Below are 111,119 nucleotides of genomic sequence, written 5' to 3'. Positions count from 1 at the left end.
TGTGTCCGCGAGGCACGCCCGGCACCGGCACCCGCACTGGCGCCGCCGTCGGGTGTGACGGGACGGCCGGTCGCGACGTCGGCGACTCCCGAAGCGCCGCGCCATGTCCGGCCGGCGTCGCGGACTTCGGCGAACACCCCCGGTGTCCCCGCGCGGTGGACCCCGTCCATGGCGAACTTCAGTTCCCGGGGACGCAAGGGGGCCGACGGACTCGTGCTGCCGGCCGGGACGGTGCCGGCCTCGCTTGCCCCGTCCGGTGCGGGTGCCACCGCCACCGTGCCCGCGCACACGGTGAGCGCGGCCACGCTTCCACAGATCGCGAGTCGAATCCTCAAGACGGCTGTCCCTGCACGATCGGTGGGCGCGCCCCGCTCCCGATCCCCGCGGCTCACCGGAGCACGACGGTGACTCCCCGTCGTTCGAGGAGCCGCACCGTCTCCTCGAAGAAGGGGATCCGACCCTCCAGGTCCTCCACGACGTCCGCGAGTGCGCGGCGCGCGATCTCGGAGTCGTGCCAGATCAAGGTGAAGGGCGGGACCACTCCGAATCCGCCGCCCAGGCAGTCCTTGAAGGCGTTCCACTCCCTGCCGAAATAGCGCCCGGGCCCGAGCAGCGCCTCGGCGATCGCGCAGTGCACGCCGGGCACGTCCGTGACGAACCGGCCGTCGAGGTGGTGCTCACCGCCGGACCGGTCCGGCCGGGGCACGGGCACCCGCCAGGCACGGGTGCTGAGTTCCAACCACGCTTCCCTGCCCTGTGAGTCGTACGGAGCCCACCCGTTGGGCTCGGCCGGCGGGCCCTGGTACCACTGCTCCCAGACCGGGCGGACCGCCGGCGACGGCCGGTCCTCCCCGCCGTCGGCGAGGGTGATGTCCTCGAGACCGCCGCCGAGCACGGACGGGCGCGCTCCGTCGACGTCCAGACCCACCGCGCAGGAGGCCATCACCGCACCGTGGCGGTCCAGCACCAGGAGGTCGGCCCCGTTCCCCGTCCAGCGGCGCGGTTGCTGAGTCCCCGTCAGCAGCGGCTCCACGGCCTCGCATCCGATCAGCTCCAGGGGGACGGGAGCCGGCTCCGCCCGCGGCCCGAACAGTCCCCCGACATCGGTGCACCGACCCATGCTCCCGGTCGGCCTTCCCCCGAAGATTTCGAAGCGCGGTTCCGCCGACCGTACCGGCGCCCCCACGTCGGCCATGACTCCGGCGCCGACCACGATGTCGTACCGCGCCGGGTCCGCCGGGTGCGGTTGATGGGCCACCACCACCGCGTCGACGAGGGTCCACCACTGCACGGGCCGCTCTTCGTCCCAGACCTCGACGCACACCTCACCGAGCCCCCGGAACGAGGCATCGGGCTCGGCGAGAACGTCCTTCAGCGCGCCGTCGGGGCTGCATCCGCGAAGGGTGACGACCTCCCGCGGCAGCGGGACCGGTTCGACGAACAGCCCTTCGACGCCCGCGCACCTCCCCCAGAGCTGCTCCACGCCGTTCTCGTCCTCTTGGACCAGGAGGTACTTCACCGGGAAACCCCGGCCCCACCTGGTGTGATCCCCGACCTGCACCCTGCCCCCGACTCTGAATCACCGGCCTTCGCGCCTACGATACGGACCCTTCCGGCCCGTCCCGGTCGTTGCCGTGACGTCGACGTCGACGTCGACGTCACGGCAACGAGCGTGTGAGCCATACGTGCTCACCGCGGTCGTCCGTGGCAACGCGGTCCCGATCGAAGCCGAGCTTCTCCAGGACGCGGAGCGACGGTGTGTTCCACGTGCCGACGGTCGACCAGAGACGTTTCCGCCCGGTCGCGCCAGCGGCATCGACCACCGCCCCGGCCGCTTCGGTGGCGTAGCCGCGCCCGTGCGCGTGCCGGAACAGCTCGTACGCGATTTCCGGCTCCTCCAGGGTGGAGCGGCCGATGATCAGCCCGCAGTAGCCGATGAAGTCCCCTTCGTCACGGCGCTGGATGGGCAACAGGGCGATCCCCGTCTCCGCCGTCGCGGTGAGCAGCTCCGCGATGGACGTCCGGATGTGCTCGACCGTGGGGGTCCCCTTGCCGCGTTCGGAGAGGAGGGCACAGAACTCGGCGGCATCCGACTCCGCCCACGGCCGCAGTATCAGCCGCTCGGTCTCAAGGTGGAACGCCATCGTCTCGTACGTCGTCATGCTCCCCACTCTGCCCCACGCTCATCGCGGACCACCGCTGGAGCACGAGCCTCTTCACTGCCGCCACCGCCATCCAGGCAGACGGCCTCGACCTCGTCGACTCCCTCACCACCCTGACCGGTTTCGCGCTGCGAGGGGTCCACCTGGCCACGCTCGTGGTCTTCCTCATGTGGTTCCACCGGGTCCGCTGCAACGGCCAGGTGTTCCGCCCCGACGGCTTCAGCCAGTCCGCGGGCTGGGCCATCGGCGGCTGGTTCGTCCCGCTCGCGAACTTCTTCCTGCCGTACCGCACGGCGCGGGAGACCTGGGACGCCAGCACCCAGTACGCGAGCGACGGCTCCTACCGGGAGACCTCGGGCACCGCGGTGGTCGCCTGGTGGCTGACCTTCGTCGCCAGCGTCATCCTCGGCTGGAACTTCGCGCGGCGGTACGCGGCGGCCGGGACGCCCGAGGAGTTCCGCGACGTCTTCTCCTTCGGCACGGTGGCGGACCTGACCACCGTCGTGGCCGCGGGGCTGGCCGTGCTCTTCGTGCGCAAGCTGACCGCGATGCAGCACGTCAAGGCCACTCAGGGCCCGAACGCCGCCGCCTGACTCGGCGACACTGGGCCGATGAACTCCCGAGCCTTGCCCGCGCCTCACGAACAGGCCCTGCGCCACGTGGCGGAGCGGTCGTCCGGCGGCCCCTTGGATCCGAGGCTGCGGGTGACCCTCAACTTCCACCCGGACCGTTTGGCGGGCGGCAGGCCGATCCTCGAGGCCTTGGCCGAAGACGGCACGTACCACTCGCAGTTCGTCACGGGCACGAGCAACGGGGGCTTGACCGCCCACCCCGGCGGGGACCGCTGGCGCTGGGAGAGCCGGATCTTCGGCGCGGCGTACGACGGGGAGCCCGCGGCTGCCCGGCCGGTCTACGGAGCGCTGAACTTCCGCCGCAAGGTGGTCGGCGGGGCACCGCGGTTCGGGTCCGCCCACTTCCGGCTGGCCGCCGAGACGCTGGAGCGGACCACGTTCTGCTATCCGGACAGCTTCCTGGAGCCGTCCGCCTTCGGTGTCGCGGCCCGCATGGCGTTGATCGGACTCGCCGAGTCCGACGGTCAGGACGCGCTCGACGACTACGTCGAGGCTCACGTGCACGGGCCGGTCCGGCTCGACCGCGATGTGGAGGCCCTGGTCCTCGACCCCTGCTACCGCGGTACGGCCGTGGAAGCCTCGGCGCGGCGCCTTCGCTGCCCGGTCGAATGGCATCCGGGGTTCAGCCTCGCCGTCGCCGAGCTCCGGCGCCATCCCGGCTACCGCGGGCAGGAGTACGTCGACCTCGGCGTGGCGATCGCCCGGGACGGGCGGCTCGATCCGCGCGTCGTCGGGGACGCGGTCCGCTCCGGGCGCCACGACGAGCAGGCGCTCAAGCGGGTGTGGCACTGCGTGGGCCGCTTCGGGGCGCCCCCGGGGCCCGGCTGCGGCTCGTCGGGATCTGTCGCTATCGTGCGCTCATGACCGGCTCCGCGCGGCTTCCGCTGCTGTTCCTCGATGTCGATGGCCCGCTGATCCCGTTCGGAGGGCCGCCGAAGCGGTATCCGACGTACGCGGTGGACGGCGAACCGCTCGGCGCCGGCGTGAATCCGCTGCTGACCCGGATGGACCCCGGGCACGGGCCCCGGCTGGCGGCGCTCCCGTGCGAGGTCGTCTGGGCGACGACGTGGATGGACGACGCGAACGAGCGCGTGGCCCCTCGCCTGGGTCTGCCGCAACTGCCGGTGATGGTCTGGCCGGAGCCGTCCGCCCTCGATGACCAGGACGAGGCAAGCGGCCTGCACTGGAAGACCCGCGCACTCGTCGATCGGGCGGCCGGGCGCGCGTTCGCGTGGGTCGACGACGAGATCACCGACACCGATCGGACCTGGGTCGCCGCCCTGCTCCATCGCGTCGATCCCCGCCGCGGTCTGACCGAGGGCGACTTCGCGGCTCTCGACTCGTGGCTGCGGCGGCAGGTCTGACGCTCCACCCGGTGCCGCGCCTGATCGCCCGGGCTTGTCAGTGGCCACTGTTGGCTTGGGTCGCAGGGGCAGAACCGGGTACGGGGGGGGCGGTTGTCGTGGGTGCCGCACAATGTCGACTCCCCGGCTACGACGGCGCCAACACCCGCACCCGGCGCTGCTCCTTCGGGCGGCGCACTGCCCGACCCCTATTACCTGAGGACACCACAACGTGAAAGCAGAATTCTGGGTCGCCTTCGGCACCGGAGTCGTCGGCCTCAGCGCACTGATCACCGGCTCAATCGGCGCCGCCAAAGCCCGCGTCAAAACCATCGAAGACGCCTACATCGCACGCTACTGGCAAGTCCTCGACCGCTTCCCCGTATCGGCTCTCGTCGCCGAGGAGGACGGCACGGAATGCGTCGGCGAGGAACTCAGAGCCGTACGACTGTACTTGCGGCTTTGTGAGGACGAGCTGGAACTGCGCCAGCTGGGCTGGGTCAGTGCCAAGACCTGGGAGCAATGGCACCCCGGTATCCAAACCCAGCTGAATCAGTGGCCCGTCGCCGACGAATGGGCCCCCATCCGCGACCTCCAGCGCGCACCCCACCAGTTCCACCTGCTGCGCCGGCTGGACGCCACACCCGACTTCGACCCCTATCAGCCCCGCCCCTACATCGGCCGCCTCACGCGCCTGTGGCGGGGACTATGACGACGTGGGGAAGGCTTCGCGCCTGCCGATGAACCGCTGTGACCTTGCGGGCCGGCGCGCGGATCTGGTCGGGAACTCGCCGGCCCGCAGCCTGCGGAGCCCCAGCCCCAGCCTCAGCCGCAGCACGACCAGGGTGACCTGTGCGCCCTGTCCGGCCCTTGCCGCGTTGCGTCAGAGTCCGCTTCACCGTGCCCGCCAGGAGCCCCATGAGTGAACCGAGCAGCATCCGTGCGACCCTGCTGGTCCTGTACTCGCCCCAGCTTGAAGCATGCCGAGACTTCTACAGCGACCTCGGCCTGCGCTTCGCAACCGAGCAGCACGGCCAGGGCCCCCGCCACTACGCGGCCGTCTTCGCGGACGGCACGGTCTTCGAGATCTACCCGGCACGCCCCGGCCGCGAGACCAGCGTCCTTCGCCTGGGCCTCACCATTCCCGGTACCTCCGCGAAACCCCCGCTGGCACCCGGCCACCACCTACTCACGGACCCAGATGGCCGGACCATCGCCATCCAATCGACCTGAGCAAGGCTCTCGACTCGTGGCTGCGGCGGCAGGTCTGACGCTCCACCCGGTGCCGCGCCTGATCGCCCGGGCTTGTCAGTGGCCGCTGTTAGCTTCGGTCAGAGGCTTGGAACCGGATACGGGGGCGGTTGTCGTGGGTGCGTCGGGGTGGGAGTACTACGTTCCTTACCAGGAGGATCTCGGGGCGGCGTTGGACGCGCTGCGGCGGAGGGTCTTCGAGACGGGTGACTACTACTGGGATCCCGACGCCGAAGACGACGGCGGCAAGCCCAGGGGGCGGCCGTCGACGCTCGCCGAGTTGTGGGAGGACGAGCGGGTCCAGGAGGAAGGGACGCACTCGATCCTGGACATGCACAGGATGCTGCGGCCGGGTGAGGAACCCGACTACTGCACCGTGCAGCCCGTCCAGCCCCTCGAGGCTCGCCGGCTGGCCAGGACCGACCGCCCCACCCGGGCACACATAAACGCGCTGGAACCGCTTGCCGCTCGAAGCTGGTTCGGCAGGTGCGCGGTCCTGCACGATGCCGGTGGCCGGCCCGAGGAGATCTACTTCTGGGGGTTCTCCGGCGACTGAAGGGCCTCTGCCGGCCGGCTCCGAAGGGAGTGGGGCCGCGGCTGGGGCAGTGTCGGCAGAGCGGGGGGTACGGGCCCGCCGCGCCGGATCCACAGGAGGGCTCCGGCCAGCAGCACGGCGCCTCCCAGCAGCCAGGGCAGCGGCCCTGCCGGAAGGGAGCCGATGACCAGGCCGGTGAGGGCCGCCGTCAGTTGCAGGGTGAGCGACTGGACGGACAGCGCGGTGGCCCGGCCCGCGCTGGGGACGCGGCGGTGCAGGATGTCGTTCTCGCTCGGTCCCGCCGAGCCGAGGCCGAGGTAGACCATGCCGTAGCCGGTGACGGCGAGGACCATGGAGGCCGCTCCGGAGGCCGCCGCGGTGGCGCCGAGCAGGAGCAGCCCCGTCGCGCTGGTGCCGAGGCTCACCAGGACGGCGCGCTCGCCGCTTCCCGCGAGCCGGGCGGTCAGCGGCGCGAGGTGGCTGCCCACGGCGGAGCAGACGAATCCGGCGCACGCGAGCGCGGCGAAGAGCACCGCGCCCGATCCCGATCCGCCGGTGAGGGCCGCGGCCCGGCCCGGCGTCAGCAGTTCGATCGCGGCGAGGGCGCTGCCGGCGGCCCCCGCGCTGAGGAGGATCCGGCGGACCAGCGCGTCGCGGCCGCCGAGGCGCAGCCCCTCCAGGACGGTTGTCGGGATGCCGCGGAGCACCCCGCGCAGGGTGGCCGCCGGTCGGGGCGGCTCCCGCAGCGCGGTCAGGACGTACAGGACGAAGGCGATCTCGACGGCCGCGCCCAGGAGCGGCGGGGTGGAGAGGGGCAGGACCAGTCCCGAGCTCGCTTCGCTCAGTCGATCGCCGAGCTCGGGGCCGAGTCCGAGCAGCCAGGGAAGGACGCCACCGAGTAGCGTGCCCGCTGCGAGGGCGGCGGACGTCGCGGAGGAGCCGCGGGCGAGTCCGGTGCGCAGTTCGGTGTCGGGGCCCGAGTGCGCGTGGACGGTGTCGACGTACCAGGCTTCGGCCGGTCCGCTGGACAGGGCGCGGCCCGCTCCCATGAGGGCCATGCCGGCTCCGAGCGTCCAGGCGGTGGTGCCCAGGCCCACGAGGGTGAGGGCGGTCAGGTTCAGGACGCCGGCGGCGGCCAGGACGGAGCGGCGGCCCAGGACGTCGGACAGCCCTCCGGTGGGGAGTTCGAGCGCGGCGGCGGTGAGGGAGTGCGCGGCGAAGAAGCCCGCGATGGCGGTCATGGCCATGCCGCGCTCGGTGAACAGCAGGATCAGGGGGGCGATGGTCAGTCCCAGCGGCAGCCAGAACAGGACGCAGACGGTGACGTAGCGGCGGCGTGCGGAGGATATGTCCAGCAGCGGCCCGGTCACGACGCGTCCTCGGCTTCCGTGCCCGTGAGGTCCGTGCCTGCGAGGTCCGTGCCCGTGAGGTCCGTGCCCGCAGGGCCTGTCGCGGGGCCCGCCGCCGGGCCCGACCCCGCTGCGGCGGCGGGTTGCGGCTCCGCGCCGGGGTCGTGCGGGGCCAGGGGCAGCCCGGCGGTGAGGAGCATGACCTGCGTGGCGCGCGGATCCGCAGCATCGCGGGCGGTCAGCTCCGCCAGCTTCCGGTCGAGCGCTTCCCACAGTTCGGTGAGGGACTCCGGGGTCAGACGGGGCATCAGGTCGCTCATTCCGGACGGCTCGACCCATTCCCGGGCGAGCCGGCCGTCGGCGATGTCGGCCTCGTGCCGGGCGAGGGAGCGCTCCAGGTGCTCGACCTGGGCCCTGCGCGACAGGCTGACCCAGGCCAGGCTGTCCGGCGAGCCCTCCATGGCCTTGTTGCTCCAGGAGGTCAGGGAGTGCACCGCCTGCCAGCGGCGCTCCCTGCCGTCGCGGTTCCCGGCCTCCGCGACGAACGCGTACTTCGCCAGAACCCGCAGGTGATAGCTGGTGGAGGCGGACGACTCCGCGGTCCTGACCGCGAGTTCACTGGCTGTGGCCGGGCCGTCCTGGCGCAGCATCCCGAGCAGCCGGATGCGCAGCGGGTGGGTGAGTGCCTTCAGGGCTGCCGCGTCCTGTTCGGGATCGAGTACGCGCTTGCGCTCTTCGCTGACCATGACGGGATCGTAGAACTGCCCGAGGCTTTTCCAAAAGTATTTTTGCAGAGTTTCTTTGGGGGATTCGCGAGCGGTCCGGGGCCAGGCAACCCTCGCACGGCGCGTATGTCCAGAGAAGGTCAGCGCGCGCATGATCGCCTCGTGACGGCGCGGCCGCCCCGGCAGCGATCCCGGCAATCGTCCCCGACCGGAAAACCGCTCGACAGGCGGGCGCGCGGCGCACTGTGATGGCTCCGGCCGCCCGCCGCCACGGAGCGGGCCGACGGCAGGAGTTGTCCTTGGAGACCGAGACGGCCTCGCACACCCGCCCGGTGATCGACGCCGCACTGGTCCGACGCCTGGTCGACGCGCAGTTCCCGCAGTGGGCCGGGCTGCCCCTCAGACTCCTCGACCCGGCCGGCGCGGACCATGTGATCCATCGGCTGGGCGAGGAGCTGTCGGTCCGGCTGCCCCGCGGCTCCGGGGTCATCGGGCACGCCGAGAAGGAGTCCGAGTGGCTGCCCCGGCTCGCCCCGCACCTGCCGCTGGCCATCCCGGTACCGGTGGCGGTGGGCCGGCCCGGCCTCGGCTATCCGTGGCCCTGGTCGGTCTCCCGCTGGCTGGACGGGGAGGTCGCGACCGTCGAGGCACTGGCCGACTCGTCGGAGGCCGCCGTCGAGCTGGCGAGGTTCCTGACCGCCCTTCAGCGGTTCACACCCGTGGCCGTCCCGGCCGGGGGCGTCCGCGACGACCTCACCGCCGAGCCGCTCGCCGACCGGGACCGTGCGACGCGCGCCGCCATCGCGCGGGTCGGCGACGCGTTCGACGCCGCGGCCATGACCGGGCTGTGGGACGCGGCGCTGGGAGCCCCCGGCTGGGACCGGGCTCCGGTCTGGTTCCACGGCGACCTCCACACCGGCAACCTGCTGACCGTCGACGGCCGCCTCAGCGCGGTCATCGACTTCGGCGGCCTCGGCATCGGCAACCCGGCCCGCGACCTGACCATCGCCTTCACCCTGATGTCCGCCCGGAGCCGGGCCGCCTTCCGTACCGCGCTCGGCGTGGACGGCGCCACCTGGACCCGGGGCCGCGGCTGGGCCCTGGCCACCGGACTGAACGCGTACGTCCACGCCGCGGCCACCGACCCGCGCGTCGCCGCGCAGACCACGCGGCAGATCACCGAGGCGCTCATCGGCTGAGGAGCACCGATCCGCCGTGGCCTGTCGGCACGCCGTGGGCCTGTCGATCCGCCGTGGGCCGGCTGCCCCACGGCGGGCCGAAATGCCCCGCGGCGGGGGCTCCACTAGGGGCGGGTGTGGCCACTCTGTCGGGCCAGGCTCGCGAAAACGCGGCCCCCTTGTCAACCCTCACGGTTAGGAAACTTTCCGATTGGGGTAACCAACTTCCAGTTGGTCCAGACCTGTTGACGGCGGCCCTTCCGGAGGATTAGGTTCCCGGCCACGAAGCCGTCACGCAGTCGCCACGAAGCCAACTCCCCTGCCCCACCCGGCGTACGACCCTTCGGCGGGCTCCCTCCCGCCGCCGACTCCCCCACGTCCAGCGGCCGTACGCCCCGCGCTTCGCGCTTCGCGCCGTCCCCCCATTCCCACTGGAGGCACTTCCTTGCGTACCAGCACCAGCACCAGAATCCGAACCCGTCTGGCCTGCGGCCTCGGCGCCACCCTGCTCGGCGCGGCCGCGGTGTTGACCTCTCCCGGTGCGGCGTTCGGCGCCAACCTGCTCGGCAACGGCGACTTCGAGACCGGCAGCACGGCCGGCTGGTCCTGTTCCGGAGGCCTGGGCTCCGTGGTCGGATCCCCCGTGCACGGCGGGAGCAAGGCGCTCGCCGGAGCGGCGAGCGCCTCCGACAACGCCAAGTGCACGCAGACGGTCGCCGTGCAGCCCAACACCACCTACACCCTCTCCGCCTGGGTCCGCGGCAGCTACGTCTACCTCGGGGTCACCGGCGGGGCCTCCACCTGGACCCCCTCGGCCGCCGCCTACACCAAGCTGACCGTCAGCTTCACCACCGGCGCCTCCCAGACCAGCGCCGAGGTCTACCTCAACGGCTGGTACGGGCAGGGCACTTACCACGCCGACGACATCACCCTGGACGGACCCGGCGGCACCGTCGACACGCAGGCGCCCACCACGCCCGGAAGCCTCGCCTCCACCGGCAAGACCTCCACCACCGCGTCCCTGGCCTGGACGGCGTCCACGGACAACGTCGGCGTCACCGGCTACGACGTCTTCCAGGGCGGCAACAAGGTCGCCACCTCGACCACCACCAGCGTCACCGTGAGCGGCCTGACCCCCAACACGGCCTACGGGTTCACGGTCCGCGCCCGCGACCTCGCCGGGAACAGCTCGCCCGCCTCCAACCCGGTCAACGTCACCACCGACAACGGGACCACACCGCCGACCGGCTTCAAGCAGGCCGCACCGTACCTCTACCTGGGCTGGGGCAACCCACCGAGCGCGACGAGCGTGATGAACGCGACCGGCGCCAAGTGGTTCACCATGGCCTTCATCCTCTCCTCCGGCGGGTGCAACCCGTCCTGGGACGGCCAGCGCCCGCTGACCGGCGGTGTGGACCAGAGCACCATCGCCTCGATCCGCGCGGCGGGCGGTGACATCGTGCCCTCCATCGGCGGCTGGCAGGGCAACAAGCTCGGCCCCAACTGCTCCAGCGCCGAGGCCCTGGCCGGCGCCTACCAGCAGGTCATCAGCGCCTACGGCCTCAAGGCCATCGACGTGGACATCGAGAACACGGACGAGTTCGAGAACGCCGTGGTCCAGGACCGCATCCTGGGGGCACTCAAGATCGTCAAGCAGAACAACCCCGGCCTGAAGACCATCCTGACCTTCGGCACCAGCACCACCGGCCCGACCAGCTGGGGCAACCGACTGATAGAGCAGTCGAAGGCGCTCAACACCGGCATCGACGTCTTCACCATCATGCCGTTCGACTTCGGCAACGCCTCGACCGACATGTACGCCAGCACCGTCAGCGCGACCGAGGGCCTGAAGGCCAAGCTCAAGTCCACCTACGGATGGGACGACGCGACCGCCTACGCCCACATCGGCATCTCGGGCATGAACGGCATCAGCGACACCCAGGAGACCACGACCGTCCAGAACTGGACCGACATCCGCAACTGGGCCAACTCCCACCACATCGCGCGCCTCGCCTTCTGGTCGGTGAACCGCGACCGCGGCTGCCCCGGCGGCGGCCTGCAGGAGACCTGCTCCGGCATCGCCCAGAGCGACTGGCAGTTCACCTCCATCACGACCGGCTTCACCGGCTGATCCACCCTTCGCACCCCACCGGGGGCCGCCGCCGCACACCGGCGACGGCCCCCGGCCCGTGGCCGGTGGCCGGTGGCCGTTGAGCCGGGTGTGACCCCCGTCTCGGTCGGCGTCCCGCCCCGTCGGCGCAGCGCCCGGAAGAAGCGGTGCCCGGCACGCTCCCGCGGTCGGCAGAACGCACCCACCCACATCCCCAATGATGACAAATGGGATGTATCCGATGAATGGGAGTGATCGGATTGTATGCCTTCATATGCCTCTTGAGGGTGTGTCAGCCGCAAGCACCCGAGGCATAATCGGGCCCGGTCGCCTCCGGAAGCGGTGGGGCCATCGGGGCACCGACCCACCCCCCTCGGCGGAATTCCGCACCGGACCGATCCTCAAGGCGTTCTCGATGTCCCTGGCCAGCCGCACCCGCCTCGCGGCCCTGCTCACCACGCTCGCCGTCGCCGGCGCCGGGGTGACCACCTGGGCCTACGGACACGGGAGCGCGCAGGAGCCGGCGGCCCCCGAGGCGGCGCTCCCGTCGAGTGTGACCGAGGGCACGGTCCTCCAAGTCGTCGCGCACCCCGACGACGACCTCTTCTTCATGAACCCGGACCTGAGCCGCTCCATATCGACGGGCGTCGAGGTCTCCACCGTCTACCTCACCTCCGGCGAGGCCGACGGCCGCAACGAGGCCCACAGCCCGCACCTGCAGGATCCCGCCGGGCCCGCCGACCACGCCGCCTACGCCGAAGCCCGGCAGAACGGCATCCGCGCCGCCTATGCCCAGATGGCCACCGGGAACCGGACCAGCGCCTGGCAGCGCAAGTCCATACCCACCGCCGGCGGGGGCCGGGCCGAGGTGGACGTCCTCGTCGCCAGGCCCGAGGTCAACCTGGTCTGGATGCAGCTGCGCGAGGCCCGCAGCATCTCCGGCGACAATCCGGACAGCCTGCGCGGACTGTGGGACGGCAGGGTCCCCGCCCTGGGCGCCCAGCTCGCCTCCGGGACTCCGGTCAAGCCCTCGTTCTCGTACACCAGGGATCAGGTCGTGGAGGCCATAGCGGGCGTCTTCGCGACGTACCGGCCGACCACGATACGCACGCAGGACCCGACTCCCGGCCGGGCCCACGGCGGCGGGGCCTTCCTCGACCACCAGGACCACATGTACGGCGCCCGGTTCGTGCAGGCCGCGACCGAGCGCTACGCGAAGTCCGCGGACCGGCCGCACTTCTCGGTCCAGAACTACGTGAGCTACCCCAACAGCTCCCTGCCCCCGACGCTCGACCCGCAGGCGGCCGAGGAGAAGCTCGGCTACCTCAAGACCTACGCCTGGATGGACCACCAGGACTGGTGCGGCAGCCCCGCCGGCTGCGGCGACCGCAAGACCGCGACGCGGCCGGCCGGCGCCGGATGGAGCCAGACCCTGCGCTACGGCCGGGGCGACACCACCTCCTGGATGACCGAGGGCGTTCCCGGCCGGCTGTGGGCCTTCGCCGTCCTGGACGGCCGGATGGCGTACTGGTCGCGCACCGGCCCCAAGGCCGCCTGGCAGGGCCCCGAGTTCCTCCCGGGCGACGGGATCGACGCGGGCGCCACGGCGGTCCGGCTCCCCGACGGCAGGGTCGCGGTCTTCGGCACCCGCACCACCCTGGGCCCGGGACCTCAGGACTACGGGCGCGGCCTCGTGTACGCCGTCCAGGCCGCGCCGGACGGCGCGTTCGGCCCGTGGCAGTCGCTGGGCACCCCGGACACGGACGACATATCCGGCACTTCGGCGATCAGTGCGCCGGCCGTCGCCGTGGACCCCGCGGGCCGCATGACCGTGTACGTACGCGATTCCCGGCGCACCCTGCGCGCCCTCGCGCAGACGGCCCCGGGCGGTGACTTCGGCACGTGGCAGGCCCTGGGCGGCGCCGCCCTGCAGGGCGACCCCGTCACGGCGGCCGACGGCGCGGGCCGGCGCCACGTCTACGCGGCCACCGCCCAGAGCGTGCTGGCCTGGATCCAGCCGGCCCCGGGCGGCCCGTCCGGCGGCCCCTTCCCCACCGGGCTGCCGGCGACCACCGGTCCCCTCTCGGCGAGCGCGCAGGGCGAGGGCGTACGCCTGCACTTCCGCCGGCCGGGCACGGGCACCGTGGCCACGGCCCTGGCCACCGCGGGCGGGCCCGCGGGATCCGCGCCGAAGTTCTCGCCGGTCACCGAGGCGGGCGGCGAGGGCGGCTACGGCGCCGTCGGCGTCGCGGGCGGCGTGCTCGCCGGCCGCGCGGGCACGGGCACGGTCGCCGTGTCGGGCCCGGACGGCGCCCGGTCCTGGTACGAGTCCCAGATGCTCTACACGGGCGCACCGGCCGGCCTGGCCGAGCCCGACGGCACGGCCGTCGCCGTGGCCCTCGGCCTGGACGCCGGGCTGCACGTCACGACCGCTCCCCCGGCCGGATCCGAGCCGCTCGGCAGCCGTCCGCCGTCCTTGCCGTGGCACCGGGCCGTCCTGCCGCCGACGGTCGCGCCGAGCGGTCGCGCGGATTCCGGGTGGCAGCGCTGACGGGTGCGGGCGAGGATGGCGGCGACCACCCCGGAGCCCGGCCCGGGCCGTCTCCTGCCCCTGACTGATCCTTGCTGACCCCACCCGCTCCACCCGCTCCCACCTTACGTGCCCCCGTGTTCCTTTGCGACGCGGTGGACGGGATCCGCACGGAACGTACACGGCCCGCGATCGGGCCGGCCGCGCGGTCGCTGCGGCCGCGGCGGCCCCGGTGGTTGTGCAGGTCGCACGTGAGGCTTTCGAGGGGGCCCGGGTGCTCGCCTGGACGCGGAGGATTTTTTTTCCGCCGTCCGGCTCCGGCGGGGCGGGCCGTGCTGCGGAACGTCGCCGGGGGCGCGGTGGCGATGGCCGTGACGTACGCGGTGGGCACGTGGCTGGGCGCGGCCGGCTGACGGGGAAGCCGGGCCGGTCGCGCAAGACCCTGCGGACGGGGCGGGGGCATGGCGCAAGATGAGGGCATGCGTATCGCGGTCACCGGTGCCACCGGGCTCATCGGCAGCGCCCTCGGGCGGTCCCTGAAGGCGGACGGACACGAGGTCGTGCGCTTCGTGCGGCGGGAGCCTGCCGCCGCCGACGAGGCGCGGTGGGATCCCGCGCGGGGGTACGTCGATCCGGCCGGGCTGGCCGGCTGCGACGCCGTCGTGCACCTCGCCGGGGCGGGGGTCGGGGACCACCGGTGGACGGACGCCTACAAGCGGGAGATCCGCGACAGCCGGGTCAAGGGCACGGCCGCCATGGCCTCGGCCGTCGCCGTCATGGCCGAGCCGCCCTTTGTGTTCGTCTGCGGAACCGCCATCGGGTACTACGGCGACACGGGTGACACCCCGGTCGACGAGAGCGCCCCGGCGGGCGAGGGGTTCCTGCCCGAGGTGTGCGTCGCGTGGGAGGCCGCCGCCGCGCCCGCCCGGGAGGCCGGGATCCGGACCGTGTTCGCCCGTACCGGGCTGGTCGTCGCGGCCGAGGGCGGGGCCTGGGGGAAGCTGTTCCCGATCTTCAAGGCCGGCATCGGCGGCCGGCTCGGCAGCGGGCGCCAGTACTGGTCGCACATCTCGATGCACGACGAGATCGCCGCCCTGCGCCACCTCCTCGACACGCCCTCGCTGGCCGGGCCGGTGAACCTGACCGCCCCCGAGCCGCTGACCAACCGCGAGGTCACGGCCGCGATGGGCCGGGTCCTGCACCGCCCGGCGGTGTTCGCCGTGCCGGCTCCGGTCATGCGGGTGGTGCTCGGGGAGTTCTCCCAGGACGTGCTGGGAAGTCAGCGGGTGCGTCCCGCCCGGCTGCTGGAGTCCGGCTTCGTCTTCCGCCACCCCGGCATCGAGGAGTCCATCCGGGCGGCGCTCGAAGCGTAGGCCTTTGCCTGGGTTGTGCCCGGGTCGTGCCGGGGGAGCGCACTGGCCTTTCGCGTGCGACCGTACGTGACCCGAATGCGACCGGCGTGCGACCGGAGTTGACCGAGCCGTCCGCAATAGCCCACCCGACTCGGGTTCCGCCGGAGCGGGTTGGGGGAAGGAGGTCCCCACACAGCCGGGCCGACCTCGGGGAGGGGCACGTGCTCAACAGCGCACACGCACATCACGCGGACGTGATCATCGTAGGAGCCGGAGTCTCGGGACTCACCGCCGCGCACCACCTGATCGCCGCGGGAGTCACCGTCATCGTTCTGGAGGGTGCCGACGATCCCGGCGGCCGGATGGCCACCGAGACCGTCGACGGCTTCCGGCTCGACCGGATCGGCCAGCTCCTCAACACCGCCTACACCGAGCCCGCCCGGACCCCCGGGCTGGCGGACCTGGTCCTGCGGCCCTTCGCGCCCGGTGCCCTCGTCCACACCGACGGAAGGACGCTGCGCGTCGGCGCACTCACCCCCGCACGCGCCCTGACCAGCGGCTCCCTCGACCAGGCCCGGATCGCCGCGGCCCTCAAACGCCTCGCCGCACTGCCCGAGGAGCGCCTCCTCGCCCGTCCCGAGCGCACCGCCCACGCCGCCCTGCGCTCCCGCGGGCTCGGTACGACGCTGCGCCCGCTGCTCTCGGCGCTCCTGCGCGATCCCGCGCTCACCACCTCCAGCCGCGTCGCCGACCTGGCCCTGCGGACCTTCGCGCGCGGCCGGCTCGCCGTACCCGAGGGCGGCGCCGCGACCCTGCCCGGCCTGCTCGCGGCCGCGCTGCCGCCCGGCACCGTACGGACCGGGGTCCGGGTCCGGTCCGTGGCCACCAACCTCGTCACCACCGAGGAGCACGGCGACTTCAGCTGTCGCTCCGCCGTCCTCGCGACCGGCGCACGAGCCGCCGCCGAACTGCTCCCCGGCCTGCGGGTGCCGGCGTTCCACCAGGTCACCGTCATCCACCACGCCACCGCCGCCCCGCTGCCCTGGGACGGCTCGCTGCTCCTGGACGGCGACCCCAAGTGGCCCGTCGCCCACACCGCCGTGATGAGCGCCGTCGACCCGACGCGCGCCCCCGCCGGCCGCAGCCTGGTCACCACCACGGTGCTCGGCCCGCCGCCGCCCGCTCGTACGGTCGCCGCGCGCCTCGCCCGGCTCTACGAGACCTCGCCCCGCGAGTGGGAGCTCCTCGCCGTCCACCACACCCCCGAAGCCGTCCCCGCCATGCCCCCGCCGCTGGACACCCGGCGCACGGTCAGGGTCCTGGCCGGGCTGTACGTGTGCGGGGACCACCGCGACATCAACACCGTCGAGGGCGCGCTGCGCTCGGCCCGCCGCGCCGCCGGGGCCGTCCTGCGCGACTTCGGCATCCCGCTCCCGGCCGCCCCGGAGGCCGCGCTTCCGGTGGCGGCCTGAGCCAACCACCCGCCCGGGCCGGCGGGGCGGCCGGCCCGGGCCGCCACCCCGCCGGCCCGCAGGGTCAGGACAGGGCCGCCACCCGGTCCCGGTACGTCCGCACGGCCGAGGCGTCCCGGTAGGGCTCCAGCCGGCGCTCGAAGTCCCGTACGTACTCCACCGCGCGCACCGACCGCATCTCCATCGCCTGCTGCGCCGCCTCCGCGCCCAGCGCGCACGCCTGGTCCAGCTCGCCCAGCCCCAGCCGGGCCGTGGCCAGCACCACCCGGCAGAACAGCCGCGAGCGCGCGTACCCGGGCGCCCGCAGCTGGAGCGAGCGCTCCGCGTGCTGCGCCGAGGCCCGGTACTGCTGCAGGTCCCGGTGGCAGTGCCCGAACTCGTCGGCCAGCTGCGCCTCGTCGTAGCACCGCGCCCAGTGCGGTACGTCGTCACCGGGCCGGGCCGCGCCCAGCGACCGCTCCGCCCGCACCAGCGAGGCCGTGGCCGCCCGGACCTCGCCCAGCACCGCGTGCCCTCGCGCCTCCGCCGAGTGCAGCAGCGCCTGGACCACCGGCGGCGGGCCCGAGCCGACGCCCTGCTGGGCGACGCGGGCCAGCTGCACCGCCTCCCGGCCGTGGCCGAGGTAGACCGCCTGCCGGCTCATGGTGACCAGCACGTACGCCCCGTACGGCCGGTCCGCGGCTGCCTGGGCGAGGCGCAGCGCCTGCACGAAGTACCGCTGGGCGAGCCCGTGCGCGGCGATGTCGTACGAGGTCCAGCCCGCGAGCCGGGTCAGATCGGCGGCGGCGGAGAACAGCCGGCGCCCGGTGGTCTCCCCGTAGGTGCCGCGCAGCATCGGCTCCGCCTCGTGCTCCAGGTAGCGCACCAGGGCCTGGCGGGCATGGCCGCCGCCGTAGGCGTGGTCCAGGGTGCGGAACAGCTCGCTCACTGATCTGAGCGCCGCGATGTCGCCGCCCGTCACCCGCTGCCCGGGCCCGCGGTCGATCTGGCGCTGGCGGGGCACCGAGGCCCGGCCCTGCACGGGCCGGCCCTGTTCGGGGACGCGGGAGGCGGCCTGTTCCGCCCCGCGGCCGACCCGCTCGTCGGCCCGCCCGATGAGCCAGTCCCGGCTGGGCACCACCAGCCCGGCCGGGGTGAAGGCGATCTTGCGCAGCTCGGCGTGCGAGCCCGAGTCCTTGCGCCACAGTCCGCTCGCGATGTCGACGGCCTCCTCCGGGGTGGCCGCGAACTCCAGCCCGGCGTACACGGGGGCGCACGCGTCCAGGCCCAGGTCCTGGGCCGAGAGGCGCCGCCCGAGGCGCCGGGTGAACACCTCGGCGATCAGCGCCGGGGTGGTCCCGCGCGGCTGCTGCCCGCGCAGCCAGCGGGTCACGGAGGTTTTGTCGTACCGCAGGTCGAGACCGTGCTCGAGACCGAGCTGGTCGACGCGGCGGGCGAGCCCGGCGTTGGAGAACCCGGCCTCGGCGATCAGTGCCGCGAGCTGCCGGTTGGGGACACGCTGGGCAGGTCGTTCCGTCATCGGCTCCACGGTTTCCTGACGTGACGGACCGGAGTCCCGGCCCTGTGAACGGCGTGAATGTAGCGGCGAACTTCGCCTACACCGCCCCCTCTGTCCCACATTCATCCGATCGTGTGGAGAACCGGTAGGGGTCTTTACGGACCGACCCCCTCCACCCGCGTACGCTGCGGGCCATGACCCGCCGGACCACCGGGGAGCAGCCCCCGGAGCGCTGCGAGGACCATGCGGATTCCGCCACGGCCCCGCTTCCCGCGCCAGAGCTGACCGAGGCGGAGTGCCGGCGCTGCGGGACGTACATCGCCGGGCTCGACGGGCGGTACGCGTGCGGGGTCTGCGGCTGGGTGAACGACCACTCCGAGGGGCACCGCAGGCTGCCCCGGGCGGACGAGGACCCGGACCGGCCGGCGAAGGGGCGCAGACGCCCGCCACAGCTCCCGGGACCGCCCGCGGAGCCCGCGCCCGGGCCCGTGGATCCGGGGCCGCGCGGGCCTTTCGCGCAGGCCGCGGCGGGTGGCTGACGGGCCGCTGACGGGCCGCGAGGGGGTCGCCGTACCCTTGGCTGGTGCGATACGTGCACACAGCAAGTTCGACGGCAGGTTCGATGAGGAGGCGCCGCGGTGGCTGATCTTGGGTTTGTCCATCTGGGCTTCGGACCGGACGCCGTGGAGTACACGGTGGCCTGGGAAGAGCAGCGCCGGGTGCACGCGGCCCGCTTCGCGGACGAGATCGGGGACACCTGCCTGCTGCTGGAGCACCAGCCGGTCTACACCGCCGGCCGGCGCACCGCCGACAGCGAGCGCCCGCTCGACGGCACGCCCGTCGTGGACGTGGACCGGGGCGGCAAGATCACCTGGCACGGCCCGGGCCAGCTGGTCGGCTACCCGATCATGAAGCTGCCCCGCCCGGTGGACGTGGTCGCCCACGTGCGCCGCCTGGAGGACGCGCTGATCCGCACGGCCGCCGAGTTCGGCCTGGAGACCACCCGCGTCGAGGGGCGTAGCGGCGTCTGGGTGCTCGGCGACCCGGTGGAGGAGCGTCCGCGGATCGGCGGGCTGTCCCTCGACTTCGACCCGCGGCTGGCGGACGAGGAGTTCGACCCGCGGCTGAACGGCCCCGAGTACGCGCCGTCCAACGCCGGCCAGCGCCGCGAGGACCGCAAGCTCGCCGCCATCGGCATCCGGGTCGCCAAGGGCGTCACGATGCACGGGTTCGCGATCAACGTGAACCCGGACAACACCTGGTTCGACCGGATCGTCCCCTGCGGGATCCGGGACGCCGGTGTGACCTCGCTCTCCTACGAGCTCGGCCGTGAGCTCACCATCGCCGAGGTGCTGCCGGTCATCGAGCGGCACCTGAAGGACGTCCTGGAGCAGGCGGAGCTGCTGCCCCGCGAAACGGCGCCCGCACCGGTCTCCTAGCGGCCCTGGCCGCCGCCGGGGAATGGGCCCGGCGGCCCGCAGGTTGGCCGACGTAAGAGCGTATGAAATTACGGGCGTACCCTGGTGGGCGCCGAAGAATCGAAGTCACAGGGAGCCGGTCGTGTCCGCAGTCGCACCCGACGGACGCAAGATGCTGCGCCTCGAGGTCCGTAACGCCCAGACCCCCATCGAGCGCAAGCCCGAGTGGATCAAGACCCGGGCGAAGATGGGTCCCGAGTACACCAAGATGCAGGCCCTGGTGAAGGGCGAAGGACTGCACACGGTGTGCCAGGAGGCCGGTTGTCCGAACATCTACGAATGCTGGGAGGACCGCGAGGCCACCTTCCTCATCGGTGGCGACCAGTGCACCCGGCGCTGCGACTTCTGCCAGATCGACACGGGCAAGCCCGAGGCGCTGGACCGGGACGAGCCCCGCCGCGTCGGCGAGTCCGTCGTCACGATGGACCTGAACTACGCCACCATCACGGGCGTCGCGCGCGACGACCTGGCGGACGGCGGCGCCTGGCTGTACGCGGAGACCGTGCGCCAGATCCACCAGCAGACGGCGGGCCGCGCGAGCGGCCACACCAAGGTCGAGCTGCTGGCCCCCGACTTCAACGCGGTCCCGGAGCTGCTGGAGGAGGTCTTCGCCTCCCGCCCCGAGGTCTTCGCGCACAACGTCGAGACGGTGCCGCGCATCTTCAAGCGGATCCGTCCGGGCTTCCGCTACGAGCGCTCGCTCGAGGTGATCACCAAGGCGCGCGCCTACGGCCTGATCACCAAGTCCAACCTGATCCTGGGCATGGGCGAGGAGCGCGAGGAGGTCAGCCAGGCGCTGAAGGACCTCCACGAGGCGGGCTGCGAGCTCATCACCATCACCCAGTACCTGCGGCCCTCGCCGCGCCACCACCCCGTCGAGCGCTGGGTGAAGCCGGCCGAGTTCGTCGAGCTGGCGAAGGAGGCCGAGGACATCGGCTTCTCCGGCGTCATGTCCGGCCCGCTGGTCCGGTCCTCGTACCGGGCGGGTCGCCTGTACCAGCAGGCGATGGAGAAGCGCGCGACCGTCTGAACGGACTGTGTGAATTCGCGCACAAAGTCTTACCGATAGGTAACACCGCATCGACGCGGCCCCTAGGCTCTTCCTCGGAAGTGCCCGGCGGGTCGCGTCGGCGTTTGCAACGTGTCCATCACATTTGACCGAGTGGTCACGCCCTGGTAACACCATTCAGTGACGATTGCTTGACGCACAGCACACACCCCTGGTCACCCCCCGACGTGAGCTCCGTGAAAGGGATCGACATCATGCAGGCCGCGCCCGTACGCGCCATCGCCATCCCGTCCTTCACCGACGCCTTCCGGGGCATTGAGTCGCTGCTCATGAGCGGCGCCCGCCGCAACGCCTGGACGGCCGTCCTCGAAGACCGCCGCAGGGCCCAGGACCGGGTCGAAACCGAGCACGTACTCGAGGCCGCGGCGACCCGGACCGAGAAGGCCACGTAAACTTCGCTGCATGGCGAGGAAGTCAAACGCAGAGACTGCTGCGAACCCCGGGCGACTGAAGCAGATCGCCCTGACGTACAAGATGACGCGCAAGGCCGACCCGAAGGTCGGTCTGATCGTCGCGGGCGTGGGAATCGTCACCTTCGGTGTCTTTCTCGCGATCGGCTTCCTGATCGGCCACCCGGTCTACCTGGGCATCCTGGGCTTCCTGGTGGCGTTCCTTGCGATGGCCGTCATCTTCGGACGACGGGCCGAGCAGGCTGCCTTCGGGCAGATGGAGGGCCAGCCGGGCGCGGCCGCGGCCGTACTGGACAACGTGGGACGGGGCTGGACCACCACCCCCGCCGTCGCGATGAGCAAGCAGCAGGACATCGTTCACCGGGCCGTCGGCAAGGCCGGTGTGGTCCTGATCGCCGAGGGCAACCCGAACCGGGTGAAGCCGATGCTCGCGAACGAGAAGAAGAAGCTGGCCCGGATCATGCCCGAGATCCCGGTCCACGACTTCATCGTGGGCAAGGGCGAGGGCGAGGTGCCGCTCAAGAAGGTCCGTACGACCCTGATGAAGCTGCCCCGCGTGCTCTCCGGTCCCCAGATCACCCAGGTCAACGACAAGCTCCGGGCCATGGGCGACTTGCTGAGCAACATGCCGATCCCGAAGGGCCCGATGCCCAAGGGGATGCGCATGCCGCGCGGCGGAAAGATGCGCTGACCAGATTTTCGTATACAACGCACGGGCGCCCCGAGCCGGATGGCTCGGGGCGCCCGTGCGTTGTCGCGTGTGCCGCGTACCGCGTGTGCTGCGTGTTCTCAGATCCGGACCTGGACGGCGTGGCTGACGCGGTCGTGCAGTCCGCGGCCGTCGCGGTCCCAGACCAGGGCCGGGATGACCAGGGCGAGCAGCACGGTGCGCAGGATCACGCGCCCGATGCCGAGCCGGCTGCCGTCCTGCCGGATGACCCGGATGCCCAGGATCCGCTTCCCGGGGGTAAAGCCCACGGTGCCGACGGTCAGGATGCTCAGGAGTACGAAGAGCCCCAGCGTCCAGTTGCCCGCACCGGTCCAGTCGCGGCCTGTGATCAGCCCGTATGCGATCAGCTGGCAGGCCAGCCAGTCGATGAGCACGGCCCCGAAGCGGCGGCCGAACCGTGCGACGGAGCCGGGCCCCTGCTGCGGCAGGCCGAGCTGCTTGCCCGGGTACCCGAAGTCGACGCCCATCTGCTCGGCGGTCTCGCGGGGGCCCGAGAGCCAGGATCCGATTGCTTGCCTCTTGTCCACCCGAACACGGTACCTGTGCTGCCTCCCGCCGTTCCGGCGGGACCCTGGTTAACTTGTGCGAAACAAATGGGTCATGCTTGAGAAACCCCGTCTGCTTATGGTCGGGTCAGCGTGCGGCACCGCACTGACGCACCACTAGCTATAAAGCCCGCCCCTGCCCCGGGGTCGGGAGTAGGAGGAGTTGGATGTTCAAGAACGCCGACGAAGTGACGCAGTACATCAAGGAGAACGACGTCAAGTTCGTTGACGTCCGCTTCTGTGACCTGCCTGGTGTGATGCAGCACTTCACCATCCCGGGGCGCGCGTTCGACCCGAACGAGGAGCTCGCCTTCGACGGCTCCTCGATCCGCGGCTTCCAGGCGATCCACGAGTCCGACATGGCGCTGCGCGCCGACATCACCACCGCGCGCCTGGACCCGTTCCGCAAGGACAAGACGCTCAACATCAACTTCTTCATCCACGACCCGATCACGGGCGAGGCCTACAGCCGCGACCCGCGCAACGTCGCGAAGAAGGCCGAGGCGTACCTCGCCTCCACCGGCATCGCCGACACGGCGTACTTCGGCCCCGAGGCCGAGTTCTACGTGTTCGACAGCGTGCGCTTCGCGACCACCGCGAACGAGAGCTTCTACCACATCGACTCCGAGGCCGGCGCCTGGAACACCGGTTCCGAGGAGAACAACCGCGGCTACAAGGTCCGCTACAAGGGCGGCTACTTCCCCGTCGCCCCGGTCGACCACTTCGCGGACCTGCGCGCCGAGATCTCCCTCGAGCTGGACGCCCAGGGGCTCCAGGTCGAGCGCCAGCACCACGAGGTCGGCACCGGCGGCCAGGCCGAGATCAACTACAAGTTCAACACGCTGCTCGCCGCGGCCGACGACCTGATGCTCTTCAAGTACATCGTGAAGAACGTCGCCTGGCGCAACGGCAAGACCGCGACCTTCATGCCGAAGCCGATCTTCGGCGACAACGGCTCGGGCATGCACGTGCACCAGTCGCTGTGGGAGAACGGCGTCCCGCTGTTCTACGACGAGGCCGGCTACGCGGGCCTGTCGGACACCGCGCGCTACTACATCGGCGGCATCCTCAAGCACGCCCCGTCGCTGCTGGCGTTCACCAACCCGACGGTGAACTCCTACCACCGCCTGGTTCCGGGCTTCGAGGCGCCGGTCAACATGGTGTACTCGCAGCGCAACCGCTCCGCCGCGATGCGCATCCCGATCACGGGCTCGAACCCGAAGGCCAAGCGCGTCGAGTTCCGCGCCCCGGACCCGTCCTCGAACCCGTACCTCGCCTTCGCGGCGCTGCTGCTCGCGGGCCTCGACGGCGTCAAGAACAAGATCGAGCCGATGGAGCCGATCGACAAGGACCTCTACGAGCTCTCCCCGGACGAGCACGCGAGCGTCCCGCAGGTCCCGACCAGCCTGGACGCGGTCCTCAAGGCCCTGGAGGAGGACCACGAGTACCTCCTGGCCGGCGGTGTCTTCACCCCCGACCTCATCGAGACCTGGATCGACTACAAGCGCACCCACGAGATCGCGCCGATCGCGCTGCGCCCGCACCCGCACGAGTTCGAGCTCTACTTCGACCTCTAAGCCGTGCCGTGCTGACGTGCTGATCCCGACGCACTGATCGCGAGAAGCCCCGCCCCTTCCTTCCGGAAGGGGCGGGGCTTCCGCGTTCCCGCGGTCCGAGGTCGGCTTCGCGGCTAGTTTCGGGGCATGGACGACGTGTGGAAGACCATCGGGGCGCTCGTGGCGCGGTTCGACGAGCACGACCGGGAGCGCGGGGTGGCGCGGGAGGAGAGCGTGACCCTGCAGATCCTGAAGATCGGCGAGGAGTTCGGCGAAGCCGCGCAGGCCGTCATCGGGGCCAAGGGCACCAATCCCCGCAAGGGCAACTCGCACACGTGGGGCGACGTGGAGGCGGAGGTCGCCGACGTCATCGTCACGGCGATGGTCGCCCTCGCCCGGATGCGGCCCGACGCCCCCGCCTTCCTCGCGGAGCACCTGCGGGAGAAGTCGCGGCGGTTCCTCTGAGGCGGCGCGCGGGCGGGGACCGGCGGGGCGCGGCGGTCAGCGCATCAGGGGCATCGCGCCCGTGAGGTCGCGCAGGCAGCGGATCGCCAGTTCGGAGGGGGAGCCGGGGCCCGAGGGCGGGGTGTCCGTGGTGGACCAGAGTTCCAGGGCGATGCGGATCGCGTCCGTGGCCGCCGCCGCGAGGAGGCGGACGCCGAGGGCCTCGGCCTCCGGGCCGGCGAGTCGGGCGACGACCGGGACCAGGCGCTCCTCGGAGTCCTGGTTCACCCGGTACCAGACCCCCCGCAGCGCCTCGTCGGTCGCGGCGGCGCGCAGCAGGCCGCGGGTGACCTCCAGGCCCTCCTCGAGCGCCTGGGGGTCGGTGAGCGAGCGGGTGACGGCGCGCTCCAGGGCCTCGACGAGCGGGGTGCCCGGATCCTCCTCGGCGAGCAGTGCGCGCCAGGCGTCGCCGCCGCCCGCGAGCAGCGGGGCGACCGCCTCCTGCTTGTTGCGGAAGTAGCGGTAGAACGTGCGCAGTGCCACCCCCGCGCGGTGGGCGATGTCCTCGGCGGTGGTGCCGTCGGGGCCGTTCTCGGCGAAGAGTTCGCAGGCCGCGCGGGCGATGTCGAGCTGGGTGGCGGCCTTGCGGCGCTCGTTCAGCGACTGGGCTCCGGGGCCGGCCTGGGGAGAGTACGGACGAGGGGATCTCACGGGGGGAAGGATACCCCGCGCCCCCTCGTGTGAATGCATGGTTTGACAGTCTGGCAAAACGTGTCATCGCCGGAGTACGCTCCTCCCCATGAACCGTTACGAAGGACGTCGCGTCCTCATCACCGGCGGCGGCTCCGGCATCGGCCAGGCCACCGTCCACCGCATCCTCGCCGAGGGCGGCCGCGTCCACACCGTGGACGTGAACGAAGCCGGCCTGAAGGCCACGGCGGAGCGGGCCGCCGCCGACGGGCACGCCGACCGCCTGACCACCGCGGTCCTCGACATATCCGACGAGGCGGCCGTCCGGTCCGGCGTCGCCGCCGCCGTCGACGCCCTCGGCGGCAGCGGCCTCGACGTACTGGTCAACGCGGCGGGCATCCTGCGCTCATCGCACACCCACCAGACCACGCTCGAGTTCTGGAACAAGATCATCTCGGTCAACCTGACCGGAACGTTCCTGGTCATCCGGGAGTCGCTCCCGGCGCTGCTGGCGGGCGACCAGCCGGTCGTCGTCAACTTCAGCTCGACCTCGGCGAGCTTCGCGCACCCCTACATGTCCGCCTACGCGGCCAGCAAGGGCGGCATCCAGTCCATGACCCACGCCCTGGCCGCCGAGTACAGCAAGCAGGGCCTGCGCTTCGTCTCCGTGGCGCCCGGCTCCATCGAGTCCGGCATGACCACCGGCAACGGCCCGGGCCTGCCCGAGGACACCGACTGGAGCCTGTTCGCCAAGCTCGCCCCGGCCCTCGGCCAGGGCTTCGCCGGCCCGCAGACGGTCGCCGGCGTCGTCGCCATGCTGGGCTCCGAGGACGGTGCCTTCATCACCGGCACGGAGATCCGCATCGACGGCGGCACGCACTACTAGGCCCCGGGCAAGCGCAGGCGCCCAACGGGTGCCCGCACGCCCTGGCAGGCGTCTACGGATGCCCGCACGCCCTGGCAGGCGCCTGCGGGCACCCGTGGGCGCGGACAGGCACCGACCGGCACCACGGGGCGGTCAGCCCCTGAAGCGGTCCCACAGCCGGGGGAAGCGCTCCGCGAGCACGGCTTCGTTCTCGAAGTCCAGCGGGGCGCCCTCCGGCTCGGCCGCCTGGAGCGGGATGCCCAGCTCCGGCGCCACCGCCCCGGTCAGCTGCTCGTACGCCTCGTCGGCCGCGTACCCCAGCTCCTCGCCGTCCCCGTCGATCTCCTCGTCGAACTCGCCGAGCAGCTCCGCCAGGTGGTCGGGGTCGTGCACCCCGCCCTCGAAGACCTCCCGCCCCTGGCCGATCAGCCAGCACCGGAAGTAGTCGAACGCGTCGTCGCTCGCCCCGTCGAGCAGCACCCAGGCCGCGCCCCACAGGTCCCAGGTGTAGGCCCGGTTGTACCGCGACTCGAAGTGCCGGGCGAAGTCCAGGACGGAATCCGGATCGAGCTGGGCCAGCCGCTCGACGAGCAGCTCGGCGTGTTCCTCGGGGTCGCCATCGGCGGCCTCGCGGGTACGGTCGACCATCTCCCAGAACTCCGTCTCGTCCATCACGGCTCCAGCATCACGGGTCCGCCCCCGCGCCGCCACCGCGCACACGGCGAAAGGCCGGTGTCCGACCCCCTTGGCGGGGGTGGACACCGGCCTTTCGGCGTGCCGGGTGCGGTTGCTCAGACGTCTGAGGGCTCAGGAGCCCGCGCGTCCTCAGAGGCCGTAGCGCTCGCGGGCTTCCTTGATGGAGGACGCCGGTACCTCGCCGCGGCGGGCGAGCTGGGCCAGCGCGGCCACCACGATCGACTGGGCGTCGACACCGAAGTGACGGCGGGCGCCCTCGCGGGTGTCGGACAGGCCGAAGCCGTCCGTGCCCAGCGAGGTGTAGTCCTGCTCGACCCACTGGCTGATCTGGTCCGGGACCTGGCGCATCCAGTCGGAGACGGCGAGCACCGGGCTGGTGACGCCCTCCAGCGCGCGGCTGACGAACGGGGTGCGCATCTCGCCGCGCAGCAGCGCCTCGTCGCACTCCAGCGCGTCGCGGCGCAGCTCGCCCCAGGAGGTGGCGGACCAGACGTCGGCGGCCACGTTCCACTCGGCGGCGAGCAGCTTCTGCGCGTCGAGCACCCAGTGGATCGCCGTACCGGAGGCCATCAGCTGGATCTTCGGGGCGTCGGCGGCCGGGGCCGCCTCCGCCAGGTCCGCCGCCGTGTTGAAGCGGTACAGACCCTTGAGGATGCCTTCCTCTACGCCCTCGGGCATCGCGGGCTGCGGCTTCGGCTCGTTGTAGACCGTCAGGTAGTAGAAGACGTCTTCCGGCTTCTCGCCGTACATCCGGCGCAGACCGTCCTTGACGATCACCGCGATCTCGTACGCGAAGGCCGGGTCGTAGTTGAGCGACGCCGGGTTCGTGGACGCGATCAGGTGCGAGTGGCCGTCCGCGTGCTGCAGGCCCTCACCGGTCAGGGTGGTGCGGCCGGCGGTGGCGCCGACGATGAAGCCCTTGCCGAGCTGGTCGGCGAGCTGCCACATCTGGTCGGCGGTGCGCTGCCAGCCGAACATCGAGTAGAAGATGTAGAACGGGATCATCGGCTCGCCGTGCGTCGCGTACGACGTGCAGGCGGCGATGAAGTCGGCCATGGCGCCGGCCTCGGTGATCCCCTCGTTGAGGATCTGGCCGTCCTTGGCTTCTTTGTAGTACATGAGCTGGTCGCGGTCGACCGGCTCGTACGTCTGGCCCAGCGGCGAGTAGATGCCGGCCGACGGGAAGAGGGACTCCATGCCGAAGGTGCGGGCCTCGTCGGGGACGATCGGCACCCAGCGCTTGCCGGTCTCCTTGTCCCGCATCAGGTCCTTGACGAGCCGGACGAAGGCCATGGTGGTGGCCATCTCCTGCTTGCCGGAGCCCTTGAGCAGCGGGGCGAAGGAGCGGTCCGCCGGGGCCGGCAGGGCCACGTGCTTGACCTTGCGGGCCGGGGCGGGCCCGCCGAGCGCCGCGCGGCGCTCGTTCAGGTACTGCACCTCGGGGCTGTTCGCGCCCGGGTGGCCGTACGGGACCTGGCCGTCGGCGAAGGCGCTGTCCGGGATCGGGAGGCCAAGGAGGTCGCGCATGTCCTTGAACTCGTCGATCGTCAGCTTCTTCATCTGGTGGTTCGCGTTCTTCGACTCGAACCCGGCACCCAGCGTGTAGCCCTTGACGGTCTGCGCGAGGATGACCGTCGGCGCGCCCTTGTGCTCCAGGGCGGCCTTGTACGCGGCGTAGACCTTGCGGGGCTCGTGGCCGCCGCGGGAGGTGTGGAAGCACTCCGCGATCTTCGCGTCGGACAGTACGCCGGCCAGCTGGACGAGCTCGGCGTTGGCGCCGAAGAAGTGCTGGCGGATGTAGGCCACGTCGCGGGTCGCGTACGTCTGGAACTGCGCGTCGGGTACCTCGCGCAGGCGGCGTACCAGGGCGCCCGTGGTGTCGAGCTGGAACAGCTCGTCCCAGGCGGAGCCCCACAGCGACTTGATGACGTTCCAGCCGGCGCCGCGGAACTGGGCTTCCAGCTCCTGGACCACGCGGAAGTTGGCGCGGACCGGACCGTCGAGGCGCTGCAGGTTGCAGTTGATGACGAAGGTCAGGTTGTCGAGCTGCTCGCGGGAGGCGAGGGCCAGGGCGGCGGTCGACTCGGGCTCGTCCATCTCGCCGTCGCCCAGGAAGGCCCAGACGTGCGAGTTGGCGGTGTCCTTGATGCTCCGGTTCTGCAGGTAGCGGTTGAAGCGCGCCTGGTAGATCGCGGAGAGCGGGCCGAGGCCCATGGACACCGTCGGGAACTCCCACAGCCACGGCAGGCGCCGCGGGTGCGGGTAGGACGGCAGGCCGTTGCCGCCGGCTTCCTGGCGGAACTTGTCGAGCTGCTGCTCGGAGATCCGGCCGTCGAGGAAGGCGCGGGCGTAGATGCCGGGGGAGGCGTGGCCCTGGATGTAGAGCTGGTCGCCCGATCCGTCGGCCTCCTTCCCGCGGAAGAAGTGCTGGAAGCCCGTCTCGTAGAGCCAGGCCGCCGAAGCGAAGGTGGCGATGTGGCCGCCGACGCCGTACTTGGAGCCGCGGGTCACCATGGCGGCCGCGTTCCAGCGGTTCCACGCGGTGATCCTGGCTTCCATCGCCTCGTCGCCGGGGAACTCCGGCTCCGCGGCGGTGGGGATGGTGTTGACGTAGTCCGTCTCAAGAAGCTTCGGCAGCGCGAGGCCGGCGGCCTCGGCGTGCTGGAGCGTGCGGCGGATCAGGTATTCGGCGCGGCGCGTACCGGCGGCCTTGGCGACTGCGTCGAGGGAGGCCGCCCATTCGGCGGTCTCCTCGGTGTCGCGGTCCGGGAGCTGGTCGAGCTCGCTCGGAAGCTTTCCTACGGGGTCGGACATCGGTGTGCGCCGCCTTCCGGACAAAGGAGAGGTGGTGAAGAAATCCCTGACGGGCAGGACAGGGTCGTTGGACCCGGGTGGGGTCCGCGGATGACTGTAAGTCGCTGATCGATGATCGATCAAATGAAAGTGAAAAAGAAACGTCCATATGACAAAAGTCGGCACCGGGTGCCAGGAAATTAGGCACCCAGTGCCGGGCAAATCAGAGGAAAAGGGGCAGTCGGCACGGGGTGAAGCGGGCAAGCGGGGGCAAGATCAAGCCCGCGGCGCGCACCCCAGCACGTGCCGCTTCACGAGCAGCCCGATCTCCGGATCCTGGTTCCGGAAGGCGTCCACGAGGGCTTCGTGCTCCTCGGCGTAGGACTTCTGGACGGTTCCCAGCCACCGGATGGACAGGGCCGTGAAGACCTCGATGCCCAGGGACTCCCAGGTGTGCAGCAGCACGCTGTTCCCGGCCGCCCGCACCATCTCCCGGTGGAAGCCCACGGTGTGCCGCACCTGCGCCGTGCCGTCCGCGCTGCGGTCGGCGTCCCACAGGGCCGCCACGTGCGGTTCCAGGGCCGTGCAGTCCAGGGCGAGACGGGGCGCGGCCAGCTCGGCCGCGATCTGCTCCAGGCCCGCCCGGACCGGATAGATCTCCTCCAGGTCCGCCGCCGACAGGTTCCGTACGCGCACGCCCTTGTTCGGCGCCGACTCGATCAGCCGCAGCGTCTCCAGCTCGCGCAGGGCCTCGCGCACGGGCGTCTGGCTGACCTCCAGCTCGACGGCGATCCGGCGCTCCACGATCCGCTCACCGGGCTTCCAGCGCCCGCTGACGATCCCCTCCACGATGTGCTCGCGGATCTGCTCGCGCAGCGAGTGCACGACGGGTGGGGTGATCATCGGGTCTTCATCTCCTGGTGGGTGTGCAGGGTCACGCGGGGCCTGATGCGTAGACAATACGGCGGCTCCGGTCGTCGCGATGCGTTCCCGGTCAGGGACCCGGGGTGAGGCTGCTTACAAACAAGACGGCGCCCCCGTCCGGGAGATCCCGGACGGGGGCGCCGTGACGCGGCAGACGGTGCTGCGCGCGGGGTCCTTACAGGCCGAGCTCGACCTCGAACTCGCCGGCCTCGAGGATCGACTTGACGGCCGAGAGGTACCGGGCCGCGTCCGCGCCGTCCACCAGGCGGTGGTCGTAGGACAGGGTCAGGTACGTCATGTCGCGGATGCCGATGTTCGTGCCCTCGGGGGTCTCGATGACCACCGGGCGCTTGACCGTCGCGCCGATGCCCAGGATGGCGACCTGGTTCGGGGGCACGATGACCGTGTCGAACAGCGCACCGCGCGAGCCGGTGTTGCTGATGGTGAAGGTCGCGCCCGACAGCTCGTCCGGCGTGATCTTGTTGCCGCGGACCTTGGAGGCCAGCTCGGCGGTGGCCTTGGAGATGCCCGCCAGGTTGAGGCCGCCGGCACCCTTGATGACCGGGGTCATCAGGCCCTTCTCGGAGTCCACGGCGATGCCGATGTTCTCCGAGTCGAAGTAGGTGATGGTGCCCTCGTCCTCGTTGATCCGGGCGTTGACGACCGCGTGGGCCTTCAGCGCCTGGGCCGCGGCCTTGACGAAGAACGGCATCGGGGACAGCTTGACGCCCTCGCGGGCGAGGAAGCCGGCCTTGGCCTTCTCGCGCAGCTTCATGATCTTGGTGATGTCCACCTCGACCACGGAGCTGAGCTGCGCCTGCGAGTGCAGGGCCTTCATCATGTTGTCGCCGATGACCTTGCGCATGCGGGTCATCTTGACCGTCTGGCCGCGCAGCTCGGAGACCGCGGCGGCCGGAGCCTTGGCGGCCGGAGCGGCGGTCGCCGCCGGGGCGGCAGCGGCGGCCTTGGCGGCCTCGGCGGCGGCCAGGACGTCCTGCTTGCGGATGCGTCCACCGACACCGGTGCCCGCGACCGAGGACAGGTCGACGCCGGACTCCGAGGCGAGCTTGCGCACCAGCGGAGTGACGTACGCGCCCTCGTCACCGGCGGAAACCGGAGCGGCGGGGGCGGCCGGGGCCACGGGGGCGACCGGAGCCGGAGCGGCCACGGGAGCCGGAGCGGCGACCGGAGCCGCGACCGCGGGAGCGGCCACGACCGGAGCCGGGGCGGCGACCGGGGCGGCGACCGGGGCGGCGGCCGGAGCCGGAGCGGCGGCCGGAGCCGGCGCAGCGGCGGCCGGGGCGGCCGCGGGGGCGGCACCGGCCACGCCGATGACGGCCAGACGGGCGCCGACCTCGGCGTTCTCGTCCTCGGCGACCAGGATCTCCAGCAGGACGCCGGCGACCGGGGCGGGGATCTCGGTGTCGACCTTGTCGGTCGAGACCTCGAGCAGCGGCTCGTCGGCCTCGACGGACTCGCCGACCTGCTTCAGCCAGCGGGTGACGGTGCCCTCGGTGACGGACTCGCCCAGGGCGGGGAGCACGACATCGGTGCCGGCGGCCGGAGCGGCGGCGGCGGCCGGGGCCGCGGGGGCCTCGGCGACCGGAGCCGGCGCGGCCGGAGCCTCGGCGACCGGGGCAGCGGCGGCCGGAGCCGCAGCAGCCGGAGCCTCGGCGGCCGGAGCGGCGGCCGCGGCCGGCGCGCCCGAGCCGTCGTCGATGATGGCCAGCTCGGCGCCGACCTCGACGGTCTCGTCCTCGGCGACCTTGATGGAGGCCAGGATGCCCGACACGGGGGACGGGATCTCGGTGTCGACCTTGTCGGTCGAGACCTCGAGCAGCGGCTCGTCGGCCTCGACGCGCTCGCCCTCGGCCTTCAGCCAGCGGGTGACAGTGCCCTCAGTAACGCTCTCACCGAGCGCCGGAAGGGTTACGGAAACCGACATGGTTTCAGTTGCTCCTAACGAATGTGCGGAAGTGGTCGTCGCGCCCGGTGACGATTAGTCGTGTGCGTGCAGGGGCTTGCCGGCGAGCGCCAGGTGCGCCTCGCCCATCGCCTCGTTCTGCGTCGGGTGCGCGTGGATGAGCTGCGCGACCTCGGCCGGCAGGGCTTCCCAGTTGTAGATCAGCTGGGCCTCGCCGACCTGCTCGCCCATCCGGTCACCGACCATGTGGACGCCGACCACGGCACCGTCCTTGACCTGGACGAGCTTGATCTCGCCCGCGGTCTTCAGGATCTTGCTCTTGCCGTTGCCCGCCAGGTTGTACTTGAGGGCCACGACCTTGTCCGCGCCGTAGATCTCCTTGGCCTTGGCCTCGGTGATGCCGACGGACGCGACCTCGGGGTGGCAGTACGTGACGCGCGGCACGCCGTCGTAGTCGATCGGGACGGTCTTGAGACCGGCCAGACGCTCCGCCACCAGGATGCCCTCGGCGAAGCCGACGTGCGCGAGCTGGAGGGTCGGGGCCAGGTCGCCGACGGCCGAGATGGTGGGCACGTTGGTCTGCATGTACTCGTCGACCACGACGTAGCCGCGGTCCATCGCGACGCCCTGCTCCTCGTAGCCCAGGCCCTGCGAGACCGGGCCGCGGCCGATGGCGACCAGCAGCACCTCGGCCTCGAAGGTCTTGCCGTCGGCGAGGGTGACCCGTACACCGTTCTCGGTGTACTCGGCCTTGTCGAAGAAGGTGCCGAGGTTGAACTTGATGCCGCGCTTGCGGAACGCGCGCTCCAGCAGCTTCGAGCTGTTCTCGTCCTCGACCGGCACGAGGTGCTTGAGGCCCTCGACGATGGTGACCTCGGTGCCGAAGGACTTCCACGCCGAGGCGAACTCGACGCCGATGACGCCGCCGCCCAGGACGATGGCGGACTCGGGCACGCGGTCCAGGACCAGCGCGTGGTCCGAGGAGATGATGCGGTTGCCGTCGATGTTCAGGCCCGGCAGCGAGCGCGGCACGGAGCCGGTCGCCAGCAGGACGTGGCGGCCCTGGATGCGCTGGCCGTTCACGTCGACGGACGTCGGCGAGGAGAGGCGGCCCTCACCCTCGATGTAGGTCAGCTTGCGGGAGGCGACAAGGCCCTGCAGACCCTTGTACAGGCCCGCGATGATGTCGTCCTTGTACTTGTGCACACCCGCGATGTCGATGCCCTCGAAGGTGGCCTTCACACCGAACTGGGCGGCCTCGCGGGCCTGGTCCGCGATCTCGCCCGCGTGCAGCAGAGCCTTCGTGGGGATGCAGCCGTTGTGCAGGCAGGTGCCGCCGAGCTTGTTCTTCTCGATCAGGGCAACGTCCAGACCCAGCTGGGATGCGCGCAGCGCCGCGGCGTAACCGCCACTGCCGCCGCCGAGGATCACTAGGTCGAAAACGGTGCTGGCGTCGTTCGCCACGTCACGTCCTCCATGCATGTGCGCCGAGCACCGGTCCTCTGTGACCGGGCGGCGGCTGGTATACGGCCGCTTGTTTCTTCGGCCCTGTGGTGGGGGCCCTGTCCTGCCGAGAACCCATCTTCGCATTTGTCGGGGGAACGCGGGACGGCGGCCCTGCCCTGGGACAGGTCGATCTGCCCGAACCGGGGGTTACCACAGCGTAGAAACGTACGGATTTCGTTGAAAGTGAACAGGCCCCGGCCCCGATCAGAAAATCTGATCAAGGACGGGGCCTGTCAGCCGCTGTGGTGCGGCGGTCCTACGCCCGACGCGTCAGCCCAGGTCGCCCGTGGCCGTGCGCTCGGCGAGGCGCACCAGGGTGCGCACGGCGGAGCCGGTGCCGCCCTTGGGGGTGTAGCCGTACGGGGCGCCCTCGTGGAAGGCGGGACCCGCGATGTCGAGGTGGGCCCAGGTGATGCCCTCGCCGACGAACTCCTGCAGGAAGAGGCCGGCCACCAGGCCGCCGCCCATCCGGACGCCCATGTTCGCGATGTCGGCGGTGGGGGAGTCCATGGACTTGCGCAGGTCCGCGGGGAGCGGCATCGGCCAGGAGGCCTCGCCGACCTCCTCGGCGATCTCGTGGACCGAGGTGCGGAAGGCGTCGTCGTTGGCCATGATGCCGAAGGTGCGGTCGCCCAGGGCCATCATCATGGCGCCGGTCAGGGTCGCGACGTCGACGATCGCGTCCGGGTTCTCCTCGGAGGCCTTGGTCAGCGCGTCACCCAGGACCAGGCGGCCCTCGGCGTCCGTGTTGAGGACCTCGACGGTCTTGCCGCTGTACATGCGCAGCACGTCGCCGGGCTTGGTGGCGGAGCCGGACGGCATGTTCTCGGCGAGCGCGAGCCAGCCGGTGACGTTGACCTGGAGGCCGAGCTTGGAGGCCGCGACGACGGAGGCGAAGACGGCGGCGGCGCCGGCCATGTCGCACTTCATCGTCTCGTTGTGGCCGGCCGGCTTGAGGGAGATGCCGCCGGAGTCGTAGGTGATGCCCTTGCCGACGAAGGCGAGGGTCTTCTCCGCCTTGGGGTGGGTGTAGGTGAGCTTCACCAGGCGCGGCGGGTTCTCGGAGCCCTTGCCGACGCCCATGATGCCGCCGTAGCCGCCCTTGAGCAGGGCCTTCTCGTCCAGGACCTGGACCTTGATGCCGTTCTCCTTCGCGGTCGCGGAGGCGACGGCGGCGAAGGCCTCGGGGGTGAGGTCGTTCGGCGGGGTGTTGACCAGGTCGCGGGCGATGTTGACCTCGGTCGCGACGACCGTGGCGCGCTCGGCGGCGGCCTTGTGCTCCTTGTCGCGCGGCTTGGCGCCGAGCAGGGCCACCTCGGCGAGCGGCAGCTTGGGGCCGCCGTTCTTGGCCGGGTTCTTGGCGGTCTTCGTCTCGCCGCCCTGGTAGGCGGTGAAGGCGTACGCGCCCAGCAGCGCGCCCTCGGCGACGGCCGTGACGGCGGAGGCGTCGTCGAGGGGGAGCGCGAAGGCGGCCTTCTTGCTGCCGTGCAGTGCGCGGGCGGCGGCACCGGCGGCGCGGCGCAGCGCCTCCTCGTCGTACGACTCGTCCGTCTCGGGGACGGGACCCAGCCCGACCGCCAGCACGACCGGGACCTTGAGGCCGTCCGGGGCCGGAAGCTTGGTGATCTCGCCTTCGGCGCCCGAGGCACCGAGTGCTTCGAGGAGGGCGGCGAGCTTTCCGTCGTACGCCTTGTCCACGGCCTCGGCGCCCGCGGCCACGACGGGGCCCTTGGGGCCCTTCGCCACGCCGACGACGAGGGCGTCGGCGCGCAGCGTCGCCGGTCCGGCAGTGCTGAGAGTCAGAGCAGTCACGGTGGTGAAGTCTCGCTTCCGTTTTGGTGGTGTGGGCCGAGTGGGTGGCCGGCCGTCCGTAGCGATCGTATTCGGGCCCGATGGCCGCCGGAAATGAGCCTACGCGTACGCAGTCGTCCGCACGCCACTCGAAGGTTTGGCAAGTTGTTCGATCAAGAGACTGCCAGGTTCACCCATCTGTGGCCTCTGTTCCAGGTTTGCCCCTTAGACCTGACGAGGTCCGAGAGACTCGGGCCACTCTCGCAAGGGGACGCGGGGTTCCTTTGCATCATTTCCACAGAGCTTCCCCGGCCTGGCCCAACGGCACCGGCCGAAGTCGAGGACGCCTGCGGGGGGAAAGGCCGAAATGGTCCAGAAGAAGAACCGGATGAACAGGCTCGCCGCCGTGTGCCTCGCGGCTGCCATAGCGTCCGTTGCAGTACCCGGAGCGACCGCCTCGGCGGCCGTCACTCCGCGCATCGACCTGAGGGTGCTCGTCGTTGACGACGGCGGCAGCTCGGTCGAGGCGATCACGGCGGAACTGCGCGACACCGGAGTTCCGTACACCCGCGTCGACCTGGGCAGCGGCAGCCGCCCCGTGGTCAACGCGGCGTTCCTCGCCGACACGGTCGACGGGCGGCCGCGCGCCAAGTTCCAGGGCGTGGTGCTGCCGAACGAGAACCCGTTCGGCGCGGGCTCGGCCGAGATGGCCGCGCTCACCGCGTACGAGACGACGTACGGGATCCGCCAGGTGGACGCGTACACCTGGGCGCACCCGGGGGTCGGCCTGGAGTACACCGACAACGGCGGCTACAGCGGGACGCTCGACGGCACGCAGGCCGCCGTCACCGCGGCCGGCAAGACGGGCCCCTTCGGCTACCTCGGCGGCCAGGTCGCCTTCGAGGACAACTCGGCGCTGATCCCGGAGAGCTACGGGTTCATGGCCAAGCCGCGGACCGGCTACACCAGCTACCTCGACGCCCCGGTCGGCTCCGGACGGGCCTCGCTCGTCGGCGAGTACACCCACGACGGGCGCAGCGAGCTGGTCGTCACCTTCGGGTACAACCAGTACCAGCAGCAGTTCCGGCTGCTGGCCCGCGGCATCGTCGAGTGGGTCACCCAGGGCGTCCACCTCGGCCAGGAGCGCAACTACTTCGCGGTCCACGTCGACGACGTCTTCGCCCCGGACGCCCGCTGGAGCAAGGAGCTCAACTGCACCCCCGGCGACTACGCCTGTGCGGGCGGCGAGGGCCAGGAGTCCACGATCCGGATGACGGCCGCCGACGCCCAGTACCTGGCGCAGTGGCAGACGTCGAAGAACTTCAAGCTCGACCTGCTCTTCAACGCGGGCGCGGGCGAAGAGTGGAAGGCTTCGAGCGGCAACACCGACGCGCTGACCGCCCAGCTCATCGCCGACCGGGCGAAGTACCGGTGGATGAACCACACCTACACCCACCCGTTCCTCGGCTGTGTCCAGGACACCACCACGACCCCGTGGACCTGCACGAAGAACGCCCAGGGCGCCGTCAACTGGATGAGCCGCGCCGAGATCTCGGCGCAGATCCGGGACAACAACAACTGGGCCGCCTCCAAGGGCATCACCACCGACAGGACCGAGCTGGTCACCGGTGAGCACTCCGGCCTCAAGACCCTTCCGCAGCAGGGCCAGGACAACCCCAATCTGGCCGGCGCGCTCGCCGACAACGGTGTGAGGTGGGCGGGCAGCGACAACTCCCGCGAGCCCGTGCAGCGGCCGGTGGGCGCCGCGCTGACCGTCCCCCGGTACCCGATGAACGTGTACTACAACACGGGCACGAACTCCGAGATGGCCGACGAGTACAACTGGATCTACACCAGCCGGGCCCACGGCGGCAGCGGGATCTGCGAGGACAACCCCGGCACCTCCACCTGCCTGCCGGCCCCGCTCGACGCCGACACCGGCTACCTGGGCTACATCGTCCCGGCCGAGGCCAGGACCGCCATGCGGCACGTCCTGAACAACGACCCGCGCCCGCACTACGTCCACCAGAGCAACCTGGCCGAGGACCGCACCCTCTACCCGGTGCTCAACTCGGTCCTCGACTCCTACCGCACGCTCTACGCGCCCAGCGCGCCGATCGTGAACCAGAGCATGAAGGACACCGGCGTCGAGCTCCAGCGCCGCGCCGCCTGGAACGCCGCGATCGCCGCCAACCAGGTCACCGCCTACCGCATCGGCAAGGACGTCACCGTCAAGGCGCCCTCCGGAGTCGTCGCCCCGCTCACCGCGCCCACCGGCACCAAGAAGCAGCTGCTGCTCGGCACCGCCGACTTCGGCACCGCCTACGCCGGCTCCCGCTCCACCTGGACGGCCCCCGAGCTGCTCCAGAGCGCGGTCACGCTGCGCATGCCCTGACCGCCCGGGCCCTGACGAGTCGACCACACGTACGACCTAGCGCCGGCGCTCCGCGAACCACGGGCGCCGGCCCCTTTTCCGTCCTGGGGGGACACACCGCATGAGCCATGGGCGTCATGTCACCATGCTCACCGAAGGCACGTACCCGCACGTCCACGGGGGCGTCAGCACCTGGTGCGACCAACTGGTGCGCGGCATGCCGGAGGTCGACTTCAACGTCATAGCCCTGACCGGCTCCGGACGTGAGCCGGTCACCTGGGAACTGCCGCGCAACGTCTACCGCCACACCGCCGTTCCGCTCTGGGGGCCCGCGCCGGCCAGGAAGCTGCGCTCCGGCCTGCGGGGCAAGGCCCGGCGCCGCTTCACCGAGACCTACGAGACCTTCCTGCTCTCCCTGCTGGACCCGCAGCGCGGGGGATTCTCCGAATCGCTGCGCGAACTGGCCCTGCTGGCCCGCGCCGGCCGGCTCGCCCCGGCCCTGCGCTCCGAATCGGTCCTGCGCCTGCTGATGACCGTCTGGACCCGCGCCGGCCTCGCGACCGCGGACGCCGAGCCCACCATCCACGACGCGCTCACCGCCACCGACCTGCTGGAACACGCGCTGCGCCCGCTGTCCGTGCGGATCCCGCCCGACAGCGTCGCGCACGCCGTCAGCAGCGGGCTGGCCACCCTCCCCGCGCTCGCCGCCAAGTACCTCGACCAGGTGCCGTTCCTCCTCACCGAGCACGGGATCTACCTGCGCGAGCGCTACCTCGGCTACCGCACCGCCGAACAGCGCTGGCCCGTCAAGGCGCTGATGCTCGGCTTCTACCGCGAGCTCAACACCGAGGGCTACCGGCAGGCCGACCTGATCACCCCGTGCAACCAGTACAACCGCCGCTGGGAGGAGCGCGGGGGCGCCGCGTCCGAGCGGATCCGCACCGTCTACAACGGGGTCGACCCGCACGCCTTCCCCGAGGCGGGTCCCGAACCGGAGGTCCCCACCCTCAGCTGGTGCGGCCGCATCGACCCGATCAAGGACCTCGAAACCCTGATCCGGGCCTACGCGTTCATGCGCGAGGAGCTGCCCGCCCTGCGGCTGCGCCTCTTCGGCCCGGTCCCGGCCGGGTGCGAGGAGTACAAGCTCACGCTGGAGAAGCTCGCCGCCGAGCTGGGGGTGAGCGACGGGATCTCCTACGAGGGCCGCATCAGCGACGTCGCCCGGGCCTACGCGGCCGGCTCCGTCGTGATGCTCTCCTCCATCAGCGAGGGCTTCCCCTTCTCGATCATCGAGGCCATGTCCTGCGGCCGCACCACCGTCTCCACCGATGTGGGCGGGGTCCGCGAGGCCGTCGCCGACACCGGCCTCGTCGTCCCGCCGCGCGAGCCCGAGACCATGGCCCGCGCCACCCTCGCCCTGCTCCGCGACGACGAACGCCGCGCCGAGCTGGGCCGGATGTCCCGCAAGCGGGTGGTCGAGAAGTTCACGCTCCACCAGTCCGTGGACGGCTTCCGGCACATCTACCGCGAACTTGCCCATGAAAAGCATGCGGGCCAGCCCGTGCTGCCCGTGCACGCGGGCGACGCGTGGACCCAGCGGCTCGCCGACCCCTGGTACAAGGAACTGGCCGCCGACGGGAGCCTGTGGTGAGCGGATCGCTTTGGCTGAAAGTGCCCGGCGGCGACACCCTGCCCGCCGTGCCCCGGCCCCGCAAGAGCGCCGAGCCCGCCGAGGACCCGATGGACGAGCTCGCGGGGCGCCTCGACCTCCTCATCGCGGCCGCCGTACACCCGGACGAGATCGCGGCCGTCCTCGAATCCGACGGGATGACCGACGAGCACATCCGGCTCACCTACGGGCGCGAGGACTCCTTCGGCCTCGCCGAGGAGCTCTACGCCCGCGTGCCGCGCTCCTACCCGGAGCCCGACCGGGTGCCCGACCCCTGGAAGGTCCCCCTCACCGCCTGCCTCCTGCGCGGGGTGATCTTCGCTCTGCCCGGCCTCGCCTACCTGCTGGGCGCACCCCTCCTGGAGGGGCCCAAGGACCGGCTGGGGCTGCCCGCCGGGACGCTGACCCTGCTCGCCGGGGCCCTCATCGGCTGGGTCTGGGACCAGACCCTGTCCCACCGGGCCTACTCCTGGCTCGGCCTCGGCGACCGCCACGCCGCCGGGCGGACCCTGCTGCTCGGCGCCCCCGCCGGGGCCCTGCTCGGCACCGCCGCCGCGCTGGCGGTGCCCGGCGGGCCCCCGTTCTCCTACGCCTTCGCCGCCGGCCAGGCCCTGTACGTCGGGGCCGCCACCGTGCTGCTCGTGCTGGGGCGGGAGCGGGTGCTGCTCGCCGCGCTGGCCCCGATGGCCTGCGGGGCGGTGCTCGCGCTGCTGGTGGAACTGCCCGTTCCGGTGCGGGTCTGCCTGCTGGCGCTCTCCCTGCTGGCCGCCTGCGCGCTGGCCCTGCGGGAGCTCCCCCTGGCCGACGGGGTACGGGCCCTCGTGCGCCGGGTCCGCACCTGGAGCGAACGCCGCCCGGGCGAACGGGGCCCGGTCCGCTGGCAGATGCTGCGCGGCGCCGAGGAGGAGTACGCGCCGCGCGGCCCCCGGATCGGCGACTCCGTCCCGTACGGGGTCTTCGGCCTGGGCACCGGCCTGCTCGTGCTGTACGCCGCCCTCGGCGAGGTGCTCGCGGGCGGCCCGGTCGAGGCGGTCGCGGCCCCCTCGGCGGTGGCCCTCACCCTCAGCATGGGCCCCGCCGAATGGCTGCTCCACCGGTTCCGCAGCGGCAGCCTGGCCGGGCTGCGGGCGGCCCGCTCGCCCCGGCAGTTCCGGCTGCGGATGCTCGCGACCCTGACCCAGTGCCTCGCCGCCTACCTCGCGGTGCTGCTCGCCCTCGGCGTCACCGGAACCCTGCTCTGGCCCGGCGCGCCCACCCTGACCGGGGTGCGCACCGCCACCCTGCTGCTGCTCGGCGCCGTGATGTGGACCGGGCTGCTCCTGCAGTCCTTCGGGGCGGTGCGGCCCGCCGCGGTCGTCGTCGCCTCGGCCGCCGTGGCGCAGAGCCTGGCCCTGCTCCTCGGAGCGGGCCAGCCGCGTGCCGTGCAGGTGGCCGTCGCCGGGGCCGCGGCCCTCGCGCTGGGCACGCTCGTCTGCCTGCTGCTCGGCCGCGCGACGGCCCACCGCTGAGGGGGCCGGACCCGGATGCACGTGATCCCGTACGAGAAGAAGGACCCCATGCTGCTGGTGCCCCTTTACGAGCATCCCGCCGACCGGCCCGAGGAATGGGAGCTGCTCATCCGCTCCGCGCCCCGGCTGCACTCGGTGGTGCTCAACCCCGACAGCGGGCCGGGCGACGCCCCCGACGAGCGGTTCGCCGCCGTCGCCGAGCGGCTGCGCGGAGCCGGGGTGCCCGTCCTGGGGTACGCCGACACCGACTACGGGCGCCGCCCGCACGCCGCCGTCGTCCAGGACCTGCTGCGCCACCGGGACTGGTACGGCACCGACGGGGCCTTCCTCGACCAGGCCGCCGCCGGCCCGGAGTTCCTCGCGCACTACGGACGGCTCGGCGTCGCCGCACGGGCCGCCGGGGCGCGGACCCTGGTCCTCAACCACGGAGTGCACCCGCACCCCGGCTACGCCGAACTCGCCGACCTGCTCGTCACCTTCGAGGGCCCCTGGGACGCCTACCGGGACGCGGCCGCCGTACCGCCGTGGACGGCAGACCACCCCGCCCAGCGGTTCTGCCACCTCGTGTACGCCGTCCCGCCGGGCGCCCCCGCCGAACTCGCCGGGCAGCTCGCGGTCCAGCGGGGCGCGGCCGTGCACTGCGCGGTCCCCGGGACGGGCGCGCACCCGTGGGGGACCCTTCCGTACGCACTGGAGGCCGCCGGATGAGACGGACCCTCGCGGGCCGCGGCACGCTGCTCCTCGCGGCGCTGCTGCTCCTCGCGTCCTGCACGTCCGCCCCGGAGGACGAGGACCTGCCGGACGACCTCTCGCCCGCCCCGGCGCCGGGGGAGCGCTGGCAGCCCGCGCCCGGCGTCGGCTGGCAGTGGCAGCTCACCGGGAAGCTCGACACCTCGGTGAAGGCGGCCGTCTACGACGTCGACGGGTTCACCACCACCAAGGAGCAGGTCGCCGAGCTGAAGGCGGCCGGCCGGCGGACCGTCTGCTACCTCTCCACCGGAGCCTGGGAGGACTTCCGGCCGGACGCCGGGGCCTTCCCGCCGGCGCTGCGCGGGGAGGGCAACGGCTGGGAGGGCGAGCGCTGGCTCGACATCCGGCGGCTCGCGGAGCTGGAGCCGCTGATCGCCGCCCGGTTCGACATGTGCCGGGACAAGGGCTTCGACGCCGTGGAGCCGGACAACATGGACGCCTACCGCAACAAGTCAGGGTTCCCGCTCACCGCCGCCGACCAGTTGGCGTACAACCGGCTGATCGCGAAGCTCGCGCACGACCGGGGCCTCGCGGTGGGGCTGAAGAACGACCTGGACCAGATCCCGCAGCTGGTGGGGGAGTTCGATTTCGCGGTCAACGAGCAGTGCATGCAGTACGACGAGTGCGACAAGCTCGCCCCGTTCGTGGAGGCGGGCAAGGCGGTCTTTCACGTCGAGTACGAGAAGCCGCTCGCGCAGTGGTGCCCGCGGGCCCGGGAGGCGAAGCTCAGCTCGCTGCAGAAGAAGTACGAACTGGGCGTCTGGCGCCAGGTCTGCCGGTAGCCCGGGGCTCCGGGCCGCCGGCCACCGGGGCCGGGGGCCCGGGGGCTCCGGGTCAGCCCGCCGGGATGATCGCGTGCACCCGGTAGCCGCCCCCGAACCGGGGGCCGGCGAAGCAGGAGCCGCCCAGGGCGACGGCCCGCTCGCGCATCCCGAGCAGGCCGTGCCCGCCGCCCTCGTCCACCGGCCGGGGCTCGGGACCGTCCGGGGTGCCGCCGTCGTCCAGCACGGTCACCTCCACGGAGCCGCCCACCCGGACCACGCTCACCTCGGCGTCCGCCCCCGGCCCGGCGTGCTTGCGCACGTTGGTCAGGGCCTCCTGGATCACCCGGTACGCCGCCAGGTCCACGGCGGCCGGCAGCGGGTCGCGGTCGCGTCCCAGCTGCACGATCACCTTCACCGGGAGCCCGGCGTGCCGGAAGGTGTCCACGAGGTCGTCCAGCACGGCCAGGCCCGGAGCGGGCTCGGTCGGCGCCTCCGGATCCCCGGACTGGCGCAGCAGCCCGACGGTGGCCCGCAGCTCGTTCAGCGCGGAGCGGCTGGCGTCGCGGACGTGGGCGAGCGCCTCCTTCGCCTGGTCGGGGCGCTTGTCCATGACGTGCGCGGCCACCCCGGCCTGCACGTTGACCAGGGCGATGTGGTGGGCCACCACGTCGTGGAGGTCCCGGGCGATGCGCAGCCGCTCCTCGGCGACCCGCCGCCGGGCCTCCTCCTCCCGGGTCCGCTCGGCGCGCTCGGCCCGCTCCTGGATGGCGTCGACGAAGGCCCGGCGGCTGCGCACCGCGTCCCCGGCGGCCGCGGCCATGCCGGTCCAGGCGAAGATGCCGATGTTCTCCTGCGCGTACCAGGGCAGCGGGCCGGCCAGCATGGCCACGCCCGTCAGCCCGGCCATGGTGAGCAGGCCGATCCGCCAGGTGGTGGGCCGGTCGCTGCGGGAGGCCAGCGTGTACAGGGCGATCACCGTGCACATGGCGACGGGCGCCCGCGGCTCCCCGGTGGTCAGCTCCAGCAGCGAGAGCCCGATCGTCGCGGCCAGTACGGTGCGGGGCCGCCTGCGCCGCAGCACGAGGACGGCCGCGCCGATGACCATCAGCACGAGCGAGAACGCCTCGGGGGTGCGGGTCCCGAAGGTCGGCCCGTGGGTCCCGTGCGGGTTGGCGAAGGAGCCGACGACCATGGCGACGAGCGCTCCGAGCGCGAGCACGGCGTCGCTGGCCAGCGGATGGTCCCGCGTCCACTGCCGGGCGGAGCCGAAGCGTCCGGGGTTAGTCGTCACCCCGATACGGTACGGCCTGCCCGTGCCCCACCCCTATGCCCTGTGCGAGGTCCTCGGCGGCGGAGGGGCCGGCGGGCGCACGCCGAGGGGGGTGCGCGAGCGCTCCGGGCCCCACTTGGCGCGCGCGAAGCAGAGCAGCATCACCGAGGCGATCGCCGCCAGGTGCTCCTTGCCCGCCAGGTTGTCCTTGAACAGCAGCTCGCCGATCATCACCACGATGACGACGGTGCCCGTCAGGTACGCCCGGTAGCGCCAGCAGACGTAGACGGCGAGGCCGACCACGGCGGCCGAGGGCCCGGTGTCGTTGACGATCCGGTCCGACACCGGCAGGCCGAAGGGGTGGTCCGCGCCGAGCGAGAGCCCGATCCGCGCGTACGTGGTCCCGGCCAGGGTGGCGATGTAGCCGATGACCAGCGTGCGCCACCAGCCGATGCAGATCTCCGAGATCCCGAAGACCAGCAGGATCTGGGCGAGCGCGCCCCACACCGGCAGGTCGAGCGCGGGCACGAACAGCGACAGGGGGGTCCGCAGCAGGGCCAGCCAGAGCGGGTCGGCGGCTTTGACCGACCCGAGGTTCTGGACCGGCTGGAAGCCCCATGACGTGTTCTGCACGATCTGGAAGACCGAAGTCAGCAGGACCGCGCCGATCGTCATCGGGATCGCCCGCCACTTGTCGTGGACGAGCGCGTCCCGGACCGTCCGGTACAGGGGCCCCCACTCGCGGCGGGCGAACCGCCGTAGTGAGGCAGTGGTCAACGCTTGCTCTCCAGATGTCTGCGGTGCATCCACTTCGGCAGGCCGGGGGCTTCCAGGAACCCCTCGGCCCGGCCCGCCGCGATACCGATCCGCAGCAGGTCCGAACTCTTCTCGAAGAGCATGAACCGCGGTTCCCAGATCGGCCGGTATTTGGCGTTGGCCCGGTAGAGGGACTCGATCTGCCACCAGCGCGAGAAGAAGCTCAGCAGCGAGCGCCACATGCGCAGCACCGGACCGGCGCCGAGCTTCGACCCACGCTCGAAGACGGAGCGGAACATCGCGAAGTTGAGCGAGACCTGTGTGACCCCGATCTCCTTTGAGCGCTCCAGGAGTTCGATGACCATGAACTCCATCAGGCCGTTCTCGGAATCCCGGTCACGGCGCATCAGGTCGAGGGACAGGCCCTTGGGTCCCCACGGCACGAAGGACAGCACGGCCCGCAGTGTGCCGTCGCCGTCGAAGCACTCCAGCATCACGCACTGGCCGTCGCCGGGATCGCCCAGTCGGCCCAGTGCCATGGAGAACCCGCGCTCGGTCGCGCCGTCGCGCCAGTCGTCGGCGCGCAGCAGGAGCACGTCCATCTCTTCGGACGGGATGTCGGCGTGGCGGCGGATGCGGACCGTGTACCCGGCCCGCTTGACACGGTTGTACGCCTGCCGGACGGTCCGCATGGCGCGGCCCTCCAGGGTGAACTCGGCGGTCTCGACGATCGCCTCGTCGCCCAGTTCCAGCGCGTCCAGCCCGTGCCGGGCGTAGATCTGCCCGGCCTCCTCGCTCGCCCCCATCACGGCGGGGACCCAGCCGTGCTCGCGGGCTTCGGCCAGCCAGGGGTCGATGGCGCCGGGCCAGGCCTCGGGGTCGCCGATCGGGTCGCCGGAGGCCAGCGAGACCCCGCCGACGACGCGGTAGGTGACGGCGGCCTTGCCGGTGGGGGACCAGATGACGGACTTCTCGCGGCGCAGCGAGAAGTAGCCCAGGGAGTCGCGGTCCCCGTGCCGGGCGAGCAGGGCGCGCAGCTTCTCCTCGTCGTCCTCGCCGATCGGGTCCACGGCGCGGCGCGAGCGGAAGGCCGCGAACAGCACGGCGAGCAGCAGCAGCGTCGACATGACGTTGATGGCGACGTCCACCCAGCCGGGGGTGGTGATCGCGTTGTACGCCTTGTCGTCCGGGGCCAGGGTGACCAGCCGCATCACCCCGTACCGCCAGCGGGCCAGGAACGTGGCGTCGGCGGCGTCCGGGTCGGTGTTGGTCGCACCGACGAGCAGGGCGGCGACCAGCGAGGTCAGCAGCAGGCCGACGGAGGCGACGAGGCTGGCGAGCAGCGGATTGGAGCGGTCGCCCTTGGCGTAGAACTCCCGGCGGCCCAGCAGCAGGGCGGCGACGAACAGCGAGGTCAGCGCGAAGGCCACCCAGTTCTGGGCGTGGTCGCGGAACTCCGGGTAGCAGAACTCGGAGGTGCCGCCCGAGCAGGGGGTGAAGGAGGCGACGGCCGCCACGGCGAACGCCAGCAGCAGCAGCCCGGCCAGGACGAGGTTGAGGATCCAGGCGGCCCGCTTGCGCCGGCCCATGGTGACGGTGAGCAGCAGCGAGAAGGCCGCGGAGGCGAAGCCCGCCGTGAGCAGGTACGGGGTGTAGAAATCGGCGGTGCTGTGCCGGCGCAGGTCCTGGCCGAGCGAGACCCACACCGCGCTGAGGAAGTTGATGAAGGTGACGGCGCGCAGGTACCACACCACGAACGCGGCGCTGCGCCGCGACCGGGTGCTGCCCCGGCCCCCTTCCCGGTTGGTGCCGGGGCCGTTCCCCTGGCCGTTCCCCTGGCCCTTCCCCTGGCCGGTCTCCCGGCTTCCCCCCGGTTTGCCGTTGCCGTTCGGGTCCCCACCGGTTCCCCGGTCGGTCTTCCGGTCGGTCTCTGCGCTGGTCAAACGGACCTCTCCCATAAAAAGCGATGATATGGGGCGTCGCAGTCCGTGCTCGGCAGTCCGGAGGACCGCGGCCTGGTCAGGACCGCGGGCCCCGGTGACTCATTCCGTCGGCTCGGCCGCCCTCCCCCAGACTTCGTCCGGGGGGACCCCCGGAGGGAGTTCCGCCGCGAGTGCGGCGGCCGCCTGGACGAGGGGAAGAGCCAGCAATGCCCCGGTTCCTTCTCCCACAGTGACGCCGTGGTCGAGCACAGGGTTGAGCGCCATCCGGTCCAGGGCCTTGGCCTGGCCGGGCTCCCCGCTGGCCTGTCCGGCCAGCCACCAGTCCGGCGCCCGGAACGCGGCGCGCTGGGCCACCAGCCCGCAGGCGGCCGAGACGACCCCGTCGAGGATGACGGGGGTCCGGCGCACCGCGCACTGGAGCAGGAAGCCGGTGATCGCGGCGACGTCCGCCCCGCCGACGGCCGCGAGCAGCGCGACCTGATCCCCGAGGACGGGCCGGGCGCGTCGCAGCGCGTCGCGGATCGCCGCGCACTTGCGCATCCAGGTCAGGTCGTCGATGGGCACGCCGCCGCGGCCGGTGACGACGGAGGCGTCGGTGCCGCACAGGGCGGCGACGAGCGTCGCGGCGACGGTGGTCCCGCCGACGCTCAGGTCCCCGAGCACGATCAGGTCGGTCCCGGAGTCGGCTTCCTCGTCCGCGATCCGCATCCCGAGCCGCAGCGCCTGCGAGGCCTCCTCGGCCGTCAGCGCGTCCTCCACGTCGATCCGCCCGCTGCCGCGCCGGACGCGGTGCTTGGTGATCTCCTCCGGCAGCAGGTCGAGATGGCAGTCCAGGCCCGCGTCGACGATCCGCACGGTGGCGCCGAGCCGCTCGGCCAGGATGGCCACGGGGCTCTTCCCGTCGAGGACGGCCCGCACCAGCTCGTGGGCGCTGCCGGCGGGCCGTACGGACACCCCCTCGGCGGCGATCCCGTGGTCGGCGGCGAACAGGACGACGCGCGGCCGCTCGATCGGCGCGACCGGCACCCGCCCCTGCGCGGCCGCGAGCCACTCGGCGAGCTCGTCGAGCCGCCCCAGCGCACCGACCGGCACGGCCAGCCGCTCACGGCGTTCCTCGGCATCACGCCGCACGCCCCCGTCGGGGCGCTCGATCAGATCAGAGAAGTCGTCGAGATTCAGCGTGGTCATTTGCCAGAGGGTACAGCCGACCCCCACGGGGCCCGAACGGTCCCGGCGGTCCGGATCGCGGTGCGGTACGGGGCTATTCCTTCAGGGTCGCCACCTGGCCGGCCACCACCAGCAGCACGTGCTCGCACTCGCCGGCGACCTCCGCGTTCAGCCGCCCCAGCTCGTCGCGGAAGCGCCTCCCCGACGCGGTCGCGGGGACCACGCCGGAGCCCACCTCGTTGCTGACCAGCACCACCGGGCGGCGGGTCGCGCGGACGGCCGCCACGAGCGCCGCGGTCCGCTCCCGCAGCTCCTTGGCGCCTCCGTTCGCCCAGACCGCGTCGTCCCAGGCCCCCGCCCGGTCCATGGCGTCCGTCAGCCACAGCGACAGGCAGTCGATCAGCAGCGCGGGCCCTTCCCGCGCCAGCAGCTCCGCCAGCTCGCAGGTCTCCACCGTCCGCCAGGACGACGGCCGCCGCTCCCGGTGGAGCCCGACCCGGGCGGCCCACTCCGCGTCGCCGTCCCTCGTACCGCCCGTGGCGACGTAGACGACTTCCGGGAAGCCGGCCAGCCGGCGCTCCGCCTCGTACGACTTGCCCGAGCGGGCCCCGCCCAGGACCAGCGTCCGGCGCGGCACGGCCGGCGCCTGCCGGTACTCCCCGGTCGTCACCGTCGTGCCGTCCGGCACCGCCCGCGCGCCCTCGGCCGCGCAGCGGCGGTCCAGCTCCCGGCCCGGCGGGGTGCCGTGGTCGACGTGGACGGCGATCACGTCCGTCGACGGGCCCACCGCCCCGCCGGCCCGCAGCCGTGCGAGCGCCTCGGGCCGGCCGAGGACGTCGGCGAGGACCACGTCGTAGGGGCGCGGCGCGGTGGTGCCTGCCCCGGACTTCGTCCGGGGGGAGCCCCCTGCGCCCGCGGGTGCGCCGCCGGGCGGCAGGTACAGCATCCGGGCGCCGTCCGGCCCGGTCACCTCGTACCCGGTGCCCGGCGCGTCCATGGGCACCGCCCGCACCCGGTGCCCGGAGATCACGGCGAGCTCCCGCCCGTCCGGCACCCGCCCGGCCGCCGGCAGCCCCGGCGGCAGCTCGACGGCCGGGCCGTCGTGCGGGTGGGTCAGCAGGACCTGCCGTACGGCGGCCAGGGAGTGCCCGGCGCGGGCGCCCGCGAGCACGGCTCCGGGGGTCAGGTCGAGCAGCAGCGCCCCGTCCACGAGCACGGCCGTGGCGGCGCGCGCCAAGGGGCCGATGCTGACCGCGCAGGCGGCGCAGGGACAGCCGGGGCGGGGCAGTCCTTCGGGTGTGCCGGTGCCGAGCAGAGTGAGTTCCACAGGATGATCCTCCCGCGTCGTCGAGACTGCTGCGCGCCCGGTTAGTCTGCGGGCACACTCAAGGTGAGAAGCGTGCGAGTGGCGGACGACCAACGGAGGCGGACATGGCGTGGACGTGGCGGTTCGAGACGGCGGACGGCAGTGAGACCGGTCCGTCGGTGGTGCCGGAGGAGTTCACCACGCAGGGCGACGCCGAGTCGTGGATCGGCGAGTACTGGAAGGACCTGCTGGAGGGCGGCACCGAGAAGGTGAAGCTGTCCGACGACAACGGCACCGAGCTCTACACGATGAGCCTGCGCGAGGCGCTCGACGCCTGATCCGGAGGGCCGGACATGCCGGAGCCCGGACCCGATGGACGGGTCCGGGCTCCGGCGCGTGTCGGGGGCGGGTCTCAGCCCCGTACGCCGCACAGGTGCAGCAGCGCGGCGATCCCGCGGTACGGGTCGGTCCGCCCGGCGCGGTCCTCGGCGGCCAGGAGCCGTTCCAGCTCGGCGTCGGCGGGGAGCTCCGCCCCGGCCTCCGTGCCGTCGGTGAAGACGCGTACGCCGTACCAGGTCTGCAGCGGGGCGCCGATGCCGGACAGGGTGGCGGTCAGCGCGGGCAGCCGGTCGGCGCGCACGTCCAGGCCGAGCCGGTTGGTGTAGCCGACGGTGTCGAAGGCGGCCAGCGCGGCCGGCCAGTCGCCGTCCAGGCCGGGCCGCATGGCGAGGGCGTCGCCGTTGCGCACCAGCAGGGACAGCAGCCCGCCGGGGGCCAGCATCCGGGCGAGCCCGGCGAGCATGGCGTCCGGTTCGGGCACGTACATGAGGACGCCGTGGCAGAGCACGACGTCGAAACTGCCCGGCAGGAAGTGCGCGCCGGTCTCCCGGCCGTCGCCCTCCATGAGGCGGACGCGGTCCTGGATCCCGGCGGGCTCCGCGGCCAGCGCCTCACGGGCGACGGCCAGCATGTCGGGGTCCTGCTCCAGACCGGTCACCTTGTGCCCGGCGCGGGCCAGGCGCAGCGCCTGGGTGCCCTGGCCCATGCCGACGTCGAGGACGCGCAGCCGCTGCCCGACGGGGAAGCGGTGCGCGATCTGCTCGTCGACCTGGCGGCCGACGAGCTCTTGGCGGACCGCGTTGCGCAGCCCCCCGAGCCCCTCGAGCCACAAGCGGGCACCGTCCGCGAAACCGCCCCCGCCGAACGCTCCGGGCGTTCCTCGGCTCAGGGCCGTTCCCCGCGCTTGACCTGCGGCTTCGGCAGACGGAGCCGGCGCATCTGGAGGGTGCGCATCAGGCCGTACGCGACGGCGCCGCGCTTGGGTTCGTCCGGGAAGCGCTGGTTCAGGGCCTTGCGCAGGCGGATGAACATGCCGACGGAGTCGACGATGATCAGCGCGATCACGCCGAGCCACAGCAGCAGCGCGATGTTCTGGATGGAGGGCACGCGGACCATGCTCAGCACCAGGATGACCACTGCCAGGGGCAGGAACATCTCGGCGACCGAGAAGCGGGAGTCCACGAAGTCGCGCACGTAGCGGCGGACGGGGCCCTTGTCGCGGTTGGGCAGGTAACGCTCGTCGCCACTGGCGAGAGCCTCGCGCTGCTTGGCCATCTCGACACGACGGCGCTCACGGGCTCGCTTGGCATCCTCCTTGCGATTGCCGGTCGAGGCCACCACGGCCTTGCGCTGCGACTGGGCCACAGCACGCTTCGGCGTAGGGCGGCCCTTCGGGGCCTGCGGGTCACGGGACTGCGAGAGGTCGGCGCTCACCTTGTCGGTGGCGGCGTCCTTCTCTTCCTTGGAGGATCGGCTACCAAACACAAAACCCAAGGGTACGTGGTTGTGGGCACGGCCCCCATCCCGGCGGGGAACGATCCGGCAACGGCGGGCGTCCTTCTTGTTGCGGACCTGCGAGCGGGCTGTGGGGGGAGCACCTACTCCTTACGCCTGACAAGGCGGCGTGGCAGTCGTCCTGGAGGAGGAGCGCATCCGTACTCGAACAGTGCGGTAATGGATGCAGGGCCCGTACTGTGGGTCCTGTGGCGATCATCTCGGGAGACCGGGGGTCGCGACTGTCGGTGACCTGAGCGAAGTCCGTCTAGAAGGGGGCGCGCGAAGCCCATGAGCGGTGTCATGAAGCGTATGGGGATGATCTTCCGCGCGAAGGCGAACAAGGCCCTTGACCGGGCCGAGGACCCGCGCGAGACCCTCGACTACTCGTACCAGAAGCAGCTCGAACTGCTGCAGAAGGTGCGCCGGGGCGTCGCCGATGTGGCGACCTCCCGCAAGCGCCTGGAGCTGCAGCTCAACCAGCTCCAGGGCCAGTCCAGCAAGCTGGAGGACCAGGGCCGCAAGGCGCTGGCCCTGGGTCGTGAGGACCTGGCCCGCGAGGCCCTGTCCCGCCGGGCCTCGCTGCAGCAGCAGGTCAGCGACCTGGAGGTGCAGCACCAGACCCTGCAGGGCGAGGAGGAGAAGCTGACGCTGGCCGCCCAGCGGCTGCAGGCCAAGGTGGACGCCTTCCGCACCAAGAAGGAGACCATCAAGGCCACCTACACGGCGGCCCAGGCGCAGACCCGGATCGCCGAGTCCTTCTCCGGCATCTCCGAGGAGATGAGTGATGTCGGCCTCGCCATCCAGCGGGCCGAGGACAAGACCGCCCAGCTGCAGGCGCGTGCGGGCGCGATCGACGAGCTGCTCGCCTCCGGCGCGCTCAGCGACGCGAGCGGGCTCGCCAAGGACGACCTCCAGGCCGAGCTGGACCGCATCTCGGGCGGTTCGGACGTGGAGCTGGAGCTCCAGCGGATGAAGGCCGAGCTGGCGGGCGGCCCGTCCGCCCAGCAGCAGGCCATCGAGGGCGGCGCCCCGGGCGCCGGCCAGCCGTCGCAGACCCAGAACCGGTTCGACAAGCAGTAGGACAGGGGCCCGTCATGATTGTCCGCATCATGGGGGAGGGGCAGGTGGAGCTGGCCGACAGCCACTTCACCGAGCTCAACAAGCTGGACGACGACCTGCTCGCGGAGATGGAAGCGGGCGACGAGGAGGGCTTCCGGCGCACGCTGGGCGAGTTGCTCGACGCCGTGCGCCGCCTCGGCGAGCCGCTACCGGACGAGGCGCTGGAGCCGTCCGAGCTGATCCTGCCCGCACCCGGCGCCTCGTTGGACGAGGTCAGGGAGATGCTCAGCGACGACGGCCTGATCCCGGGCTGAGACGCGCGCACGACGGCTGAGCCGCGCGCACGACGTACGGGCAAGGGCCCGGCCCCGGGGTGGTTTCCAGGGGCCGGGCCCTTCCTCATGCTCCGTGCGTCAGTGCTTCTCTTTGCCGGGGCCCCGCTCCGGGTCCGGGGTCCCGCCGATGAAGTTCTCGAGCTTGCGGCGCGGCGCCGCCCACCGGCGGTCGTGGTGGAAGGCGCGCAGCCCCGACTTGGCGCGGGCCTTCGGGCGGTTCGCGTAGAACTTCTTCGCGTACGGGGAACCGGGCCGGGCCAGCCGGATCGCGCCGATCATCGCGACGAAGGGGATGACCGTGCCGAAGAACGCGGTGCGCGGTTTGCCCTTCCACAGGGCGATCAGGGCCAGGAAGAAGTTGGTCGCCGTGTTTATGGCGACGAGCCCGCGGTTGTGCCGCTCGTCGGAGGTGAGGTCGTTGACCCCGAACGGCAGGAACCCGCCCAGGACCAGCGCCACGATCGCCGCCGTGAGGACCACGATCTCCACGCTCTTGCGGCCCTGCTCGCTCCAGTAGACGTCGTCCAGGTGCAGGATCAGCGCGAACTCGTCCAGCACCAGACCCGCGCCCAGCCCGAAGATCACGGCTGACAGCCCGGCCCCGAAACTGTGCCGGCTGCTGCCGATGGCGCCGAAGCCGCCGATGATCACGAGGATCACGCCCGGCACGACGTGGTGGATATGGAGCCCGCCCGGGGTGACGTTCTTGAACGGTCCGCGTCCCGCCCGGATCATCCGGGTGATCATCCGGGTCACGAGGAAGGACGTGACGAAGGAGAGCAGGGCGAGGAGCAGGGGGAGCTTCCCCGGCTCGACGATGTTTCGATACCACCAGTGACCCATACCGCAGACTCTCTGTTCGGCAGCTCCCGATTTTGACCGTAATGGGTAACTTACCGCCCGCGGTGAGCGGGTAGCGTTCGCGTCGATGACAGATTCGTACGACGGCCCGTCCCCCACGTCCCCTCCCACGCCCGCCGGGCCCTCTCCGCCCTGCGGGCCCGCGTCCGCAGCCTCGGCCCTTCGATGACCCGCTCCATGCAGGCCGTCGCCGAGGCCGTCGCCGCCGACCCCGCCGGGTGCGCCGCGCTCACCGTCAGCGACCTCGCCGCCCGCACCGGCACCAGCGAGGCCACCGTCGTCCGCACCGCCCGCCTCCTCGGCTACCCCGGCTACCGCGACCTGCGCCTCGCGCTCGCCGCGCTCGCCGCGCAGCAGGAGTCCGGCGCGGCCCCCGCCGTCACCGTGGACATAGCCGTCGACGACTCCCTCGCGAACGTGGTCGCCAAGCTCGCCCACGAGGAGGCCCAGACCCTCGCCGACACCGCCGCCGGCCTCGACGTCGCCGCCCTCGGCGCGGCCGTGACCGCCCTCGCGGGCGCCCGCCGCATCGAGATCTACGGCGTCGGAGCCTCCGGCCTCGTCGCCCAGGACCTCGCGCAGAAGCTGTCGCGCATCGGCCTCATCGCCCACGCGCACAACGACCCGCACCTGGCCGTCACCCACTCCGTCCTGCTCCGCCCCGGCGACGTGGCCGTCGCCATCACCCACTCCGGCGGCACCGGCGACGTCATCGACCCCCTGCGGATCGCCTTCGAGCACGGCGCCACCACCCTGGCGCTCACGGCCCGCGCGAACTCCCCCGTCGTCCACTACGCCGACCTCGTCCTGGCCACCTCCGCGGCCCGCGAGACCCAGCTGCGCCCGGCCGCCATGTCCAGCCGCACCAGCCAGCTCCTCGTCGTCGACTGCCTCTTCGTCGGCGTCGCCCAGCAGACCTACGCGACCGCCGCGCCCGCGCTGGCGGCCTCGTACGAGGCGCTCGCACCCCGCCACCACACCCCCGTCCCCACCGCCAAGCGCAACAGCACCACCCGCTAGCAGCCAGCAGCAGCCGTAGTAGTTCAGGAGCCCCCTCATGACCGCGTACAGCGAACTCCGTGCCCAGCTCGCCACCTTGACCACCGAGGCCTTCCGCCCCGAGCTGGCCGAGATCGACCGGCTGTCCACCCTCGAGATCGCCCGTCTCATGAACGCCGAGGACGCCACCGTCCCGGCCGCCGTCGCCGGCGAGCTGGAGACGATCGCGTCCGCCGTCGACGGGATCTCCGAGCGGATGGCCCGCGGCGGGCGCCTGATCTACGCGGGAGCCGGCACCGCCGGCCGGATGGGCGTACTGGACGCCAGCGAGTGCCCGCCCACCTTCAACACCGACCCCTCCGAGGTCGTCGGCCTGATCGCGGGCGGCCCCTCCGCCATGGTCAAGGCCGTCGAGGGCGCCGAGGACTCCAAGGAACTGGCCGCCGAGGACCTGGCCGCGCTGGCCCTGACCGCCGACGACACCGTCATCGGGATCTCCGCCTCCGGCCGCACCCCGTACGCGATCGGCGCCGTCGAGTTCGGCCGCGGCCGCGGCGCGCTCACCGTCGGCCTGTCCTGCAACGCGGGCTCCGCGCTCGCCGCGGCCGCCGACCTCGGCATCGAGGTCGTCGTCGGACCCGAACTCCTCACCGGGTCCACCCGCCTGAAGGCGGGCACCGCGCAGAAGCTCGTCCTCAACCTCATCTCGACCGTCACGATGATCCGGCTCGGCAAGACCTACGGGAACCTGATGGTCGACATGCGCTCCTCCAACGAGAAGCTGCGCGCCCGCGCCCGCCGCATCGTCTCGCTCGCGACCGGAGCCCCCGACGAGGAGATCGAGGCCGCGCTCGCCGCCTGCGACGGCGAGGTCAAGCAGGCCATCCTCGTCGTCCTCGGCGGAGTCGACGGCCCCACGGCCGCCGAACTGCTCACCGCCTCCAAGGGCCACCTCCGGGCCGCCCTCGCCCGCACCCAGACCCTCCGCTGACCCCCAGCTGACCCCCAGCAGCAAGGCGAACACCAAGATGTCCACTGACAAGAACCGCGCCACAGCCGCCGCGATCCTTCCTCTGGTCGGCGGCCCGGACAACATCGTCTCCATCGCGCACTGCATGACCCGTCTGCGCATCACCCTGCGCGACCGCTCCCTGGTCCAGGACGAGGCCCTCAAGGCCCTCCCCGCCGTGATGGGCGTCGTCGAGGACGACACCTACCAGATCGTGCTGGGACCGGGCACCGTCGCCCGCGTCACCCCCGAGTTCGAGGCCCTCGTCGCGGAAGGCCGCTCGGCGGCCCCGACCGCGGCCCCGACCGCCGCCCCGGCCCCCTCGGGCTCCGCCGGCCACGGCGCCGACGAGCTCGCCGCCCAGGGCGCGGCCATCAAGAACGCGCAGAAGGCGAAGAACTCCACCCCGTTCAAGCTGTTCCTGCGCCGCATCGCGAACATCTTCGTCCCGCTGATCCCGGCCCTCATCGGCTGCGGCATCATCGCCGGCCTCAACGGCTTCATCACGAACATGGGCTGGCTGCCCGCGGTCGTCCCGGCGCTCGCCGCGATGGCCACCGGATTCATGTCCCTGATCGCCGTCTTCGTCGGCTACAACACGGCCAAGGAGTTCGGCGGCACCGCGATCCTCGGCGGCGCCGTCGCCGCGATCATCGTCTTCCCGGGCGTCGCGAAGATCGACGCGTTCGGCCAGCAGCTCTCCCCCGGCCAGGGCGGCGTCCTCGGCGCCCTGGCGGCCGCGCTCCTCGCCGTCCAGGTGGAGAAGTGGTGCCGCAAGTGGGTCCCCGAGGCGCTGGACGTCCTCGTCACCCCCACCCTCACCGTCCTGATCTCCGGCCTGGTCACCATCTTCGGCCTGATGTTCGTCGCCGGCGAGGTCTCCTCCGCCATCGGTACGTTCGCCACCTGGCTGCTCGCCACCGGCGGCGCCTTCGCGGGCCTGGTCCTCGGCGGCCTCTTCCTCCCGCTGGTCATGCTGGGCCTGCACCAGGCCCTGATCCCCATCCACACCACCCTGATCGAGCAGACCGGCTACACCGTCCTGCTCCCCATCCTCGCCATGGCAGGCGCGGGCCAGGTCGGCGCCGCCATCGCCGTCTACTACAAGCTCCCGCGCAACCGCTCGCTCCGCGCCACCATCAAGTCCGCCCTCCCGGCCGGCTTCCTGGGCGTCGGCGAACCGCTGATCTACGGCGTCTCCCTCCCCCTGGGCCGCCCCTTCATCACCGCCTGCATCGGCGGCGCGGCGGGCGGGGCCTTCGTCGGCCTCTTCAACCAGCTGGGCACCGCCTTCGGCTCCACCGCCATCGGCCCCTCCGGCTGGGCGCTGTTCCCGCTGCTGGACGGCAGGTCGGGCATGGGGATGACCATCGCGATCTACGCGGGCGGCCTGGCCGTCGGCTACCTCGTCGGCTTCGCCGCCACGTTCTTCTTCGGCTTCACCCGACAGATGCTCGCCGAGTTCAACACCGACCCGGACGGCGGCGCACAAGCCGCCGCCGAGCCCGCCTCCCCGGCGCCGGTGAGCGAGCCCGCGGGCTCGGCGCCGGTCCCCGTGGGCAGCTGACCCCTGACATGCGAGAAGGCTCCCGGCCGGTGTGGTCCACCGGCCGGGAGCCTTTCCTGTCCACGTCACTTCGCGTCCACGTCACTTCGCGTCTACGTCACTTGGTGCGTACGCCGCCTCGTGCGTACGCCGCCTCGTGTCAGGCGCAGTTGGACGGAGCGGGACGGCCCGCGAAGCGGTCCGCGATCCAGCTCAGGTACTGCGGCTCGGCCACGTTGGGGATCGTCTGGTGCGTCGCCCCCTGGTACTTCGTGTACTGCACCGGCTTGTTGAAGCGGCAGGCCCGCTTCACGTACTCGTCGGTGGAGTTCGGGTTGATGACCGTGTCCGCCGTGCCCTGCATCACCAGGATCGGCGCCACCGAGGTGACCAGGCCCGCGGTGTTCTCGCGGAAGCGCTGGTGCCAGACCTCCGGCACCACCGACAGCGGCTGGAACAGCGTGTCGAGCTGCCCGACGTTGCCCACGTTGTTCTGGATCACGTCGGCGAGGTGCTCGATGCACATCACCCCGTCACCGCGCAGCGCCTCCAGGCCGGCCGGCTTCAGCACGTCCTCGGCCCTCAGCCCGGGGTAGGCCGCGAGGAAGCCCCGGTAGACGTTGACGCGCAGCGCCGCGTTGTGGGAGGGCGAGGTGGGGGACGTCGGTCCGGGCAGCACCAGGCCGCGGAAGTCCGGCCCCAGGTTGGCGGCGGGCGCGAGCGCCGCGATGCCGACCAGGTTGGTCTCCGGGGTGTACGCCTTGTAGTTCTGGGCGATGAAGGCGGCCGCGCCGCCGCCCTGCGACCAGCCGAGCACGGCCGCCTTGCGGTTCGCGTGGGTGTCGGTGATCTGGCGGGCCGCACGCACCGAGTCCAGGACGTTGTTCGTCTCCGTGACGGCGACCGTGTACTGGTGCACGCCCGGGGTCCCCAGACCCTGGTAGTCCGTGCCGACCACCACGTCACCGGAGTCGAGGAACTGCGTCAGCGCCGGCACGCCGACATCGATGCCCCACGGGCTGTCGTAGGTGTAATAGCCCACCAGGTCGGTGGCCGGGTTCGGCACGGCGGAGGGCGCGCACTGGCGCGGCCCGCCCACGGTCCCGTGGGCCCAGGCCACGACGTTGCGGCCGTGGCGCGGCGCGGGGGCGTCGGGCCAGGCCACGATGCCCGAGACGGCGACGGGGGTACCGCTCTGCAGCGTCGAGAGGTAGAGGATCCGGCAGGCGCGGGCACCGTTCGGGGCGTCGACGCGGCGGGCCCAGATCAGGTCACCGTGCTCACCCTCGGGCAGCGGCGACGGCGGGTCGTAGAACTTCTCGCCCTCCGGGCCGATCGGTACGCCCGGGGCGCACAGGCCCTTGCCACCCTTGCCGCCGTCCGGGTTCGTCGTCGCAGTGGCGGTCGTGCCGCAGCCCAGCGCGAGGATCGCGGCCAGACCGGCCGCGGCGATCGCCGAAAGCCGTCGTCTCATCATTTCGTCCATTCACTCGGTGCCGGACGAGAGAGTAGGGAGAAAGATGCGGTTTGTCGCTGACTGTAACGATTTGCGTCCTCTGTGTCGCAGGGAATCCGGGGAACCGTCAGGCCGACCAAACGGCATCATGGGCCGATGACCGACTCGATACCGGCCGTCGTCCCGTCAGGCCGGATGGCCGCACTCCCGCAGCCGTCGTACGCCCTGCCCTGCGGGATGCGGCTGCGCCCCTGGGAGGCGTACGACGCCCCCGCGCTCGTGGCCGCGTACGCCGATCCGGACATCCGCCACTGGAACCGCCCCGACCCCCTCACCGAGGACCGGGCCGTCACCCGCATCGCCCGCTGGCGCGAGCGCTGGCGGACCGAACGGGCGGCGGTCTGGGCCGTGGCCCCCGCCGGAGGGGGCGTGGCCGTCGGCGTGATCGGCATCGCCGACATCGACCTGCGCGGCGGCAGCGGCGAGATCATGTACTGGCTCCTGCCCGCGGGACGCGGCGCCGGAGCCACCGCCGAGGGCGTGTTGGCCGTGACCCGCTGGGCCTTCGAGGACCTCGGCCTGCACCGCCTGCGCATCACCCACTCGGTGGCCAACCCGGCGTCCTGCCGCGTCGCGACGAAGGCCGGCTACCCCCTGGAAGGCACCCTGCGCGGCGCGGTCCTCCACGCGGACGGCTGGCACGACGAACACCTCCACGCGCGACTGCGCACGGACTGAGACCCAGGGCAGCCCGCGAGCGCACACGATCGGGCGAATCGGCACACAAAGCCGGTCATCACGCCTCGCATATGCCATAGACCTATGCGCATGTACCTCTACGCCCCACACGCCGAACACGGCGGTGGCATCGGAAGTAGCATGGGTGGCATGAGCGATGCCACCCAGAAGTACTCCATCTCGATGCCCCGCGACATCGCCGAGGCCGCTCGCGCCCTCGGCGGCCCTTCCGGCCTCTCCGCCTACGTCACCGCCGCCGTGGCCCGCCAGATCGAACGGGACAACCTGGCGGAGCTCATCGCCGCCGCCGAGGCCGAAATCGGCCCGATCACCGCAGAGGAGATCAGGGAGAAGGCCGACTTCCTGCTGCGCGTACGAGCAGAGGCGCCGGCCGACGCCAAGAGCGGGCGGGACGCCGCATGACCCCTCAGAAGGCCACCCCGGCCGGCACCCTGGTCCTCGACAGCGAGGGACTCGCCAAGTACGTCTCCCGGGACCGTGAAACCGTCGCGTGGCTGGCAGCGGCCTTCGCGCGGGACGTTCGGGTCATCACCAGCACGCTCACCCTCGTCGAGGTGGTGCACCCGCAGATCAACATGCCCGCCCTCAGGTGGGCACTGTCCCGAGTGGTGGTCGAGCCGGTCACCGAGGAGATCGCCCTCGCCGCAACGGCCCTGCTCCGCGAGGCCGGCCTGCACGGGCACAAGTACGCCATCGACGCGGTGCTCGCCGCCACCGCGCTCGCGGCGCCCGGCCCCGTCACCGTCCTGACCTCCGACCCGGAGGACCTCACCGCCCTCTGCGGCAACCGCCTCGCCGCCGTGAAGGTCTGACCCGGCACCCCGCCCGGCAGGGCCCGTCGCCTCACGCTCCAGCAGCGGTCCGCAGGAAGCGGGCCATGTCGTCCACGCTGTAGCCGAGCTCCGGGCCCCGCTCGGCGGCCATCAGCAGCAGCTGGCCCACGATCTCCGCGCCCCAGCCGTCCGGACCGTCCGACGACCACTCCCACAGCTTCTCGATGCCGAGATCCGTCATCAGCAGCCCGTGCCCGGCCCGGACCTCCGCACACGTGTCGGCGACGGCGTCCAGCAGCCGCGCCCCCGGCCGCTCGCAGCGCAGCCCGAAGTACCCGCCGATCTCCCCGGGCACGCAGCCCTGCGGCGGCTGCGCCTTCAGCCCGTCGTAGCGCGCGTCGTCGCACCCCGGCCCCACCCCCACCGGACAGTGGATCAGCGTGAAGCGCTGCCACCCCGGCGGCGGGGGCGGCTGGGGCCGCCAGGCCGTCATGCCGAACGCCTCCTGTACGAGCGCGGTCGCCTCGTCCGCCGACTCGGCCGTCCGCACCTCCCGCCGCTCCCCGTCGTCCCCGACAGCGGTCCACAGCCCGCCGTCCCCGTCGTCACACTGCACCCGCACGGTCAGCCCCATGCCTCCACGCTTCCACCCACCACCGACAAGCACCGACTCCAACGCGTGCATCCGCCAGCCCAGTTCGAAGCCCCACTCCAGCGCCGGGTCACTCACGGGTGCGCCCGCTCGTGGAGTACGGCGGCCAGCCGGAGCGCGGTGTCCAGGTTGCAGCGCCCCAGGTCGACCAGCGGCAGCCCGTACGACCCGGCGGCCGACACCCCGTCCACCCCGAGCGACGGGAACACCACCCCGACATCCGTCAGCGCCGCCTTCAGCTGCCCCACGGCCTCCTCGGCCGCCTGCATCCGCTCCTTGGGCGTGAGCACCATGACATGTCACCTTTCGCTCTGAGTAATCGAGTTCAGCACTCAGAGTGGCGACGGGCTGGCTAGCCTTCAAGAGCCAAGGTCCAACAACCACGACTGTTGGAAGGGGAGTTGCCATGCCCGAATCCGGAGACGTCGAGTCGTTCTCCTCACCCCGCACCATGCTCGGCGCCGAACTGCGCGTCGCCCGCAAGAAGGCCGGCCTCAGCCAGGAGAAACTCGGCGAGCCCCTCTTCGTCAGCGGCTCCTTCATCGGCCAGCTCGAAGCGGGTACCCGTCGGATGACGCCGGACCTCGCCCGCGCGATCGACAAAATACTCGGCACCGACGGGTTCTTCACCCGCAATTGCCAGGCCGTGACGAAGTCCAAATACCCCGACCACTTCACGGAGGCGGCGGAAGCGGAGGCCCTGGCGAAGGCGATCCGGGAGTACGCGCCCCAGCTAATCCCCGGACTGCTTCAGACCGAGGCATACGCACGGGAGGTCTTCCTCGCTGGGCATCCGACCGCAGTGGAGGAGGCGATCAACGAGCTCGTAGCAAACCGGCTGGCAAGGGCGGCCCTGCTCAGCGATCCAACAACACCACTGTTGTGGTGTGTACTCGACGAAACGGTGCTCCGCCGCGTTGGGGACAATCCGGCAGTCCTCGCAGGTGCCCTGCGGCACATCGCAAGCCTGATCCGGTCCCGCCGCATCATCGTTCAAGTGCTGCCGTTCAGCGCAGGCATGCATGCGGCCATGGGAGGTGCCATCAAGTTGATGTCCTTCGACGACGCTCCACCGCTTTCCTACGTCGAAGGCATGGGAACAGGGCTCTTGTTCGACGATCCAGCCACGGTCGCCCACCACACACTGACCTACGATCTCCTCACGGCCAACGCGCTCTCACCGCGCAAGTCGCTGGCCTTGATCGAGTCGGTGGCGGAGGATTACGCACATGACCAGCACGCCTAAGTACGACCTGTCGGCGGCCACCTGGCACAAGTCGAGCTACAGCGACGCCAGTGGCGGCAACTGCCTGGAGATGGCCACCTGGCGCAAGTCCACGTACAGCGCCGGCGACGGCGGCAACTGCCTAGAGGTATCCGACGGCCACCCCGACATCGTCCCCGTCCGGGACTCCAAGGTCCCCGACGGCCCGCACCTCACCTTCGGCGCCCCCGCCTGGTCCGCCTTCGTCGCCGCCCTCGGTCCGGCCTAGAGCTTTCCGGGCTTTTGAAGTGCTCTCCCGGCTGAAGCCGGGAGATTCCTGCTTACCTCGCGGCAGCGGGCTTGACGCGCTTCGCGCGCCTGACGACTGCCCTCCCGGCAGCCGGGATGAGCGCGAGGCCCATCCGGTACAGGTGCAAGACGTTGCGGGCCGCGTTGTGGTCGGCGTTGCCCGACCACCCGCAGTCCGGGTTCTTGCACACGAACACGGCCTGGGACTCCCGACTGCCCGGCGTGGTGAAGCCGCATGCCGAGCAGCGTTGGGAGGTACCGGGGGCGGGGACCTTGTACAGGGTGCCGCCGTGCCGGGCGGTCTTGTACGTCAGCATGGTGACCGTCCGGCCCCATGCCTCCCCGTGGATGGCGCGGTTCAGCCCGGACTTCTGGGCGACGTTCCTGCCCGGCTGGTCCACTGTGCCCTTGGCGGACTTGACCATGTTCGTGATGGTGAGTGCTTCGACCACGACGGTGCCGTAGGTGCGGGCGATGGTGGTGGTCGTCTGGTGCTGCCAGTCCAGGGCCCTGCTCTTGGCTTTCGCGCGGAGTCCTGCGATCTGGTCGTAGGTGTGGTGCAGCCGGCGGCTGGTGCGCTCGCCGGGCTTGCGGTGCTGCTTACGCTGCGAGGCGCGCAGCTCCAGGCGCAGGAGCGTGGCCTTCTCCTTGCCGGTCAGCCACTCGCCGTGCTCGTAGGTCTGCCCGTTTGAGAGGGCGATGGGCACGGTGACGCCCACGTCAATTCCGGCTTCCGGCCCCTGGTGCGGCTCGGGCTTGGCCTCCAGGGTCTGGACGCGGAAGGCGATGTGCCAGCCGAGCGCGTCCTTGACCAGCCGAGCGCCGCGCCGGCGGCGACCAGACCCGCCGCCGTCAGCACCGACCTCCGGGAAGGGGCGGAGGGCGTGAAGCGGTTCGGAAGGTGGACGGGCATGCGGTGTCTCCTCGCACTCGACAAGTGGGCTGCCACGAGCGCGCGCACGAGGAACGGGCACGGCACCGGGGCATGGCACCGACCCTGTCAACCGCCTCTAACGTTTCCCTGTCGTCCCCCTGTCGCCGCCCGACGCCGCAGCGCCGCCCCGCCCTCCGGGCTACGCCTCCACCAGACCCTGGGCCGGAGCCTTCGGGCCGGCCGAGGGCTCGGCGGCCGCCGGGCGGTCGCGGTACAGCGGGGCGAAGGAGACCAGGAGGAGGACGGCTCCGAGCGGTATGAGGTCCTTGTCGGCAAAGGGCAGGGTGGTGTCGATGAGCACCAGGACCGGGGCCCACGGCTTCAGGACGCGGCGCTTGGCGAGCTGGGAGACCAGGATCAGCTGGCCCACGAAGAAGAGCAGGGGGCCGAAGTCGTAGAACGCCGGGAGCACGCCGGGTATGTCCTGGACCCGGGTGAACAGCACCTCCATCGCACCCCGGTCCGCCGACAGGAAGCCGACCACCAGGTCGATCGCGAACTGCACGCCGACGGCTATCGCTCCCGCCGTGCCGGCCCACACCCCCACGGTGGACAGCCGGTTGCGCCCGGCCATCACCCGCATCGCCACGAAGCCCTGGACGAAGAAGACCAGCGCGCCGAGGAAGCACAGGTGGCCGAGGCTCCACGCGAAGCCCGGACCACGGCTGCCGTCGAGCCCGTCGAGGATGCGGATGACTCCGTAGGCCCCCATCAGAACGGGGGCTGCGATGAAGGCGGTTCGAGGTGTGGTCATACGCAAGAAGCTACGGGCGCGGCACCCCGAGCCACATCCGGTACCGCCCCCTGAGTTGTCCCCTAGAACGGGCCCCAGCCACGGCCCGGTGGCCGGGAGGCCGGACTGCGTCCCGTACGGCGTCCGGTCACGTGTGAGTGGCGATGCACGAACGAGCAGTGAATTGACGGCGTTTCGGGCAGAGAGGCACCGTTCCCCGTGTCGTACCGAACGCCGTCGATATGTACTGAACGGCGAGTCCAACGCAGCCGGCCGCACATCTCCCGTGTCACGCTCCGATCCTGCCCTCTGTCCCGCGACGGGCGCCGGCCCGGAGCGCGTCCGCTCCGGGCCGGCGTCCCCGCGAACCTTCTGGAGAGCCCGTGACAACGAGTGATCGCATCGTCATCGACCCGTTCGGCGCCGGCATTCCCGGCGAGGCCGCTCGGCTTCGGGCCATGGGCCCCATCGTCCCCGTGGAACTGCCCGGTGGTCTCCCCGCGTGGGCCCCCACGGGACACGACATTCTCAAGGAGCTGATCCTCGACCCGAACGTCAGCAGGGACGCCCGACTCCACTGGAACCTCTGGCCCAAGTTCCCGGACAACCCCGCCTGGGGCTGGATATACACGTGGTCCGCGGTCGACTCCATGCTCGCCACCTACGGCACCCAACGCGCACGGCTGCGCAGCCTGGTCGCCCCTAGCTTCACCAACCGGCGCACCGAGGCGCTGCGCTCCCAGGTCGAAGCGATCTCCGGCGCGCTGCTCGATCGGCTCGCGGCCCGCGAGGAGGAAGTAGTGGACCTGATCGAGGGGCTCGCGTATCCGCTGCCACTGCAGGTGATCTGCGAATTGGTGGGCGTTCCGGACGAGTTGCTGGACGCGGTCCGCCGCCTCATGAACGCCGTCGTGGGCACGCCGGAGACACCGGAACATGGCGAGTTCATCCAGCAGCAGGTCCTCGAGGTTTCGACCGCCCTGATCGCCTACCGGCGGGAACACCCGGGCGAGGACCTGACGAGTGACCTGATCCGGGCCGTGGAAGCAGGGGACGGCCCCACCGGCGATGAGATAAGCAAAACACTGTTGCTCGTCATCGGCGCGGGATTCGAGACAACGGTCAACCTGATCGGCAACGCCGTCGTGGCCCTGCTGCGTGACCCCCGGCAACTCGCCGCGGTCCGCGCGGGCGAGGCCAGCTGGGACGATGTGATCGAGGAGACGCTGCGCGTCCACCCGCCCCTGGCCGCGGTGCCGCTGCGATTCGCGGTGAAGGATCTGGAGGTCGGCGGCGTCACCGTCCCGGCCGGCGACGCCATCATCACGACGTACGGCGCCGCCGGGTGGGACCCCGACCGCCACGGTCCGGACGCGCACGTGTTCGACGCGGCTCGCGACGGCGAGGACCACATGGCGTTCGGGATCGGCGTTCACCGCTGCATCGGCGCCCCGCTGGCGCGGATGGAGGCCCGGACCGTGCTCCCCGCCCTGTTCGAGCGTTTCCCCGACATGAGCCTCGCGGCCGACCCGGACGAGCTGCGCCAGGTGGCCTCCTTCATCGCGCTCGGCTGGCGGGAGATACCGGTACGGCTGCACGGCCGCAGCTGAGCAGGCGCGCGGCGTGGCCCTCTGAGAGGGTGTTTCGTCCCGTTGTTTCATCCCAAATTGCCGGGTTGAGTGCGATTCATAGACCGCGCCATGCGGGGGTGGATTCGGCGGTGAGCCTGCGGGTCATGAGGTTGATCACCGCAAGGTGGATCATGGCTTCAGAGCGCTGTGGGTGGGCTTCGTCGTCGCGGGCCAGGCGGCGGTGGTTCATGAGCCAGCCAAGGGTTCTCCCGACGGTCCAACTTACCGACGGAAGAAAGGATTCCGTCCGCTGGTCTCCCGGCCCTCCAGCCCTGCGCGGCCGGCCTCGCGCCCGTGCGGTGCGAGCCGGCAGGTTCACCCGTACGGAAGGTGCCGCGCGGACCCGGCGAGGGGCGCACTCCCGGTTCACCCCAGCCCGAATCCGCCGCGCCGCCGGGGATCGTTGACCGGGCGGGGCATGCGTGGTGGCCTCGCCGTCATGCGTACCCGTACGAGCTGGACCCTGCCCACGGCCGTCGCCGTCGCCGCCCTCGCCCTGACCGCCCTGACCGCCCAAGCCGCCCAGGCCACCACCACCGGACCCGCTCCCGCGGCCCGCACGGCGCCCGCGGCCCGCACGGCGCCCGCGGCCCCGGCCGAGTGGCCGGCGTACATCGTCACCGTGCACCCCGGCCTCGACCCGGCCGCCGTCGCGGACGCCTACGGGATCACCCCGGTCCACGTCTACCGCACCGCCCTGAACGGCTTCAGCGCCCGCCTCTCCCCCGAACAGGTCGAATCCCTGCGCTCGACGGCGGTCGTGGAGTCGGTCGAGGCGGACGGCCCCGTGACCACCTTCGGCCCCGCCCGCTAAACCCGTTCCGGCGCGGCCGCCGCCGGGACGGTCGTGCGGACCGGGTCCCAGCACTGGACCCCGCGCAGGTCCGGCATCCGGTCGCGCGTGAAGACCGGCTCCAGGCCCGCCCGGCGCTGCGCGAGGTAGTCGTCGAGGAGCCGGAAGGCGATCGCCGACAGCGGGATGATCGCGGCCAGGTTGATCAGGGCCATGAGGCCCATGAACACGTCCGCCAGGTTCCACACGATCGACACCGAGCCGAGGGAGCCGAGGACGACCGCCGACAGCACCAGCACCCGGTACCCCGGCAGGACCCACCTCTTGCGGGTGATGAACTGGATGTTCGTCTCGCCGTAGTAGTAGTTCCCGATCATGCTGCTGAAGGCGAGCATGAAGACCACGCCGGTGAGCAGGTGCCCGGCCCACGCGCCGAGCGTGTCGGCGAGCGCCGTCTGCGTCAGGTCCGCGCCCTGGCGGCCCGACAGCTCCGGGTTGGTGACCAGCACGATGAAGGCCGTCATCGTGCACACGAGGAGCGTGTCGAAGAAGACGCCCAGGGACTGTACGAGGCCCTGCTTGACCGGGTGCGAGACCTCGGCGGCCGCGCCCGCGTTCGGCGCCGAGCCAAGGCCCGCCTCGTTGGAGAACATGCCGCGCCTGATGCCCTGCTGGATGGCCGCGCCGATGCCGCCGGCCGCCAGCTCACGGAAGCCGAAGGCGCCGCCGACGATGTCCGCGACGACCCGGGGGAACTCGGTGATGTTGAGGAGGACCACCGCCGCGCCCAGCAGCAGGTAGACGATCGCCATGACCGGCACGAGGACGGTGGTGACGGAGGAGATCCGCTTGACACCACCGAAGACCGCCAGGCCCAGCAGGGCGGCCAGCAGCACACCGAGCGACGGGCCGAACCAGTCCGCCCCGTCCGCGTCCGCGAGCGAGCCGGTGGCGACGGCGGTGATGGTGTTGGCCTGCACCGCGTTGAAGACGAAGCCGAAAGTGACGGTGATCGTCACCGCGAAGAGCACCCCGAGCCAGCGTTTGCCGAGCGCGCGCTGCATGTAGTACGCCGGACCGCCCCGGTAGGCGCCGGTGGAGCCGCGCACCTTGTAGAGCTGGGCGAGCGCCGATTCCACGAAGGCGGAGGCCGCGCCGATCAGCGCCATCATCCACATCCAGAAGACGGCGCCCGCGCCGCCCAGGGTGATGGCGGTGGCGACGCCGGCGATGTTGCCCGTACCGACGCGCGCGGCGGCGGAGATGGTGAACGCGCCGAAGGACGAGACCTGCTTGCGGCCGTCCGCGCGCGGCGGGGTCTTCTCCTTCAGCACCCGGAACATCTCCGGGAGCAGGCGCAGCTGCACACCCCGGGACCGGACCGTGAAGTACAGGCCGGCACCGACCACCAGCGGGATCAGCAGGTAGGTCCAGAGGTGATCGTTGGCGCTGACGATCATCGAGTCCAGGGTGTCCATCCTCGAAGTGTCGCCGGGGCGGAAGGCCCGCCGACAGGGACCTACGTCCGTCTCACGAGGGACCGAAGGCCCGTATGGCACGCCCTTCGCCCCGTCGCCGCCCCGTCTCCGCCCCGTCGCCGCCCCGTCGCCGCGGCCCGGATCGGCCCCGCGGGCCGCGCCGCCCGGCTCAGGCCCACAGGCCGTGCCGGCCGGCCCAGTCCCGCACCGCCGCCGCGATCAGCAGCGGGTGGTCCTCGGGGGTGTGGTGCCCGGCGGGCACGTCGTCGTGCCGGGCGAGCTCCAGGCCGGCGAAGTTCGCCGCGCACCATTCGACGGTCTCCGGCCCCTGCATGGCGCCGGGCCCCGGAGCGAAGGTCAGCAGCAGCTTGGGCACCTCCGGGCTCTTCGCGAGCCAGTCGCCGTACGCCGCCACCCGCGCGACCACCTCGGCGGGCTCCCCGCCCAGCGGCATCGACCGCGCCCACTGGAGCAGCGGGCGCCGGCTCTCCGGCGTCGGGTACGGGGCCCGGTAGACGTCGAGGTCGCGCGGGTCGAGGGGGAGGGCGACGGTACCGGGCAGGGCCTGCTCGATGAAGGCGTTCCGTTCGAGGACCATGGCTTCGCCGACGCCGGGCGTCTTGAGCGCCCGGAACAACTCGCGGCCGCCTTCCGGGAACTCCTCCCAGCCCATCGGCTTGACGATGGTCTCGGTGAAGGCGATCCCGCGGACCCGGCCCGGGTGCCGGGCGGCCCAGTCGAAGGCGAGCGCGCCGCCCCAGTCGTGGCCGACGAGCACCACCTCGTCGAGGCCGAGGGCCTCGAACCAGGCGTCGAGGTAACGGGCTTGGTCGTCGAAGGTGTAGTCGACGTCCGGTTTGCCCGAGTCCCCCATCCCGATCAGGTCCGGCGCGAGCAGCCGGCGGCCCGGCCCGGGTCCGTCCAGGGCGGGTATGACGCCCCGCCAGAGGTGGGAGGAGGTGGGGTTCCCGTGCAGGAGGACGGTGGGCACGCCGTCCGCGGCACCGGCCTCCCGGTAGTGGACCGTCGAATCGAGTACGGGCTGTACGGGCATGCTGCTGCTCCTTCGGAGGGGTACGGAGGTACGGCGGTACGGAGGTACGGGGTACGGGCCCGGTCAGCGGAAGGCCGGGGCCGCTCGGTCCGCCCACGCGGCGAACGGGCGCGGGGCGCGGCCCAGGATCCGCTCGACGGCCGGGCTCACCGCGCGTTCGGCGGCGACGGGCGCGCCCAGGATCGACAGGGTGCCCTCGACCGCCGGCTCGGGCATGAAGGTGAGCATCTGCGTCCGGGCCTCCTCGGGGCTCTGCTCCACGAACCGCACCGGCTCGCCGATGGCCCCCGCGATCGCCTCGGCCCGCTCGCGCGGGGAGACGGGGACCGGCCCGGTCAGCTCGTACGTGGCCCCCGCGTGCGGGCCGCCGCCGATCCCGTCCCCCTCCCCGACGCCCCCGGCCCCGCTCCGCAGCACCGCCGCCGCGACCTCGGCCACGTCCGCCGGGTCGACCACCGGCAGGCCGACGTCCCCGAAGGGCGCGGCCGCCGTGCGGTGGGCGCGGATCGACTCGGCCCAGGCGAAGGCGTTGGAGTCGAGCCCGCCCGAGCGCAGGACCGTCCACTCCAGGCCCGACCGGCGGACGGCCTCCTCGAAGGCCGCGGGGTGCCGGTACTGCTCGGGCCGGGTCCCGACCCCCTGCGAGGACAGCAGCACGACCCTGCGTACGCCGCCCGCCGCGGCCAGCTCCAGGACCGCCCGCGGGTCCTCGCCGGCGACGAGCAGGAACAGGGCCTCGGCCCCGTCGAGGGCGGGCCGCAGGCTCTGCGGCTCGGCGAGGTCGGCGCGGTGGTGGCGGACGCCCTCGGGCAGCGCGTGCTCCGGCGCCCGGCGGGAGACGGCCGTGACCGGCTCCCCCGCCGCCGCGAGGATCCGTACCAGCTCGCCGCCGACGTTTCCGGTCGCACCCGTGATGACGAACATGAGGTCTCCCACCCGTGAGTGAGTTAGTCGACTGACTAACTCCTGTGACGACGACCATAGCCCGCCGGGCCGCGCCCGTCTACACTTAGTCAGGTGACTTACTCAGACTCCGCCGAACCGTCGCCCCCGGCCTCCCCGCCGTCCCAGCCGTCCCCATCCCCGGCCTCCCGCCCGAAGGTCGCGCGCGGGGGCAAGCGCGAACGGCTCGCCGCGGCGGCGGCCCAGGTCCTGCACGAACAGGGCGTGGAGAAGACGACGATCGCCGACATCGCGCGCGCGGCCGACGTCCCCCTCGGCAACGTCTACTACTACTTCAAGACCAAGGACCAGCTGGTCGAGGCGGCCATCGACGCCCACGCGCAGCACCTGGCCGGGCTGATCTCCGCCCTGGACGCGCTCCCCACCCCGCAGGACCGGCTGAAGGCCCTCCTCGCCGGCTGGATCGACCAGCGCGAGCTCACCGCCCGCCACGGCTGCCCCACCGGTTCGCTCGCCTCCGAGCTCGACAAGCGCGACGACGGCCTCGACCAGACCCTCGCCACGGTCATGCGGGTGCTGCTCGACTGGGCCGAGCAGCAGTTCCGCGCCCTGGGCCGGACCTCCGACGCCCGCGAGCTGGCGGTCGCCCTGATCGCCTCGTACCAGGGCATCTCGCTGCTCACGAACACCTTCCGCGACCCCGAAATGATGGCCACGGAAGGCCGCCGGCTGGAACGCTGGATCGACTCGCTCGCCGACCAGGGGCTGTCAGTCGGCTAGTGGTCGGGCCTCGGGACCACCGTGATGGGGACGTCGCCCGTGTAGTCGAAGGTGCCTGCCGGCAGGCAGTTCTCCTCCGTGACCGTCCCGAGGCCGTCGCAGTGCTCCGCCTTGAGGGTGAAGAAGACGGTCTGGGTGTGCGGGCCGAGGTCCGGCGCCTTGAACGGCGGCGAGACGACGGCCGAGTACGGATTCCCGTCCGCGTCGACGAAACCGGTCCGCAGGACCTCCTTCTTCTTGAACGTCTGGCGCTTCTCCTGCGGCGTGCCGATGTCGAGGACGTAGGTGGCGCTGACGAACTTGGAGTTGAAGTCGTCGATCGGATCGGGACGGGACGGCTCGTAGCCGTCCGGATAGACCGCCACCTCGGCGCTGGCCGCCGTGGTCCAGCCCGGCACGGTCCGGACCCACTTCTCCTTGGCGTAGATCTCGCGGCAGGTGGGTGGACCGACGATCCGCAGCTTCACATCGTAGAGCTCGTTGAGGTCCGTCCCGTCGGATCCCAAGCAGTGCGGGACGGGCGGCTTGGGCTTCGGCAGCGGATCGGCCGCGGCCGGCGCGGCCGCGCCGGCTCCGGCGAGCGCAGCCACCAGCAGGGACGGGACGACCGCGGCGAGGAACCGTGCTCGGTTCACCGGGTACCACCTTTCGATGTCGGCGATTGAGACCGTCGGCCAGCCGACCACCTCGCGCGCCCCGGTTCACGGCGACACGTCCCAGGAGCGGCCGGACGGCGGAGCGAATCCACACACCTGCCCGCGCGCCGCCGCGCGACACCGCTCAGCCGTGCGCCGCCGCGCCGACCCCGCTCAGTCGACCCCGCTCAGCCCCGCGTCGCACCCCGCGCCGCCGTGATGAAGGCCCGGATCAGCTCCGGGGACTTCACCCCGCGCTCCCGCTCCACCCCGCTCGACACGTCCACGCCCCAGGCCCCGGTGACCGCGAGCGCCTCGCGCACGTTGCCCGGGTTCAGCCCGCCCGCCAGCACCCAGCGCCCGTTCGGCGCGGTGAACTCCGGCGACCCCCAGTTCCACGGCTTGCCGGAGCCCGCGTCGGGGGCGTCGATCAGCAGCAGGTCCTCGCCGTACTCCCCCACGGAGGCCACCGCGCGGGCCGTGGCCCGGATCAGGGTCCGGCCCTCCGCGCGCAGCTCCTCGTAGTACTCGGGCCCCTCGTCCCCGTGCAGCTGCACGGCGCGTACGCCGCTCTCCTCGGCCAGCCGCCGGACCTCTGCGACCGACTGCCCGCGGAACACCCCGACGGTGAGCACCCCGGCGGGCACCCGCGCGGCCAGCTCCCGCGCGGCGGCGGCGTCGATCGTGCGCACGGTCCCGGCGGCGAGGATGAACCCCACGGCATCGGCCCCCGCCTCCACGGCGGTGTCGATGTCACGCGCGGTCTTCAGACCGCAGATCTTGACGAACGGCTCACTCATGCCGCCAGTCAACCAAACCCGGCCACCCCCCGCCGATGCGTCCCATGCACCGAGCAGCGCCCCCGCGCCACCACTAGCCTGGGACGTGGCACGAAAGCAAGGCACTGCACCCCTTCCGGAGGACGATGGTGACGATCATGACCGAGCGGGCCACACCCATAGAGACCGTGTCGCCGCCAACGTTCGAGGGGCTCCTGCACACGGTTGCGGAGATGAACACGCCAGACGGCTTCAAGGCCGAGCTCATCCGGGGGAAGATCGTCTTGTCGCCGTTCTCCAAGCTGCGCTACTCCCGTCGCATGCGCCTCCTGCGCGAGCAGCTCCTGACCCACGCCCCTGACGGGCACTTCGCGGACACCTCACCCTTCCTCTTCCGGTTCCCGGCAGCGGAGCGCGGCTACGGACCGGACTTGTACGTCGCGGACGAAGCGGCCTTCGACGAGGAAGGGCTGCACGCGGACGGAGCGGCGCTGTCGTTGGTCGGAGAGTTCACGTCCGTCTCCACCAGGGACGCCGACTGGAACGAGAAGCTGGACGTGTACGGCCAGATCGTGCCCATCTACCTGGTCGTCGACATGCAGGACTCGGAGATCACCTGCTTCTGGGACCCCTCCCCGCACGGATACCGGTCCCGTACGACCGTGTCCTTCGGTCAGCCCCTGAACGTCCCGAAGCCGTTCGACTTCGCCATCGACACCACCGGCTTCTAAGCACGCGGAAACGCCCGAGGGCGGCACCCCTTCGTGGAGAAGGGGTGCCGCCCTCGGTACGAGAACAGCCGATCAGCCGGGGGCCGATCAGAAGTCCATGTCACCGCCCGGCATGCCGCCGCCACCAGCGGCGCCGGCCTTCTCGGGCTTGTCGGCGATGACGGCCTCGGTGGTGAGGAAGAGGGCCGCGATCGACGCCGCGTTCTGCAGGGCAGAGCGGGTGACCTTCGCCGGGTCGATGATGCCCGCGGCGATCATGTCCACGTACTCGCCGGTCGCGGCGTTCAGGCCCCAACCGATCTGCAGGTTGCGGACCTTCTCCACGACGACGCCACCCTCGAGACCACCGTTGACGGCGATCTGCTTGAGCGGGGCCTCCAGCGCGAGCTTCACGGCGTTGGCGCCGGTCGCCTCGTCGCCCTCGAGCTCGAGCTTCTCGAAGACCGCGGAAGCCTGCAGCAGGGCCACGCCGCCACCGGCGACGATGCCCTCTTCGACGGCCGCCTTCGCGTTGCGAACGGCGTCCTCGATGCGGTGCTTGCGCTCCTTGAGCTCGACCTCGGTCGCGGCGCCGGCCTTGATGACGGCCACGCCGCCGGCCAGCTTCGCGAGGCGCTCCTGGAGCTTCTCGCGGTCGTAGTCCGAGTCGGAGTTCTCGATCTCGGCGCGGATCTGGTTGACGCGACCGGCAACCTGGTCGCTGTCACCGGCACCGTCGACGATGGTGGTCTCGTCCTTGGTGATGACGACCTTGCGGGCGCGGCCGAGCAGGTCGAGACCGGCGTTCTCGAGCTTGAGGCCGACCTCCTCGGAGATGACCGTGCCGCCCGTGAGGATGGCGATGTCGCCGAGCATGGCCTTGCGGCGGTCGCCGAAGCCCGGAGCCTTGACGGCGACGGACTTGAAGGTGCCGCGGATCTTGTTGACGACCAGGGTCGACAGGGCCTCGCCCTCGACGTCCTCGGCGATGATCAGCAGCGGCTTGCCGGACTGCATGACCTTCTCGAGGAGCGGCAGCAGGTCCTTGACCGAGCCGATCTTCGAGTTGACGATCAGGATGTACGGGTCGTCGAGGGACGACTCCATGCGCTCCATGTCGGTGGCGAAGTACGCCGAGATGTAGCCCTTGTCGAAGCGCATGCCCTCGGTGAGCTCGAGCTCGAGACCGAAGGTCTGCGACTCCTCGACCGTGATGACGCCTTCCTTGCCGACCTTGTCCATGGCCTCGGCGATGAGCTCGCCGATCTGGGTGTCGGCGGCGGAGATGGAGGCCGTCGAAGCGATCTGCTCCTTGGTCTCGACATCCTTGGCCTGCGCCAGCAGGGCGGCGGAGACGGCCTCGACGGCCTTCTCGATACCGCGCTTGAGGGCCATCGGGTTCGCACCGGCGGCCACGTTGCGCAGGCCCTCGCGGACGAGCGCCTGGGCGAGGACGGTGGCGGTGGTCGTACCGTCGCCGGCGACGTCGTCCGTCTTCTTGGCGACTTCCTTGACCAGCTCTGCGCCGATCTTCTCGTACGGGTCCTCGAGCTCGATCTCCTTGGCGATGGAGACACCATCGTTGGTGATCGTGGGGGCGCCCCACTTCTTCTCAAGGACGACGTTGCGACCCTTGGGGCCAAGGGTGACCTTGACGGCGTCGGCGAGCTGGTTCATGCCTCGCTCGAGACCGCGCCGGGCCTCCTCGTTGAACGCAATGATCTTGGCCATCTGAAGTGGTCCTCCCGGACAGCGGTGGATTGCTCCCGGACCGCGCCCGCGCCCGCGACGGACGGCCTGCGTGCCCGGCGGTTCCTGCCCACCGGACCCTGCGGGCCTCACCGACCCGGTCCTCGTTTAGTAGCACTCTCACCCGGAGAGTGCTAACGCCAATGATTAGCACTCGGCACCCCCGAGTGCAAGCGGCTTCGGGGAACCCCTGGTGAACAAGCAGGCGGGACAAGGGGTGCGGGGGCACGCGCACGAGGGGCCCGCATCCCGTGTCCAGGATGTGGGCCCCTCGTCTGCATGCAGTGGTGCCGTCGTACGCGGCCCTGTGCGCGGGCGCGGTACGTGTCGGTGGTCGATCGCGGTCGGCCTAGCCGGCGGCGAGCTTGACCATGTCCGCCTGCGGACCCTTCTGGCCCTGCGAGATCTCGAATTCGACCCGCTGACCCTCTTCAAGGGTGCGGTACCCGTCCATCTGGATGGCGCTGTAGTGGACGAACACATCCGCACCACCGTCGACCGCGATGAAGCCGTAGCCCTTCTCCGCGTTGAACCACTTGACGGTGCCCTGAGCCATGCCTAACTCCCCTATTACTGGCCCTTGCGCAGGACCGCACTTCGCGGTCCCGGGTCAGAACTTGCGCCGGAACGCCTCGACCGGGGCTGAATGTATCCGCACCGCTGCTGTCTGCAACAGGTCATTCCGACGAGAATTCTGGACATGGCAAAAGATTGAAATAGGGTGAAAACTAGGAATATTCCAGGGCAACTCGGGCCGGACAAGCCAGGCCAACGCCCCATACCGCACTTGCATGTTGACTCAATGTCAACCCTCACGCGGCCCGCTCATATGCGGCGGGCAAGTCCAGCGGAGGGGACTTCCCCAACTCTACCGCGCCCAACCAAGCAGAATTGCCCCCTCCGTTTATTACCGGAGGGGGCAATTCAGCGTTCTGGTCCATCAGCGGCCGGAAGTCGGCCGCCGGATTGTTCAGCAGCCGCCGGCCACCGCGGGGATGATCGAGACGCCCGCGCCGTCCGGAGTGGACGTCTGCAGCCCGCCCTCGAAGCGCACGTCGTCGTCGTTGACGTAGACGTTCACGAAGCGGCGCAGCTTGCCCTGGTCGTCCAGGACGCGCGCGGCGATGCCCGGGTGGCTCTTCTCCAGGGACTCGATGACCTCGGCGAGGGTCGTGCCCTCGGCGGGGACCTCGGCCTTGCCGCCGGTGTAGGTGCGCAGGATGGTGGGGATGCGGACGTTGACGCTCATGGCGCTACTGCCTTTCCGGTGTGCAGAGGAGGGAGATCAGGCCAGGTTGGCGGCGCGGAACGCGTCCAGGCTCGGGCGGATGGTGGCGGTCTGGCCACCGCCGGCGGCCACCGCCTCCAGGGTCTTGAGGCCGTCACCGGTGTTCAGGATCACGGTGGTCAGCGAGGGGTCCAGCTGCCCGTTCTCGATGAGCTTCTTCGTCACGCCGACGGTGACGCCGCCCGCGGTCTCGGCGAAGATGCCCTCGGTCTGCGCGAGGATCTTGATGGCCTCGACGACCTGGACGTCGTTGACGTCCTCGACGTAGCCGCCGGTGCGGCGCGCGATGTCCAGGACGTACGGGCCGTCCGCCGGGTTGCCGATGGCCAGCGACTTGGCGATGGTGTTGGGCTTCTGCGGGCGCACCACCTCGTGACCGGCCTTGAAGGCGGTGGAGACGGGCGAGCAGCCCTCGGCCTGGGCGCCGAAGATCTTGTACGGCTTGTCCTCGACGAGGCCGAGCTTGATCAGCTCCTGCAGACCCTTGTCGATCTTCGTCAACTGCGAGCCGGACGCGATCGGGATGACGATCTGGTCGGGCAGCTGCCAGCCGAGCTGCTCGCAGATCTCGTACGCCAGGGTCTTGGAGCCCTCGCCGTAGTACGGGCGCAGGTTGACGTTGACGAAGCCCCAGCCCTCGCCCAGCGGGTCGCCGATGAGCTCGGAGCAGAAGCGGTTGACGTCGTCGTAGTTGCCCTCGATGCCGACCAGGTCGCCACCGTAGACACCGGCCATGATGACCTTGCCCTGCTCCAGGTCGTGCGGGATGAACACGCAGGAGCGGAAGCCGGCGCGGGCGGCGGCGGCGCCGACGGCGCCGGCCAGGTTGCCGGTGGAGGAGCAGGACAGGGTGGTGAAGCCGAAGGCGCGGGCGGCCTCGACGGCGATGGCCACGACGCGGTCCTTGAAGGAGTGCGTCGGGTTGCCGGAGTCGTCCTTGACGTAGAGCTTGCCGGTGACGCCCAGCTCCTTGGCCAGGTTCCGCGCGTCCACGAGCTTGGTGAAGCCCGGGTTCAGGCTCGGCTTGGAGGCCACGTCCGCCGGGACGGGCAGCAGCGGCGCGTAGCGCCAGATGTTGTCGGGGCCGGCCTCGATCGCGGCGCGCAGGGCTTCCGGATCACCCAGCGGCAGGTCGTACGAGACTTCGAGCGGGCCGAAGCACTCGGCGCAGGCGAAGATCGGGCCGAGCTCGAAGCGGGTGCCGCACTCACGACAGGAGAGGCCGGTGGCGGGACCGAGATCGACAGAAGTGCCAGAAGTGGCGGTTTCAACGGTTTCGGCAGAGGTTGCGACAGACTGTGCAGCCATGATGGCGAGGCCCTTTCTCCTCATCTTCCCCATGGCGCACTTCGCCATGAGACGGAATTGGCACCTTCCCTAGCCGGGGACCTCGCTGACGCCGCTGGATGTGCGCGATCGCGAGAACCGACTGGAGGGTTGCCGGGGCTTCAACGGGCCGTGTCCCTCTGCCCCTCTGGATGAGCGGTATGGCACCGGGCGACGCGCTCTACGGCGCACCCGGGCGTTTGTACGCGGGGACCCCCGGCATGCGGTGGACCTTCGCGTTGTTCAAGACTGTAACCGAAGGCCCGGGGGGTTGAGACAGCCGTCCGAACCGCGAGATGGATCACATTTCGGTCGAAACGATGGAAGAACCAGGGAGTGCTGAAGGTGCTGGAAGAGGTGGAGCGATGGCTGGCCGACCGCTCCTGGTCCGCCGCCGACCGACCGCTCGGCCAGCTGCTCTCCGCCAAGCGGGCAGCCGGGACCACCGTGAGCGTGGTGCTGCCGGCGCTCGACGAGGAGGCGACGGTCGGCGACATCGTCGAGGTGATCCGGCGCGATCTGATCGAGGGGCTGGCGGTGCCCCTGGTGGACGAGCTGGTCGTGGTCGACTCGGGGTCCACCGACCGCACGGCGGAGGTCGCGGCGAAGGCCGGGGCCCGGGTGGTCCACCGCGACGACATCCTGCCGCGGATCCCCGCCCTGCCCGGCAAGGGCGAGGTGCTGTGGCGCTCGCTGCTGGCGACCACCGGTGACATCGTCTGCTTCGTCGACGCCGATCTGCGCGACTTCTCGGCCGACTTCGTCTCCGGGATCGTCGGCCCGCTGCTGACCGATCCGGACCTGCGCTTCGTCAAGGCCATGTACGACCGCCCCCTCGTCACCGGGCCCGACCCCGACGGGATCGCCCCCGGCCAGGGCGGCCGGGTCACCGAGCTCGTGGCCCGCCCCCTGCTCAACCTGCACTGGCCGCAGCTGGCCGGCTTCGTCCAGCCGCTGGGCGGCGAGTACGCCGTCCGCCGCGAGCTGCTGGAACGGCTGCCGTTCCCCGTCGGCTACGGGGTCGAGCTGGGCCTGATGGTGGACGCCCTGCACACGGCCGGGCTGGACGCGCTCGCCCAGGTGGACGTGGGCGTACGGCTCCACCGCCACCAGGACGGGCAGGCACTGGGGCGGATGGCCGCGGCGATCTACCGCACCGCGCAGGTGCGGCTCGCGCGCGGGCACCTCGTCCGGCCGGAGCTGACGCAGTTCGACCGCGGCCCGGACGGCTTCGTCGCCCACGACCACCCCGTGGACACCGAGGAGCGGCCGCCGATGCGGGACATCGAGGAGTACGCGCGGCGGCGCGCGGCGTGAACGGGCAACCCGCCGCGCGCGGGCACTGACGTTTGACCGGGGGCGGGGCGGGCTAGGTTCGCCGCATGGCTTCCCAGGTGCTCGTCGCCGCGAACCGCGGCCCGCTCTCGTACGCCCTCGACGCGCAAGGAACGCTCAGTGCCCGCCGCGGCGGGGGCGGGCTCGTCTCCGGCCTCTCCGCGGCCCTCGCGGAGCAGCCCGGCGCGCTGTGGATCTGCGCGGCGCTCTCGGACGCGGACCGCGAGGCGGTACGGCGGGGCGTGGCCGAGCCGGGCGTCCGGATGCTGGACATCGATCCCGCGGTCTACGACGACGCGTACAACGGCATCGCGAACTCGGTGCTGTGGTTCCTGCACCACCACCTGTACGACATCCCGCGCGAGCCGGTCTTCGACGCGGCGTTCCGGCGGCGCTGGGCCTCGTACACGGCGTACAACGAGGCGTTCGCCGCGGCCCTGGCCGAGGAGGCCGCGCAGGGGGCCCGCGTCCTGGTCCAGGACTACCACCTGGCACTGGTCCCGGGCCTGCTGCGGGAGCTGCGCCCGGACCTGCGGATCGGGCACTTCACGCACACCCCGTGGGCGTCGCCCGAGTTCCTGGGGATGCTCCCGGACGACATCCGCGGGCAGCTGCTGCGGGGGATGCTCGGGGCGGACCGGGTGGGCTTCCACACGGAGCGGTGGGCGCGGGAGTTCACGGCGTCGGCGGGGCCCGAGGCGCCGGTGGCGGTGTACCCGCTGGGCGTGGACGGGGACGAGCTGCGGGCGCTGGCGCACCGGCCGGAGGTGGACGCGAAGCTGGCGGAGCTGCGGGAGCGGACGGCCGGCCTGAAGACGATCGTCCGGGTGGACCGCACGGAGCTGTCGAAGAACATCCTGCGGGGCCTGCTGGCCTACCGGGAGCTGCTGGAGGTCCACCCCGAGTGGCGCGGGCGGGTGGTGCACCTGGCCTCCGCCTACCCGTCCCGGCAGGACCTGGCGGTGTACCGGGAGTACACGCGGGCGGTGGCGGACCTGGCGGCCTCGGTCAACGAGGAGTTCGGCACCGCGGACTGGCAGCCGGTGCTGGTCTCGGTGGAGGACGACTTCGCGCGGTCGCTGGCGGCGTACCGGCTGGCGGACGTGGCGCTGGTCAATCCGGTGCGGGACGGGATGAACCTGGTGGCGAAGGAGATCCCGGTGGTGTCGGAGGCGGGGTGCGCGCTGGTGCTGTCGACGGGGGCGGGGGCGTACGAGGAGCTGGCCGAGGACGCGCTGACGGTGAACCCGTACGACGTCACGGCGACGGCGCGGGCGTTGCACGCGGCGCTGTCCATGCCGGCGGCCGAGCGCGCGGACCGTACGAAGCGGCTGGCCGCGGCGGCGACGGCCCTCCCCCCGGCCCAGTGGCTCACGGCCCAGCTCACGGACCTCCGGGACTGAGCCGCGTCCGGGCTGAGCCGCGCCGGGCTGAGCCGTGTCCGGGCTGAGCCGTGCGGGGCCGTTGCCCGGCCCCGCCCGGGTCAGGCGTGTACGGCCGCGGCCAGCGCGGCCAGCAGCGCCACGACCTCGGCCGGGCCGGACAGGACCAGGTCCGCGCGTGCGGCGAGCTCCGGCACGTCCGCCGAGCCGCTGCACACCAGCAGCCCCGGCAGCCCGTCCCCCCGCAGCTTCTCCACCGCCGAGAACGCCGCGAGGTCGCCCAGGTCGTCGCCCGCGTACAGCACGGAGGTCGCCCCCACCTCCGCGAGGTACTCCGTGAGCGCCACGCCCTTGTCCATGCCCGGCGGCCTCAGCTCCAGCACCGCGCGGCCCGGCTCGACCATCAGCCCGTGGCGGGCCGCCAGCCCCTCCAGGGGCTCGCGCAGGGCCGCGAAGGCAGCCGCGGGGTCGTCCGCCCGGCGGGTGTGGACGGCCAGCGCCTGGCCCTTCTCCTCGATCCAGGTGCCGCGCCACGCGCCGATCGCGTCCAGGAACCCCGGCAGCTCGGCGCGCAGCGCCGCCACCCCGGGGTGTTCGGCCGGGGCGTGCACGATGCCGCTCACGGCGTCCCAGCGCTCGGCCCCGTAGTGCCCCAGCACCACCAGGTGCTCGAGGCCCGGGACCCCGGCGAAGCCGCCGTAGCGGACGGCGACCCCGGCCGGCCGGCCCGTGACGACCGCGACCGATCCCACGCGGGGCGCCAGCGCGGACAGCGCGGCGACGGCCGCGGGGTGGGCCCGCGCCTGATCGGGGTCGGGGACGATGTCGGCGAGGGTGCCGTCGAAGTCGAGGGCGACGACGGAGTGGTGCGGTGCGTGCAGGAGGGCGTCGAGTCCCTCGCGTCCGGCGGCTGTGACGGGCATCGGCAGATCGTGCGGATGGCTCCCCATACGCTCGACCCTAACGGCCGAGCCGGGCCACGGCTACGGCGCGCGGAAGACCGCTGCCGCGACCGCTGCCGCCACCGCTACCGCCGTGCCCGCTGGGCTTCGCGGATGCGCCGCAGCCGGTTCACGGTGCCCGGCGCGTGCCGCAGCGCCCTCGGGTCGTCCATCAGCGCGTTGAGCAGCTGGTAGTAGCGGACCGGGGCCATCCCCAGCCCTTCCCGTATGGCCCGCTCCTTGGCGCCGGGTCCGGGCCAGGTGCGCCCTTCGTAGGCGAGCACCGCCGCCTCGTCGGCGGTCAGCCCGGCCGGCGGCCGCCCGTCGTCCGTCATACGGCCAGATTAACGCCGCCCTCCGACAGCCACCGCTCAGCGCGGGTCGTTCTTGCGCGCCGTCTCCGCTATCTCGCCGAGGACCTTGGCGGGCTGTCCGCCCGGCTGCACGGTCGTGCCGATGTTCTTCTTGATGTCCTCGCTCACGCCCGCCCAGGACTTCTTGCCGACCGGGTACAGCCGCGCGTTCGGCAGCGCCTGCAGGAAGGTCTTCAGCTGCGTCGACGAGGCGCCCGTGGCGGCCTGCATCTCCCGGTAGCCGCTGGTGGTGACCGGGAGCAGGTCGTACTTGCCGGTGAAGGCCGTCACGTTGTTCGGCTCGTACAGGAAGTCCAGGAACTGCCCGGACTCCTTCTTGTGGCCGGTCTTGAAGGCCATGACCCAGTCGGCGACGCCCATCGTCGAGTGGTCGGTCCCGTCGGAGGTCGGCATGGGGACCATGCCGTACTTCACGCCCTTGTCGGCGGCCTGCTTGAGCAGCGTCGGGTGCCCGTTGAGCATGCCGACCTCGCCGCGCGTGAAAGCGTCGAAGGCGGCCTGCCGGTCCAGCTTGGACGGCTCGACGGGGCCGGTCAGGCCCGGTGCGACGAGCTTGTCGCGCAGGTACTCGAAGGTCTTGACGTTGTCCGCGGAGTCGATCGAGTACGCCTCTTCGTTGTCGCTGTAGCCGCCGCCGCCCGCGAGCATCCACTGCATGGTCTCGGCCTGCGCCTCCTCGCGGCCCAGGGGCAGCGCGAAGGGGGTCGGGACCCCGGCCGCCTTGAGCTTCTTGGCCGCGGCCTCCAGCTCGGCCCAGCTCTTGGGCTGCCAGGCGCCCTTGGCGTCCTTGGGGATGACGCCGGCGTCGGTGAGCAGCTTCTCGTTGTAGAACATCAGCCGGGTGCTGGCCACGAAGGGCATGCCGTACTGGACGCGCTTGACCTTGCCCGCGTCGGCGAGCGGCGCGAGGAAGTCGGCCTCGGTCTTCACGGACAGCAGTTCGTCGGCGGAGTAGAGCTTGCCGTCGGCGGCGTAGTCGGCGTAGGCGCCGATCTGGGCGACGTCGGGGGCCTTGCCGTCCTTGACCATCTCGGCGACCTTGGCGTCGACCTCGGACCAGGAGTAGACGTCGACCTGGACCTTGATGCCGGGGTGGTTCTGCTCGAAGGCCGTGGCGAGGCCCTTCCAGTAGCCCTTCGAGGAGTTCTCGGGATTGTCCCCGTAGTCGGCCGCCACGACCCGCAGGGTGACCTCGTTGTTCCCGGTGAGGCTCGACAGGGCTCCGCAGCCGGTCAGCATCACCGTCGTCAGGCCGAGCGCGAGGCCGGACGCGGCGAGGTTCAGGTTTCGGGCCTGCACAGTTCGAGCCTTCACAGTTCTCGTTCCACCCCAGGTTGTTCCGTACGATTCGCGTAAAGGTCTACACCACTCTCGCGCCTCGTCAACATCCACCCCCAAACGTGCACACGCCCTGCACGCGCCCACCAGCACACCTGCGCGCGAACTCCTCGGCGCGGGCCCGCGCACCGACCAAGGTCCCGAATTTGTATGGCGGCTCAACAATCCCCCTCAGTGGACTAGACCTTTCCCCTCCAAGCACGCGAGACTGTCACCCGTGAAACCCGTGAAACACGTCATCGCCCTCGATGTGGGCGGCACTGGGATGAAGGCCGCCCTCGTCGCCGACGACGGCACCCTGCTCTACGAAGCGCGCCGCGCCACCGGCCGCGAGCGCGGTCCCGAAGCCGTCGTCGAGACGATCCAGGACTTCGCCTTCGAACTCCTCGCCCTGGGCCGGGAGCGCTTCGCCGTGGCCGCCTCGGCCGCCGGCGTCGCCGTCCCCGGCATCGTCGACGCCGAGAACGGGATCGCCGTCTACGCGGCGAACCTGGGCTGGCGCGACGTCCCCATGCGCGAACTGCTCGCCAGACGCCTCGGCGGGATCCCCGTAGCCCTCGGCCACGACGTCCGCACGGGCGGACTCGCCGAAGGCCGCATCGGCGCGGGCCGCGGCGCCGACCGCTTCCTGTTCGTCCCGCTCGGCACCGGCATCGCCGGCGCCATCGGCATCGCCGGCCGCATCGAGGCCGGCGCGCACGGCTACGCCGGCGAGATCGGCCACATCGTGGTCCGCCCCGGCGGCCCCGCCTGCGGCTGCGGCCAGTACGGCTGCCTGGAGACCCTCGCCTCCGCCTCCGCCGTCAGCCGCGCCTGGGCGGCCGCCTCCGGCGACCCCGAAGCCGACGCCGCGGACTGCGCCAAGGCCGTCGAATCCGGCGACCCCGCCGCGAAGGAAGTGTGGCTCGCCGCCATCGGAGCCCTCGCCGACGGCCTGGTCACCGCCATCACCCTGCTGGACCCGAGCACCCTGATCATCGGTGGCGGTCTGGCCGAGGCCGGGGAAACCTTGTTCACACCACTCCGGACGGCCGTGGAGGAACGCGTGACGTTCCAGCGGCTGCCCCACATCGTTCCGGCGGCCCTAGGGGACACCGCCGGATGCCTGGGCGCAGGGCTGCTCGCCTGGGATCTACTCGCCACGGAGGTACCTGCCTGATGTCCGGAAGCGCACATGTGGCCCGCAGCACCGTTCTCTCCGGAGCCGACGTGGTGCTGCCCACCGGCATCGTCAAGGGCGGCCGCCTCATCGTCGACGGCGAGCGCATCGCCGGCAGCGCCGACGAGAACGCGGCCGTGGTCGACCTCACCGGCTGCCTGGTCGTCCCCGGCTTCGTCGACATGCACAACCACGGCGGCGGCGGCGCCTCCTTCACCTCCGGCACCGCCGAGGAGGTGCTCAAGGGCGTACGGACCCACCGCGAGCACGGCACCACCACCCTGGTCGCCTCCACCGTCACCGGCGACCTCGACGAGCTCGCCCGCCGCGCCGGGCTGCTCTCCGAGCTGACCCAGCAGGGCGACATCGCGGGCATCCACTTCGAGGGGCCCTTCATCAACCCCTGCCGCAAGGGGGCCCACAAGGAAGACCTGCTGCGCGACCCCGACCCGGCCGAGGTCCGCAAGCTGATCGACGCCTCCCACGGCGCCGCCCGCATGTTCACCCTCGCCACCGAGCTCCCGGGCGGCCTGGACTCCGTACGGCTGCTGGCCGAGCACGGGGTCATCGCCGCGATCGGCCACACGGACTCCACGTACGAGCAGACCCTCGAGGCCATCGACGCGGGCGCCACCGTGGCCACCCACCTCTACAACGCGATGCCGGGCCTGGAGCACCGCGCCCCCGGCCCGATCGCGGCGCTGCTGGAGGACGAGCGGGTCACCGTCGAGCTCATCAACGACGGCACCCACCTGCACCCGGCCATGCTGGAGCTGGCCTTCCACCACGCGGGCGCGCACCGCGTGGCGCTGATCACCGACGCGATGGACGCCGCCGGCTTCGGCGACGGCATCTACCACCTCGGGCCGCTGGAGGTCGAGGTCAAGGAGGGCGTCGCCCGCCTCGTCGAGGGCGGCTCCATCGCGGGCTCCACCCTCACCCTGGACACCGCCTTCAAGCGGTCCGTCACCCTCGACAAGCTCCCCGTCGAGTCCGTGGTCCAGGCGATCTCCGCCAACCCGGCCAAGCTGATCGGCGTCTACGACCAGGTCGGCTCGCTGGAGCCCGGCAAGTACGCGGACCTCGTCGTCCTCGACTCCGCCTTCGACGTCAAGGGCGTCATGCGGCGCGGCGAATGGATCGTCAACCCGGTCAAGGCGTAGCAACGGCAACCGTCATGAGCGGGCATCACACGGTCGCGGCCGGTCCGGGGAACCGGGCCGGCCGCACCCTTGCCCCGGCTACCGCAGGGCGGCGCCTCCTGGCATGATCCCGGCACACCCCGAGACCGAGGCCCGCCATGATCCTGACCGTGACGCCCAACACCGCGCTCGACGTCACCTACCGCGTCCCGAAGCTGCACCCGCACGCCTCCCACCGCGTCACCGACGTCGCCGAACGCCCCGGCGGCAAGGGCCTCAACGTCGCCCGCGTCCTGGCCGCCCTCGGCCACGAGGTGACCGCGACCGGCTTCGCGGGCGGCCGCACGGGAGCCGTCGTACGCGAACTGCTCGCCGCCTCCCCCGGCGTGCGCGACGCGCTGGTGCCCTGCGCGGGCACCACCCGGCGCACCCTCGCCGTCGTCGACGAGGCCTCGGGCGACACCACGCAGTTCAACGAGCCGGGCCCGCTGATCACCCCGGCCGAGTGGGCCGGCTTCCTGTCCCGCTACGAGGCCCTGCTCGCGGACGGCGCGCACGCCGTGGCCCTGTGCGGCAGCCTGCCCCCGGGCGTCCCCGTCGGCGCCTACGCCGTCCTGGTCCGGGCGGCCCGCGCGGCCGGCGTCCCCGTACTCCTGGACACCAGCGGCGAGGCCCTGCGGCGCGGGGTCGCCGCCCGCCCCGACATGATCAAGCCGAACGCCGCCGAACTCGCCGAGCTGACCGGATCCCGGGACCCGCTGCCCGCCACCCGGGACGCCCGCCGGCGCGGCGCCCACGCCGTGATCACCTCGCTCGGCCCGGCGGGCCTGCTCGCCTCGACCGCCCGGGGCACCTGGCGGGCGGCCCCGCCCCGCACCCTGGCGGGCAACCCCACCGGCGCCGGCGACTCCGCCGTCGCCGGCCTGCTCTCCGCCCTCGCCGAGGGCCTGGACTGGCCGGAGCGGCTGGTCCGCGCGGTCGCCCTCTCGGCGGCCACGGTCGCGGCCCCCGCCGCGGGAGAGTTCGACCCCCGCACCTACGAGGAGGTACGGGGGTCGGTGAAGGTCACGGCCGGCTAGACCGTCCCGCTCGGATCCTCTCGGATCCTGTCGGATCCTGTCGGATCCTGTCGGATCAGCCGCCCGCCTGCAGCCAGAGCTGGTCGATGTTGACCTGGCACTTGTTGCCGGCCTCGCACGACAGCTTGATCGTGTTGGTGCCCTTGTTGAGGGTCACCTGGCCCCAGGTGGACTGCCAGCCCTTCTCCCAGTCGCCCTTGGCCGACCCGGCGAAGTTCCGCATGCTCAGCGGCGAGCCGTTCGGCTTCCCGTTCACCGCGAGGGTGCCGTTCGCGTCCTCGCCGGGGATGCCGAAGCGCACGTAGAGCCGGTAGGTGCCCTCCTTGGGCACGTCCAGCGTCCAGGTCACCGCCGCGCCCGGCTGGTTGAAGTTGCCGACGTACTGGCCGCTCGCGCTCTTCGCACCCGGCGTGGTGTTCATCAGCGACGCGCCGCCGCTGATGACCATGCCCGGACCGCCCGCGTCGCCCTTGGGCAGCTCGGCCTCCGGCGACGCGGAGCCGCTCGGCTGGCCGGACGGGTTGTTCGAGGGAGCCGACTGGCTCTGGCCCGGGTTCGCCTTGTTCTTGTCGTCGTTCTTGTCCTTGTCACCGAAGGTCACCGCGGCACCGATGCCGATCGCGACCGCAGCGACCACCGCGACGGCGGCGATGAGCATGCCCTTGCGGCTGGACCCGCCGCCACCGCCGTGACCGCCGCCGCCCGGCAGCGGCACGGACTGCGTGTACTGCGGCGCGGACTGCTGCTGCGGCGGCACGCCGTAGCCGCCCGCCTGCAGCGCCTCGGGGGCCTGGTACTGCGCCTGGTAACCCTGGGACTGCTGCGGGCCGCCCTGCTGCGGGCCGCCCTGCTGGTACGGAACGGGGCCGCGCTGGCCGCCGTACGGCCGGTCGCCGACCGTGCGGACCTGGTTGTACGAGGTCCGGGGCACGCCCGGCTGCGCGCCGCCCGACTGACCGCCGACGAGCCCTGGGTAGCCGTACCCGCCGCCCTGGCCGGGCGGGGTGGCACCGGCGGCCTGGCCGTCCTCGTAGAGGTAGCCGAACGGATCGTCGTCCTCGGGCTTGTCCGCCCCACCGTTCGGGCTGTTGTTCGCGGGCGTCGTCATCGCAGGTCACTCCTTTCGACCGCGGCGAGCCTACCCCGAACAGGTGCGCCCACGGGTGGCGAGCGGACTCACCCGGCCCGGCGGTGGGCCTTCGAGCGGGACCGCTTCTCGATGTACATCCGCTGGTCGGCGGAGCGCAGGACCTCGTCCGCGGACATCCCGCAGCTGGCCCAGCCGATGCCGAAACTGGCTCCCACACGGACCGCGCGGCCGTCCACCCGGATCGGCGGGATGATCGCGTTGCGCAGCCGCACGGCGAGGTCGGCGGCGTCCGCGGCGCCCAGGCCGTCGGCCAGGACCACGAACTCGTCACCACCCAGGCGGGCGACGGTGTCACCGTCCCTGACGCCGGTCGTCAGCCGCCGGGCCACCTCGATCAGGACCGCGTCGCCGGTGTGGTGCCCGAACCGGTCGTTGATCGACTTGAAGCCGTCGAGGTCGCAGAAGAGCACCGCGAGCCCCTTCGTGCCGTCGTCGATCTCGGTCGCGGGCGCCACCGTGTGCACGTGGTGGTCGTACGGGCCCCCCGCCGGGCCGGCCCCGTGGCCGGGCGGGCCGCCGGGACCGCCGGGGAACTCGAAGGGGTCGGGGAAGCCGTCGGGCCGGAAGCCGTGCTCGCCGGAGCCCGCGCCCGGGCCGGTGCCCGCGCCCGTCGCCTGGCCCGGGATGCCGTCCGGCGCGGGCCGGCCCTCGTAGGCCGCGTCCAGCGCCTCCACGGCGGTGGCGCGCACCGACTGCGGCAGGCGGCAGAGCCGGGCGCCGAGCCGGGCGCGCAGCTCGGCGCTGTTGGGCAGGCCGGTCAGCGAGTCGTGGCTGGCCCGGTGGGCGAGCTGGAGCTCGTGCCGCTTGCGCTCCTCGATGTCCTCGACGTGGGTGAGGAGGAAGCGGGGCCCGTCGGCGGCGTCCGCCACCACGGAGTTGCGCAGCGACACCCAGACGTACGTGCCGTCGCGCCGGCCCAGGCGCAGCTCGGCGCGGCCGCCCTCGGCGGAGGTGCGCAGCAGGGTGCCGATGTCCTCGGGGTGGACCAGGTCGGAGAAGGAGTAGCGGCGCAGCACGGAGGCGGGCCGCCCCAGCAGCCGGCACAGCGCGTCGTTGGTGCGCAGCAGGCGGCCGTGCTGGTCGCCGCCCATCTCGGCGATGGCCATGCCGCTGGGCGCGTACTCGAAGGCCTGGCGGAACGACTCTTCACTGGCGCGCAGGGCCTGCTGCTCGCGCTCCAGGCGGACCAGGGCGCGCTGCATGTTCGCGCGCAGCCGGGCGTTGCTGATCGCAATGGCGGCCTGGAACGCGTACATCTGGAGCGCCTCGCGGCCCCACGCGCCGGGGCGCCGGCCGTTGCGCGGGCGGTCCACGGAGACGACGCCGAGCAGTTCGCCGCCGGAGGCGTACATGGGGGCGTAGAGCCGGTCCTCGGGGTGCCATTCGTCTTCGAAGCGCGGGTCGGGGCCGTCGGTGTGCCACTGGGGGACGTCGTCCTCCATGAGGACCCAGCCCTCGGTGTGCGGGATGAAGCGCAGGCCGTCCCAGTTCTCGCCCATCGTCAGGCGGCGCTCCCAGGAGGCGCGCGAGCCGACCCGGCCGGTGATCAGGGCTTCGGCGGCGGGGTCCCCGGCGAAGGCGGCGACGACCAGATCCCCGTCAGGGCGTACGAGGTTGACACAGGCGAGTTCGTATCCGAGGCCGACGACGATGCCGTCCACGACGGTCTGCAGGGTGTCGGCCAGGCTCCGGGCCGTATTGAGCTCGGCCACCACTTGGTGCAGCTGCCGCAGGGTCGCAAGACGGACGTACGGCTCCGACTCGGTCTCCATTGCTCGCTCTCCCCGAGACCTCGACAGCAACTCCAGGTTTGTCATCGGCGTTTCGTTGCGGTGTCCCGTCCACTGAATCACAGTGAGCTGTGCGGCAGGTACACAGGGTCAACAAATCTTGCTCTCTGTGACTCAAGTCACATGAGATGAATAAAGGTGCACGTGTCACCGGTTCGTCGCCGACGCTTCACCGGCCGTATTCCCGGGAGCAAACGATACGCCCGGACCCAGGACGGCCTAGGTCGACGGGCGGGGGGCGGCTCGGACCTCAGCCCGATGCGCCGCGCGAGAGGGCGACAGTAGCGTCCCCCCTGTGCCGAACACGACCCCTGCGACAACGCTTCCCGAGCCCGCACCCCATCCTGAGGGGGTGAGCAACGACGAGTTCCGGGCCGCGATGTCCCGACTGGCGGCGGGCGTGAGCCTGATCACCGCGCACGAGCCCCCGCTGACCGCCGGCGGACCGCGCGGCGAGGACGCCGGGATGACGGCGACCGCCTTCATGTCCGTGTCCATGGACCCGCCGCTGGTCCTGGTCAGCCTGCGCGAGGGCTCCCGGATGGACGACCTGCTCGCGGAGCAGCCCCTGTGGGCGGTCTCGGTGCTCGCCGACCACCAGGTCCAGATCGCGAGCCGGTTCTCGATGAAGGGCCGCATCAGCGACCGTCTGCTCTTCGCGGACGTGCCCACCACCCGGGGCGAGGTCTCCGGGGCCCTGCTCCTGCCGGGGGCGCTGGCCACCCTGGAGTGCCGGACCGAGAACCGCGTCGAGGCGGGCGACCACACCCTGGTCGTCGGCCGGGTCCTCACGGCCGCACAGCCCTCGCCGGACTCGCCGCCGCTGACGTACTTCCGCGGCCGCTACCGCCACTTGGCGCCGTAGCCGCGGGCGCGCCGCCGGCCGGGGCCGCGGCGAAGACCCGCGGCCCCGCGGCCCGCCCCGCCCGCTACCAGCCGCGCCCGCTACCCGCCCCGCTACCAGTCCCGCGCGTTGCGTCCGCGCTTGGTCTCGCCGCGGGCCTTCTTCTCGCGCAGCCGGCGCTCATTGATGCCCCGGGGGATCTTCGTCGCCCGCCGCGCCTTGGGCGGCGGCGCGGTCGCCTCCGCCAGCAGCGCGGCCAGCCGGACCAGCGCCATCTCCCGGTTGCGCAGCTGCGAGCGGTGCTCGGAGGCCCGTACCGTCACCACCCCTTCCACCAGGCGGGACGCCAGCCGCTCCAGCGCGCGCTCCTTCCACACCTCCGGCAGCGCCTTCGTCGCCCCCAGGTCGAAGAGCAGCTCCGCCCGCGAGTCCGAGGTGTTCACGTGCTGCCCCCCGGGCCCCGAGGACCGCGAGAAGCGCCAGGCGAGCTCGCCCTCGGGGAGCACGACCGAACCGCGGATGACATAGGGACCAGGCATGCCCCCTATGATCCGTCCCCGCCGGGGCCCCGTCACCCGCATTTCCCCACGGACAATCCGCCGACGCAGGAACCTACCGGCCCCCTCCCCGCGTTATGGAGGGCAGCGGTAACTTGGGCGCGCTCGCGGTTCGCGATACGTGAGACCCAGTGAGACTAGGAAGGGACACCAGTCACCATGGCAGTAAGCCTCTCCAAGGGCGGAAACGTCTCGCTCAGCAAGGAGGCCCCGGGCCTCACGGCCATCACCGTGGGCCTCGGCTGGGACGTTCGCACGACGACCGGTGTCGACTTCGACCTTGACGCCTCCGCCATCGCGGTCACCCCGCTCGGCAAGGTCGTCTCCGACGGCCACTTCGTCTTCTTCAACAACAAGTCCACCCCGGACCAGACCATCGTCCACACTGGTGACAACCGCACCGGCGAGGGCTCCGGCGACGACGAGTCCATCAACGTCAACCTGGCCGGCCTCCCCGCCGACGTGGACAAGATCGTCTTCCCGGTCTCCATCTACGACGCCGAGACCCGCAGCCAGAACTTCGGCCAGGTCCGCAACGCGTACATCCGCGTCGTGAACCAGGCCGGCGGCGCCGAGATCGCCCGCTACGACCTCTCCGAGGACGCCGCGACCGAGACCGCCATGGTCTTCGGCGAGCTCTACCGCAACGGCGCCGACTGGAAGTTCCGCGCGGTCGGCCAGGGCTACGCCTCGGGCCTGACCGGTATCGCCCAGGACTTCGGCGTCAACATCTAGTCCGGTCCCACCCCAGCTGAAGCCCCCTCCCGGCCGTCCGGGGAGGGGGCTTCGCTACCGTTCGGTAGGTGATCCTCCTCCCGCTCGCCCCCGTCGAGGACGGCGCCCTCCCCGGCCCGGTCCTCACCGAAATCGCCGCGCTCTACGCGACCAACCACGCGTTCTTCGAGCTCAGCGGAGATTTCCCCGACCCCGGCCGCATCACGGTCGAGCAGGTCGCCGCCGCGCTCGCCGACGAGCTCGCCCACGAAGGCGCCGAGGTCCTCCTCGCACGCTCCGCGGGCCGCCTCGTGGGCCTGGCCGTCACCCTCGCCCACACCGGCCGCACTTCCCCTGGCCATACTTCCCCTGGCGACCCGGCCGCCGGGGACCAGGCCGCCGGGGACCCGGACCCGTGGATCGGCCTGCTGCTCATCGACGCCACGGCGCACCGCGAGGGGTACGGCCGCACCCTGGCCCGCCTGGTCGAGGACCGCTTCCGCGCCGCCGGACGCACGGGCCTGCGCATCGCCGTGCTCGACAACAACCCCAAGGCCCTCGCGTTCTGGCGGTCCCAGGGGTACGCGGCCCTGCACCAGGCCGCGGACCGCGAGGCGGGACGCCCCTGCACGGTCCTGCGCAAGCCGCTCCAGGCCCCGTAGGCCCTAGGGGGCCTTCGGGGCTACGGGGCTACGGGGCTACGGGGCTACGGGGCTACGGAACCCTTGCGGCCTTCGGGGCCTTCGGGGCGGCGGGTCGTGCCTTCCCGTACAGCCACACGTCCCAGACCGCCTTCAGGTCGTGCCCCGTCTTCTCCTGCGCGTAGGCGGTGAAGTCGGCCGTGCTCACGTTCCCGTGCCGGTGGTCCGCGGCCCAGCCCCGCACCAGGGCGAAGAACGCCTCGTCGCCGACCTCCTGCCGGATCCGCTGCAGGACCATCGCCCCGCGCCCGTACACCGGGGCCGCGGAGATGTCCTCGGGCCCCGGCGGGGCGGCCGGCGGGAAGGCGTCCCAGGCGGAGCCGGCCTCCGGGTCGACGTCGGTGTCCCCGGACAGGTACGCGTCGAAGTGCGCCTGCGCGCTCGGCCCGCCGTGGTCCTCGGACCACAGCCACTCGGCGTACGTGGCGAAGCCCTCGTTGAGCCACATGTCCTTCCAGGACTTCGGAGACAGCGAGTCGCCGAACCACTGGTGGGCCAGCTCGTGCAGGACCAGCTCCTCGCTGCCGGGCGCACCGGAGAACACCGGCCGGGTCTGCGTCTCCAGCGCGTAGCCCAGGGTGCCCCCGGGCAGCACGATCGCGCCCGTCGTGGAGAAGGGGTAGGGGCCGAACCGGCCCGCGCCCCACTCGACCATCTCCGGCAGCCGGGCCAGCGCGGCCTCGGACGCGGCCGCCTCCCCGGGCGCGACCGCCTCGTAGAAGGGGATCCCGGAGGCCGTCCGCCCGGTCGTGACCTCGAACTTCCCCACTGCGGCGGTCGCCAGGTAGCTCGCCATCGGCTCCGGGCTGTGCCAGGCGAACACCGTCCGCCCGTCCGCGTCCCGGGTCCGGGAGCGCAGTTCCCCGTTGGACACCGCCTCGTACCCCTGGGGGACGGTCAGCGTGATGTCGTAGGTGGCCTTGTCGCTCGGGTGGTGGTTCCCCGGGAACCAGGCCATCGACCCGACGGGCTCGCCGACGGCGACGGCTCCGTCTCCGTCCGCGGTGGCGATCCAGCCCTCCTTGGAGCCGTCGGGATCGGTGACGGGCTTGGGCCTGCCCGAGTAGTCGATCTCCGTACGGAACACCTCGCCGCGTTCGAGGTCCTCGGCGGGGCGCACGGTCAGCTCGTTGCCGGTCCGGTTGAACCGGGCCCCCTCGCCCTGCACGCGCACGCGCTCGACGCCGAGGCCGGCGAGGTCCAGGTTGAAGGAGCTGAGCTCCTGCTCGGCGCGGGCGGTGATGACGGCGGTGGCGTCCAGCCGCCCGGCGGCGGGGTCGTAGGCGAGGTCCAGGTCGTAGTGCTCGACCTGGTAGCCGCCGTTGCCGGCCTTCGGGAAGTACGGGTCGCGCAGCCCCGACGCGCCCGGCCGCCCCTGCACGGTCTCCCCCGTACAGCCCGTGGTGAGGGCGAGGAGGACGGCGACGGCGGGGGCGGCGAGGCGGGAGAACGTGCGGTGATCCACGCGCTCGAGACTATGCGAGGCGCTCCGCTTTCCGGTGCCTCCCTCGAGCCGGGGGCCACCTGTCGGAGCTACTTGTCCGGGCTACCTGTCCGGGCTACCTGTCCGGGCTACCTGTCCGGGCTACTTGTCGAGGGCGTCGGCGCCGGCCTTCGCGAACTTCTCGTCCAGGTCGCCGCTGGGGGCGCCGGCCACGCCGATGCCCGCCACCGGGGCGCCCTTGGCCTGGACGGGGGTGCCGCCGCCGAGGAAGAGGGTGCCGGGGATGTCCTTCAGGTTCGGGGTCTGCGCCAGGCGGCCCGCGAGCACCGAGGTCGGGGCGTTCCAGGACACGGCGGTGAAGGCCTTGCGCTGCGCCGACTCGTAGGACTGCGGGCCCGCGCCGTCGCCGCGCAGGGTGACGATGGTGTTGCCGTTGCGGTCGACGACCGCGACGGTCACCTTCTGGTTCTCCTTCTCGGCGGCCTCCAGCGCGGCCTGGGCGGCGCGGGTGGCGGCGTCGATGGTGAGGTGCGTGGAGGTGGTGAAGTTCTTGTCGTTGTCCCCCTTGGCCGCGGCGGCGGCCGGCGCCGAGGCCGACTCGGAGGCCGGGGCGGCGGTGGCGCTGACCGCGCCGAAGGTCCCGGCGGCGAGGGCGGCGGCGAGGACGGTACCGGTGAGAACGCGGGTACGGGTGTTCATGTCTGCTCCTGTTGGCACGTGGGATCCGGCGCGGCGGGCAGCCTGTCCGCCGCGCCGGATCCCACGTGCCAACAGGAGCAGACGTGAACCTGTCTCTGATCCACCTCTGACGCCTCCGACGATCTGCCCTGGGTGGAGCTGCGTACGTCGGCATCGTCCACGTGGGTGACAGGGCAGCCCCGGGCACCGGACCCGGCGCGCGTTCGGGGCGCGGAGGTGCGGGGGCCCCTGGCGCGGGGCTGCCGGGCCGGACCGCGCCGCGGCGCCCCGGACCGGGCCGCGGGCGTCAGCGGCGGCGGGACAGGGAATCCACTGTGTCGCGCAGGCCCGCGCGGTCCGTGCCCAGCTTGCGGTACACCGGGGACTGCTCGTCCTCGGAGACCGTCGTGTCCCCGGCCAGCAGCCGCTCGGCCACCTCCCAGTCGTCCTGGTCCAGGGCGTCGTCCCAGGGGGCCATGCAGAGGTAGCCCCCGCCCGCCGCCGCGTGCGCCTCCGACGCGATGCGCGTCAGTTCGTCCGCCCCGCACTGCCGGGCCGCGACCACCGCCCGCAGCAGCGCGTCCTCGTCCCCCCGCTCCACTCCCAGCGCGGTCAGCGCGAGCGCCAGCTCGTAGCCCGCCGGGGAAGCCGACAGCAGTTCCACCGCCTCCTCCAGGAGGGGCACCCTGTCGGCCGGCTCGGCCACCTCGGCCGCGACCCGCAGGGCCTGGCCGATGCCCGACGGGGCTCCGAAGGCACGGGCCTGACGGACGGCCTCCGCGGCCAGGGACCGGGCCCGGGCCGGGTCCTCGGCGAAGACCGCCCGGGCCAGGTGCAGGCGCCACGGGCACCAGGTCGGGTTCTGGATCCCCCGGGGGCTGAGCCTGCGGTCCACCGCCTCCAGCTCCGCCGCCGCGGCCTTCGCCTGGCCGCGTGCCAGCAGCAGCTCGGCGTAGACCGTCTGGGAGTCCGGGAAGACGACCGCCGCCGGGAAGGGCTCCCCGTACTCGTGCTCCTTCGCCAGCTCCCACGCCTCGTCCACCCGGCCCCGGGCCACCAGCGTGGTCACGAGGATCGCGATGGCGTACCAGTGCACGGGAGTGCGCCGGCCGACCCGCTCGGCGAGCCGCAGGCCCGCCCGCGCCAGCTCCTCCGCCTCCTCCAGCCGTCCGCGCCGGTAGCGGATGTAGGCGCGCAGGCTGTACGCGAAGGACAGGTGCGCCCCGCGCCAGCCCTGCCGCTCGAACTCGGCGGTGCCGGCCTCGAACAGCTCTTCGGCGCGCCCCGGCCGGTCGGCGTACATGTGGACCATGGCGACGAGCACGGGGACCTCGAACCCCCGGTCCTCGTACGCCCAGCTGAACTCGGTTTCGAGCACCCTGCCCGCGTGGTGGAGGACCACGTCGACCGGCTCCCCGCGCAGGCAGGCGTCCCACGCGCGCAGTCCGATCACGTACCGCTCGGTGAGGTCCCGCCCGGTCAGCCGGTCGGCGAGTTTCGCGAGCCGCCGCGAGCGCGCCGGGGAGTCGGTCTCGGCGGCGTTGAAGGCGTCCCACATGAACTGCTCGGACTGCAGCCGCAGCCGGGCGCGCACGTCCTGGGTGTACGGGATCTCCCGCGCGAGGGACTCCGAGGCCTCGGCGAGGCGGTCGCTGTGCGAGAGCACCTGGGCCAGCCGGATGACGATGCCCTGGCGCAGCGCCTGGTCCTCGAAGGGCTCCGCGAGGGCGGCACGCAGGTGGTTGACGGTGTTGGCGGGCTCGGTGAGCAGGGAGGCGCAGCCGAGCTCGTAGAGCACGGCCGCGCGCTCGTCGAAGTCCGGGGGCTCGCGCAGGGCCCGGGCGAGCTGGCGGCGGGCGGCTTCGGGGGCGCCGGCCCGCAGGTTCTCGCCGGCGGCCTCGCGCAGGGTGCGCACCACCCAGGGGTCGTTCTCGGGGTGGGTCTCCAGCAGGTGCCGGGCCGCCGCGGAGGGCCCGAGACCGGCGTCGACGACGGCCGCGGCGGCCTTGCCGTGCAGGGCGACCCGCAGGGCGTCGGGGATGGCGCGGTATATGGCGGTGGCGATGAGCGGGTGGACGAACTCCAGCCCGGCCTCGTCCTCTTCCCCGACTTCCTCGACGGCGGCCGACAGGATGCGGGCGTCGCGCAGCCGCCCGGTGGCGTCGACGGCCTCCTCGGCGCCGAGGCCCGCGACGCGGGCGGCGAGGTCCCGGGGGATGGCGGTGCCGAGGACGGCGCAGGCCCAGGCGAAGCGGACGGTGGAGGGGCCGAGGCTGTGCAGGCGGGCCACGAGTCCGCTGCCGCGCTGGGCGGCGGCGAGGTCGCGCAGCAGCGGGGCGCTGGCCTCGACGGGGGCCAGCCCCTTGTCCCGTACCTTCGCGGTCAGTTCGACGGCTTCGAAGGGGTTGCCGGTGGTGACGGTCCAGGCCTCCCGGCAGAAGGCGTCGTCGGCGTGCTCGCCGACGGCTTCGCGGACCAGGGTGGAGACGGCGTCCTCGGTGAGCGGTGCCAGGTTCAGGGGGCGGTGTCCGGCGCGGCCGGGCAGCGTACGGAAGGCCTCGGCGTGTGCGGGCAGTTCGTCGGGCCGGTAGGCGACGACGAGGAGCAGCGGGAGGTGTTCGGCGCGCGGGGCGAAGGCGGCGAGCCAGGAGAGGGACTCGGGGTCGGCCCAGTGGGCGTCGTCGAGGACGAGGGCGACGGGGGCGCGCTGCACGATGAGGTGGGTGAGGACCCAGTCGAGGCCGTCGCGCAGGCCCTGGGGGTCGGGCGGGGCGCCCTGTTCGGCGGCGCACAGGCCGAGGGCGGGGCCGACGATGGAGTACCAGCTGCCGAGGGCGGCGCGCAGTTCCTCGTCGGAGGTGCCGGCCAGCTGGGGCTGGATGAGCTGGCGGGCGACGTGGAACGGCTGGCTCTGCTCCTGTTCGCCGCCGCGGGCGGCGAGGACGGTGCAGGAGGCGGCGTGGGCGCGGCGGCGGACTTCGGCGAGGAGCGTGGTCTTGCCCAGGCCGGCGGGTCCGGAGAAGGCGAGCAGGGCGCCGTCCGCGTCGGGGCCCGGACCGGTGAGCTGGTCCAGGGCCTCCTCGACGGCGGCGAGCTCCGTGTCGCGTTCGAACATCGTGCGCCGTTTGCGGGTCCGGCGTTCCGTCATGGCTGGTACCCCCCAGGCCTGTTCGGGGGATCAGCGTACGCCCGCGCACTCACGGGGGAAGGCCCGTGCCGAAAAACAAGCTGATCTTCTTTTCGGCGGTGCGGGCCGGGGCTTCCCCCGGGCGGCTCAGTCCTGGGCGGAGCGCGCCGCGAGCGCTTCCAGGACGGCCACGGCCTCGGCGGCCCGGTCGGCGGCGACGAAGAGGTGGTCGTGGTGGTATCCGGCGATGACGTTGCAGCTCAGGCCGTGTGCGCCGAGTTCGGTGGCGAAGGCCGCGGTGAGGCCCACGGCGTCGAGGGCGGAGTGCACGCGCAGGGTGATCCACCCGGCGGTGTACTCGTAGGACAGGCCCGCGTCGTCGGCCTCCTCCTGGGCCAGGACGAGGGTGAGCCCCTCGGGTTCCAGGATGCTGGCGACGGGGGTGAGCCCGACGAGGGCCTCCGGGTCGGTGTCACCGGGGATGGTGCAGAACACGTACAGCCCGTCGTTCAGTTCGGGGCGCATTCCGCTCAGCAGTTTCCGCAGGTCGTTCTCTCCACTCATGCCCCCACCCTACCTATCATCCCGATATGACCGAATCGGCGGCGCGGGCCCCGGCCGGCGGCGCCCGGGCCGTCCCCGCGCAGAACGGCGGACGGCCCGGCCGGATGCCTCCGCTACGTGAGGTCGAACTCCCCGCCCCGCGCGTTCAGGACGAACCTGCGCCACTCGTCCGGTGCGAAGATCAGCGAGGGGCTTTCGGGGCGGTCTCCGTTGCGCATCGCGATGAAACCCTCCACGAAGGCGATCTGGACGTCCCCCTCCCCCCGGCTGCTCGACTGCCAGTCCGCCTCGGTCAGATCGAGATCCGGCTTTCCCCAGCCGGCCGGCGCCTGCGAAGTCATGCTCTCGGCCACGTGCGTGCTCCTCCCGGTACGTCGTCGTCCCGGGGTCAGGTTAGCCATCGCGCGCGGCGCCGCACAGGCCACGATCCGTCACTCGTGGCCGGTGCGGCACCCCGCCCGGAATCCGGTTTCCGTTCAGGAGGCCGGCGGCTCGGCCCCCACCAGCCACATCGCGAAGAACTGCGCGCCACCGCCGTACGCGTGTCCCATCGCCCGGCGCGCGTCCGGGACTTGGTGCTCCCCGGCCTGTCCGCGCACCTGGAGGGCCGCCTCCGCGAAGCGGATCATGCCGGAGGCGCCGATCGGGTTGGTGGACAGCACGCCGCCGGAGGGGTTGACCGGGAGGTCGCCGTCGAGCTCGGTGACCCCGGCCTCGGTGAGCTTCCAGCCCTCGCCCTCCTCGGCGAAGCCGAGGTTCTCCAGCCACATCGGCTCGTACCAGGAGAACGGCACGTACATCTCCACCGCGTCGATCTCGCGGCGCGGATCGGTGATCCCGGCCTGCCGGTAGACGTCGGCCGCGCAGTCCTTGCCGGCCTGCGGGGAGACGAAGTCCTTGCCCGCGAAGAGCGTCGGCTCGCTGCGCATGGCCCCGCCGTGCACCCAGGCCGGCGGCTTCGGCGAACGGGCCGCGCCCTCCCGGTCGGTGAGGATCATGGCGCACGCCCCGTCGGAGGAAGGGCAGGTCTCGGAGTAGCGGATCGGGTCCCAGAGCATCGGGGAGGCCTGGACCTTCTCCAGGGTGATGTCGTGCTCGTGCAGGTGCGCGTAGGGGTTCTTCAGCGCGTTGCGGCGGTCCTTGTACGCGACGAGCGAGCCGACCGTGTCGGGGGCGCCGGTGCGCCGCATGTACGCGCGCACGTGGGGGGCGAAGAACCCGCCGGCCCCGGCCAGCAGCGGCTGCTGGAAGGGGACGGGCAGCGAGAGCCCCCACATGGCGTTGGACTCCGACTGCTTCTCGAAGGCCAGGGTCAGCACCGTGCGGTGAACGCGGGCGGCTACCAGGTTGGAGGCGACCAGCGCCGTGGAGCCGCCCACCGAACCGGCCGTGTGCACACGGAGCATGGGCTTGCCGACGGCGCCGAGGGCGTCCGCCAGGTACAGCTCCGGCATCATCACGCCCTCGAAGAAGTCGGGGGCCTTGCCGATGACGACCGCGTCGATGTCCGCCCAGGTCAGCTCGGCGTCCGCGAGCGCCCGCACCGCGGCTTCCCGGACCAGCCCGGCGATGGAGACGTCGTGGCGGGCGGCCACGTGCTTGGTCTGCCCGATGCCGACGACGGCCACGGGCTCCTTGCCCGATGCGCTCATGCTCGGTCCCCTTCCAGGACGGCGACCAGGTTCTGCTGGAGGCAGGGGCCGGAGGTGGCGTGCGCGACGGCCCGGTCGGACTCGCCCCGGTGGATGCGGGCGGCCGCTTCGCCGATCCGGATCAGGCCGGCGGCCATCATCGGATTGGCCGCGAGGGCGCCGCCGGACAGGTTGACGGACACGCCCTCGCCGAGCCCGAGGGCCTTGCGCAGCACGACCTCCTGGGAGGAGAACGGCGCATGCAGTTCGGCCGTGTCCACCGGGCCCTCGAAGACGCCCGCGTGCTCGGCGGCGATCCGCGTCGACGGGGAGTCGGTGAGGTCCCGCAGCCCGAGGCTGTGCGCCTCGATGCGGTGGTCGATGCCGGTGATCCAGGCGGGCCGCCCGCACAGCCGCCGCGCCACGTCCCCGGCGGCCAGGATGACGGCGGCCGCGCCGTCGCCTACGGGCGGGCAGTCACCGGTGCGCAGCGGGGCGACCTGGTAGTCGCCCTGCGGGACGGCGCCGGTGAGCTGGGCGTGCGGGTTGGCGCTCGCGGCGGCCCGGCTGCGGGCGCCGATCGCGGCGAGCCCGGCTTCGTCGGTCTCCCCCGCGTCGATGAGCGCCTGCGCCTGGAGGGCGGCCAGGGCCACCGCGTCGGGCCAGAGCGGAGCCAGGTAGTACGGGTCGAGCTGGCGCGTCAGGACGTCGCGTACGGATCCCGGGGAGGACTTCCCGTAGGAGTACACGAGCGCGGTGTCGGCCTCGCCGGTCTGGATCTTGACCCAGGCCTCGTACAGGGCCCAGGCGCCGTCCATCTCCACGTGCGATTCGGAGATCGGCGGCCAGGCGCCGACCCCGTCGAGGGTCATGGTGAAGGAGAAGGCCCGGCCGGCGAGGTAGTCGCTGGAGCCGGAGCAGGTGAAGCCGATCTCGCCGGCCTTCAGGCCGGTCTGGGCCAGCACCTGGTGCAGGACCGGCATGACCATCTCGACTTCGCTGAGCTCGTCGGTGCGGCGCAGGTGGTCGCTCTGCGCGAAGGCGATGACGGCCACCTCGCGCGCGTGGCGCCGCGTCCTCGGCGTGCCTGGCATCAGATGAGCTCCTTGTACACGTCGTAGTCCGCGTCCGGCTCTCCGGTGGGGCGGTAGTGGTCGGGGTAGCGTCCGCCTTCGGTCCAGACGGGCTCGACGCGCAGGCCCATGCGGACCTGGTCGTACGGGATGCCGCCGATCCGGCCGTGGAGGGCGAGGCCGGCGCCGTCGAGGGCGATGTGGGCGTAGACGTAGGGGACTTCGATGCCGAGATTCGCCGTATGCGCAGCCTTGATGTTGACGATGCAGTAGGTGGTGACCGTGCCGGCCGGGCCGACCTCGACCTGGTCGGTGGTCGCCACCCCGCAGGTGGGGCAGGCGCCGCGCGGAGGCACGTACACCTTGTGGCAGGAGGGGCAGCGCTCGCCGATGGTCTTCTGCTCGGAGAGGCCCGCGATGTACGCGGTCTGCGCGCGGCCGGGGCTGTACGTGTAGTCCAGGCGGGCTTCCGCGACGATGCCGGTGACGGCGTCGGCGAACTCCCCGCCGTGCGGCGTCGCCCGCGCGACCGGGTCCCCTTCCTCCGCGGGCTCGAAGCAGGCGATGTCGGTGATCGCCCCGGTCCGCTCCCCGGCCCACCGCACGCGGACCCGCATGCCGGTGGAGACGGCCTCGGGCCCGGGGGCGTCGAGGGCGTGCAGGATCGCGGTGTCGGCGCCGTCGAGGCGGACGAGGACCCAGGCGAAGGGCGTGGCGAGGGGCTGGTTGCGGCGCGGTGAGCCGTTCCAGGCCCAGGTGGTGACGGTCCCGGTGGTGCCGACCTCGACGAGGTCGCGGATCTCCTCCGCGGTGACGGGGTCGTACTCGACGGGCGGCACCATCACCTTGCCGTCGGCGGTCGTGACGCCGAGGACGACCCCTTCGCGCAGCCCGGTGAGGAAGGCGCTCTGCACGGGCCCGAGGGACCGGGTGAAGGGGAACTCGACGACGAGGGGCGCACGGAGGATCTCCGGTGGCGACGCGGCTGTCATGGGTGGGTCTCCGATGTCTGGGAGGCGGGGCCGAACCAGCCCCGCCGGCGTGTGAGGAACCTTCCGGCCCCACCGGCGATTGAAGCGACCTTCAGCCCCGCCGGCGCGTGAGGGACCTTCAGCCCCGCCGGCGCTTGAGGCGACCTTCCAGCCCCGCCGGCGTTTGAGGCGCGGGGGTCCGGGGGCCGGCCCCCGGCAACGGCGCCGCACCCGCGACCGGACCGGCACCACGGGCACAGGCCCAAGCGCAGGCAGACGCAGGCAGACGCAAGCGGGGCGCCGCCCCCACTACTCCCGCCGATACAGCGCGGGCCGCTTCTCCGCGAAAGCCCTCGCCCCTTCCTTGGCATCCGCGGTGTCGAAGACCGGCCACCCCCGAAGGAGTTCGGAGGCCAGCCCCTCCGTCTCGGTCATCTCGGCCGTCTCGTAGACGGACGCCTTCACCGCCTCCACCGCCAGCGGCCCGCACGCGTTGATCCGCTCCGCGATCTCCAGCGCCGCCTCCAGCGCGGTGCCGTCCGGCACCACCCTGCCGATGAGCCCGATCCGCGCCGCCTCCTGCGCGGCGTACGGCCGCCCGGTCAGCAGCATCTCCAGCGCGTGCGTGCGCGGGATCTGCCGGGGCAGCCGGACCGTCGAGCCGCCGATCGGGAAGAGCCCGCGCTTGACCTCGAACAGCCCGAACGTGGCCCCCTCCCCCGCGACCCGGATGTCGGTCCCCTGGAGGATCTCGGTCCCGCCGGCCACGCAGTACCCCTCCACCGCCGCGATGACGGGCTTGCGCGGCCGGTGGTGGCGCAGCATCGCCTTCCAGTGCAGGTCGGGGTCGGCCTTGAGCCGGTCCCGGTACTGGTCGCCCGCCATGCCCTTGCCGGCCAGCGCCTTCAGGTCCATGCCGGCGCAGAAGTCCCCGCCCGCTCCCGTCAGCACCACCGAGCGGATCGTGTCGTCCGCGTCCGCCTCCAGCCAGCCGTCGTACAGCCCCACCAACAGCGGCAGCGAGAGCGCGTTCTTCGCCTCGGGCCTGTTCATGGTGAGCACCAGCGTGGCGCCGTGGCGTTCCACGGTCAGGTGTTCCGTCCCACCCATTGCCGTCCTCCCGTCTCAAGACCTAGAACAGGTTGCAGGAGGGGCGGGTGCAGTTCAATAGTTTTCTGACACCCAGTCAGATTTCTTGGACGGTCCCCTTCCCTGTTCGGGTTGGCGACGCTCTAATGACCGCCGAGCAGACCAGCCATGGGATTTTCTGGGTCAGGAGGACCGGTGGAGTACAACATTGCCGACCTGTTCGAGTCGGTCGTGGACGTGGTCCCGGACCGCGAGGCCCTCGTGTACGTGGACCACCCCGGGACCGGCGCCGAGCGCCGCCTGACGTACGCGGAGCTGGACGCGGCGGCCAACCGCATCGCGCACCACTTGCTGGACAGCGGGCTGCGGGCAGGCGAGCACCTGGGCCTGCACCTCTACAACGGAATCGAGTACCTGCAGACCGTCCTGGCCTGTCTGAAGGCCCGCCTGGTACCGGTGAACGTGAACTACCGGTACGTCGAGGAGGAGCTCGTCTACCTCTACAACGACGCCGACCTGGCCGCGCTCGTCTTCGAGGGCGAGTTCACCGGGCGCGTCGCCGCCGCCCTGCCGCAGACGACGAAGCTCCGCCACCTGATCCGGGTCGGCCCGACCCCCGAGGGCGCCCCGGAGCCCTCGATCGCGCCGGTCGCGTACGCCGATGCCGAGGCGGCCGGCTCACCCGGGCGCGGCTTCCCGCCCCGCTCCCCCGACGACCTGTTCATCATCTACACGGGCGGCACGACCGGTATGCCCAAGGGCGTCATGTGGCGCGCCGAGGACCTCTTCTTCGCCGGGCTCTTCGGCGGCGAGCCCACCGGCGAGCCGGTGAAGCGGCCCGAGGAACTGGCCGAGCGGGTCGCGTCGAAGGGCGCCGGGCTCACCTTCTTCCCCGCGCCGCCGCTGATGCACGGCACGTCCACGCTGACCTCCTTCATCGCCTTCAACTACGGGCAGCGGGTGGTGATCCACCGCAAGTACGCGCCCGAGGAGGTGCTGCGCACGATCGAGAAGGAGAAGGTCTCCAGCGTCTCGCTGGTGGGCGACGCCATGCTGCGGCCGCTCATCGACGCCCTGAACGGACCGCTGAAGGGCACCGACCTGTCCTCCTTGTTCAGCGTCTCCTCGTCCGGCGCGATCATGTCGGAGACGGTGCGCGCCGAGTTCCAGGCGCTCGTGCCGAACGTGATGCTCCTGAACAACTTCGGCTCCTCCGAGTCCGGCTCCAACGGCCGCGCCACGAACGACTCCAGCCCGGAGAGGGGCTTCCGGCTGGAGGTCAACGAGCGTACGCAGGTGGTCGACCCGGTGACCCACGAGCCGGTGCCGGTCGGCGAGCCGGGGCGGCTCGCGCAGCGCGGGTACGTTCCGCTGGGCTACTACAACGACCCCGTCAAGACGGCCGAGACCTTCTTCCAGAAGGGAACCGAGCGGTGGGTGCTGCTCGGCGACATGGCGACCGTGGACGAGCAGGGGATCGTCACCGTGCTCGGCCGCGGCTCGCAGTGCATCAACACGGGCGGCGAGAAGGTGTACCCGGAGGAGGTCGAGCAGGCGCTGAAGTCCCACCCGGACGTCTACGACGCCCTGGTCGCGGGGGTCGCGGACCCGAAGTGGGGCAGCCACGTCGCCGCGGTGGTCCAGATCCGGGAAGGCGCCGCCGAGCCGACGCTGGAGGAGATCCAGGCCCACTGCCGCACCAAGCTGGCGGGCTACAAGATCCCGCGCCAGCTGGTCGTCTCCCCGGCCATCCAGCGCTCCCCGAGCGGCAAGGCGGACTACCGGTGGGCGAAGTCGGTGGCCACGGAGGCCGACGCGGACGCGGCGCGCTGATCCGGAATTGATCCGGCGCCGATCCGGCGCGGGTGTGCGTGAGGGGGCCGGGACCCGGAGGGGTCCCGGCCCCCTCACGTGCGGCCGGCTCAGACCTCAGAGCTCAGACCTCAGACCTCAGAGCTTGGCGAGCAGTTCGGCCGCGAGGTCGCGGGCCCAGTTCGCCAGCTCGGGCCGGTCCGTGCCCTGGCCCAGCGCGTCGGCCTGGGCCTCCGTGAGCCGCAGCGGACCGCCGGGGTCGTCCAGCAGGAAGGCCACCTCGGAGAGCAGGCCGGCCAGGCGGCGCGCGCCCGGCGCGCCGAGCCGCACCGATACCGCGGGGTCGATGACGGGCATGGCCGCCGCCTCCCTTCGCCAGGGCGTCTGTTTCGACCGTACGCCCCCGGCCGGGGGGCCGCCGCTCAGGTCCCGGTGGCCAGGAAGCGCTCGACGCGGGCCGCGAACCGCGCCGCGTCGTCCAGCCACGGGAAGTGCCCGCCGTCCGGCTGCACGTCGACGAGGCCGTGCGCGAAGAGCTCCGCGAGCCGGGCGGTGAGGGCCGGGGAGGGGTTGGAGTCCAGCTCGCCGGCGAGCCGGCGCAGGGCGTCCCGGGTGGCGGGCGGGTCGAAGGCGCCGGGCCCGGCGAAGGCGGCGGCCGCCCCGGCGTTCTTCTGGACCGGGCTCAGTGCGGCACGGGCGCGCGCCCGCTCGTCCCAGCGGCCGTAGGCGAGCGGCACGGAGGCCGCCCAGCCGGCCTCGTCGGGGGCGCCTGCGGCGGCGAAGGCCGCGAGCGCCCGCTCGCAGGCCGCGATGGCCGGGTCGTAGGGCTCGCTGCCGGCCCGCCGGCGGATGTCCGCCGGGCGGACCTCCGGGGGCTCCGTGAGGTCGACGGCCCAGCAGATCGGAGTGACCAGGCGAGCCGGCGCACGCGCCGCGGGTGGGCCGCCGCGTAGAGCAGCCGCGCAGGTCGAGCAGGTCGAGCAGGTCGAGCAGGTCGAGCAGGTCGAGCAGGTCGAGCAGGATCAGCCTGCGTCGGTTCCGTCCTACGTGGCGAAGGTAAAGGTGCAGGTGGAGGGCGTGGCGATCGGCATGGGGACAATTCCAGCAGACGATCACCCGTTCGAGTAATTGATTTGGCCGCCGCGGTCCGGCAATCTACCGAATGATCGGTCGGTTGACTCGAAGTGGGGTGGGCGGCATGGGTACGTACACGAGGGGCCAGGACGGCGCTGCGGACGAGGGCGAGCGGCTGGGCCCGGACGAGCTGGCCGCGCTGCAGCTGACGCGGCTGCGCGCGACCTTGCACCGGGCGTACGAGCGGGTGCCCTTCTACCGGCAGGCCTTCGAGAAGGCGGGCCTGCATCCCGACGACTGCCGCTCCCTCTCCGATCTCGCCCTCTTTCCGTTCACCACCAAGGCGGACCTGCGCGACCAGTACCCCTTCGGGATGTTCGCCGTGCCGCGCTCCGAGGTGCGCCGGATCCACGCGTCCAGCGGCACCACGGGCCGGCCGACGGTCGTCGGGTACACCGAGGGGGACCTGTCCACCTGGGCGGATGTCGTCGCCCGCTCGATCCGGGCGGCGGGCGGCAGGCCGGGCCAGATGGTCCACGTCGCGTACGGGTACGGGCTGTTCACCGGCGGACTGGGCGCGCACTACGGCGCGGAGCGCCTGGGATGCACGGTCGTGCCCGCGTCGGGCGGGATGACGGACCGCCAGGTCCGGCTGATCCAGGACTTCCGGCCGGAGGTCATCATGGTCACCCCGTCCTACATGCTGACCCTGCTGGACGAGATGGAGCGCCAGGGCCTGGACCCCCGCGCCACCTCCCTGCGCACGGGGATCTTCGGCGCCGAGCCGTGGACGGAGGAGATGCGCCGCGAGATCGAGGAGCGGCTCGACATCGACGCGGTCGACATTTACGGCCTGTCGGAGGTGATGGGCCCGGGCGTCGCACAGGAGTTCGCCGAGACCAAGGACGGCCTGCACATCTGGGAGGACCACTTCTATCCGGAGGTCGTCGACCCCCTGACGGGCGCCGTGCTGCCGGAGGGAGAGGCCGGGGAGCTGGTCTTCACCTCGCTCACCAAGGAGGCGATGCCGGTCATCCGCTACCGCACCCGGGATCTGACCCGGCTGCTGCCGGGCACCGCCCGGCCGGCGTTCCGCCGGATGGAGAAGATAACGGGCCGCAGTGACGACATGATCATCCTGCGCGGGGTGAACCTCTACCCCACGCAGATCGAGGAGGTCCTCCTGCGCATACCGGCCCTGGCCCCCCACTTCCAGCTCCGGCTGACCCGGGAGGGCCGGCTGGACGCCCTGACCGTACGGGTGGAGGCGCGGCGGGAGAGCGATGCCGGTCAGCGGGAGGCCGCGGCGGCCGCCGTGGTCCGGGCGGTCAAGGAGGGCGTCGGAGTCTCGGTCGCGGTGGAGGTGGTGGACCCGGAGACCCTGGAGCGGTCGGTCGGCAAGATCAAGCGCGTGAGGGACCTCCGGGACACACCGCCGGGGGCCTGAGCCGCGCGGCCCCCGGATCCGGCCCCGGATCCACCCCTTCGGGCCCACTTCGGGGGGCCACCCGGGAAGGCGCGGGCCGGTCCGGGTAGGGAAAGGGGCGTGACCTCGATCTTCCGGCAGCTCCACGACCGGCTCCAGGCCTCCCAGGCCGGGCTGGCCTGGAGCCGTGGCCGGGAGATGGAGCTGATGCACCGGGCGATGGGCTTCGCCGCCCTCGGCTTCCTGACCTTGGTACCGCTGCTGGTCGTCGTCGCGGCCGCCGCGCCCGGCAGCGGCTCGGGCTTCGGCCGCTGGCTGGGCCAGGCCCTCGGGGTGACGGCGTACTCCCGGGAGCGCGTGGAGATGCTGTTCGGGGCCGCGGACCTCGCGCTGGAGCGGACCACCGCGTTCGGCCTGGCCGCGCTGGCCGTCTTCGGCCTGACCTTCGGCTCCGCCGTGCAGACCGGGTACGAGAAGGTCTGGGACCTGCCGACGGCCCGCTGGCACACCATGTGGCGGCACGTGGTGTGGCTCGCCCTGCTGTGCTGCTACCTCGCGCTGCTGGTCACCATCCCCGCCCCCTCGAACGACGCCGTCGGCACCGTCCTGGGCACCACGGGCGACGTCATCGGCACCTGCCTGTTCTTCTGGACCTCGCAACGGCTCCTGCTCGGCGGCCGGGTCCGCTGGCGCGCCCTCCTCCCGGGCGCCGCCGCCACCAGCGTCGGGCTCCTCGGGCTGCGGGTGTTCTCGCAGCTGGTGTTCTCCCCGCTGATCGCCTCCAACGCCGTGACGTACGGCCCCTTCGGCACCCTGCTGGTCGTCCAGTCCTGGCTGGTCGGCGTCGGCTTCGTGGTCTACGGCGGCGCCCTCGTCGGCCGCCTCGTCCACGAGCACCTCGTCCTGCGCAGCCTCCAAGGCGGCGAGCTCCTCACGGAGTAGGGGCGCCGGTCAGGCCGGATCAGAGAAGCGGTCGCGGAGGGCACGCTTGAGGATCTTGCCGCTCGCGTTGCGGGGCAGCGAGTCCACGAACAGGACGCGCTTGGGGGCCTTGAAGTGCGCCAGCCTCTCGCGGGCGTGGGCGACCAGCTCCGCCTCCGTGACCCCGTCCCGCGGGACCACCACCGCCGTGACCGCCTCGATCCACCGCTCGTCGGGCAGGCCGACCACCGCCGCCTCGGCCACGCCCGGGTGGGTGTACAGCACGTCCTCGACCTGCCGGGAGGCGACGAGCACGCCGCCCGAGTTGATGACGTCCTTGACCCGGTCCACCACCGTGAAGTACCCCTGCGCGTCCCGCACCGCCAGGTCCCCGGAGCGGAACCAGCCGTCCCGGAACGCCTGCTTCGTGGCCTCCGCGTCGTTCCAGTAACCCCGGCAGAGCTGCGGGGAGCGGTAGACCACCTCGCCGGGGGTGCCGTCCGGCACGTCCGCCCCGTCCTCGTCGACGACCCGCGTCTCCACGTGGTTCGCCAGCGCGATCCACACCGTCGGCGGGGCGAACAGGCTGTCCGGCTCCCCCGCCCCGACGAGGTCGAAGATCTCGGTGGCGACCGGCGCGTCCACGATCGTGTTGCGGGCGCCCACCGCCAGGTACGGCAGCAGGAAGACGTGCATCTGCGCCGAGTGGTACAGCGGCAGGGAGTGGACGGGCAGGTCCCCCGCCGCCAGGTCCAGGGCCTCGATCGCGCTCTCGTACTCGTGGCAGAGCGCCTCGTGGGTCATCATCGCGCCCTTGGGCAGGGCGGTCGTCCCGGACGTGTACAGCAGCTGGGCCAGCCCGGAGGGGTCCCCGGTCCGGGCGAAGGGCGCGGGTTCGGCCAGCTCCTCGAGGAAGGAGCCGGGGGCGTCGCGCAGCGGTCGCACGGGGAACCCGTCGGGGATCCGCCCGGCCAGGTCCGGGTCCGCGAGGACCAGCGAACCCGCGCAGTTCTCCAGGATGTACGCGAGGTCCTCGCCGGAGAGGTTCTGGTTGACCGGGACGTGCGTCAGCCCGGCCCGCGCTCAGGCGAGGAAGGCCGGGAGATAGGCGTCGCTGTTGTGCGCGAAGGTCGCGACCCGGTCCCCCTCGGCCAGCCCGTACCGCTCGCGCAGCACGGCCGCGCCCGTGGAGACGGCCGCGTCCAGCTCCGCGTAGGTCCAGCTCCGCTGCCGGTAGCGGACGGCCACCCGGTCCGGGACGCGCCGCGCGCTGTCGTGGACCAGTCCGTCGACCGTGTTCTTGCGCACTGGCGTCATACCGGGATCCTCGTCTCCCGGTGCGCACGGGGTCAATGACCGCAGCGCCCCGGATGCCGGACCGCTCCACCAGGGGATACCAAACGGCATGTTGACAGGGGGTCAGTCGGCCTGCGTGAGTGTGGTTGCACAGAAGCACCGCCGGCACCGAGAGCGCCGCCGGCCCCGCCCACCCGCACGGGCAACCGCACCCGCACGGGCGATTTCGCCCGCGCGCAGGCTACTTGGGAGACATGTTGCGCTTACTCCGCGGACACCGTCGCACCCGCCCGCTCCTCCGCCGCGTCGCCCTCATCGGCGCCACCCTGCTGGCCGCCACCGCCGCGCTGCCCGAGGCCGCCGCCCGGGAACAGGGCTCCGGCCCGTCCGGCTCCGGCCCCTCCGGCGGCGGTCTGTCCGCCGTCATCCGCTACACCGAGAACGGCATCCCCCACATCCTGGCCCAGGACTACGCCCACCTCGGATTCGGCACCGGCTGGGCGCAGGCCGCTGACCAGGTCTGCGTGCTCGCCGACGGCTTCCTGACCGTGTCCGGCGAGCGTTCGCGCTGGTTCGGCGCGGACGCCGCACCCGACGGCTCGCTCTCCTCCGCCGTCGGGAACCTCTCCAGCGACCTGTACTTCAAGGGCGTCCGCGATTCCGGCGCCGTGGAGGAGCTGCTCGCCGCGCCCGCGCCGGCCGGTCCGGGCAAGGACGTCAAGGAGCTCATGCGCGGGTGGGCCGCCGGCTACAACGCCTGGCTCGCCCAGAACAAGATCACCGATCCGGCCTGCAAGGGCGCCGGGTGGGTCCGCCCGGTCACCGTCACCGACGTCGCCGCCCGCGGCTTCGCCGTCTCGGTGCTCGGCGGCCAGGGCCGCGCCGTGGACGGCATCACCGCGGCGCAGCCCCCGGGCGGCGCGCAGCCCCCGGGCGCGGCCCCGGGCGCCGGTGCCCGCGCCGGCGCCGGTGCGGCCGGTCCGCCCGCCGGTGAGGTCGATCCGGCCGCCGCGGCGGAGGCGGCCCGGGAGTTCTTCGACACCACCCGCTACGACATGGGTTCCAACGCGGTGGCCTTCGCCGGTTCCACCACCGCGAACGGCAGGGGCCTGCTGCTCGGGAACCCGCACTACCCCTGGCAGGGCGGCCGCCGTTTCTGGCAGTCGCAGCAGACCATCCCCGGCGAGCTGAACGTCTCGGGCGGCTCGCTGCTCGGCACCGCGGTGGTGAACATCGGCTTCAACGACAAGGTGGCCTGGAGCCACACCGTGGCCACCGGCACCCCCGTCAACCTGCACCAGCTGGTCCTCGACCCCGCCGACCCGACCGCGTACCTGGTGGACGGGAAGCCGGAGAAGATGATCCGGCGCCAGGTCAGCGTCCAGGTGTCCGCAGGCGCCCCGGTCACCCGTACGCAGTGGTGGACCCGCTACGGCCCGGTCGTCTCCGGTCTCGGCGGGAGCCTGCCGCTGCCCTGGACGGCGGCCACCGCCTACGCGCTGAACGACCCCAACGCGGCCAACCTGCGCGGCTCCGACACCGCGCTCGCCATGGGCAAGGCCCGCTCCGTCGCCGGGATCCAGGACGCCCTGCGCCGCACCCAGGGCCTGCCGTGGGTCAACACCGTCGCCGCCGACTCGGCGGGCGGCACCCTCTTCACCCAGTCCCAGGTGCTTCCCCGGATCACCGACGAGCTCGCCGCCCGCTGCTCGACCCCGCTCGGCAGGGCCACGTACCCGTCCTCGGGGCTGGCGGTCCTGGACGGCTCGCGGGCCGACTGCGCGCTCGGCTCGGACGCGGACGCCGTACAACCGGGGGTGTTCGGGCCGGCGAAGGCGCCGACGCTGCAGGGCGCCCCGTACGCGGAGAACTCCAACGACAGCGCCTGGCTGGCCAACGCGGATCAGCCGCTCACCGGGTACGAGCGGATCTGGGGCAACGTGGGCACCCCGCGCTCGCTGCGCACCCGCGGTGCGGTGGAGGACGTGTCCGCGATGGCCTCGCGCGGCGGACTGACCGTGGCGGACCTGCAGGAGCAGCAATTCGCGAACCGGGCCCCGGCCGGTGACCTGGCGGCGGCGGACGCGGCGAAGGCGTGCGCGGCCCTTCCGGGCGGCAAGGCCACGGCCGGCGACGGCGCGGCCGTGGACGTGTCGGCGGCGTGCGGGGTGCTGGCGGCCTGGGACCACACGGCCGACACCACCAGCCGCGGCGCACTGCTCTTCGACCGGTTCTGGCGCAAGCTGACCGCGGGCACGCCGGCCAAGGACCTGTGGCTGGTGCCGTTCTCGGCGGCCGATCCGGTCCGCACGCCCCGGACGCTCAACCAGGCGGCTCCCGGGATCGGCCGGGCGCTCGCCGACACGGTCGCGGAGCTGAAGGCGGCGGGCATCGCGCTGGACGCCCCGCTCGGCGACCACCAGTTCGTGGTGCGCGGCGGGCGGAAACTGCCGGTCGGCGGCGGCACCGAGGCCCTCGGCGTCTGGAACAAGATCGAGGCGCCGTGGAACGCGGCGGCCGGCGGCTATCCGGAGGTCCTGCACGGCTCGAGCCACATCCAGGCGGTCGGCTGGGACGGCGGCCGCTGCCCGGTGGCGCGCACGCTGCTGACGTACGGCCAGTCCTCGAATCCGAACTCCGCCCACTACGCCGACCAGACCCGGCTCTTCTCGCAGGAGCGCTGGGTGAAGGCCCGGTTCTGCGAGTGGGACATCCTCACCTCGCCGCAGCTGAAGGTGGTCTGGCCGCGCGAGCGGCGCTGACGCCCCGGCGCCGGTACGGCCGCCGGCTCCCCGCCGTACGGGGAGGGCCGACGGCCGTACGGGCCCGGACGCGCTCAGGGGCTGACGGC

At 72.3% G+C, this 111,119-nt stretch carries 104 protein-coding genes, 5 pseudogenes and 1 riboswitch (1 of these 110 only partly in view); of the genes and pseudogenes, 53 read left to right on the top strand and 56 right to left on the bottom strand.

Going from position 1 to position 111,119, the window contains the following annotated elements; translation table 11 throughout:
- Nucleotides 1-47: 47 nt before the first annotated feature.
- From DRB89_RS44410 to DRB89_RS10765, 3 genes and pseudogenes are all read right to left on the bottom strand, one after another.
- Nucleotides 48-335 (bottom strand): annotated as a pseudogene (locus DRB89_RS44410) (hydrolase); the annotation flags it as partial.
- 53 nt (nucleotides 336-388) lie between these two features.
- On the bottom strand, nucleotides 389-1,519 hold the full coding sequence (locus DRB89_RS10770) for a barstar family protein (protein ID WP_112447977.1): 1,131 nt from the start codon (nucleotides 1,517-1,519) through the stop codon (nucleotides 389-391).
- Nucleotides 1,520-1,658: 139 nt separating this feature from the next.
- Entirely contained in the window at nucleotides 1,659-2,162 is a 504-nt protein-coding gene (locus tag DRB89_RS10765; RefSeq protein ID WP_112453301.1) for a GNAT family N-acetyltransferase, read from the bottom strand.
- Nucleotides 2,163-2,185: 23 nt separating this feature from the next.
- On the opposite strand from DRB89_RS10765, the gene DRB89_RS10760 reads away from it, so the two are divergent.
- The 6 genes from DRB89_RS10760 (at nucleotide 2,186) to DRB89_RS10735 (ending at nucleotide 5,944) form a co-directional block, all read left to right on the top strand.
- Nucleotides 2,186-2,755, top strand: a complete 570-nt coding sequence (locus DRB89_RS10760; protein ID WP_112447976.1) for a DUF4328 domain-containing protein — start codon at nucleotides 2,186-2,188, stop codon at nucleotides 2,753-2,755.
- Between the two features lie 18 nt (nucleotides 2,756-2,773).
- Nucleotides 2,774-3,658, top strand: coding sequence for a DUF3626 domain-containing protein (locus tag DRB89_RS10755; protein WP_112447975.1), 885 nt, complete (start codon nucleotides 2,774-2,776; stop codon nucleotides 3,656-3,658).
- Nucleotides 3,655-4,158: an HAD domain-containing protein gene (locus DRB89_RS10750; RefSeq protein ID WP_112447974.1), complete on the top strand. Its 504-nt coding sequence runs from the start codon at nucleotides 3,655-3,657 to the stop codon at nucleotides 4,156-4,158. The genes DRB89_RS10755 and DRB89_RS10750 overlap by 4 nt, the downstream gene beginning before the upstream one ends.
- A 211-nt stretch (nucleotides 4,159-4,369) precedes the next feature.
- Nucleotides 4,370-4,849, top strand: coding sequence for a hypothetical protein (locus tag DRB89_RS10745; RefSeq protein ID WP_112447973.1), 480 nt, complete (start codon nucleotides 4,370-4,372; stop codon nucleotides 4,847-4,849).
- A gap of 206 nt (nucleotides 4,850-5,055) precedes the next feature.
- Nucleotides 5,056-5,370, top strand: a complete 315-nt coding sequence (locus DRB89_RS10740) for a glyoxalase/bleomycin resistance/dioxygenase family protein (protein WP_112447972.1) — start codon at nucleotides 5,056-5,058, stop codon at nucleotides 5,368-5,370.
- Between the two features lie 106 nt (nucleotides 5,371-5,476).
- The gene (locus DRB89_RS10735) at nucleotides 5,477-5,944 is read left to right on the top strand and encodes a hypothetical protein (protein ID WP_239516081.1); all 468 of its coding nucleotides are present in this window, start codon (nucleotides 5,477-5,479) and stop codon (nucleotides 5,942-5,944) included.
- On the opposite strand, the gene DRB89_RS10730 is transcribed toward DRB89_RS10735, so the two are convergent.
- Entirely contained in the window at nucleotides 5,917-7,293 is a 1,377-nt protein-coding gene (locus DRB89_RS10730; RefSeq protein ID WP_239516080.1) for an MFS transporter, read from the bottom strand. The two genes, DRB89_RS10735 and DRB89_RS10730, sit on opposite strands and share 28 nt — an antisense overlap.
- Nucleotides 7,290-8,018, bottom strand: a complete 729-nt coding sequence (locus DRB89_RS10725) for a helix-turn-helix domain-containing protein (RefSeq protein WP_112447970.1) — start codon at nucleotides 8,016-8,018, stop codon at nucleotides 7,290-7,292. Before DRB89_RS10725 ends, DRB89_RS10730 begins: the two co-directional genes overlap by 4 nt.
- A 278-nt stretch (nucleotides 8,019-8,296) precedes the next feature.
- Between DRB89_RS10725 and DRB89_RS10720 the strand changes: the two genes are divergently transcribed.
- The 6 genes and pseudogenes from DRB89_RS10720 to DRB89_RS10695 all read left to right on the top strand — a co-directional run bounded on the left by DRB89_RS10720 (nucleotide 8,297) and on the right by DRB89_RS10695 (nucleotide 16,639).
- Nucleotides 8,297-9,196: an aminoglycoside phosphotransferase family protein gene (locus DRB89_RS10720; RefSeq protein ID WP_239516079.1), complete on the top strand. Its 900-nt coding sequence runs from the start codon at nucleotides 8,297-8,299 to the stop codon at nucleotides 9,194-9,196.
- A 460-nt stretch (nucleotides 9,197-9,656) separates the two neighbouring features.
- The gene (locus tag DRB89_RS10715; protein WP_239516765.1) at nucleotides 9,657-11,306 is read left to right on the top strand and encodes a carbohydrate binding domain-containing protein; all 1,650 of its coding nucleotides are present in this window, start codon (nucleotides 9,657-9,659) and stop codon (nucleotides 11,304-11,306) included.
- Nucleotides 11,307-11,700: 394 nt separating this feature from the next.
- Entirely contained in the window at nucleotides 11,701-13,836 is a 2,136-nt protein-coding gene (locus DRB89_RS10710) for a PIG-L family deacetylase (protein WP_112447968.1), read from the top strand.
- Nucleotides 13,837-14,129: 293 nt separating this feature from the next.
- Nucleotides 14,130-14,228: pseudogene (locus DRB89_RS46305) on the top strand (VIT family protein); the annotation flags it as partial.
- A gap of 66 nt (nucleotides 14,229-14,294) precedes the next feature.
- Nucleotides 14,295-15,188, top strand: coding sequence for a TIGR01777 family oxidoreductase (locus DRB89_RS10700; protein ID WP_112446417.1), 894 nt, complete (start codon nucleotides 14,295-14,297; stop codon nucleotides 15,186-15,188).
- A gap of 200 nt (nucleotides 15,189-15,388) precedes the next feature.
- Entirely contained in the window at nucleotides 15,389-16,639 is a 1,251-nt protein-coding gene (locus DRB89_RS10695) for an NAD(P)/FAD-dependent oxidoreductase (protein WP_112446416.1), read from the top strand.
- A 64-nt stretch (nucleotides 16,640-16,703) separates the two neighbouring features.
- On the opposite strand, the gene DRB89_RS10690 is transcribed toward DRB89_RS10695, so the two are convergent.
- Entirely contained in the window at nucleotides 16,704-18,158 is a 1,455-nt protein-coding gene (locus DRB89_RS10690; RefSeq protein ID WP_112446415.1) for a regulator, read from the bottom strand.
- Between the two features lie 173 nt (nucleotides 18,159-18,331).
- Here DRB89_RS10690 and DRB89_RS10685 point away from each other — a divergent pair, with 173 nt between their 5' ends.
- The 5 genes from DRB89_RS10685 (at nucleotide 18,332) to DRB89_RS10665 (ending at nucleotide 21,785) form a co-directional block, all read left to right on the top strand.
- Nucleotides 18,332-18,676, top strand: coding sequence for a hypothetical protein (locus tag DRB89_RS10685; RefSeq protein WP_112446414.1), 345 nt, complete (start codon nucleotides 18,332-18,334; stop codon nucleotides 18,674-18,676).
- Between the two features lie 99 nt (nucleotides 18,677-18,775).
- Nucleotides 18,776-19,576, top strand: coding sequence for a lipoyl(octanoyl) transferase LipB (gene lipB, locus DRB89_RS10680; protein ID WP_112446413.1), 801 nt, complete (start codon nucleotides 18,776-18,778; stop codon nucleotides 19,574-19,576).
- Between the two features lie 121 nt (nucleotides 19,577-19,697).
- On the top strand, nucleotides 19,698-20,645 hold the full coding sequence (gene lipA / locus DRB89_RS10675) for a lipoyl synthase (protein ID WP_112446412.1): 948 nt from the start codon (nucleotides 19,698-19,700) through the stop codon (nucleotides 20,643-20,645).
- Nucleotides 20,646-20,878: 233 nt separating this feature from the next.
- A complete protein-coding gene (locus tag DRB89_RS10670) occupies nucleotides 20,879-21,076 on the top strand; it encodes a hypothetical protein (protein WP_112453136.1) in 198 nt (65 codons plus the stop codon).
- A 10-nt stretch (nucleotides 21,077-21,086) separates the two neighbouring features.
- Nucleotides 21,087-21,785 (top strand): DUF4191 domain-containing protein, encoded by a 699-nt coding sequence (locus DRB89_RS10665; protein ID WP_112446411.1) that lies wholly within the window; start codon nucleotides 21,087-21,089, stop codon nucleotides 21,783-21,785.
- Between the two features lie 98 nt (nucleotides 21,786-21,883).
- Here DRB89_RS10665 and DRB89_RS10660 read toward each other — a convergent pair whose 3' ends face one another.
- The gene (locus tag DRB89_RS10660; protein WP_112446410.1) at nucleotides 21,884-22,351 is read right to left on the bottom strand and encodes an RDD family protein; all 468 of its coding nucleotides are present in this window, start codon (nucleotides 22,349-22,351) and stop codon (nucleotides 21,884-21,886) included.
- A gap of 185 nt (nucleotides 22,352-22,536) precedes the next feature.
- On the opposite strand from DRB89_RS10660, the gene glnA reads away from it, so the two are divergent.
- Complete coding sequence (gene glnA / locus DRB89_RS10655; protein ID WP_112446409.1) at nucleotides 22,537-23,946, top strand: type I glutamate--ammonia ligase; 1,410 nt, start codon at nucleotides 22,537-22,539, stop codon at nucleotides 23,944-23,946.
- Between the two features lie 126 nt (nucleotides 23,947-24,072).
- A complete protein-coding gene (locus DRB89_RS10650) occupies nucleotides 24,073-24,390 on the top strand; it encodes a MazG-like family protein (protein ID WP_112446408.1) in 318 nt (105 codons plus the stop codon).
- A 36-nt stretch (nucleotides 24,391-24,426) separates the two neighbouring features.
- On the opposite strand, the gene DRB89_RS10645 is transcribed toward DRB89_RS10650, so the two are convergent.
- Complete coding sequence (locus DRB89_RS10645; RefSeq protein ID WP_239516078.1) at nucleotides 24,427-25,080, bottom strand: TetR family transcriptional regulator; 654 nt, start codon at nucleotides 25,078-25,080, stop codon at nucleotides 24,427-24,429.
- An 88-nt stretch (nucleotides 25,081-25,168) separates the two neighbouring features.
- Here DRB89_RS10645 and DRB89_RS10640 point away from each other — a divergent pair, with 88 nt between their 5' ends.
- Nucleotides 25,169-25,945, top strand: a complete 777-nt coding sequence (locus DRB89_RS10640; protein WP_112446406.1) for an SDR family oxidoreductase — start codon at nucleotides 25,169-25,171, stop codon at nucleotides 25,943-25,945.
- A 132-nt stretch (nucleotides 25,946-26,077) separates the two neighbouring features.
- Here the strand turns inward: DRB89_RS10640 and DRB89_RS10635 are convergent, their stop codons facing one another.
- From DRB89_RS10635 to DRB89_RS10610, 6 genes are all read right to left on the bottom strand, one after another.
- Nucleotides 26,078-26,596: a DUF4240 domain-containing protein gene (locus DRB89_RS10635; protein ID WP_112446405.1), complete on the bottom strand. Its 519-nt coding sequence runs from the start codon at nucleotides 26,594-26,596 to the stop codon at nucleotides 26,078-26,080.
- 153 nt (nucleotides 26,597-26,749) lie between these two features.
- On the bottom strand, nucleotides 26,750-29,434 hold the full coding sequence (gene aceE, locus DRB89_RS10630; RefSeq protein ID WP_112446404.1) for a pyruvate dehydrogenase (acetyl-transferring), homodimeric type: 2,685 nt from the start codon (nucleotides 29,432-29,434) through the stop codon (nucleotides 26,750-26,752).
- 255 nt (nucleotides 29,435-29,689) lie between these two features.
- Nucleotides 29,690-30,313: a GntR family transcriptional regulator gene (locus DRB89_RS10625; RefSeq protein ID WP_112453135.1), complete on the bottom strand. Its 624-nt coding sequence runs from the start codon at nucleotides 30,311-30,313 to the stop codon at nucleotides 29,690-29,692.
- A 199-nt stretch (nucleotides 30,314-30,512) separates the two neighbouring features.
- Entirely contained in the window at nucleotides 30,513-32,282 is a 1,770-nt protein-coding gene (gene sucB / locus DRB89_RS10620) for a 2-oxoglutarate dehydrogenase, E2 component, dihydrolipoamide succinyltransferase (protein ID WP_112446403.1), read from the bottom strand.
- A 54-nt stretch (nucleotides 32,283-32,336) separates the two neighbouring features.
- Nucleotides 32,337-33,725 (bottom strand): dihydrolipoyl dehydrogenase, encoded by a 1,389-nt coding sequence (lpdA, locus tag DRB89_RS10615; RefSeq protein ID WP_112446402.1) that lies wholly within the window; start codon nucleotides 33,723-33,725, stop codon nucleotides 32,337-32,339.
- 312 nt (nucleotides 33,726-34,037) lie between these two features.
- The gene (locus DRB89_RS10610; protein WP_112446401.1) at nucleotides 34,038-35,579 is read right to left on the bottom strand and encodes a leucyl aminopeptidase; all 1,542 of its coding nucleotides are present in this window, start codon (nucleotides 35,577-35,579) and stop codon (nucleotides 34,038-34,040) included.
- Nucleotides 35,580-35,925: 346 nt separating this feature from the next.
- Between DRB89_RS10610 and DRB89_RS10605 the strand changes: the two genes are divergently transcribed.
- The 5 genes from DRB89_RS10605 (at nucleotide 35,926) to DRB89_RS10585 (ending at nucleotide 42,641) form a co-directional block, all read left to right on the top strand.
- Complete coding sequence (locus tag DRB89_RS10605; protein WP_112446400.1) at nucleotides 35,926-37,953, top strand: hypothetical protein; 2,028 nt, start codon at nucleotides 35,926-35,928, stop codon at nucleotides 37,951-37,953.
- 100 nt (nucleotides 37,954-38,053) lie between these two features.
- On the top strand, nucleotides 38,054-39,583 hold the full coding sequence (gene pelF / locus DRB89_RS10600) for a GT4 family glycosyltransferase PelF (RefSeq protein WP_112446399.1): 1,530 nt from the start codon (nucleotides 38,054-38,056) through the stop codon (nucleotides 39,581-39,583).
- Nucleotides 39,580-41,109, top strand: coding sequence for a hypothetical protein (locus DRB89_RS10595; RefSeq protein WP_112453134.1), 1,530 nt, complete (start codon nucleotides 39,580-39,582; stop codon nucleotides 41,107-41,109). The genes pelF and DRB89_RS10595 overlap by 4 nt, the downstream gene beginning before the upstream one ends.
- Before the next feature lie 15 nt (nucleotides 41,110-41,124).
- On the top strand, nucleotides 41,125-41,817 hold the full coding sequence (locus tag DRB89_RS10590; RefSeq protein ID WP_239516077.1) for a spherulation-specific family 4 protein: 693 nt from the start codon (nucleotides 41,125-41,127) through the stop codon (nucleotides 41,815-41,817).
- Complete coding sequence (locus tag DRB89_RS10585; RefSeq protein WP_204357609.1) at nucleotides 41,814-42,641, top strand: endo alpha-1,4 polygalactosaminidase; 828 nt, start codon at nucleotides 41,814-41,816, stop codon at nucleotides 42,639-42,641. Before DRB89_RS10590 ends, DRB89_RS10585 begins: the two co-directional genes overlap by 4 nt.
- Nucleotides 42,642-42,693: 52 nt before the next feature.
- On the opposite strand, the gene DRB89_RS10580 is transcribed toward DRB89_RS10585, so the two are convergent.
- The 5 genes from DRB89_RS10580 to DRB89_RS10560 form a co-directional block, all read right to left on the bottom strand.
- On the bottom strand, nucleotides 42,694-43,914 hold the full coding sequence (locus DRB89_RS10580; RefSeq protein WP_112446398.1) for a histidine kinase: 1,221 nt from the start codon (nucleotides 43,912-43,914) through the stop codon (nucleotides 42,694-42,696).
- A 33-nt stretch (nucleotides 43,915-43,947) separates the two neighbouring features.
- Nucleotides 43,948-44,670 carry a hypothetical protein gene (locus DRB89_RS10575; protein WP_112446397.1) on the bottom strand — a complete coding sequence of 241 codons (723 nt, stop codon included), beginning with the start codon at nucleotides 44,668-44,670 and terminating at the stop codon, nucleotides 43,948-43,950.
- The gene (locus DRB89_RS10570) at nucleotides 44,667-46,607 is read right to left on the bottom strand and encodes a phosphatidylglycerol lysyltransferase domain-containing protein (protein ID WP_204357608.1); all 1,941 of its coding nucleotides are present in this window, start codon (nucleotides 46,605-46,607) and stop codon (nucleotides 44,667-44,669) included. The genes DRB89_RS10575 and DRB89_RS10570 overlap by 4 nt, the downstream gene beginning before the upstream one ends.
- Nucleotides 46,608-46,691: 84 nt before the next feature.
- Nucleotides 46,692-47,780: a nicotinate-nucleotide--dimethylbenzimidazole phosphoribosyltransferase gene (gene cobT / locus DRB89_RS10565; protein ID WP_112446396.1), complete on the bottom strand. Its 1,089-nt coding sequence runs from the start codon at nucleotides 47,778-47,780 to the stop codon at nucleotides 46,692-46,694.
- Between the two features lie 73 nt (nucleotides 47,781-47,853).
- Nucleotides 47,854-49,086 carry a bifunctional adenosylcobinamide kinase/adenosylcobinamide-phosphate guanylyltransferase gene (locus DRB89_RS10560; protein ID WP_112446395.1) on the bottom strand — a complete coding sequence of 411 codons (1,233 nt, stop codon included), beginning with the start codon at nucleotides 49,084-49,086 and terminating at the stop codon, nucleotides 47,854-47,856.
- Between the two features lie 104 nt (nucleotides 49,087-49,190).
- Between DRB89_RS10560 and DRB89_RS10555 the strand changes: the two genes are divergently transcribed.
- Nucleotides 49,191-49,403: a hypothetical protein gene (locus DRB89_RS10555; protein WP_112446394.1), complete on the top strand. Its 213-nt coding sequence runs from the start codon at nucleotides 49,191-49,193 to the stop codon at nucleotides 49,401-49,403.
- Nucleotides 49,404-49,477: 74 nt separating this feature from the next.
- Here the strand turns inward: DRB89_RS10555 and DRB89_RS10550 are convergent, their stop codons facing one another.
- Nucleotides 49,478-50,236 carry a class I SAM-dependent methyltransferase gene (locus DRB89_RS10550; RefSeq protein WP_112446393.1) on the bottom strand — a complete coding sequence of 253 codons (759 nt, stop codon included), beginning with the start codon at nucleotides 50,234-50,236 and terminating at the stop codon, nucleotides 49,478-49,480.
- Between the two features lie 53 nt (nucleotides 50,237-50,289).
- The gene (locus DRB89_RS10545) at nucleotides 50,290-50,898 is read right to left on the bottom strand and encodes a DUF3043 domain-containing protein (RefSeq protein ID WP_204357607.1); all 609 of its coding nucleotides are present in this window, start codon (nucleotides 50,896-50,898) and stop codon (nucleotides 50,290-50,292) included.
- A gap of 291 nt (nucleotides 50,899-51,189) precedes the next feature.
- Between DRB89_RS10545 and DRB89_RS10540 the strand changes: the two genes are divergently transcribed.
- Nucleotides 51,190-51,981 (top strand): PspA/IM30 family protein, encoded by a 792-nt coding sequence (locus DRB89_RS10540; RefSeq protein WP_112446391.1) that lies wholly within the window; start codon nucleotides 51,190-51,192, stop codon nucleotides 51,979-51,981.
- A gap of 14 nt (nucleotides 51,982-51,995) precedes the next feature.
- Complete coding sequence (locus tag DRB89_RS10535) at nucleotides 51,996-52,274, top strand: hypothetical protein (RefSeq protein ID WP_112446390.1); 279 nt, start codon at nucleotides 51,996-51,998, stop codon at nucleotides 52,272-52,274.
- A 99-nt stretch (nucleotides 52,275-52,373) separates the two neighbouring features.
- Here DRB89_RS10535 and DRB89_RS10530 read toward each other — a convergent pair whose 3' ends face one another.
- Nucleotides 52,374-53,138 (bottom strand): hypothetical protein, encoded by a 765-nt coding sequence (locus tag DRB89_RS10530; protein ID WP_112446389.1) that lies wholly within the window; start codon nucleotides 53,136-53,138, stop codon nucleotides 52,374-52,376.
- Nucleotides 53,139-53,288: 150 nt separating this feature from the next.
- On the opposite strand from DRB89_RS10530, the gene DRB89_RS10525 reads away from it, so the two are divergent.
- From DRB89_RS10525 to DRB89_RS10515, 3 genes are read left to right on the top strand one after another with little or no spacing between them, the layout of a single operon-like run.
- A complete protein-coding gene (locus DRB89_RS10525) occupies nucleotides 53,289-54,176 on the top strand; it encodes a MurR/RpiR family transcriptional regulator (protein WP_112463255.1) in 888 nt (295 codons plus the stop codon).
- Nucleotides 54,177-54,213: 37 nt separating this feature from the next.
- The gene (murQ, locus tag DRB89_RS10520) at nucleotides 54,214-55,146 is read left to right on the top strand and encodes an N-acetylmuramic acid 6-phosphate etherase (protein WP_112450963.1); all 933 of its coding nucleotides are present in this window, start codon (nucleotides 54,214-54,216) and stop codon (nucleotides 55,144-55,146) included.
- A 37-nt stretch (nucleotides 55,147-55,183) separates the two neighbouring features.
- Nucleotides 55,184-56,731, top strand: coding sequence for a PTS transporter subunit EIIC (locus DRB89_RS10515; RefSeq protein ID WP_112450964.1), 1,548 nt, complete (start codon nucleotides 55,184-55,186; stop codon nucleotides 56,729-56,731).
- 139 nt (nucleotides 56,732-56,870) lie between these two features.
- Here the strand turns inward: DRB89_RS10515 and DRB89_RS10510 are convergent, their stop codons facing one another.
- Nucleotides 56,871-58,184 (bottom strand): lipase family protein, encoded by a 1,314-nt coding sequence (locus DRB89_RS10510; protein WP_162688533.1) that lies wholly within the window; start codon nucleotides 58,182-58,184, stop codon nucleotides 56,871-56,873.
- A 138-nt stretch (nucleotides 58,185-58,322) separates the two neighbouring features.
- Here DRB89_RS10510 and DRB89_RS10505 point away from each other — a divergent pair, with 138 nt between their 5' ends.
- The 3 genes from DRB89_RS10505 to DRB89_RS10495 all read left to right on the top strand — a co-directional run bounded on the left by DRB89_RS10505 (nucleotide 58,323) and on the right by DRB89_RS10495 (nucleotide 59,737).
- Complete coding sequence (locus DRB89_RS10505) at nucleotides 58,323-58,904, top strand: GNAT family N-acetyltransferase (protein ID WP_112450966.1); 582 nt, start codon at nucleotides 58,323-58,325, stop codon at nucleotides 58,902-58,904.
- Between the two features lie 150 nt (nucleotides 58,905-59,054).
- Complete coding sequence (locus tag DRB89_RS10500) at nucleotides 59,055-59,327, top strand: CopG family transcriptional regulator (protein WP_112450967.1); 273 nt, start codon at nucleotides 59,055-59,057, stop codon at nucleotides 59,325-59,327.
- Nucleotides 59,324-59,737: a PIN domain-containing protein gene (locus tag DRB89_RS10495; protein WP_112450968.1), complete on the top strand. Its 414-nt coding sequence runs from the start codon at nucleotides 59,324-59,326 to the stop codon at nucleotides 59,735-59,737. The genes DRB89_RS10500 and DRB89_RS10495 overlap by 4 nt, the downstream gene beginning before the upstream one ends.
- A gap of 31 nt (nucleotides 59,738-59,768) precedes the next feature.
- Here DRB89_RS10495 and DRB89_RS44400 read toward each other — a convergent pair whose 3' ends face one another.
- Nucleotides 59,769-60,428: a hypothetical protein gene (locus tag DRB89_RS44400; protein ID WP_239516076.1), complete on the bottom strand. Its 660-nt coding sequence runs from the start codon at nucleotides 60,426-60,428 to the stop codon at nucleotides 59,769-59,771.
- Entirely contained in the window at nucleotides 60,425-60,643 is a 219-nt protein-coding gene (locus DRB89_RS10485; RefSeq protein WP_112450969.1) for a hypothetical protein, read from the bottom strand. The genes DRB89_RS44400 and DRB89_RS10485 overlap by 4 nt, the downstream gene beginning before the upstream one ends.
- 113 nt (nucleotides 60,644-60,756) lie before the next feature.
- On the opposite strand from DRB89_RS10485, the gene DRB89_RS10480 reads away from it, so the two are divergent.
- Both DRB89_RS10480 and DRB89_RS10475 read left to right on the top strand, forming a co-directional pair.
- Nucleotides 60,757-61,596 carry a helix-turn-helix transcriptional regulator gene (locus DRB89_RS10480; protein WP_112450970.1) on the top strand — a complete coding sequence of 280 codons (840 nt, stop codon included), beginning with the start codon at nucleotides 60,757-60,759 and terminating at the stop codon, nucleotides 61,594-61,596.
- Nucleotides 61,580-61,843, top strand: coding sequence for a DUF397 domain-containing protein (locus DRB89_RS10475; RefSeq protein WP_112450971.1), 264 nt, complete (start codon nucleotides 61,580-61,582; stop codon nucleotides 61,841-61,843). The genes DRB89_RS10480 and DRB89_RS10475 overlap by 17 nt, the downstream gene beginning before the upstream one ends.
- A gap of 52 nt (nucleotides 61,844-61,895) precedes the next feature.
- Here DRB89_RS10475 and DRB89_RS10470 read toward each other — a convergent pair.
- A pseudogene (locus tag DRB89_RS10470) lies at nucleotides 61,896-62,687 on the bottom strand (transposase); the annotation flags it as partial.
- 249 nt (nucleotides 62,688-62,936) lie between these two features.
- Nucleotides 62,937-63,551 (bottom strand): hypothetical protein, encoded by a 615-nt coding sequence (locus DRB89_RS10465; protein WP_204357833.1) that lies wholly within the window; start codon nucleotides 63,549-63,551, stop codon nucleotides 62,937-62,939.
- A 362-nt stretch (nucleotides 63,552-63,913) separates the two neighbouring features.
- Here DRB89_RS10465 and DRB89_RS10460 point away from each other — a divergent pair, with 362 nt between their 5' ends.
- The gene (locus tag DRB89_RS10460; RefSeq protein ID WP_239516075.1) at nucleotides 63,914-65,140 is read left to right on the top strand and encodes a cytochrome P450; all 1,227 of its coding nucleotides are present in this window, start codon (nucleotides 63,914-63,916) and stop codon (nucleotides 65,138-65,140) included.
- A gap of 76 nt (nucleotides 65,141-65,216) precedes the next feature.
- Here the strand turns inward: DRB89_RS10460 and DRB89_RS43675 are convergent.
- A pseudogene (locus DRB89_RS43675) lies at nucleotides 65,217-65,381 on the bottom strand (IS5/IS1182 family transposase); the annotation flags it as partial.
- 219 nt (nucleotides 65,382-65,600) lie between these two features.
- On the opposite strand from DRB89_RS43675, the gene DRB89_RS10450 reads away from it, so the two are divergent.
- Nucleotides 65,601-65,975, top strand: coding sequence for a protease inhibitor I9 family protein (locus DRB89_RS10450; RefSeq protein ID WP_162688532.1), 375 nt, complete (start codon nucleotides 65,601-65,603; stop codon nucleotides 65,973-65,975).
- On the opposite strand, the gene DRB89_RS10445 is transcribed toward DRB89_RS10450, so the two are convergent.
- The 3 genes from DRB89_RS10445 to DRB89_RS10435 all read right to left on the bottom strand — a co-directional run bounded on the left by DRB89_RS10445 (nucleotide 65,972) and on the right by DRB89_RS10435 (nucleotide 69,410).
- Nucleotides 65,972-67,432, bottom strand: a complete 1,461-nt coding sequence (locus DRB89_RS10445; RefSeq protein WP_112450973.1) for an alanine/glycine:cation symporter family protein — start codon at nucleotides 67,430-67,432, stop codon at nucleotides 65,972-65,974. The genes DRB89_RS10450 and DRB89_RS10445 overlap by 4 nt on opposite strands.
- A 169-nt stretch (nucleotides 67,433-67,601) precedes the next feature.
- Nucleotides 67,602-68,486, bottom strand: coding sequence for a haloalkane dehalogenase (locus tag DRB89_RS10440; RefSeq protein WP_112450974.1), 885 nt, complete (start codon nucleotides 68,484-68,486; stop codon nucleotides 67,602-67,604).
- A 63-nt stretch (nucleotides 68,487-68,549) separates the two neighbouring features.
- A complete protein-coding gene (locus tag DRB89_RS10435) occupies nucleotides 68,550-69,410 on the bottom strand; it encodes an NAD(P)H-binding protein (protein ID WP_112463851.1) in 861 nt (286 codons plus the stop codon).
- 93 nt (nucleotides 69,411-69,503) lie between these two features.
- Between DRB89_RS10435 and DRB89_RS10430 the strand changes: the two genes are divergently transcribed.
- The gene (locus DRB89_RS10430; protein WP_112449957.1) at nucleotides 69,504-70,169 is read left to right on the top strand and encodes a TetR/AcrR family transcriptional regulator; all 666 of its coding nucleotides are present in this window, start codon (nucleotides 69,504-69,506) and stop codon (nucleotides 70,167-70,169) included.
- Here the strand turns inward: DRB89_RS10430 and DRB89_RS10425 are convergent.
- On the bottom strand, nucleotides 70,166-70,804 hold the full coding sequence (locus DRB89_RS10425) for a hypothetical protein (RefSeq protein WP_162688531.1): 639 nt from the start codon (nucleotides 70,802-70,804) through the stop codon (nucleotides 70,166-70,168). The two genes, DRB89_RS10430 and DRB89_RS10425, sit on opposite strands and share 4 nt — an antisense overlap.
- A 188-nt stretch (nucleotides 70,805-70,992) precedes the next feature.
- Nucleotides 70,993-71,604, bottom strand: a complete 612-nt coding sequence (locus DRB89_RS10420) for a phosphoribosylanthranilate isomerase (protein WP_112449955.1) — start codon at nucleotides 71,602-71,604, stop codon at nucleotides 70,993-70,995.
- A 212-nt stretch (nucleotides 71,605-71,816) separates the two neighbouring features.
- On the opposite strand from DRB89_RS10420, the gene DRB89_RS10415 reads away from it, so the two are divergent.
- Nucleotides 71,817-72,314 (top strand): Uma2 family endonuclease, encoded by a 498-nt coding sequence (locus tag DRB89_RS10415; RefSeq protein WP_239516074.1) that lies wholly within the window; start codon nucleotides 71,817-71,819, stop codon nucleotides 72,312-72,314.
- An 87-nt stretch (nucleotides 72,315-72,401) separates the two neighbouring features.
- On the opposite strand, the gene groL is transcribed toward DRB89_RS10415, so the two are convergent.
- The 4 genes from groL to thrC all read right to left on the bottom strand — a co-directional run bounded on the left by groL (nucleotide 72,402) and on the right by thrC (nucleotide 76,638).
- Nucleotides 72,402-74,024, bottom strand: a complete 1,623-nt coding sequence (gene groL, locus DRB89_RS10410; RefSeq protein ID WP_112449953.1) for a chaperonin GroEL — start codon at nucleotides 74,022-74,024, stop codon at nucleotides 72,402-72,404.
- A 367-nt stretch (nucleotides 74,025-74,391) separates the two neighbouring features.
- Nucleotides 74,392-74,598 (bottom strand): cold-shock protein, encoded by a 207-nt coding sequence (locus DRB89_RS10405; RefSeq protein ID WP_008743607.1) that lies wholly within the window; start codon nucleotides 74,596-74,598, stop codon nucleotides 74,392-74,394.
- Between the two features lie 414 nt (nucleotides 74,599-75,012).
- Complete coding sequence (locus DRB89_RS10400) at nucleotides 75,013-75,291, bottom strand: MoaD/ThiS family protein (RefSeq protein WP_112449952.1); 279 nt, start codon at nucleotides 75,289-75,291, stop codon at nucleotides 75,013-75,015.
- Nucleotides 75,292-75,327: 36 nt separating this feature from the next.
- Nucleotides 75,328-76,638, bottom strand: a complete 1,311-nt coding sequence (gene thrC, locus DRB89_RS10395; RefSeq protein WP_204357784.1) for a threonine synthase — start codon at nucleotides 76,636-76,638, stop codon at nucleotides 75,328-75,330.
- Between the two features lie 17 nt (nucleotides 76,639-76,655).
- Nucleotides 76,656-76,815: riboswitch (SAM riboswitch) on the bottom strand.
- A gap of 186 nt (nucleotides 76,816-77,001) precedes the next feature.
- Here thrC and DRB89_RS10390 point away from each other — a divergent pair.
- Both DRB89_RS10390 and DRB89_RS10385 read left to right on the top strand, forming a co-directional pair.
- A complete protein-coding gene (locus DRB89_RS10390; RefSeq protein ID WP_112453619.1) occupies nucleotides 77,002-77,973 on the top strand; it encodes a glucosyl-3-phosphoglycerate synthase in 972 nt (323 codons plus the stop codon).
- Nucleotides 77,974-78,038: 65 nt separating this feature from the next.
- The gene (locus DRB89_RS10385) at nucleotides 78,039-79,394 is read left to right on the top strand and encodes a trehalose-6-phosphate synthase (protein WP_112449951.1); all 1,356 of its coding nucleotides are present in this window, start codon (nucleotides 78,039-78,041) and stop codon (nucleotides 79,392-79,394) included.
- 80 nt (nucleotides 79,395-79,474) lie between these two features.
- On the opposite strand, the gene otsB is transcribed toward DRB89_RS10385, so the two are convergent.
- The 3 genes from otsB to DRB89_RS10370 all read right to left on the bottom strand — a co-directional run bounded on the left by otsB (nucleotide 79,475) and on the right by DRB89_RS10370 (nucleotide 81,927).
- The gene (gene otsB / locus DRB89_RS10380; RefSeq protein WP_112449950.1) at nucleotides 79,475-80,323 is read right to left on the bottom strand and encodes a trehalose-phosphatase; all 849 of its coding nucleotides are present in this window, start codon (nucleotides 80,321-80,323) and stop codon (nucleotides 79,475-79,477) included.
- Between the two features lie 77 nt (nucleotides 80,324-80,400).
- On the bottom strand, nucleotides 80,401-80,649 hold the full coding sequence (locus DRB89_RS10375; protein WP_112449949.1) for a DUF3263 domain-containing protein: 249 nt from the start codon (nucleotides 80,647-80,649) through the stop codon (nucleotides 80,401-80,403).
- A gap of 36 nt (nucleotides 80,650-80,685) precedes the next feature.
- Nucleotides 80,686-81,927 carry an extracellular solute-binding protein gene (locus DRB89_RS10370; protein WP_204358056.1) on the bottom strand — a complete coding sequence of 414 codons (1,242 nt, stop codon included), beginning with the start codon at nucleotides 81,925-81,927 and terminating at the stop codon, nucleotides 80,686-80,688.
- Nucleotides 81,928-82,252: 325 nt separating this feature from the next.
- On the opposite strand from DRB89_RS10370, the gene DRB89_RS10365 reads away from it, so the two are divergent.
- From DRB89_RS10365 to DRB89_RS10355, 3 genes are all read left to right on the top strand, one after another.
- On the top strand, nucleotides 82,253-83,185 hold the full coding sequence (locus DRB89_RS10365) for an ROK family protein (RefSeq protein WP_112449947.1): 933 nt from the start codon (nucleotides 82,253-82,255) through the stop codon (nucleotides 83,183-83,185).
- On the top strand, nucleotides 83,185-84,348 hold the full coding sequence (gene nagA / locus DRB89_RS10360; RefSeq protein ID WP_112449946.1) for an N-acetylglucosamine-6-phosphate deacetylase: 1,164 nt from the start codon (nucleotides 83,185-83,187) through the stop codon (nucleotides 84,346-84,348). The genes DRB89_RS10365 and nagA overlap by 1 nt, the downstream gene beginning before the upstream one ends.
- A gap of 137 nt (nucleotides 84,349-84,485) precedes the next feature.
- Nucleotides 84,486-85,406 carry a 1-phosphofructokinase family hexose kinase gene (locus DRB89_RS10355; protein ID WP_112449945.1) on the top strand — a complete coding sequence of 307 codons (921 nt, stop codon included), beginning with the start codon at nucleotides 84,486-84,488 and terminating at the stop codon, nucleotides 85,404-85,406.
- A gap of 55 nt (nucleotides 85,407-85,461) precedes the next feature.
- Here the strand turns inward: DRB89_RS10355 and DRB89_RS10350 are convergent, their stop codons facing one another.
- Both DRB89_RS10350 and cdgB read right to left on the bottom strand, forming a co-directional pair.
- On the bottom strand, nucleotides 85,462-86,514 hold the full coding sequence (locus tag DRB89_RS10350; RefSeq protein WP_112449944.1) for a CBM35 domain-containing protein: 1,053 nt from the start codon (nucleotides 86,512-86,514) through the stop codon (nucleotides 85,462-85,464).
- 68 nt (nucleotides 86,515-86,582) lie between these two features.
- The gene (gene cdgB / locus DRB89_RS10345; RefSeq protein WP_112449943.1) at nucleotides 86,583-88,328 is read right to left on the bottom strand and encodes a diguanylate cyclase CdgB; all 1,746 of its coding nucleotides are present in this window, start codon (nucleotides 88,326-88,328) and stop codon (nucleotides 86,583-86,585) included.
- Nucleotides 88,329-88,641: 313 nt separating this feature from the next.
- On the opposite strand from cdgB, the gene DRB89_RS10340 reads away from it, so the two are divergent.
- Nucleotides 88,642-89,211, top strand: coding sequence for a flavin reductase family protein (locus tag DRB89_RS10340; RefSeq protein WP_112449942.1), 570 nt, complete (start codon nucleotides 88,642-88,644; stop codon nucleotides 89,209-89,211).
- Between the two features lie 92 nt (nucleotides 89,212-89,303).
- Here the strand turns inward: DRB89_RS10340 and arfB are convergent, their stop codons facing one another.
- Nucleotides 89,304-89,729, bottom strand: coding sequence for an alternative ribosome rescue aminoacyl-tRNA hydrolase ArfB (gene arfB, locus DRB89_RS10335; RefSeq protein WP_112449941.1), 426 nt, complete (start codon nucleotides 89,727-89,729; stop codon nucleotides 89,304-89,306).
- 177 nt (nucleotides 89,730-89,906) lie between these two features.
- On the opposite strand from arfB, the gene DRB89_RS10330 reads away from it, so the two are divergent.
- Nucleotides 89,907-90,482, top strand: a complete 576-nt coding sequence (locus tag DRB89_RS10330) for a TerD family protein (protein WP_112449940.1) — start codon at nucleotides 89,907-89,909, stop codon at nucleotides 90,480-90,482.
- Nucleotides 90,483-90,550: 68 nt separating this feature from the next.
- Entirely contained in the window at nucleotides 90,551-91,123 is a 573-nt protein-coding gene (locus DRB89_RS10325) for a GNAT family N-acetyltransferase (RefSeq protein WP_112463254.1), read from the top strand.
- Nucleotides 91,124-91,175: 52 nt separating this feature from the next.
- Here the strand turns inward: DRB89_RS10325 and DRB89_RS10320 are convergent, their stop codons facing one another.
- The 9 genes from DRB89_RS10320 to DRB89_RS10280 all read right to left on the bottom strand — a co-directional run bounded on the left by DRB89_RS10320 (nucleotide 91,176) and on the right by DRB89_RS10280 (nucleotide 101,760).
- Nucleotides 91,176-92,627: a M1 family metallopeptidase gene (locus DRB89_RS10320; protein WP_112452992.1), complete on the bottom strand. Its 1,452-nt coding sequence runs from the start codon at nucleotides 92,625-92,627 to the stop codon at nucleotides 91,176-91,178.
- Between the two features lie 120 nt (nucleotides 92,628-92,747).
- A complete protein-coding gene (locus tag DRB89_RS10315; protein ID WP_112452993.1) occupies nucleotides 92,748-93,305 on the bottom strand; it encodes a heme-binding protein in 558 nt (185 codons plus the stop codon).
- 286 nt (nucleotides 93,306-93,591) lie between these two features.
- The gene (locus DRB89_RS10310) at nucleotides 93,592-96,432 is read right to left on the bottom strand and encodes an AAA family ATPase (protein ID WP_112447938.1); all 2,841 of its coding nucleotides are present in this window, start codon (nucleotides 96,430-96,432) and stop codon (nucleotides 93,592-93,594) included.
- A 126-nt stretch (nucleotides 96,433-96,558) separates the two neighbouring features.
- Nucleotides 96,559-96,975 (bottom strand): ACT domain-containing protein, encoded by a 417-nt coding sequence (locus tag DRB89_RS10305; protein WP_112447939.1) that lies wholly within the window; start codon nucleotides 96,973-96,975, stop codon nucleotides 96,559-96,561.
- A 113-nt stretch (nucleotides 96,976-97,088) separates the two neighbouring features.
- Entirely contained in the window at nucleotides 97,089-97,328 is a 240-nt protein-coding gene (locus tag DRB89_RS10300; protein ID WP_112447940.1) for a DUF397 domain-containing protein, read from the bottom strand.
- Between the two features lie 123 nt (nucleotides 97,329-97,451).
- A complete protein-coding gene (locus tag DRB89_RS10295; protein WP_112447941.1) occupies nucleotides 97,452-98,627 on the bottom strand; it encodes a thiolase domain-containing protein in 1,176 nt (391 codons plus the stop codon).
- Nucleotides 98,624-99,700, bottom strand: coding sequence for a thiolase domain-containing protein (locus DRB89_RS10290; RefSeq protein WP_112447942.1), 1,077 nt, complete (start codon nucleotides 99,698-99,700; stop codon nucleotides 98,624-98,626). Before DRB89_RS10290 ends, DRB89_RS10295 begins: the two co-directional genes overlap by 4 nt.
- Complete coding sequence (locus DRB89_RS10285) at nucleotides 99,700-100,671, bottom strand: OB-fold domain-containing protein (RefSeq protein ID WP_112447943.1); 972 nt, start codon at nucleotides 100,669-100,671, stop codon at nucleotides 99,700-99,702. Before DRB89_RS10285 ends, DRB89_RS10290 begins: the two co-directional genes overlap by 1 nt.
- A 288-nt stretch (nucleotides 100,672-100,959) precedes the next feature.
- Complete coding sequence (locus DRB89_RS10280; RefSeq protein ID WP_112447944.1) at nucleotides 100,960-101,760, bottom strand: crotonase/enoyl-CoA hydratase family protein; 801 nt, start codon at nucleotides 101,758-101,760, stop codon at nucleotides 100,960-100,962.
- A 174-nt stretch (nucleotides 101,761-101,934) separates the two neighbouring features.
- On the opposite strand from DRB89_RS10280, the gene DRB89_RS10275 reads away from it, so the two are divergent.
- The gene (locus DRB89_RS10275) at nucleotides 101,935-103,572 is read left to right on the top strand and encodes an acyl-CoA synthetase (RefSeq protein ID WP_112447945.1); all 1,638 of its coding nucleotides are present in this window, start codon (nucleotides 101,935-101,937) and stop codon (nucleotides 103,570-103,572) included.
- 117 nt (nucleotides 103,573-103,689) lie between these two features.
- On the opposite strand, the gene DRB89_RS10270 is transcribed toward DRB89_RS10275, so the two are convergent.
- Together DRB89_RS10270 and DRB89_RS10265 are read right to left on the bottom strand one after the other, a co-directional pair.
- Nucleotides 103,690-103,908 carry a hypothetical protein gene (locus tag DRB89_RS10270; protein WP_112447946.1) on the bottom strand — a complete coding sequence of 73 codons (219 nt, stop codon included), beginning with the start codon at nucleotides 103,906-103,908 and terminating at the stop codon, nucleotides 103,690-103,692.
- 65 nt (nucleotides 103,909-103,973) lie between these two features.
- The gene (locus tag DRB89_RS10265) at nucleotides 103,974-104,288 is read right to left on the bottom strand and encodes a hypothetical protein (RefSeq protein WP_112447947.1); all 315 of its coding nucleotides are present in this window, start codon (nucleotides 104,286-104,288) and stop codon (nucleotides 103,974-103,976) included.
- A 169-nt stretch (nucleotides 104,289-104,457) separates the two neighbouring features.
- Here DRB89_RS10265 and DRB89_RS42790 point away from each other — a divergent pair, with 169 nt between their 5' ends.
- From DRB89_RS42790 to DRB89_RS10250, 3 genes are all read left to right on the top strand, one after another.
- The gene (locus tag DRB89_RS42790; protein ID WP_162688530.1) at nucleotides 104,458-104,679 is read left to right on the top strand and encodes a hypothetical protein; all 222 of its coding nucleotides are present in this window, start codon (nucleotides 104,458-104,460) and stop codon (nucleotides 104,677-104,679) included.
- 70 nt (nucleotides 104,680-104,749) lie between these two features.
- Nucleotides 104,750-106,072 (top strand): phenylacetate--CoA ligase PaaK, encoded by a 1,323-nt coding sequence (paaK, locus tag DRB89_RS10255; protein ID WP_112447948.1) that lies wholly within the window; start codon nucleotides 104,750-104,752, stop codon nucleotides 106,070-106,072.
- 99 nt (nucleotides 106,073-106,171) lie between these two features.
- Entirely contained in the window at nucleotides 106,172-106,993 is an 822-nt protein-coding gene (locus DRB89_RS10250) for a YhjD/YihY/BrkB family envelope integrity protein (RefSeq protein ID WP_112447949.1), read from the top strand.
- A 9-nt stretch (nucleotides 106,994-107,002) separates the two neighbouring features.
- On the opposite strand, the pseudogene DRB89_RS10245 reads toward DRB89_RS10250, so the two are convergent.
- Nucleotides 107,003-108,289, bottom strand: a pseudogene (locus DRB89_RS10245) (AMP-binding protein).
- A 233-nt stretch (nucleotides 108,290-108,522) separates the two neighbouring features.
- Between DRB89_RS10245 and DRB89_RS10240 the strand changes: the two are divergent.
- Nucleotides 108,523-111,030: a penicillin acylase family protein gene (locus tag DRB89_RS10240; protein WP_112447950.1), complete on the top strand. Its 2,508-nt coding sequence runs from the start codon at nucleotides 108,523-108,525 to the stop codon at nucleotides 111,028-111,030.
- Nucleotides 111,031-111,104: 74 nt separating this feature from the next.
- Here the strand turns inward: DRB89_RS10240 and DRB89_RS10235 are convergent, their stop codons facing one another.
- Nucleotides 111,105-111,119: the final stretch of an ionic transporter y4hA gene (locus tag DRB89_RS10235; RefSeq protein WP_112447951.1), read on the bottom strand. Its footprint extends 1,125 nt past the window's final position; 15 of the gene's 1,140 nt are visible here — the last part of the coding sequence; the start codon falls outside the window, past its right edge — the gene reads right to left on this strand; its stop codon occupies nucleotides 111,105-111,107.

The sequence above is a fragment of the Streptomyces sp. ICC4 genome (genome assembly GCF_003287915.1).
GTDB lineage: Bacteria > Actinomycetota > Actinomycetes > Streptomycetales > Streptomycetaceae > Streptomyces > Streptomyces tritrimontium.
This window is presented reverse-complemented; position numbering and strand designations above follow the sequence as displayed.

Excerpts from the sequence above, each read along its gene's own strand:
- DRB89_RS10765 (WP_112453301.1), bottom strand. The coding sequence starts at position 2,162 with ATGACGACGTACGAGACGATGGCGTTCCACCTTGAGACCGAGCGGCTG.
- DRB89_RS10755 (WP_112447975.1), top strand. The coding sequence starts at position 2,774 with ATGAACTCCCGAGCCTTGCCCGCGCCTCACGAACAGGCCCTGCGCCAC.
- DRB89_RS10750 (WP_112447974.1), top strand. The coding sequence starts at position 3,655 with ATGACCGGCTCCGCGCGGCTTCCGCTGCTGTTCCTCGATGTCGATGGC.
- DRB89_RS10740 (WP_112447972.1), top strand. The coding sequence starts at position 5,056 with ATGAGTGAACCGAGCAGCATCCGTGCGACCCTGCTGGTCCTGTACTCG.
- DRB89_RS10725 (WP_112447970.1), bottom strand. The coding sequence starts at position 8,018 with ATGGTCAGCGAAGAGCGCAAGCGCGTACTCGATCCCGAACAGGACGCG.
- DRB89_RS10710 (WP_112447968.1), top strand. The coding sequence starts at position 11,701 with ATGTCCCTGGCCAGCCGCACCCGCCTCGCGGCCCTGCTCACCACGCTC.
- DRB89_RS10700 (WP_112446417.1), top strand. The coding sequence starts at position 14,295 with ATGCGTATCGCGGTCACCGGTGCCACCGGGCTCATCGGCAGCGCCCTC.
- DRB89_RS10690 (WP_112446415.1), bottom strand. The coding sequence starts at position 18,158 with ATGACGGAACGACCTGCCCAGCGTGTCCCCAACCGGCAGCTCGCGGCA.
- DRB89_RS10685 (WP_112446414.1), top strand. The coding sequence starts at position 18,332 with ATGACCCGCCGGACCACCGGGGAGCAGCCCCCGGAGCGCTGCGAGGAC.
- DRB89_RS10670 (WP_112453136.1), top strand. The coding sequence starts at position 20,879 with ATGCAGGCCGCGCCCGTACGCGCCATCGCCATCCCGTCCTTCACCGAC.
- DRB89_RS10665 (WP_112446411.1), top strand. The coding sequence starts at position 21,087 with ATGGCGAGGAAGTCAAACGCAGAGACTGCTGCGAACCCCGGGCGACTG.
- glnA (WP_112446409.1), top strand. The coding sequence starts at position 22,537 with ATGTTCAAGAACGCCGACGAAGTGACGCAGTACATCAAGGAGAACGAC.
- DRB89_RS10650 (WP_112446408.1), top strand. The coding sequence starts at position 24,073 with ATGGACGACGTGTGGAAGACCATCGGGGCGCTCGTGGCGCGGTTCGAC.
- DRB89_RS10640 (WP_112446406.1), top strand. The coding sequence starts at position 25,169 with ATGAACCGTTACGAAGGACGTCGCGTCCTCATCACCGGCGGCGGCTCC.
- DRB89_RS10635 (WP_112446405.1), bottom strand. The coding sequence starts at position 26,596 with ATGGACGAGACGGAGTTCTGGGAGATGGTCGACCGTACCCGCGAGGCC.
- aceE (WP_112446404.1), bottom strand. The coding sequence starts at position 29,434 with ATGTCCGACCCCGTAGGAAAGCTTCCGAGCGAGCTCGACCAGCTCCCG.
- sucB (WP_112446403.1), bottom strand. The coding sequence starts at position 32,282 with ATGTCGGTTTCCGTAACCCTTCCGGCGCTCGGTGAGAGCGTTACTGAG.
- DRB89_RS10605 (WP_112446400.1), top strand. The coding sequence starts at position 35,926 with ATGGTCCAGAAGAAGAACCGGATGAACAGGCTCGCCGCCGTGTGCCTC.
- pelF (WP_112446399.1), top strand. The coding sequence starts at position 38,054 with ATGAGCCATGGGCGTCATGTCACCATGCTCACCGAAGGCACGTACCCG.
- DRB89_RS10590 (WP_239516077.1), top strand. The coding sequence starts at position 41,125 with ATGCACGTGATCCCGTACGAGAAGAAGGACCCCATGCTGCTGGTGCCC.
- DRB89_RS10585 (WP_204357609.1), top strand. The coding sequence starts at position 41,814 with ATGAGACGGACCCTCGCGGGCCGCGGCACGCTGCTCCTCGCGGCGCTG.
- DRB89_RS10570 (WP_204357608.1), bottom strand. The coding sequence starts at position 46,607 with ATGGGAGAGGTCCGTTTGACCAGCGCAGAGACCGACCGGAAGACCGAC.
- cobT (WP_112446396.1), bottom strand. The coding sequence starts at position 47,780 with ATGACCACGCTGAATCTCGACGACTTCTCTGATCTGATCGAGCGCCCC.
- DRB89_RS10555 (WP_112446394.1), top strand. The coding sequence starts at position 49,191 with ATGGCGTGGACGTGGCGGTTCGAGACGGCGGACGGCAGTGAGACCGGT.
- DRB89_RS10540 (WP_112446391.1), top strand. The coding sequence starts at position 51,190 with ATGAGCGGTGTCATGAAGCGTATGGGGATGATCTTCCGCGCGAAGGCG.
- DRB89_RS10535 (WP_112446390.1), top strand. The coding sequence starts at position 51,996 with ATGATTGTCCGCATCATGGGGGAGGGGCAGGTGGAGCTGGCCGACAGC.
- DRB89_RS10530 (WP_112446389.1), bottom strand. The coding sequence starts at position 53,138 with ATGGGTCACTGGTGGTATCGAAACATCGTCGAGCCGGGGAAGCTCCCC.
- murQ (WP_112450963.1), top strand. The coding sequence starts at position 54,214 with ATGACCGCGTACAGCGAACTCCGTGCCCAGCTCGCCACCTTGACCACC.
- DRB89_RS10515 (WP_112450964.1), top strand. The coding sequence starts at position 55,184 with ATGTCCACTGACAAGAACCGCGCCACAGCCGCCGCGATCCTTCCTCTG.
- DRB89_RS10510 (WP_162688533.1), bottom strand. The coding sequence starts at position 58,184 with ATGAGACGACGGCTTTCGGCGATCGCCGCGGCCGGTCTGGCCGCGATC.
- DRB89_RS10505 (WP_112450966.1), top strand. The coding sequence starts at position 58,323 with ATGACCGACTCGATACCGGCCGTCGTCCCGTCAGGCCGGATGGCCGCA.
- DRB89_RS10500 (WP_112450967.1), top strand. The coding sequence starts at position 59,055 with ATGAGCGATGCCACCCAGAAGTACTCCATCTCGATGCCCCGCGACATC.
- DRB89_RS10495 (WP_112450968.1), top strand. The coding sequence starts at position 59,324 with ATGACCCCTCAGAAGGCCACCCCGGCCGGCACCCTGGTCCTCGACAGC.
- DRB89_RS10485 (WP_112450969.1), bottom strand. The coding sequence starts at position 60,643 with ATGGTGCTCACGCCCAAGGAGCGGATGCAGGCGGCCGAGGAGGCCGTG.
- DRB89_RS10480 (WP_112450970.1), top strand. The coding sequence starts at position 60,757 with ATGCCCGAATCCGGAGACGTCGAGTCGTTCTCCTCACCCCGCACCATG.
- DRB89_RS10475 (WP_112450971.1), top strand. The coding sequence starts at position 61,580 with ATGACCAGCACGCCTAAGTACGACCTGTCGGCGGCCACCTGGCACAAG.
- DRB89_RS10465 (WP_204357833.1), bottom strand. The coding sequence starts at position 63,551 with ATGACCACACCTCGAACCGCCTTCATCGCAGCCCCCGTTCTGATGGGG.
- DRB89_RS10450 (WP_162688532.1), top strand. The coding sequence starts at position 65,601 with ATGCGTACCCGTACGAGCTGGACCCTGCCCACGGCCGTCGCCGTCGCC.
- DRB89_RS10445 (WP_112450973.1), bottom strand. The coding sequence starts at position 67,432 with ATGGACACCCTGGACTCGATGATCGTCAGCGCCAACGATCACCTCTGG.
- DRB89_RS10440 (WP_112450974.1), bottom strand. The coding sequence starts at position 68,486 with ATGCCCGTACAGCCCGTACTCGATTCGACGGTCCACTACCGGGAGGCC.
- DRB89_RS10435 (WP_112463851.1), bottom strand. The coding sequence starts at position 69,410 with ATGTTCGTCATCACGGGTGCGACCGGAAACGTCGGCGGCGAGCTGGTA.
- DRB89_RS10420 (WP_112449955.1), bottom strand. The coding sequence starts at position 71,604 with ATGAGTGAGCCGTTCGTCAAGATCTGCGGTCTGAAGACCGCGCGTGAC.
- DRB89_RS10415 (WP_239516074.1), top strand. The coding sequence starts at position 71,817 with ATGAACACGCCAGACGGCTTCAAGGCCGAGCTCATCCGGGGGAAGATC.
- groL (WP_112449953.1), bottom strand. The coding sequence starts at position 74,024 with ATGGCCAAGATCATTGCGTTCAACGAGGAGGCCCGGCGCGGTCTCGAG.
- DRB89_RS10405 (WP_008743607.1), bottom strand. The coding sequence starts at position 74,598 with ATGGCTCAGGGCACCGTCAAGTGGTTCAACGCGGAGAAGGGCTACGGC.
- DRB89_RS10400 (WP_112449952.1), bottom strand. The coding sequence starts at position 75,291 with ATGAGCGTCAACGTCCGCATCCCCACCATCCTGCGCACCTACACCGGC.
- thrC (WP_204357784.1), bottom strand. The coding sequence starts at position 76,638 with ATGGCTGCACAGTCTGTCGCAACCTCTGCCGAAACCGTTGAAACCGCC.
- DRB89_RS10385 (WP_112449951.1), top strand. The coding sequence starts at position 78,039 with ATGGCTTCCCAGGTGCTCGTCGCCGCGAACCGCGGCCCGCTCTCGTAC.
- otsB (WP_112449950.1), bottom strand. The coding sequence starts at position 80,323 with ATGGGGAGCCATCCGCACGATCTGCCGATGCCCGTCACAGCCGCCGGA.
- DRB89_RS10375 (WP_112449949.1), bottom strand. The coding sequence starts at position 80,649 with ATGACGGACGACGGGCGGCCGCCGGCCGGGCTGACCGCCGACGAGGCG.
- DRB89_RS10370 (WP_204358056.1), bottom strand. The coding sequence starts at position 81,927 with ATGCTGACCGGCTGCGGAGCCCTGTCGAGCCTCACCGGGAACAACGAG.
- nagA (WP_112449946.1), top strand. The coding sequence starts at position 83,185 with ATGTCCGGAAGCGCACATGTGGCCCGCAGCACCGTTCTCTCCGGAGCC.
- DRB89_RS10355 (WP_112449945.1), top strand. The coding sequence starts at position 84,486 with ATGATCCTGACCGTGACGCCCAACACCGCGCTCGACGTCACCTACCGC.
- DRB89_RS10350 (WP_112449944.1), bottom strand. The coding sequence starts at position 86,514 with ATGACGACGCCCGCGAACAACAGCCCGAACGGTGGGGCGGACAAGCCC.
- cdgB (WP_112449943.1), bottom strand. The coding sequence starts at position 88,328 with ATGGAGACCGAGTCGGAGCCGTACGTCCGTCTTGCGACCCTGCGGCAG.
- arfB (WP_112449941.1), bottom strand. The coding sequence starts at position 89,729 with ATGCCTGGTCCCTATGTCATCCGCGGTTCGGTCGTGCTCCCCGAGGGC.
- DRB89_RS10330 (WP_112449940.1), top strand. The coding sequence starts at position 89,907 with ATGGCAGTAAGCCTCTCCAAGGGCGGAAACGTCTCGCTCAGCAAGGAG.
- DRB89_RS10315 (WP_112452993.1), bottom strand. The coding sequence starts at position 93,305 with ATGAACACCCGTACCCGCGTTCTCACCGGTACCGTCCTCGCCGCCGCC.
- DRB89_RS10310 (WP_112447938.1), bottom strand. The coding sequence starts at position 96,432 with ATGACGGAACGCCGGACCCGCAAACGGCGCACGATGTTCGAACGCGAC.
- DRB89_RS10305 (WP_112447939.1), bottom strand. The coding sequence starts at position 96,975 with ATGAGTGGAGAGAACGACCTGCGGAAACTGCTGAGCGGAATGCGCCCC.
- DRB89_RS10295 (WP_112447941.1), bottom strand. The coding sequence starts at position 98,627 with ATGAGCGCATCGGGCAAGGAGCCCGTGGCCGTCGTCGGCATCGGGCAG.
- DRB89_RS10290 (WP_112447942.1), bottom strand. The coding sequence starts at position 99,700 with ATGCCAGGCACGCCGAGGACGCGGCGCCACGCGCGCGAGGTGGCCGTC.
- DRB89_RS10285 (WP_112447943.1), bottom strand. The coding sequence starts at position 100,671 with ATGACAGCCGCGTCGCCACCGGAGATCCTCCGTGCGCCCCTCGTCGTC.
- DRB89_RS10280 (WP_112447944.1), bottom strand. The coding sequence starts at position 101,760 with ATGGGTGGGACGGAACACCTGACCGTGGAACGCCACGGCGCCACGCTG.
- DRB89_RS10270 (WP_112447946.1), bottom strand. The coding sequence starts at position 103,908 with ATGCCCGTCATCGACCCCGCGGTATCGGTGCGGCTCGGCGCGCCGGGC.
- paaK (WP_112447948.1), top strand. The coding sequence starts at position 104,750 with ATGGGTACGTACACGAGGGGCCAGGACGGCGCTGCGGACGAGGGCGAG.
- DRB89_RS10240 (WP_112447950.1), top strand. The coding sequence starts at position 108,523 with ATGTTGCGCTTACTCCGCGGACACCGTCGCACCCGCCCGCTCCTCCGC.